This is a genomic window from Aequitasia blattaphilus (genome assembly GCF_024721305.1).
Taxonomy (GTDB): Bacteria; Bacillota; Clostridia; order Lachnospirales; family Lachnospiraceae; genus Aequitasia; species Aequitasia blattaphila.
In genome coordinates this window covers 57,672-173,014 of sequence record NZ_JAMXOD010000005.1, presented here as the reverse complement: position 1 = coordinate 173,014, position 115,343 = coordinate 57,672, and the positions used below count along the sequence as shown (strand labels likewise).

The 115,343-nt window shown below is 39.6% G+C and carries 93 protein-coding genes and 2 pseudogenes (2 of these 95 cut by a window edge); 75 read left to right on the top strand and 20 right to left on the bottom strand.

Translation table 11 applies throughout. The annotated features are described in order from the left end of the window. Together NHH15_RS05460 and NHH15_RS05455 are read left to right on the top strand one after the other, a co-directional pair. Positions 1-461, top strand: the 3' portion of a protein-coding gene (locus tag NHH15_RS05460) for a hypothetical protein (protein ID WP_262065645.1). Its footprint begins 220 nt before the window's first position; 461 of the gene's 681 nt are visible here — the last part of the coding sequence; its start codon lies beyond the left edge, outside the window; its stop codon occupies positions 459-461. Between the two features lie 11 nt (positions 462-472). Then, positions 473-1,915, top strand: a complete 1,443-nt coding sequence (locus NHH15_RS05455) for a M20/M25/M40 family metallo-hydrolase (RefSeq protein WP_262065644.1) — start codon at positions 473-475, stop codon at positions 1,913-1,915. A gap of 25 nt (positions 1,916-1,940) precedes the next feature. Here the strand turns inward: NHH15_RS05455 and gdhA are convergent, their stop codons facing one another. Both gdhA and NHH15_RS05445 read right to left on the bottom strand, forming a co-directional pair. Then, the gene (gdhA, locus tag NHH15_RS05450; protein WP_262065643.1) at positions 1,941-3,278 is read right to left on the bottom strand and encodes an NADP-specific glutamate dehydrogenase; all 1,338 of its coding nucleotides are present in this window, start codon (positions 3,276-3,278) and stop codon (positions 1,941-1,943) included. Positions 3,279-3,306: 28 nt separating this feature from the next. Next, positions 3,307-4,203: a LysR family transcriptional regulator gene (locus NHH15_RS05445; RefSeq protein ID WP_262065642.1), complete on the bottom strand. Its 897-nt coding sequence runs from the start codon at positions 4,201-4,203 to the stop codon at positions 3,307-3,309. Between the two features lie 238 nt (positions 4,204-4,441). Here NHH15_RS05445 and NHH15_RS05440 point away from each other — a divergent pair, with 238 nt between their 5' ends. The 19 genes from NHH15_RS05440 (at position 4,442) to NHH15_RS05350 (ending at position 25,766) form a co-directional block, all read left to right on the top strand. Further along, on the top strand, positions 4,442-5,551 hold the full coding sequence (locus tag NHH15_RS05440) for a PTS sugar transporter subunit IIC (protein WP_262065641.1): 1,110 nt from the start codon (positions 4,442-4,444) through the stop codon (positions 5,549-5,551). A 31-nt stretch (positions 5,552-5,582) separates the two neighbouring features. After that, on the top strand, positions 5,583-6,746 hold the full coding sequence (locus tag NHH15_RS05435; RefSeq protein WP_262065640.1) for an amidohydrolase family protein: 1,164 nt from the start codon (positions 5,583-5,585) through the stop codon (positions 6,744-6,746). 25 nt (positions 6,747-6,771) lie between these two features. Further along, positions 6,772-8,301, top strand: a complete 1,530-nt coding sequence (locus NHH15_RS05430) for a 4Fe-4S dicluster domain-containing protein (protein ID WP_262065639.1) — start codon at positions 6,772-6,774, stop codon at positions 8,299-8,301. Beyond that, positions 8,288-9,154, top strand: a complete 867-nt coding sequence (locus NHH15_RS05425) for a hypothetical protein (protein WP_262065638.1) — start codon at positions 8,288-8,290, stop codon at positions 9,152-9,154. Before NHH15_RS05430 ends, NHH15_RS05425 begins: the two co-directional genes overlap by 14 nt. Positions 9,155-9,172: 18 nt before the next feature. Beyond that, positions 9,173-9,751, top strand: coding sequence for an amino acid synthesis family protein (locus NHH15_RS05420; RefSeq protein WP_262065637.1), 579 nt, complete (start codon positions 9,173-9,175; stop codon positions 9,749-9,751). Between the two features lie 26 nt (positions 9,752-9,777). Beyond that, a complete protein-coding gene (locus NHH15_RS05415) occupies positions 9,778-10,674 on the top strand; it encodes an NAD(P)-dependent oxidoreductase (protein ID WP_262065636.1) in 897 nt (298 codons plus the stop codon). Between the two features lie 2 nt (positions 10,675-10,676). After that, complete coding sequence (locus NHH15_RS05410; RefSeq protein WP_262065635.1) at positions 10,677-11,543, top strand: FAD binding domain-containing protein; 867 nt, start codon at positions 10,677-10,679, stop codon at positions 11,541-11,543. A gap of 17 nt (positions 11,544-11,560) precedes the next feature. Next, positions 11,561-12,049, top strand: a complete 489-nt coding sequence (locus NHH15_RS05405; RefSeq protein ID WP_262065634.1) for a (2Fe-2S)-binding protein — start codon at positions 11,561-11,563, stop codon at positions 12,047-12,049. Continuing rightward, a complete protein-coding gene (locus tag NHH15_RS05400) occupies positions 12,039-14,303 on the top strand; it encodes a xanthine dehydrogenase family protein molybdopterin-binding subunit (RefSeq protein ID WP_262065633.1) in 2,265 nt (754 codons plus the stop codon). The genes NHH15_RS05405 and NHH15_RS05400 overlap by 11 nt, the downstream gene beginning before the upstream one ends. Before the next feature lie 16 nt (positions 14,304-14,319). Beyond that, complete coding sequence (locus tag NHH15_RS05395; RefSeq protein ID WP_262065632.1) at positions 14,320-15,510, top strand: aconitase family protein; 1,191 nt, start codon at positions 14,320-14,322, stop codon at positions 15,508-15,510. Between the two features lies 1 nt (position 15,511). Further along, positions 15,512-17,887 carry a LeuD/DmdB family oxidoreductase small subunit gene (locus tag NHH15_RS05390; protein WP_262065631.1) on the top strand — a complete coding sequence of 792 codons (2,376 nt, stop codon included), beginning with the start codon at positions 15,512-15,514 and terminating at the stop codon, positions 17,885-17,887. Beyond that, a complete protein-coding gene (locus NHH15_RS05385) occupies positions 17,884-18,996 on the top strand; it encodes a 2-methylaconitate cis-trans isomerase PrpF family protein (RefSeq protein WP_262065630.1) in 1,113 nt (370 codons plus the stop codon). Before NHH15_RS05390 ends, NHH15_RS05385 begins: the two co-directional genes overlap by 4 nt. A gap of 24 nt (positions 18,997-19,020) precedes the next feature. Continuing rightward, the gene (locus NHH15_RS05380) at positions 19,021-20,460 is read left to right on the top strand and encodes a glutamate mutase L (RefSeq protein ID WP_262065629.1); all 1,440 of its coding nucleotides are present in this window, start codon (positions 19,021-19,023) and stop codon (positions 20,458-20,460) included. Continuing rightward, the gene (locus tag NHH15_RS05375; RefSeq protein WP_262065628.1) at positions 20,457-21,344 is read left to right on the top strand and encodes an isocitrate lyase/PEP mutase family protein; all 888 of its coding nucleotides are present in this window, start codon (positions 20,457-20,459) and stop codon (positions 21,342-21,344) included. Before NHH15_RS05380 ends, NHH15_RS05375 begins: the two co-directional genes overlap by 4 nt. Next, positions 21,337-22,743: a serine dehydratase alpha family protein gene (locus NHH15_RS05370; RefSeq protein WP_262065627.1), complete on the top strand. Its 1,407-nt coding sequence runs from the start codon at positions 21,337-21,339 to the stop codon at positions 22,741-22,743. Before NHH15_RS05375 ends, NHH15_RS05370 begins: the two co-directional genes overlap by 8 nt. 157 nt (positions 22,744-22,900) lie before the next feature. Further along, on the top strand, positions 22,901-23,317 hold the full coding sequence (locus NHH15_RS05365; protein ID WP_262065626.1) for a division/cell wall cluster transcriptional repressor MraZ: 417 nt from the start codon (positions 22,901-22,903) through the stop codon (positions 23,315-23,317). A 130-nt stretch (positions 23,318-23,447) separates the two neighbouring features. Then, on the top strand, positions 23,448-24,161 hold the full coding sequence (locus tag NHH15_RS05360) for an ABC transporter ATP-binding protein (RefSeq protein WP_262065625.1): 714 nt from the start codon (positions 23,448-23,450) through the stop codon (positions 24,159-24,161). After that, positions 24,161-24,904, top strand: a complete 744-nt coding sequence (locus NHH15_RS05355; RefSeq protein ID WP_262065624.1) for an ABC transporter permease — start codon at positions 24,161-24,163, stop codon at positions 24,902-24,904. Before NHH15_RS05360 ends, NHH15_RS05355 begins: the two co-directional genes overlap by 1 nt. A 4-nt stretch (positions 24,905-24,908) precedes the next feature. Beyond that, on the top strand, positions 24,909-25,766 hold the full coding sequence (locus NHH15_RS05350) for a MerR family transcriptional regulator (protein ID WP_262065623.1): 858 nt from the start codon (positions 24,909-24,911) through the stop codon (positions 25,764-25,766). A 1-nt stretch (position 25,767) separates the two neighbouring features. Here the strand turns inward: NHH15_RS05350 and NHH15_RS05345 are convergent, their stop codons facing one another. From NHH15_RS05345 to pfkB, 5 genes are read right to left on the bottom strand one after another with little or no spacing between them, the layout of a single operon-like run. Then, positions 25,768-26,517 carry a DeoR/GlpR family DNA-binding transcription regulator gene (locus tag NHH15_RS05345; protein WP_262065622.1) on the bottom strand — a complete coding sequence of 250 codons (750 nt, stop codon included), beginning with the start codon at positions 26,515-26,517 and terminating at the stop codon, positions 25,768-25,770. Continuing rightward, the gene (gene ptsP, locus NHH15_RS05340) at positions 26,507-28,159 is read right to left on the bottom strand and encodes a phosphoenolpyruvate--protein phosphotransferase (protein WP_262065621.1); all 1,653 of its coding nucleotides are present in this window, start codon (positions 28,157-28,159) and stop codon (positions 26,507-26,509) included. The genes NHH15_RS05345 and ptsP overlap by 11 nt, the downstream gene beginning before the upstream one ends. 21 nt (positions 28,160-28,180) lie before the next feature. Beyond that, complete coding sequence (locus NHH15_RS05335; protein WP_262065620.1) at positions 28,181-28,438, bottom strand: HPr family phosphocarrier protein; 258 nt, start codon at positions 28,436-28,438, stop codon at positions 28,181-28,183. 20 nt (positions 28,439-28,458) lie between these two features. Further along, positions 28,459-30,351 (bottom strand): PTS fructose transporter subunit IIABC, encoded by a 1,893-nt coding sequence (locus tag NHH15_RS05330; protein ID WP_262065619.1) that lies wholly within the window; start codon positions 30,349-30,351, stop codon positions 28,459-28,461. Beyond that, complete coding sequence (gene pfkB, locus NHH15_RS05325) at positions 30,329-31,273, bottom strand: 1-phosphofructokinase (RefSeq protein WP_262065618.1); 945 nt, start codon at positions 31,271-31,273, stop codon at positions 30,329-30,331. Before pfkB ends, NHH15_RS05330 begins: the two co-directional genes overlap by 23 nt. Positions 31,274-31,523: 250 nt before the next feature. Between pfkB and fabV the strand changes: the two genes are divergently transcribed. Next, positions 31,524-32,690: an enoyl-ACP reductase FabV gene (fabV, locus tag NHH15_RS05320; protein ID WP_262065617.1), complete on the top strand. Its 1,167-nt coding sequence runs from the start codon at positions 31,524-31,526 to the stop codon at positions 32,688-32,690. Positions 32,691-32,785: 95 nt separating this feature from the next. Here fabV and NHH15_RS05315 read toward each other — a convergent pair whose 3' ends face one another. From NHH15_RS05315 to NHH15_RS05305, 3 genes are read right to left on the bottom strand one after another with little or no spacing between them, the layout of a single operon-like run. Continuing rightward, complete coding sequence (locus NHH15_RS05315; protein ID WP_262065616.1) at positions 32,786-33,451, bottom strand: amino acid ABC transporter permease; 666 nt, start codon at positions 33,449-33,451, stop codon at positions 32,786-32,788. Positions 33,452-33,460: 9 nt separating this feature from the next. Beyond that, the gene (locus NHH15_RS05310; protein ID WP_262065615.1) at positions 33,461-34,261 is read right to left on the bottom strand and encodes a transporter substrate-binding domain-containing protein; all 801 of its coding nucleotides are present in this window, start codon (positions 34,259-34,261) and stop codon (positions 33,461-33,463) included. Then, entirely contained in the window at positions 34,258-34,818 is a 561-nt protein-coding gene (locus tag NHH15_RS05305) for a CD3072 family TudS-related putative desulfidase (RefSeq protein ID WP_262065614.1), read from the bottom strand. Before NHH15_RS05305 ends, NHH15_RS05310 begins: the two co-directional genes overlap by 4 nt. A gap of 239 nt (positions 34,819-35,057) precedes the next feature. On the opposite strand from NHH15_RS05305, the gene NHH15_RS05300 reads away from it, so the two are divergent. The 10 genes from NHH15_RS05300 (at position 35,058) to NHH15_RS05255 (ending at position 54,564) form a co-directional block, all read left to right on the top strand. Continuing rightward, positions 35,058-36,488 (top strand): MATE family efflux transporter, encoded by a 1,431-nt coding sequence (locus NHH15_RS05300; protein ID WP_262065613.1) that lies wholly within the window; start codon positions 35,058-35,060, stop codon positions 36,486-36,488. Between the two features lie 139 nt (positions 36,489-36,627). Next, a complete protein-coding gene (locus NHH15_RS05295) occupies positions 36,628-38,637 on the top strand; it encodes a LacI family DNA-binding transcriptional regulator (RefSeq protein WP_262065612.1) in 2,010 nt (669 codons plus the stop codon). Positions 38,638-38,746: 109 nt separating this feature from the next. Then, positions 38,747-39,742: a sugar ABC transporter substrate-binding protein gene (locus tag NHH15_RS05290; RefSeq protein ID WP_262065611.1), complete on the top strand. Its 996-nt coding sequence runs from the start codon at positions 38,747-38,749 to the stop codon at positions 39,740-39,742. Positions 39,743-39,814: 72 nt separating this feature from the next. Beyond that, complete coding sequence (locus NHH15_RS05285; RefSeq protein WP_262065610.1) at positions 39,815-41,314, top strand: sugar ABC transporter ATP-binding protein; 1,500 nt, start codon at positions 39,815-39,817, stop codon at positions 41,312-41,314. After that, positions 41,311-42,312 carry an ABC transporter permease gene (locus NHH15_RS05280; protein WP_262065609.1) on the top strand — a complete coding sequence of 334 codons (1,002 nt, stop codon included), beginning with the start codon at positions 41,311-41,313 and terminating at the stop codon, positions 42,310-42,312. The genes NHH15_RS05285 and NHH15_RS05280 overlap by 4 nt, the downstream gene beginning before the upstream one ends. A gap of 12 nt (positions 42,313-42,324) precedes the next feature. Further along, complete coding sequence (locus tag NHH15_RS05275; protein ID WP_262065608.1) at positions 42,325-43,803, top strand: glycoside hydrolase family 32 protein; 1,479 nt, start codon at positions 42,325-42,327, stop codon at positions 43,801-43,803. Positions 43,804-44,018: 215 nt separating this feature from the next. Further along, complete coding sequence (locus NHH15_RS05270; protein WP_262065607.1) at positions 44,019-51,491, top strand: InlB B-repeat-containing protein; 7,473 nt, start codon at positions 44,019-44,021, stop codon at positions 51,489-51,491. A gap of 263 nt (positions 51,492-51,754) precedes the next feature. After that, a complete protein-coding gene (pckA, locus tag NHH15_RS05265; protein ID WP_262065606.1) occupies positions 51,755-53,359 on the top strand; it encodes a phosphoenolpyruvate carboxykinase (ATP) in 1,605 nt (534 codons plus the stop codon). Positions 53,360-53,497: 138 nt separating this feature from the next. Beyond that, positions 53,498-53,938 carry a helix-turn-helix domain-containing protein gene (locus NHH15_RS05260; RefSeq protein WP_262065605.1) on the top strand — a complete coding sequence of 147 codons (441 nt, stop codon included), beginning with the start codon at positions 53,498-53,500 and terminating at the stop codon, positions 53,936-53,938. Beyond that, on the top strand, positions 53,935-54,564 hold the full coding sequence (locus NHH15_RS05255; protein ID WP_262065604.1) for a HipA domain-containing protein: 630 nt from the start codon (positions 53,935-53,937) through the stop codon (positions 54,562-54,564). Before NHH15_RS05260 ends, NHH15_RS05255 begins: the two co-directional genes overlap by 4 nt. Before the next feature lie 181 nt (positions 54,565-54,745). On the opposite strand, the gene NHH15_RS05250 is transcribed toward NHH15_RS05255, so the two are convergent. Then, complete coding sequence (locus tag NHH15_RS05250) at positions 54,746-55,141, bottom strand: tautomerase family protein (RefSeq protein WP_262065603.1); 396 nt, start codon at positions 55,139-55,141, stop codon at positions 54,746-54,748. Between the two features lie 199 nt (positions 55,142-55,340). On the opposite strand from NHH15_RS05250, the gene NHH15_RS05245 reads away from it, so the two are divergent. From NHH15_RS05245 to NHH15_RS05220, 6 genes are all read left to right on the top strand, one after another. After that, complete coding sequence (locus NHH15_RS05245) at positions 55,341-56,105, top strand: ABC transporter ATP-binding protein (protein ID WP_262065602.1); 765 nt, start codon at positions 55,341-55,343, stop codon at positions 56,103-56,105. A gap of 1 nt (position 56,106) precedes the next feature. Next, a complete protein-coding gene (locus NHH15_RS05240) occupies positions 56,107-57,732 on the top strand; it encodes an ABC transporter permease (RefSeq protein WP_262065601.1) in 1,626 nt (541 codons plus the stop codon). Beyond that, positions 57,716-58,714, top strand: a complete 999-nt coding sequence (locus NHH15_RS05235) for an ABC transporter substrate-binding protein (RefSeq protein WP_262065600.1) — start codon at positions 57,716-57,718, stop codon at positions 58,712-58,714. The genes NHH15_RS05240 and NHH15_RS05235 overlap by 17 nt, the downstream gene beginning before the upstream one ends. A gap of 19 nt (positions 58,715-58,733) precedes the next feature. Then, a complete protein-coding gene (gene phnW, locus NHH15_RS05230) occupies positions 58,734-59,843 on the top strand; it encodes a 2-aminoethylphosphonate--pyruvate transaminase (protein WP_262065599.1) in 1,110 nt (369 codons plus the stop codon). A gap of 1 nt (position 59,844) precedes the next feature. Next, a complete protein-coding gene (gene phnX / locus NHH15_RS05225) occupies positions 59,845-60,609 on the top strand; it encodes a phosphonoacetaldehyde hydrolase (RefSeq protein ID WP_262065598.1) in 765 nt (254 codons plus the stop codon). Between the two features lie 88 nt (positions 60,610-60,697). Continuing rightward, complete coding sequence (locus tag NHH15_RS05220) at positions 60,698-61,351, top strand: NAD(P)-dependent oxidoreductase (protein WP_262065597.1); 654 nt, start codon at positions 60,698-60,700, stop codon at positions 61,349-61,351. On the opposite strand, the gene NHH15_RS05215 is transcribed toward NHH15_RS05220, so the two are convergent. Genes NHH15_RS05215 through NHH15_RS05205 form a run of 3 tightly spaced genes read right to left on the bottom strand, consistent with a single transcriptional unit; the run spans position 61,346 to position 64,137 of the window. Beyond that, positions 61,346-62,125 carry an ABC transporter ATP-binding protein gene (locus tag NHH15_RS05215; RefSeq protein WP_262065596.1) on the bottom strand — a complete coding sequence of 260 codons (780 nt, stop codon included), beginning with the start codon at positions 62,123-62,125 and terminating at the stop codon, positions 61,346-61,348. The two genes, NHH15_RS05220 and NHH15_RS05215, sit on opposite strands and share 6 nt — an antisense overlap. Then, positions 62,122-63,120 carry a FecCD family ABC transporter permease gene (locus tag NHH15_RS05210; protein ID WP_262065595.1) on the bottom strand — a complete coding sequence of 333 codons (999 nt, stop codon included), beginning with the start codon at positions 63,118-63,120 and terminating at the stop codon, positions 62,122-62,124. Before NHH15_RS05210 ends, NHH15_RS05215 begins: the two co-directional genes overlap by 4 nt. Before the next feature lie 6 nt (positions 63,121-63,126). Beyond that, positions 63,127-64,137: an ABC transporter substrate-binding protein gene (locus NHH15_RS05205; RefSeq protein WP_262065594.1), complete on the bottom strand. Its 1,011-nt coding sequence runs from the start codon at positions 64,135-64,137 to the stop codon at positions 63,127-63,129. 267 nt (positions 64,138-64,404) lie between these two features. On the opposite strand from NHH15_RS05205, the gene NHH15_RS05200 reads away from it, so the two are divergent. The 9 genes and pseudogenes from NHH15_RS05200 to NHH15_RS05160 all read left to right on the top strand — a co-directional run bounded on the left by NHH15_RS05200 (position 64,405) and on the right by NHH15_RS05160 (position 71,184). After that, positions 64,405-65,574, top strand: coding sequence for a phosphopentomutase (locus tag NHH15_RS05200; protein ID WP_262065593.1), 1,170 nt, complete (start codon positions 64,405-64,407; stop codon positions 65,572-65,574). A 16-nt stretch (positions 65,575-65,590) separates the two neighbouring features. Next, positions 65,591-65,713 (top strand): annotated as a pseudogene (locus NHH15_RS15745) (ABC transporter permease); the annotation flags it as partial. Between the two features lie 17 nt (positions 65,714-65,730). Continuing rightward, complete coding sequence (gene deoC / locus NHH15_RS05190) at positions 65,731-66,396, top strand: deoxyribose-phosphate aldolase (RefSeq protein WP_262065592.1); 666 nt, start codon at positions 65,731-65,733, stop codon at positions 66,394-66,396. A 14-nt stretch (positions 66,397-66,410) separates the two neighbouring features. Continuing rightward, positions 66,411-67,181 carry a uridine phosphorylase gene (gene udp, locus NHH15_RS05185; protein WP_276008673.1) on the top strand — a complete coding sequence of 257 codons (771 nt, stop codon included), beginning with the start codon at positions 66,411-66,413 and terminating at the stop codon, positions 67,179-67,181. Between the two features lie 127 nt (positions 67,182-67,308). Then, positions 67,309-67,899 carry a hypothetical protein gene (locus NHH15_RS05180; RefSeq protein WP_262065591.1) on the top strand — a complete coding sequence of 197 codons (591 nt, stop codon included), beginning with the start codon at positions 67,309-67,311 and terminating at the stop codon, positions 67,897-67,899. Then, on the top strand, positions 67,883-69,259 hold the full coding sequence (locus tag NHH15_RS05175; protein ID WP_262065590.1) for a hypothetical protein: 1,377 nt from the start codon (positions 67,883-67,885) through the stop codon (positions 69,257-69,259). The genes NHH15_RS05180 and NHH15_RS05175 overlap by 17 nt, the downstream gene beginning before the upstream one ends. Before the next feature lie 17 nt (positions 69,260-69,276). After that, positions 69,277-69,867, top strand: a complete 591-nt coding sequence (locus NHH15_RS05170; protein WP_262065589.1) for a SatD family protein — start codon at positions 69,277-69,279, stop codon at positions 69,865-69,867. A 56-nt stretch (positions 69,868-69,923) separates the two neighbouring features. Continuing rightward, on the top strand, positions 69,924-70,097 hold the full coding sequence (locus NHH15_RS05165; RefSeq protein ID WP_262065588.1) for a hypothetical protein: 174 nt from the start codon (positions 69,924-69,926) through the stop codon (positions 70,095-70,097). A gap of 100 nt (positions 70,098-70,197) precedes the next feature. Further along, positions 70,198-71,184 (top strand): YeiH family protein, encoded by a 987-nt coding sequence (locus NHH15_RS05160; protein WP_416386573.1) that lies wholly within the window; start codon positions 70,198-70,200, stop codon positions 71,182-71,184. Here NHH15_RS05160 and NHH15_RS05155 read toward each other — a convergent pair. Further along, positions 71,177-71,638 (bottom strand): annotated as a pseudogene (locus tag NHH15_RS05155) (PadR family transcriptional regulator); the annotation flags it as partial. The gene NHH15_RS05160 and the pseudogene NHH15_RS05155 sit on opposite strands and share 8 nt — an antisense overlap. A gap of 29 nt (positions 71,639-71,667) precedes the next feature. Here NHH15_RS05155 and NHH15_RS05150 point away from each other — a divergent pair. The 5 genes from NHH15_RS05150 to NHH15_RS05130 all read left to right on the top strand — a co-directional run bounded on the left by NHH15_RS05150 (position 71,668) and on the right by NHH15_RS05130 (position 78,208). Further along, positions 71,668-73,044 carry an MATE family efflux transporter gene (locus NHH15_RS05150; RefSeq protein ID WP_262065586.1) on the top strand — a complete coding sequence of 459 codons (1,377 nt, stop codon included), beginning with the start codon at positions 71,668-71,670 and terminating at the stop codon, positions 73,042-73,044. A 34-nt stretch (positions 73,045-73,078) separates the two neighbouring features. Then, positions 73,079-74,506, top strand: a complete 1,428-nt coding sequence (locus tag NHH15_RS05145) for a DEAD/DEAH box helicase (RefSeq protein ID WP_262065585.1) — start codon at positions 73,079-73,081, stop codon at positions 74,504-74,506. 123 nt (positions 74,507-74,629) lie between these two features. Continuing rightward, a complete protein-coding gene (locus NHH15_RS05140) occupies positions 74,630-75,214 on the top strand; it encodes a helix-turn-helix domain-containing protein (protein ID WP_262065584.1) in 585 nt (194 codons plus the stop codon). 69 nt (positions 75,215-75,283) lie between these two features. Then, on the top strand, positions 75,284-75,889 hold the full coding sequence (locus tag NHH15_RS05135) for an acetate uptake transporter (protein WP_262065583.1): 606 nt from the start codon (positions 75,284-75,286) through the stop codon (positions 75,887-75,889). A gap of 99 nt (positions 75,890-75,988) precedes the next feature. Beyond that, on the top strand, positions 75,989-78,208 hold the full coding sequence (locus tag NHH15_RS05130; protein WP_262065582.1) for an EAL domain-containing protein: 2,220 nt from the start codon (positions 75,989-75,991) through the stop codon (positions 78,206-78,208). Positions 78,209-78,294: 86 nt separating this feature from the next. Here NHH15_RS05130 and NHH15_RS05125 read toward each other — a convergent pair whose 3' ends face one another. After that, positions 78,295-79,494 carry an AfsR/SARP family transcriptional regulator gene (locus tag NHH15_RS05125; RefSeq protein WP_262065581.1) on the bottom strand — a complete coding sequence of 400 codons (1,200 nt, stop codon included), beginning with the start codon at positions 79,492-79,494 and terminating at the stop codon, positions 78,295-78,297. Between the two features lie 309 nt (positions 79,495-79,803). Here NHH15_RS05125 and NHH15_RS05120 point away from each other — a divergent pair, with 309 nt between their 5' ends. The 6 genes from NHH15_RS05120 to NHH15_RS05095 all read left to right on the top strand — a co-directional run bounded on the left by NHH15_RS05120 (position 79,804) and on the right by NHH15_RS05095 (position 97,265). Continuing rightward, the gene (locus NHH15_RS05120; RefSeq protein WP_262065580.1) at positions 79,804-92,874 is read left to right on the top strand and encodes a SpaA isopeptide-forming pilin-related protein; all 13,071 of its coding nucleotides are present in this window, start codon (positions 79,804-79,806) and stop codon (positions 92,872-92,874) included. A gap of 90 nt (positions 92,875-92,964) precedes the next feature. After that, a complete protein-coding gene (locus tag NHH15_RS05115; RefSeq protein ID WP_262065579.1) occupies positions 92,965-95,070 on the top strand; it encodes a hypothetical protein in 2,106 nt (701 codons plus the stop codon). 85 nt (positions 95,071-95,155) lie between these two features. Next, a complete protein-coding gene (locus NHH15_RS05110) occupies positions 95,156-96,076 on the top strand; it encodes a DMT family transporter (protein WP_262065578.1) in 921 nt (306 codons plus the stop codon). Continuing rightward, positions 96,069-96,506 carry a GNAT family N-acetyltransferase gene (locus tag NHH15_RS05105; protein WP_262065577.1) on the top strand — a complete coding sequence of 146 codons (438 nt, stop codon included), beginning with the start codon at positions 96,069-96,071 and terminating at the stop codon, positions 96,504-96,506. The genes NHH15_RS05110 and NHH15_RS05105 overlap by 8 nt, the downstream gene beginning before the upstream one ends. Before the next feature lie 8 nt (positions 96,507-96,514). Continuing rightward, positions 96,515-96,961 (top strand): D-aminoacyl-tRNA deacylase, encoded by a 447-nt coding sequence (gene dtd, locus NHH15_RS05100; RefSeq protein ID WP_262065576.1) that lies wholly within the window; start codon positions 96,515-96,517, stop codon positions 96,959-96,961. 1 nt (position 96,962) lies between these two features. Further along, a complete protein-coding gene (locus NHH15_RS05095) occupies positions 96,963-97,265 on the top strand; it encodes a Dabb family protein (protein WP_262065575.1) in 303 nt (100 codons plus the stop codon). 102 nt (positions 97,266-97,367) lie between these two features. On the opposite strand, the gene NHH15_RS05090 is transcribed toward NHH15_RS05095, so the two are convergent. Then, a complete protein-coding gene (locus NHH15_RS05090) occupies positions 97,368-98,543 on the bottom strand; it encodes an iron-containing alcohol dehydrogenase (RefSeq protein WP_262065574.1) in 1,176 nt (391 codons plus the stop codon). A gap of 117 nt (positions 98,544-98,660) precedes the next feature. On the opposite strand from NHH15_RS05090, the gene NHH15_RS05085 reads away from it, so the two are divergent. Together NHH15_RS05085 and NHH15_RS05080 are read left to right on the top strand one after the other, a co-directional pair. Next, complete coding sequence (locus NHH15_RS05085; RefSeq protein ID WP_262065573.1) at positions 98,661-99,464, top strand: DNA-3-methyladenine glycosylase family protein; 804 nt, start codon at positions 98,661-98,663, stop codon at positions 99,462-99,464. A gap of 103 nt (positions 99,465-99,567) precedes the next feature. Then, positions 99,568-100,740: a GGDEF domain-containing protein gene (locus NHH15_RS05080; protein ID WP_262065572.1), complete on the top strand. Its 1,173-nt coding sequence runs from the start codon at positions 99,568-99,570 to the stop codon at positions 100,738-100,740. Between the two features lie 30 nt (positions 100,741-100,770). Here the strand turns inward: NHH15_RS05080 and rd are convergent, their stop codons facing one another. Both rd and NHH15_RS05070 read right to left on the bottom strand, forming a co-directional pair. After that, positions 100,771-100,935, bottom strand: coding sequence for a rubredoxin (gene rd / locus NHH15_RS05075; RefSeq protein ID WP_262065571.1), 165 nt, complete (start codon positions 100,933-100,935; stop codon positions 100,771-100,773). Positions 100,936-100,962: 27 nt separating this feature from the next. Continuing rightward, the gene (locus NHH15_RS05070) at positions 100,963-101,328 is read right to left on the bottom strand and encodes a desulfoferrodoxin family protein (RefSeq protein WP_262065655.1); all 366 of its coding nucleotides are present in this window, start codon (positions 101,326-101,328) and stop codon (positions 100,963-100,965) included. A 139-nt stretch (positions 101,329-101,467) separates the two neighbouring features. On the opposite strand from NHH15_RS05070, the gene NHH15_RS05065 reads away from it, so the two are divergent. Genes NHH15_RS05065 through thiI form a run of 6 tightly spaced genes read left to right on the top strand, consistent with a single transcriptional unit; the run spans position 101,468 to position 106,441 of the window. Then, entirely contained in the window at positions 101,468-101,815 is a 348-nt protein-coding gene (locus tag NHH15_RS05065) for an arsenate reductase family protein (protein WP_262065570.1), read from the top strand. Beyond that, entirely contained in the window at positions 101,812-102,387 is a 576-nt protein-coding gene (locus NHH15_RS05060) for a manganese efflux pump MntP (RefSeq protein WP_262065569.1), read from the top strand. The genes NHH15_RS05065 and NHH15_RS05060 overlap by 4 nt, the downstream gene beginning before the upstream one ends. Positions 102,388-102,390: 3 nt before the next feature. Next, the gene (gene prmA, locus NHH15_RS05055) at positions 102,391-103,347 is read left to right on the top strand and encodes a 50S ribosomal protein L11 methyltransferase (protein ID WP_262065568.1); all 957 of its coding nucleotides are present in this window, start codon (positions 102,391-102,393) and stop codon (positions 103,345-103,347) included. Between the two features lie 6 nt (positions 103,348-103,353). Then, the gene (locus tag NHH15_RS05050) at positions 103,354-104,094 is read left to right on the top strand and encodes a 16S rRNA (uracil(1498)-N(3))-methyltransferase (protein ID WP_262065567.1); all 741 of its coding nucleotides are present in this window, start codon (positions 103,354-103,356) and stop codon (positions 104,092-104,094) included. Beyond that, positions 104,095-105,252 (top strand): cysteine desulfurase family protein, encoded by a 1,158-nt coding sequence (locus NHH15_RS05045; protein ID WP_262065566.1) that lies wholly within the window; start codon positions 104,095-104,097, stop codon positions 105,250-105,252. 1 nt (position 105,253) lies between these two features. Next, positions 105,254-106,441, top strand: coding sequence for a tRNA uracil 4-sulfurtransferase ThiI (gene thiI, locus NHH15_RS05040; RefSeq protein WP_262065565.1), 1,188 nt, complete (start codon positions 105,254-105,256; stop codon positions 106,439-106,441). 32 nt (positions 106,442-106,473) lie between these two features. Here the strand turns inward: thiI and NHH15_RS05035 are convergent, their stop codons facing one another. Further along, positions 106,474-106,707 (bottom strand): HPr family phosphocarrier protein, encoded by a 234-nt coding sequence (locus NHH15_RS05035; protein WP_262065564.1) that lies wholly within the window; start codon positions 106,705-106,707, stop codon positions 106,474-106,476. A 77-nt stretch (positions 106,708-106,784) separates the two neighbouring features. On the opposite strand from NHH15_RS05035, the gene mtaB reads away from it, so the two are divergent. The 9 genes from mtaB to NHH15_RS04990 all read left to right on the top strand — a co-directional run. Beyond that, on the top strand, positions 106,785-108,071 hold the full coding sequence (mtaB, locus tag NHH15_RS05030; RefSeq protein WP_262065563.1) for a tRNA (N(6)-L-threonylcarbamoyladenosine(37)-C(2))-methylthiotransferase MtaB: 1,287 nt from the start codon (positions 106,785-106,787) through the stop codon (positions 108,069-108,071). Positions 108,072-108,128: 57 nt separating this feature from the next. Continuing rightward, positions 108,129-108,395, top strand: a complete 267-nt coding sequence (locus NHH15_RS05025) for an IreB family regulatory phosphoprotein (RefSeq protein WP_262065562.1) — start codon at positions 108,129-108,131, stop codon at positions 108,393-108,395. Next, entirely contained in the window at positions 108,396-108,821 is a 426-nt protein-coding gene (gene ruvX / locus NHH15_RS05020; RefSeq protein ID WP_262065561.1) for a Holliday junction resolvase RuvX, read from the top strand. Between the two features lie 15 nt (positions 108,822-108,836). Next, positions 108,837-109,097, top strand: a complete 261-nt coding sequence (locus tag NHH15_RS05015; protein WP_262065560.1) for a DUF1292 domain-containing protein — start codon at positions 108,837-108,839, stop codon at positions 109,095-109,097. A 7-nt stretch (positions 109,098-109,104) separates the two neighbouring features. Next, positions 109,105-109,554 (top strand): Fur family transcriptional regulator, encoded by a 450-nt coding sequence (locus NHH15_RS05010; protein ID WP_262065559.1) that lies wholly within the window; start codon positions 109,105-109,107, stop codon positions 109,552-109,554. A gap of 18 nt (positions 109,555-109,572) precedes the next feature. Continuing rightward, positions 109,573-111,240 carry a ribonuclease J gene (locus tag NHH15_RS05005; RefSeq protein WP_262065558.1) on the top strand — a complete coding sequence of 556 codons (1,668 nt, stop codon included), beginning with the start codon at positions 109,573-109,575 and terminating at the stop codon, positions 111,238-111,240. Positions 111,241-111,297: 57 nt separating this feature from the next. Beyond that, positions 111,298-111,948: an O-methyltransferase gene (locus NHH15_RS05000; protein ID WP_262065654.1), complete on the top strand. Its 651-nt coding sequence runs from the start codon at positions 111,298-111,300 to the stop codon at positions 111,946-111,948. Position 111,949: 1 nt separating this feature from the next. Then, on the top strand, positions 111,950-113,173 hold the full coding sequence (locus NHH15_RS04995; RefSeq protein ID WP_262065557.1) for a peptidase U32 family protein: 1,224 nt from the start codon (positions 111,950-111,952) through the stop codon (positions 113,171-113,173). Positions 113,174-113,376: 203 nt separating this feature from the next. After that, positions 113,377-115,343 carry the 5' portion of a hypothetical protein gene (locus tag NHH15_RS04990; RefSeq protein WP_262065556.1) on the top strand. The gene runs 787 nt beyond the window's last position, so the window shows 1,967 of its 2,754 coding nt (coding positions 1-1,967); it begins with the start codon at positions 113,377-113,379; the stop codon falls past the right edge of the window.

The following is a 115,343-nucleotide window of genomic DNA, read 5'->3' as shown; positions in this document are numbered from 1 at the left end:
ATACCCCAATGCTTGGTGTAGGTGGAAGCTATTTGACATTTCTTACTGGAAATGTGACGAATATGAAGATTCCCTGTGTGATGAATGCAAAGGATATTACTGGAGTGGTGGATGGAACACCGGAGAGTGAAATTATTTCTACAATCAGTGTTGCCACATCGGCAATTGTAACAACACTTGTGGTGGCAGTTGGAGTCTTGCTGATTACACCATTACAGCCAGTATTAGAAAATCCAGTTCTATTGCCAGCTTTTGATAACGTTGTACCGGCGTTGTTTGGTGCGCTGGGATTAAAGTATTTTGCTAAGCAGATTAAAATAACAGTGGTGCCACTGGCAGCAATGATTCTCCTATGTGTTTGTGTACCGGCTATGATATCCCAGACCAGTTTGCTGATTATCCCGGCAGGAGCTTTGGCCATTGGAATTGGGTATATACTTTGGCGAAAAGATAAAATTTAGGAGGAAAGCAAATGACAGTTTTATTGGTTGTATTATTAGTGATAGGGGTATTGATTGCAACTGTTTTATTGCGGACGGCAATGCAAAAGCCTACAGCAGCAAAAACAGTCGTAATTGAGTACCAGGAATCTGAGCGCAGCGAAGGGTATGGGCAAAAGCTTTCACAGATGATTCAGTGTGAAACCGTGTCCAGTCGTGACAATATGAAAGTGGATAAGTTTTATAAGTTTCAAGAGGTATTGGAGCAATTATTTCCACGAGTTTTTACAACTTGTATCAAAACAGATATTGAGGGGAGCCTGTTATTGAGATGGCAGGGAAAAGCATCAGAAGCTCCGATTCTATTAATGAGTCATCAGGATGTAGTAGAGGCTCCGGGAGAGTGGACGCATCCTCCTTTTTCAGGAGATGTAGAGGATGGAGTTGTTTGGGGAAGAGGGACAGTTGATACGAAAGGAAATCTGTTTTGTATTCTGCAATCAGTGGAAGAATTAATTGAACAAGGGTATATCCCAGAGCAGGATATTTATGTTGCCAGCAGTAATACAGAAGAAATCCGGGGAGAGGGCGCACCGAAGACGGTGGCGTATTTAAAGGCTCAGGGAGTACGACCGAAATTATTGTTAGACGAAGGGGGAATGATTCTAGAGAACCCTATTGGTGGCGTAAATGGTACCTATGCGATGGTTGGTGTCCTGGAGAAAGGATATGGAGATCTGGAATTTACGGCCAGAGGAACCGGTGGCCATGCCAGTGCCCCAGGAAAAAACACTCCTCTTGTAAGAATCGCTAAATTTATGGCAGAAGTTGAAGAGAAGAGTCCTTTCAAAGTCGAGTTTTATGATAGTGTAACGGAAATGTTTCGACGTTTGACACCGAATATGGTGTTTCCTATGAAATTGGTTTTTGCAAACTTATGGTGTTTTGCACCTATTCTAAAAAAAGTCATGCCATCCATTAGTCCGGCAGGAGCAGCAATGCTTCAGACAACGATTGCTTTTACTATGGCAAAGGGTTCTGATGGAGCGAATGTATTACCTCAGGAGGCAAAGGTGTGGGCGAATCTGCGCTTTAGTCATCATCAACCAACGGAAGAAAGCATTGCCATTATAACAGAACTCGCAAAGAAATATGATATTGAGACAAAGGTGATTTACAAAGATAATCCAGATCCGATCGTCGATTATCGTAGTGATGAATTTAAGACAGTTGAACGAACAATTAATGATTTGTTTCCAGGTGTTGGAGTTGTACCATATCCCATGACGGGAGGGACAGATGCAAAGTTTTATCAAGAAATCTGTGATAACTGTATTCGATTTGCACCATTATATATAAATGCTCAACAGTATGGAAGCATACATGGAATTGATGAAAATATCCACGCCAGAACCCTGACAAAAGGGGTGGATTTCTTTCAGTCTATTATACAGAACTATCATACCAACTTGTAAGAAGTGTTGGTATGATAGTTTTTTTCTATACCAGTCCTTGTTCCATCATTGCATCTGCAACTTTTAAGAATGCAGTAACATTGGCACCAGTAATAAAATCTTGGGAAGATTTCCCATATTTTATAGCGGCAACAGCCATATTCTGATAAATCTCAGCCATAATATTTTTCAACCGGCAATCTACTTCTTCAGACGGCCAAGACAGGCGTTGGCTGTTTTGACTCATTTCCAAAGCCGACACTGCCACCCCGCCGGCGTTTGCTGCTTTACTGGGAATAAATAAAATTCCAGCATCTGCAAAAGCTGACATAGCATCTAAGGTGGAGGGCATATTGGAGCCCTCGCATACCATCCAGCATTTGTTTTTAAGAAGCATTTTTGCAGATTCCAAGTCGATTTCATTTTGAGTTGCACAAGGAAGAGCAATATCACAGGGGATATTCCAGATACCCTTGAAACCTTCTGTATACTCTGCCTTGGGCTTAGATTCCACATATTCACGTATGCGTCCATAACCCACTTCTTTTATTTCTTTGATAATCGAGATATCAAGCCCCTCTTTGTCGTAAATAAAGCCGTTGGAATCACACATGGCAATTACGCTGGCTCCAAGTTCAATTGCTTTTTCGGCCGCATAAATTGCTACATTTCCAGAGCCGGAAATAGTGAGCTTCTTCTTTTTCAGACTTCTTCCCCTGGCCTTAAGAACCTCATTTGCCAGATAGATAATGCCATAACCGGTAGCTTGTGTGCGAATAAGGGAACCGCCGTAGGTCAGACCTTTTCCTGTGAGAACACCGCAGAAATCCCCAGTGATACGTTTATATTGACCATAGAGATAACCGATTTCACGGCTGCCGACACCAATATCTCCAGCGGGAATGTCCAAGTTTGGACCGATATGACGATAGAGCTCGGTCATAAAGCTTTGACAGAAGCGCATAATCTCATTGTCACTCTTTCCTTTCGGGTTAAAGTCACTGCCGCCTTTACCACCTCCGATGGGGAGACCTGTAAGGGAATTTTTGAAAATCTGTTCAAAAGCGAGAAATTTCATCACACTTTGATTGACACTGGGATGAAAACGTAAGCCTCCCTTGTAAGGACCTATTGCACTGTTAAACTGAACGCGAAAGCCTCGGTTGACCGCATATTTTCCCTCATCAGTCATCCATGGTACCCGGAAGGAAACGATGCGTTCCGGCTCCAGAAGACGTTCCAGTAGCTGAGCCTCCTGATATTGGGGATGACAGTCGATCACTTTTTCCAGTGAAGACAGGACTTCTGTTACAGTCTGGATAAACTCTGGTTCATGTGAATCCTTGGATTTTACTTCATTTAAAATTTGATTGACATAGGACATTTTATTGAATTCTCCTTCTAAAAGTTTATTAAATCATCGCTAATAAAGCGAGAGTTTCTGGTGAGAGTTTGGTGGATTGCTTCCAGATCAGACAAACTCTGGGACTTAGGAATATGGAATCTAAGCGCTTTTTAATCAAAGTAGGATCTGTATTCATAACGGCAGAGGTGTAGGGGGCAATCGCAATGCCAATACCCGCCTGAGCCCAGCTGAGAGAAGACTGTATTTCTCCATTTTCACAGACAATATGCGGGCTAAATCCTTTTTTACGACATGCATTGAGGAGCAATTCACGGTACCGCTTATGGATGACAAGGGGCTTATTCCGCAGAGCCTCAAGGGGAAGGTTTTTTTCGTTTGAGCCATTGAAATAGTCATCATAGAAATGGGAATGGGCAATTGTGACAAAGTAATCCTTTTCATCAGGCAGAAGAGCAGGGTCTTGAATATATATGGAGTGAAAGCCGGAGCTGTTGAAGGGTTCCCGGACAAAGCCCAAATCTATTTTATCCGCTAAAAGATTGGCAAATACGGAGTCGGTAGTACCTTCCATTACGAGGAAATTCACGTATTGATACTCCCGGCGGAAGCGGGAAATAATGGTTGGAAGCAAACGATTATTAACGGAGCCAATAGTGCCGATGCGCAAAATCATCTCACGGTTTACCGAGAGTGCCTTGATTTCTTGTTTGGTTTCTTTCAACAGGGCAAAAATAGCGTTGAGACGCTCTTGAAGTAATTCACCTTCTGGTGTGATTTGCAGATTTCGGTTATCCCTGATAAAAAGATATGTTTCAAGCTCGTCTTCAAGAGATTTCAGCTGCATGCTAAGAGGGGGCTGAGAGATATTTAGGTTTTGTGCAGCCTTTGAAATGCTACTCATACGGGCAATTTCTAAAAAATATTCCAATTGTTTAAGAGTCATAGTCACCACCTTATATGTAAAACATATACAAAACACTGTTCGCATAATGATAAATATATTTGTAAATAAATAGTACGAATGATATATTATTAACCATAAAAGCGATTCCGATTATACAAGATGCGCATTAAAAGAAACAAAGAGAAAAGAAGGAGTTATTTAGAGGCTACTATACCATGTTTTAAATCGAAAAACAATAGCGAGTTCAAAACAAAAGGAAATAAGTGGAGGAAAAACAATGTCAAATCAAAAGAATAGTCAGGAATTAACGGGATTTAAAAAGTATATGCAAGAACAGAATATTGAGTTTTCTTGGAATCGCATCGGAATACAGGCATTAGGAGGAATGGCCCATGGCCTGTTTGCTTCGCTGCTCATCGGAACCATCATCAGTACAATCGGAATGTTTATTCCAGGTACAGCAGGAGAATTTTTGGCAGAGGTGGCCGGGTATACAAGAGAGATTCAGGGAGCGGCAATGGCCATTGCGATAGGGTATTCTGTGGGGGCATCACCTTTCGTGCTTTACTCTTTGGCAACAGTGGGGTTTGCGGCCAATTCACTGGGTGGTGCAGGAGGACCCCTGGCAGTTTATTTTATAGCTTTGATTGCAGTCTTTTTTGGGAAACTAGTCTCCAAACGTACCCCTGTTGACCTTATTGTCACACCTTCTGTCACCATCCTGATTGGTGTGTTAGTTGCAAAATTTCTTGCACCACCAATCGGCAGAGCTGCCAGCTCTCTGGGAGGAATTATTATGTGGGCAACGGATCAACAGCCCTTTGTCATGGGAATCTTAGTTTCGGTAATTGTTGGTATCATACTTACGCTTCCTATCAGCTCCGCTGCTGTTTGTGCGGCACTGGGACTGGTTGGTCTGGCAGGAGGTGCTGCAGTGGCAGGGTGCTGCGCGCAAATGGTAGGGTTTGCAGTATGTTCCTATCGGGAAAATAAGATGAATGGGCTGGTCTCTATTGGAATAGGAACATCCATGCTGTTGGTTCCCAACTTGTTGAAAAAGCCTGTTCTCTGGCTTCCGGCTGTGATTGCATCTTTTATAACGGGCCCAATAGCTACCTGTATTTTTCAGCTTCAGATGAATGGAACACCAATTTCTTCAGGAATGGGTACGTGTGGACTGGTTGGGCCAATTGGGGTGATTACGGGATGGCTTTCCCCAAGTGATATTGCTCTTGCAGCAGGAATGAGTGGGGTTCATCCAGGAGCATTGGACTGGATTGGTTTAGCTCTCATCTGTGTTATTTTACCAGGGGTGATTTCTCTGGTGGTTTCAGAGCTTATGAGAAAAAAAGGATGGATTTCTATGGGAGATTACAAACTGGTATAAATGTACATGAAAAAGGAAGGAGCTTTTATATATGAGTATTACAGTGATTCAAAATATAGGGATGATTTTAAGTGGGGATATTAAGAATCCCGTACTGGAAGGCAATCAAATTGTGGTATCAGAGGGAAAAATCGCAGCCATTGGAGATAAGGGTGATATGGGGCAGTTTCAGGCAGACAAAATAATAGATGCCGCTGGAGCTACCGTAACGCCAGGATTATTTGATTCTCATGTTCATACCGTAATTGGGGAACATACTCCAAGACAGTTTGCAGATAATTTTCTAACAGGAGAGCTTCATGGAGGGGTCACTACGGTTATTTCGGCAGGAGAGTGCCATACACCAGGCAGACCCAGAGACGCAGTGGGGACGAAGGCTTTGGCAGTGCTGGCACATAAATCCTTTGAAAACCTTCGCCCTGGAGGTATGAAAGTACATGGAGGTGCACTGATTCTTGAAAAAGGGTTGGTGGAAAATGATTTCAAGGAATTGAGAGAACAAGGGGTTTGGATTGTCGGGGAGGTTGGACTGGGCAGTGTGAAGAATCCAACGGACGCAGGACCAATGGTAGAGTGGGCACATAAGTATGGGTTTAAGGTTCAGATGCATACAGGAGGGACTTCGATTCCAGGCAGCTCTACAGTAACGGCAGAACAGGTTATGGCTACAAAGCCAGATATTATTTCTCACATAAATGGAGGACCGACAGCCGTTTCCTTAAAGGAGATTGACAAACTTATGGATGAAACAGAATTTGCCATGGAAATTGTACAATGCGGCAACGCAAGAGTGGCGGATTATGTGGCGCGCCGCGCCAGTATGAAGGGAGAACTGGGACGTATTATTTTTGGCAATGATGCACCCTCTGGTTCTGGAGTGGTTTCTCTGGGAATTCTCCGAAATATCTGTCAGATATCTGCTGTCTCAGGAATTCCGGGTTCAATTGCCCTTTGTATGGCAACTGGAAATACAGCAAGGGTATACGGTTTAAACACGGGAATTATTGCAGTGGGACGAGAAGCTGATTTCGTATGCATGGATGCTCCTATGGGGTCAGTGGCAGACACGGCAGCAGAGGCTTTTGAATGTGGAGATATACCGGGAATCAGTCTGATTATGATAGACGGTGAAGTTCAAGTCACAAAGAGCCGTAACACACCTCCCTGTAAGCGTTCGGCGAAGCTCATAGATTAGAAGTGCAAAAGGAGGCAAGTAAATTATGATAATCATTAATCAAGATGCATGTAAGGGATGTAAAGCTTGTGAGAAAAACTGCCCTCTGGATGCAATTCGGATCATTGACCGCAAGGTTGTGTGGAAGAAAGAACAGTGTGCAGAGTGTGGGATTTGTGTCCGGGTCTGTAAATTTAATGGGATTATCCGAACCCAGGACATTTCAGATACAAGTGTGATTTGTTCCTCTTGTCCGGTACAGTGTCGTGTGCCGGAGGGATACACAGGAGCCTGTAAAAGATATACCAATCAAGGGGGCAGACTGGTGCGCAATCGTAAACTGGTGCTAAAAAGTGGGGTAGGGGAATATCCGGACTATCGACTGAATGGACCGGTTGTTACAGGAGTTGGTGCAGGCACGAATTATCCATGTATTCGGCCAGCACCTCATATCGTTGCAGAAGTACGTGATGGTGTGGAGGTTGTGACGGTAGTGACAGAAGCGCCTCTGAGCTATTCAGGTGTTACGGTAAAGCTGGATACCAATACGTATATTGGAGAAGAGGGTGATCCGGTTTACTGTGAAGGCAAGCAGGTGGGGATGATTAACACAGAAGAATACGGCTCGAAAATGATTGCAATAGGAGGAGCGAATAAGCTGACAGGTGCAGATGGATTCGTAGTAGCCAGGACGATTGTAAATCTTGCAAATGGCGAAGCTGTGGAGCTTACTATAAATCGAAAAACCAAAATAAAAGTACAGCAGGGAAGGCCTCCTGTCATTGATGGAAAAGAAGAATCCAGGATGCGTATTGGCTGCGGCAGTGCAACGGTTGGACTGTTTGCACAGAAGATGAAGGAAGCGGTAGATGAGGTGATTGTCATAGATCATCACGTTGTAGGCCTTTTCACAGAACATCTGGCAGGAGCAGAGGTGGGAATGGAATGGAGCGGTGTAATCCCCAATGCTGCAAAATCTTCAAAAGGCCGCTATTTTGGAGAGCATGGAGACGGAATAGGAGGAACTGATATTCAAACACCCAGAGATGCTATCGGTGGAATTGATATGTCTGTTGCCCGGGTTGGAATGCAGATATTGGTGATTAATACAACAGGTGAAATACGAGCTTTATTTGAAGTACAAGCCCATGGAGAGGTGAGAGAGATTTCAATGACAAAGAAGGCGATGGCTCTGGCAGACGAGATAATGAACAACTGTGAAGTATCTCAGACTTCCGTTCTGTATGTAGGTGGAACTGGAGGAAGTGCAAGAGGTGGAGTCTGTACAAAGCCCCTTGGAATCACCAGAGCAGTACATGCAGGAAAAGCAGTGGTTACAGTAGGTGGGGCGCCAGCTTATGTGCTTCCGGGAGGAGGAATTAATTTTATGGTGGATGCTGGAAAAGTAGTTGACCATGGTTTTACATGGGTTCCTACACCGGCTACAGTAGCCCCGATTGAGTATACGATGACAAGAGAGGATTATGAGAAAATAGGTGGACACATGAATGTAATACGTCCTGCAAAGCAGCTCCGGGAAGAAGTAGAAAAGGAGTGGGCAGGTGAGGAAAGATAAAGGAGAAAAAGAAGGGTTCTGGATTTTGCCTTCCGGACAGGTGTTTTTTGATTATGGACCGGTGTCCATGGTTGTTTCTGCTTATCGGGGAGGAAAGCTTGATACGAAATTGTGTAGCTCAGCCTTTTCGGTTATTAAGGGAGGTTTAGAAGAAATTCATCGTTATCATGAACTTCTTCGTTGTTATCCCTCAGAGCTTGACCTTGAAAATCTGTCCGGAATCCCATTGGAAATGGCTCAGGCAGTTGTAAATACGAGAAGTCAAAACCTTACACCAATGGCGGCTGTTGCGGGAGCAATGTCGGACAGGGTAGCTGATTTTCTACAGAAAAATGGAGCAGAGAAGGTAGTGGTGAATAATGGAGGAGATATAGCGGTAAGGTTAAGTAAAGGAGAACGCCTTTCGTTGGGAGTGGTTTATGATGTCAGCTGTGCTGGTGTTAATCAAGTGTTGAATCTTGAGGCAGAAGAAGGGATTGGTGGAATTGCAACCAGTGGACTGGGAGGACGAAGCTTAACAACTGGGATTGCAAGTGGAGTAACCGCATTCTCGAAGTATTGCAGAGATGCAGATGCACTTGCTACATTTTTGGCAGATTGCTCTTACATCTCTTCTCCCAGAGTTCATACAGAATTGGCAGGGAATGTAGAGCCGGGAAGCGACATTGCAGACCAACGAGTGGTAACTCATTTAGATGTACTTGGTGAAGAGGAAATAAAACGAGCTCTTGCCCAGGTTTTAGAAGAGGGGGAGAAACAGTATCACAAGGGAAAACTATTGGCATGTATTGCCACTGTTCAAGGAAATACGGTGCACTATGATCCGGGAGGATTATTAAAAATGGAAAAATGAAAGAGAGGTTTTATAGAGATGAAAGTACCGGTAATTCGAAAAGTTGTGACAAATATTGAAGTGATTCACAGAGAGGGATTTACTCCTATGGAGATTCCGATTAAACGCTGCACAGTAGCAGCCGTTATTGAAAATCCTTTTGCAGGAGGCTACACAGAGGATTTAAGTGAGCTTTCAGAGATAGGAGAGTATTTAGGTGATTATTTAAGCAAGAAAGCAGCAGAGGCACTGAGACTGCCAGTACAGAGCTACGGAAAAGGTGCCATTATTGGTCTGGATGGAGAGCTTGAGCATGGGGCGGCCATACTGCATCCGAAACTTGGAAAGCCAATGCGGGAAGCAATTGGAGGAGGGAAATCAATTATCCCTTCCGCTAAAAAAACAGGACCAGCCGGAACGACCTTAGATGTTCCACTTCATTACAAGGATGCGGCTTTCGTTCGCACCCACTATGATGCCATGGAAGTGCGCATTCCGGATGCACCAAAATGGAATGAAATTGTGGTGGCTTTGGCTTTTACCACAGGTGGACGTCCTCATCCACGTATCGGAGGGCTTCAAGTTTCTGAGATTAAAGGGGAAGATGGATTACGCTAAATAAAAGTAGAAATCGGAGATAAAGTATGAAAATTGGATTGATAGGATTAGGTGCAATGGGGAAGCCGATGGCTTTGAATCTTATGGGAGCAGGATATGAGGTTTATGTGTATGACGTAAGAGACGAAGTGGTGAAGGAATTGGAGGAGAAGGTAACGGGAGGATGCAAGACAGTAGCAGAGCTTGCCTCGAAATCGGATACCATTATTTCCTCATTGCCAAATGCAAAAATTGTAGAAGCTGTAATGACTGGAGAAGATGGGGTCTTTAAAAACAGCAGGCAAGGGACGATTATTATTGATATGAGCTCTGTTTCACCAGGCAGTTCAAAAAGGATTGCAAAAAAAGCAGAAGAATATGGAATCGACTACATAGATGCGCCGGTAAGTGGCGGTGTTTCTGGCGCATCTGCGGGAACCTTGACCATTATGGTTGGCGGGAAGGACGATACGTTTTTTAAAGTGAAGCCTCTCTTTGAGGTTCTTGGAAAAAACATTTATCACGTAGGTGAAGTTGGTTGTGGAGATGCTATAAAAATGATTAATAATCTTTTGCTGGGCTGCAATATGGCTGCCTTGGCAGAGGCTCTTGCCTTAGGCGTAAAATGCGGATTGTCTGTGGAAATCATGAGAGAGGTTATTTCAAAGAGCTCTGGAAGAAGCTATGCATTGGAAGCAAAGCTGGAAAAGTTCATTATGGCAAACAGCTATTCCGGAGGCTTTGCCGTTGATCTTCAGCATAAAGACCTTGGTATTGCATTGGAAGCGTCAAAGGAAGAAGCGGTTCCCCTTCCAGTTACTGCGACGGCGGCACAAGTTTATGAGACGGCAAGGGCAAAGGGATTGAATCGGAGGGATATGTCTTCCATTGTAAAGATTTGGGAAGACTTAATAGAAATAGAAATCAGCGGAAAGGAGCATTGAGTGTGAAAAAATTTACTTATCACACGCCAGCTGGGATAGGGGAAGCCTTAGAACTTCTTGCTGTTTATAAAGAAGATTCTGCTCTAGTGGCTGGTGGTACCGATGTGGTTATTGAATTAAATGAGAGAAAAAAGACTCCTGCTCATGTAATTGATATCAGCAGAATTGATGAATTGCGTTACATTCGTCAGGATACCCACATAAGAATAGGAGCCTTGAATACTTTTGCAGCATTGGAGAAGGATCAGTGGATTAGGGCAATGCTTCCAGCCTTGCATGAAACAGTTGTACATGTGGGATCTCCTCAGATTCGAAATCTGGGTACCATTGGGGGAAATGTTGTAAATGCCTCGGTGGCAGGAGATTCGCCAACTACGCTCCTTGCTTATGGTGGAGAGCTTGTGCTCAGGAGTACAAAAGGGGAACGTGTCATGACGATTGATGAATTTAACGAAGGACCTGGAAGGTGTCAGATTCGACCAGATGAGCTTCTTACGGAGGTTCGTATACCGATGCTCAATAGAAATGAAGGGGTAGGGTACTTCAAAATCGGGAAAAGAAAGTCATTGGCAATTGTGGTTTTGGCCGTAAGTATTTATATAAAAAGGAGTCTGGACAATAGAATCGAGGATTGCCGTGTAGTGCTGGGTGCAGTGGGGAAACATCCAATGCGGGTACCAGAGGTGGAAGCTGCTTTACGGGATAAGCCAGTTGCCAGGAATGTTTTTCGTGAAAGCCTACCCCTTTTTACCGCAGTGGTTCAGAAGACCATTGCGACCCGCCCTTCTGTGGTTTACAAGAGGGAAGGCGTTCGTGGCGCAGCAATGGGTTGCTTTGAGCAGATTTTATCCGATTTTGAATTGGCATAAAACGAGGAGAGATTAGTATGGAGAAGATTACAATTAATTTTAATCTGAATGGCAAGGATGTCGTTGTCTTAACAGAGCCCAATAAGCGTCTGGTGGATTTTCTCAGAGAGGATATGGATCTAACCAGTGTTAAGGAAGGCTGTGGTGAGGGAGAGTGCGGTGCATGTACAATTATTTTTAATGGGGAAGCTGTAACCTCATGCCTTATGCTTGTGGGGCAGGCGGAGGGGAGCCAAATTGTTACCTTGGAAGGCGTGTCTGAAAATGGGAAACCAAACTACATCCAGAAGGCATTTATGGATGTGGGAGCGGTACAATGTGGATACTGTACACCAGGGATGATTCTGGCGGCAAAAGCTCTTTTGGATAAGAACCCAAAAGCTGGAGATGAAGAAATAAAGCAGGCTATGTCTGGTAATCTGTGCCGTTGTACCGGTTACGCAAAGATTTTTCAAGCTGTGAAAACAGCAAGGGACGCAAAGGGGGCATTGAAACATGAATCATAATTATTCTGTTATGGGGAAGAGTGTAACCAGGAAGGATGCACTGGACAAGGTTATGGGAACTGCTCGGTTTGCGGCGGATATGAAGGTGCCGGGGATGCTGTGGGGCGGTGTTTTCCGGAGCTCAATCGTTGCAGGCGTTGTGAAGTCTTTTGATCCATCAGGGGCATTGGCAATTCCTGGTGTGGAATGTGTTTTGACCCATCAAGATATTCCAGGAAAGAATCGCATTGGGATTATTTTGAAAGATGAACCAATTCTGGTAGAGGATAAAATACGGCGCTACGGAGATGCAATTGCATTGGTGGCAGCGGAAAGCAGAGAGTTGCTACAAGAGGCTTTGGAAGCCATTCGTGTGGAATATGAGGAACACGAACCGGTGCTTACCATTGAACAGGCAGCCAAGAAGGATGCACCGAAAATACATGGGGACAGAAATCAATATCAGATAAAACACTTGGAGCATGGAAATGTAGATGAGGCTTTTAAAAACTGCGATGTCATTGTAGAGAATGATTATGAAACCCCTATGCTGTCTCATATGTTTATCGAACCGGAAGCTGGCTTGGCTCATTATGAGAATGGAATTATGACGGTGCATAGTTCTACCCAGAACCCCCATTATGACCGGGGAGAAATTGCAGCAATGTTGAACCTTCCAAATAACCGGGTTGTTTCTGTGCAGATGACAACGGGTGGAGGGTTTGGAGGAAAACTAGATATCTCAGTACAGTGTCATGGGGCATTGCTGGCATATTATACAGGGCGGCCAGTAAAAATTGTACGTTCCCGGGAAGAGTCAACCCTGTTGTCCTCTAAACGTCATCCGATGAAGCTGCATTATAAAACGGGTGCAACAAAGGATGGAAAAATAAAGGCAGTTCAGGTCAATATAACCAGTGATTCTGGTGCCTACGCATCTTATGGACCGGCAGTGATAACACGGGCGGCAGTTCATGCAGCTGGTCCGTATGAGGTTCCAAATGTACGGGTGGACGCTTCCTTTTATTACACGAATAATCCAATGGCAGGTGCCTTCCGGGGATTTGGAGTGCCCCAGGTTGCAGTTGCCCATGAAGGACAGATGAATGCAATTGCGAAGAAATTAGGCATGGATGCTATTGAGCTGAGATTATTGAATGCCCATCGTCCTGGTACCACAACTCCTACTGGACAAAAGCTGGACAATAATGTTGGTTTCATACCATGTTTGGAAGCCGTCAGGGAAAAGGCAAAGGAGGTTTTGCCCTCTTGTATTCCTTCTGGACCGAGCAAGCGGCGTGGCCGCGGCTATGGCTGTATGTATTATGGAATCGGGAATACCGGGCTCCCCAATCCTGCGGGAGCATTTCTTGAGGTATTACCGGATGCCAGCGTGAATCTTATGGTAGGCTGTGCTGATATTGGACAAGGCTCGACTTCTGTAATGGCTCAGATTGCAGCAGAAGAATTAGGACTGACATACGAAGATGTTCATGTCACATTTGCCAATACTCAGGTGACGCCGGAAGGTGGAGCCAGTTCAGCAAGCCGCCAGACCTTCATATCGGGTAACGCCACTCTTTTAGCAGCTCGTATGGCGAAAGAAACATTAGCCTCAGTGGCAGCAGATTATTTGAAAACTTCTGCTGATCAGCTGGTTTTTCAGGACAGAGAAATCAGGGTAAAGGCTCATTCAGAGGTACGTATGGATTACGGTGAACTTATGGGAGAGATGAAACGGCTGGGTAAGCTGGCATTAGGTTGTGGTTCCTACAATCCCGTGACAACAGGTCTTGATCCAAAGGATATGACAGGTTCACCTTTTGAAGTTTATTCCTACGCCGCTGCCCTTGTGGATTTGGAAGTAGATATTGAAACCGGACTGGTAGATGTCCTCAATGTCATTTCTGCCCATGATGTGGGAACGGCAGTGAATGTACATGCGGTAGAAGGACAAATTGAGGGAGGTGTGGTGATGGGTACGGGATTCGCTTTACTGGAAAAAACGGAAGTAAAGGATGGAAAAATCACAAATCCTCTGTTCTCAAAGTATTTGCTGGCAACCATGATGGACGTGCCCAATATATATCCAATTGTGGTGGAGAGTGCTGGAGAAGCAGGACCATTTGGTGCAAAGGGAGTGGGAGAGCCTGCTCTGATACCTGCAATACCTGCCACAGCAGATGGGGTAGAGAATGCATTGGATATCCATTTTGGAAAACTTCCCATACAACCGATTGATATCATGAGGGAGTATTACAAGAAATGTCCTTAAGAAAGAAGATGAAAAAATGAATATAATTGAAAAATATTTGGCGAAAGCAGCCGATATGGAAAAAGTTGATCCAGGGCAGGAGATTTCCTGTAAGGTGAGTTTGGCTGGGGCTCATGATGTTACGGCTCCAATTGCAATCGATATGTTCCGCAAGATTGGAGTAGATAAGGTGTTTGACCCGGAAAAAGTAGTCTTTGTTGCAGATCATATTTATCCCGCTTCAACAGAGAAAGCCAGGAACAATGTATGGGTTATGAGTGATTTCGCCAAGGAGTTTGGAATTCGTCTCTACCAGCGGGGAGAAGGGGTAATACACCAGTTAATCTATGAAAAGCACTGTGTACAGCCAGGTGAACTGGTAGTAATTGCAGATTCCCATACGGGAACCTGTGGAGGATATGGAGCCATTGGAATTGGAGTTGGTTCAACAGAGCTGGCAGCGGTAATGGCGACTGGCAGATTGGATCTGGAGGTTCCTGAGGTGGTTCAAATTTACCTTCATGGAAAATGTCCTTCTAACGTATTTGGAAAAGATTTGATTCTTTATTTGGGGAAACTATTTGGCACAGACTATTTTGTGGATCGAGGGCTTCTTTTTACTGGTCCGGGGATTGAAAAGTTTTCAATTTCCGAGAGAATGACCGTATGCAATATGGGAATCGAGCTTGGTGCAATGATTACTCTTTTTGGAGGCATAGAATATGACTCTGATACCACGGAGCTGCGGGAAATTGATTTAAATATACTGGAACCGCAGATTGCCTGTCCCTTTTCACCGGCTAATGTGGTAACAGTGAAGGAAGTAGAAGGGAAGCCTGTTACTCAGGTGGTAATAGGTTCCTGTACGAATGGACGTCTGTATGATATGGCACAGGTGGTAAAGGTTTTTGAGGGAAAGTCGGTACATCCAGATGTAAACACATTGATTATACCTTCTTCAAAGGAAGTGCTGAAAGAGATGGAAGAGCTGGGATGGTGCAAGGTGATCCGGGATGCAGGAGCCACGGTGTTGAATCCTGGATGTGGACCATGTTTTGGTGCACATGAAGGCTTAACCAATGAGCGGGATATAGTTGTATCAACTACAAACCGCAATTTTCCTGGACGCATGGGAAATTTAAAGACGGAGATTTATTTGGCTTCTCCCGCTACTGCGGCAGAGACTGCGGTGGCAGGGAAAATCACTGTGCCAGCAAGGAGTGTGTAATATGGAGAGAATCAAAGGAAAGATAGTTGTTTTAGGTGATGATGTGGATACGGATCAGATTCTTCCCGGCTACGCCATGTCAGAGCCTTACGACAAGCTGGGAGAATACGCTATGACCGGGCTGGCGGAGTTTGACTTCCAATCGATTTGCACTCCAGGAGCAATCCTAGTTGCCGGACGTAATTTTGGATGTGGTTCTTCCAGAGAGCAAGCTCCTCTTGCGTTGAAACAGTTTGGAGTCTCTTTAATAATTGCCAAAAGCTTTGCCCGGATTTTCCGCCGTAATGCCATTAACATTGGATTACCTGTATGGGAGGCTGATGTAGTAGATTTTGTGAAAACAGGAGATATCTGTGAAGCGGATTTGGATAAAGGACAGTTTATTTCAGAAGGAGTGATTCAAAATCTTAAGGCGATATCAGAAATTACAAGTAAGACATTGCAATGGGGAGGATTGATTCCCCGTGTTCGTATGGAATTAGGACTAATATCAAGGAGAAACCTGACAATGCAGAAAAAAACGAAACAAATTATTAAAGAGGATATAGAAGCTTTACGAGCTTACGGAGAGTGCTTCGGTGTTGTGATGCCGGATATTGATGAAAATGGAGAGGTGACAGGACTTCCGGCACCGTATCCCCGTGAGGTGGCCGGCACTGTGCGCAGTGGTTACCGTATTTATGAATTGGCAAGAAAGGCAAGAGAACGGGGATGGCCTGTGCAGAATCCGATTCTTGGACGAAATTCAGCAGAGGAGACCATTAAGGAATCAGAAGAAATGTATGCTTTTGCAGAGAAATTAGATGAGACTTTATTTCATTTTGTCCACAGTGAGGCGACCCGTCATATAGATCCTCTTAAAGGACGTGAGCTTATAGACCAATCCAGAGGAAAGGGCGGTATCACACCAAAAGGAGAAAGGGAGTTTATCCAGATGGGTGGAGGGGTAAAGCATCCCCTGCGCATTAATGCCACCGGTGATACACCTCATCTTTCAATATTAAATGCTTTTATTGCTGGATTTGACGGCACCGATATTGGACCGGTTCTCCATGTTCACTTTGGTGGAAGGGGGATTCATGACTACAGAACGAAGGTGGAAAATGGTTATAAAGCACTGCAGATTTGCGGAGAAAACAATATTTATGTTCAGCTGGAGTCTCACAAGCATTTGAACAATATAGGAGGAACAGACGGCATGGCTCTTGCTATGTGTCTTCTTGCAGAAGGACTGGCGATTCATAGCGGACTTCCCAGAGAGCTTTCAGCCATACAGATGAATGTGGGTGGAATTAACATTTTTGCTGATTTAGCCCTTATGCGTGCTTTCCGGGAAACCTTGTGGAGTGATGGATTAATTGTTGTTCCGGAAACATTTCAAAGTCCGCCGGAGGATTTAATTGCAGAAGCTGCACACTTTGCCCGCATGGCGGTTAATGCAAAACTGGGAGGTGCCGATTTTTACCGGCCAAAGGCAGCTGAATCCGTAGGAATCCCAACGGGATCATCCATGGGACGGGCGATTTGGGGAACCAACAATGTATTCACAAATACTTATGGAGTGGATATTGAAGACAGCCGTATCACGGAACGAAAGAAAGAGATTCTGGAGGAGGCAATGGCTGTGTTAGAGGCGGTACTAAACCTTCCGGAACGTAGTTTGAAGCCAAAGGCTATTACACCTCAATTTTGGATGCAGTGGAAAGATACAGAGCTTATTGACTTGATTGTTGAGGGAGGTAAATCCGGAAAGCTGGATTGTCCCAGAGCAGGTGGATGGGATTTGAAGCGGTTTGTGAAGGTAAACCGTGATCCAGATGGAATCAAACGTTATATACCAGGGTACACTCCTCAAATGGTTGATTCTTCCAGGGTTGCAATTACGGCTCAGGATGTCCATGTGGAGCCGGAACGGGAGCCCACACGTTCACAGAAAATTGTGGTTGCTACAATTGGAGCAGATGCCCATGTCAATGGTGTCAATTTGATTCGGGAGACCTTTCAGCATGCAGGATTTGATGTGGTCTTTCTGCGAGGAATGAATCTGCCGGAGACGGTGGCAGAGGTAGCAGCTGAAGTGAATGCAGATGCAATTGGTGTGAGTAACCTTCTTGGTTTAGGAGGAACTCTTTTCCCCCGAGTATCCCAGCGATTAAAGGAACTGGGGCTAAGAGATCAAATGGTTGTCTGGGCAGGTGGCAGGATTGCAGAGAAAGAGGAAGAACACAATTTCTATGAAGAGAAAATAAAAGAAGAAGGTGTAGGTTTTCTGGGAGTGGATGCTTTTTTTGGACCGAACTCTACGCCGGAGCAGTGTCTTGAGACGATTACAAGACTGATTGAGGAAAAGATAAAAAAAGGAGATGATGTTTTATGAGGGAGCAGAAAAGGATTCCAGTCGTTATCATTCGAGGAGGAACCAGTAAAGGGATTTATATAAAGGCCAATGATCTTCCCACTGATCCAAAGCGGAGAGATGAAGAGATTCTACGTATTTTCGGCAGTCCGGGTGTACGTCAGATAGATGGTCTGGGAGGAGCGGATCCCCTGACAAGTAAGCTTGCCATTGTTGGTTCATCAAATCGAGAGGATGCAGATGTAGACTATACCTTTGCTCAAGTGTCAATCCATGAGAGGGTTGTAGACTACAGTGGTAATTGTGGGAATATTTCCTCAGGAGTGGGACCATTTGCAATTGACGAATCGTTAATTGAAGCAAAGGAGCCTGTGACAAGGGTGCGAATCTATAATACTAACACAGGAAAAATGTTGTATGGTGAGGTGCAGGTAAGGGATGGAAAAGCCCGTGTCAAAGGAGATTGTATAATCGCAGGTGTTCCTGGAATGGGAGCGCCGATATGGATGGATTTTGCAGCGACTGCCGGTGCAGCTACGGGAAAAGTTCTGCCAACAGGTAATCCTATAGACGTCTTGGAAACCAGTCAGGGATCAATAGAAGTTTCGATTGTAGATGTAGCGAATCCTTGTGTGTTTATTCGCGCAGCCGATGTGAATATGAAGGGTACAGAGGAGCCGGCGGTGATAGATGGAAACAGTACTTTGTTGGATTACCTGGAGGAAATACGAACCAAGTGCTGTGACATGATTGGCATGACATCTTCACCAGCATTTCCAATGCTTGCCTTTGTAACAAAGGCAGAGGATTCTATCGATTTTACATCGGGCAAGGTTATTCCCAAAAAGGAAGTGGATATTGTTTCCAGGCTGATGTTTATGCAGGTGGTACACAAGACCTACGCAGGAACAGCAACAGCTTGTACTGGTGCTGCTGCTAAAATCAATGGGACGATTGTAAATCAGATGATAGACGATGCAGAGAAACTGGAAAAGATACGCATTGGACATCCAGCGGGTGTGATTCCTGTTGTGGCTGAGGTAGATGGAATTCAGGTTAAGAAAGCCGCTCTTGTACGTACTGCCCGACGGCTGATGGAAGGCTATGTATTGATTCCAAATGAAGAATAGTATGGTAAAAGGGAGGGAGAAGGGATGCAGGGAAATATTGTAGTCTACGATGTAGGAAGCACCTATACAAAGGCAGCCGCTTTTCGCCTTGAAGAGGGAAAGCTTAGCTTTCTCGGGAGAGGACAGTCTCTTACCACCATTGAGAATATTGGAAAAGGCGCAAAAAGAGCAGAAGAAAGTGTAAGAAAGCAGGGAATAGAACTTGAGAAAGATGTGAAGCGCTATAGTTCCTGCAGTGCAGCAGGTGGTCTCCGTATGGTGGCCCTTGGGTATATGCCTCGTGTGACTGTCAAAGCAGCTAAGGAGGTGGCTATGACTGCAGGTGCCAGAGTGATGCAGGTGATTTCAGCAGACGAACCATTAAACTACCGAAGAGAGGTTTTACTAGAAATTAATCCAGATATCATTTTACTTTCAGGTGGAACAGACGGAGGAGATGAGAAATGTGTATTGGAAAATGCTGAAATGATTTGCAAGCTTCCCAGTCAGGCTACTGTTATTGTGGCCTGTAACAAGAGCGCTCAAAGAAAGGTTTCCCAAAAGCTTATGAAAGCTGGAATCCGTTGTGTTTGTGTTCCTAATATATTGCCAACCATCCATGAACTTCGGGTAAAGTCAGCCCGGGAGTCAATCCATGAACAGTTCATCCGACAGATTACCCAAGGGAAAGGGCTGGTTGAATTTCGTGAGGGGTTAGCTGATCAGAGGGTAGTACCTACTCCTGGAGCAGTACTTCTTGCCAGTGAACTATTGGCAAAAGGCACCTATGAAGAGGAGGGGATTGGAGCGCTCATTTTGGTGGATATAGGTGGTGCAACAACAGATATTCATTCGGTTTTACCGGAGCTTGAGGAGTTGGCAATAGAAGAGCGTGGTTTGGTTATCAATAATGAAAAACAATTTTCTTACCGTACAGTAGAAGGCAATCTGGGAATGCGTGTAAGTGCAACAGGGATACCAGAGACTGTTGGAACAGAGGCAATTATTCATGCAGGTGGACAAAATTGTAAGGCGACTGGTGAAGAGGTCCTGAGATTTGCCTGTCACCTTGAGACGTATCCGGATTACGTACCTCAGACAGAGGAAGAAAGAGTATTGGAGAGGGCACTTGCTACATGTGCCATTAACGTATCTCTTCGACGTCATGCCGGACACTATGCTAAGGTTTCTGACCCGGTGATGGGAATAATGGCAGGAACGGCAGTAGGCCGTGATTTGAGAAACGTTGGAAAGGTACTCTGTGTGGGTGGAATGTTTGTGCATTCCGACCCGGAAGAGGGAAAAGAGGTACTGGAGCATTGCTTTGAGAATCCCGGCATTTCTCTTTTTCCAGTAGAAAAGCCTCAGATTGTTCTGGACAGAGACTATCTCCTGTATGCAATGGGTGTACTGAGCAGACATTATCCAGATGCAGTCCTGAGATTTTTAAAAGAATATGTAGAAGAAGGAGTCGAACAGATATGAATGGTCCAAAACGAATGAGGGAACTATTTGCTACAAAGAATACAATTGTAGCACCGGGAGCCCATGATATGCTCACCGGAAGAATTATTAGTACACTGGGATTTGACGCAGTATATATGACAGGATATGGACAATCTGCCAGTCATCTGGGAAAACCGGATGTAGGTCTTATGACGATGAGTGAAATGGTTGCCCGGGCTGCAAACCTGGTGGAATGTACGGAAATACCGGTTATTGCTGATGCAGATACCGGCTTTGGGAATGCTGTAAATGTAATGCGTACCGTTCGGGAATATGAAAAAGCTGGTGTTGCAGTGATTCAGCTGGAAGATCAGGTGATGCCCAAAAAATGTGGACATATGACAGGGCGGGAAGTGATTCCGACGGAAGAAATGATAGGGAAAATAAAGGCGGCAGTGGATACACGGGTAAACCCTGATTTTATGATTATGGCTCGCACGGATGCAGTTACCACCCAGGGGATTGGGGCAGCACTGGAACGTGCTCATAAGTACAAGGAAGCGGGAGCGGACATTATTTTTGTGGAGTCTCCTGAGTCAAAGAAAGAAATGCAGCGTATAAATGAGGAGCTTCCCGGATGTTTAACTCTTGCAAATATGGTAGAAGGCGGACGAACACCTCAGTTAACAAATAAGGAATTGTCGGATTTGGGATTTAACTTGATTATTTACCCTACAGCTTCTGTCTATGTTCAAACTAAGGCGATGTTAGATTTCTGGAAGGCGGCACGCGAGGAGGATACAACAGCTTCGTTGCTGGATAGTATGGTTCCTTTTAGTGACTTCAATGAAATTGTTGGATTAACAAAAATCAGAGAAATTGAAGAGAAGTATGCCACAGGAAGGAGCATTTTAAATGTCTGATTTACGAGCCAGTGTAGAAAGCAAGCTTCCAATGACAGTTAGTGAAATGATTGAGATAGCCAAAGAATATGATGTGAAAGTTACAGATGTTGTACTGATTGAGGCTGCAATACAAACCGGTCTTTTCAGAGAGGAAATTTTATCGAGGGTAATGGAAGAATATAGACATAACCTGCGAGCGTTGGAAATTGGTATGAAGGACGGGGAAAGTATTCTCTTGGGGACAGTAGCCTCTCAGTTAGCCGCGCAAGAGGGCTCAAAGTGTTTTACAGATTCCTTTCTGGATGATGCATTACTTTATACCTTGGCAGCCCAGGTGGGAAATCATTGCATTGGCCTTCGTCCTTGTGCAGGAACAGGGGATTCTTGTCCTTATGCAGGGTTCACAAAAGCAATGATTATGCATGGATATGAAGAAGAAGTAGTTGCCGAAACAGCAGGGCTGATTTTAAAAATAGGCGGCTTGTTCCGGGTGGGGAAGGTAACAACGGGCTGCAACATGGAGGGCTTTGGCGCCGGTGCAGCGTGTATTGCGGCTGCAACGGTTTCGATTGGGGGCGGTACGCCGGAACAGATGGAAAAAGCGATGGTATTAGCGTTGTCTCCCACAATTGGAGTACCCTGTACACCAAGAGTATTGGTGCCTGCTTTATGTACCAGTCATTTAGCAGGAGCAATTCTGATTGGGATGTATGCTGGAAAGCTTTGTATGAAGGCAGACATGGATGTAAACGTTCCCTTTGATGTTATGCTTGCCATGGCAGCAGAGGTGCATATGGAATCGGGGAGGGAGATTGTCCCTACTGTTGTGAAATATATGGAGCCGTTCTTTAAACGTAAGCCAGGAGTTGAAGAATTGGTTTCCCAGGAAGTAAAAGAGAAGGAAGCAGCCAGGACTCAGATGACCAATAAAAAAGCGGCGGAGAAAGCAAAGAGCCTTGCCAAAGGTGCTGGAAATATTTTGAGCACACTGGGAGATGCAGTAGTGGGGGGCAGCAGTCAGGCAGTTGGGAGCCCTACGAATGCGGCAAGGATTTGCCATGAGTTGGTTGAGGGGAAGATAAAAAAAGTGCGTGTGGAGTTATATCCGGAGTTGTTCGCGCGACGATCCATCAACATCCCGGGCATTCTTATGGGAGCCGTGTATGGTGCATCAACAGAGGATTATGAAATGTATGACAAATCTGTTCAGATGGTGAAAGATGCTGGGATCGAAGTGGAGATTTTAGAGGCATCTGAGCAATCCGTACAGAGAATCACAATCTTTACGGACAAAGGCATCTGCTCAGTGGACACCCTCAACAGAGGTGGTGGACGACTGGTACTGCGCAAGGCACAGCCCTCTATTGAAGATGCCACAAAAGCTGCAAACCGACTCGGTATAATACTGGTTGAGTGAAAACATACCGATTTCGAATTTTGATGAAAAAATCACTATATATCAGAAAAGAAGTCATTGTGTTCTCAAAAATTTTGAAATTTAAAAATTGTTTGGTATAATCACTTATATAGGATGAATGATGTTACACACGATTAGGTTTTGAAAAGGAGTAAGTATGGAAGACCGACAATTTTTTACAGGTATTTATAATACGAAAATCAGAGATGACCTTAGTATTCAATTAACAGAGGGATTTCAAAAAAAGCTGGCAGAGGTTACAGAAGTTAAATATATTGTAGGATGTGGTTTTATTAGTGTCTGTTCCTGTGAGCTGGTAGATGAAATTATAGAAAGTATGCATGAAGAGGAAAAATTCATGGATGTCTCGGTAAAGAAGGGACAATGTGTGAATGGGAAGGTGATTTTATCTCAAGATTTGTTAAAAGAAGCCAGGTTCACAACGGATATGGATTTATATATTGTAGGTGCAGGAGATAACTTTGAAATATGGGAATGCAGAAAATGGGATGAAGAATTTAATGAATTAGAAGCAGAAATAGCAGGATTACTGGATTCGCTGGGTGAGTTCTGAAAATTGAAAATGAGATAAGCTTAGATAGGCATCTGTCAGATACGGCAGGTGTCTTTTTTTTGTTTTTAAAAATCTCTTGACTCTACCCTTACAGGAGACATTATTCTTGATTCATAAGGAGGTAGAGAGAGTGAAAAAAATTATTGAAGTATCAAATTTATCAAAACGATACGGCACAAAAGAGGTCGTATCAGATTTATCATTAAGCATAGGAAAGGGAGAAGTATTTGGTTTATTAGGACACAACGGTGCAGGTAAAACCACAACGATAGAAATGATTTTGGGAATCAAGAAACCAGATAAAGGGAGTGCGCAGATTTTTGGAAAGGAGGCGAGAAAGCACCGGAAAAGTTTGTTTGAAAAAGTAGGTGTACAGCTGCAAGTTACAAGCTTTCAGAATAATATCCATGTTGATGAGGTATGTGAAGAACTGTCTGTACTTTACCAAGAACCAGCAGATTATCTTGAATTATTGGAAAAATTCAACTTGTCTCATTGCCGGAAGCAGCCTGTCGATGGGCTATCGGGTGGAGAAAGACAAAAGTTATCTATTATATTGGCACTGATTCCAAATCCTGAAGTTGTATTTTTTGATGAGCTGACGACAGGCTTGGATGCAAAAGCAAGGCGAGAAGTATGGGAGCTTCTAATTCATTTAAAGAAAAAGGGATTGACCATCTTTTTGACAACTCACTATATGGAGGAGGCAAGTGCTCTCTGCGATCGATTGATGATAATAAAAAAAGGTCAAATGCTTACAACAGGTACGGTGGAAGAGGTAATCGGATATAGTCCTTATGAAAATCTGGAAGATGCGTATCTTTGGTATATGGAGGAAAAATAATGAGGAAAATGAAGACAATTATCAGTATAGAAGGGAAATTAGCCCTACGTTGCCCAGATGGTGTTATTTTTGGAATCTGTATGCCAATCGGAATTTTACTTTTGATTGGTATAATTGCAGGAGATAAAGTGATACAGGGGCCAGTGCCCATGACTTTCCTGGATAGTGCATTTGCAGCACTTACTACAGTTGGAATTTGTGCCAGTGCATTCATGGGCATCCCAATTAATCTTGCAGATTACAGAGATAAAAAGATATTGAAACATTTTTATGTAACTCCCAGCAGCCCATTGTTGCTCGTGTATGGGAATATTATTATCGGAGCACTTACGGCAATTGTTTCGGCATTGGGAATAAGTATTGTGGCGGTTGTATTTTTTGGATATCGTATGAATGGAAATATTTTTCTGTTCATTTTAGGATATTTTATTGTTATGGTCAGCATGTATTCGTTGGGAATGTTGATTGCAAGTCTTTGCAGAACCATCAAAAGTGCTAATATTGTATGCAGTATTGTTTATTTTCCGATGTTGCTGTTGTCAGGAGCTACGATACCTTATGAGTTGTTTCCGAAAGGAATGCAGATGGTAGCAAACATTTTCCCTCTTACCCAAGGAATCAAGATTCTTAAAGTATTATCCACGAGTGGAACCATAAACGAACTCATACTTCCAATTGTATATTTGTTGATTTTAAGCATTGTTTGTGTTGTAATTAGTGTGAAAACATTTAGATGGGAGTAAAGATATGATTGGAGAAGATATTGTTTGTAAAAGGGAAGAGGAAGTTCGTTATCGAATTGGTACGTTTGCTGGAATGAACCACGTTACAATTAAGACATTGCGCTATTACGACGAAATAGGGTTGTTAGAGCCAGCTTATGTGGAGACGGAGAGTGGATACCGTTATTATACCTCGGCCCAACTTCCGATTTTGCATCAGATTCTTGCTCTTAGAGATATGGGGCTTGCTTTGGAGGAAATAAAAAAAATTCTAAAAGAGCAAGGTGAGATTTCCATTGAAAGTATTCTGAAAAGGAAGCGTGCTGAGATATTGAAGGAGATTGCCAGAAAAACAGAAATACTTTCCAGAATTGACACCTTATTAAATGGAGAAAGAGATGTTTTAAGATATACGGTTGTAATAAAAAGTCTGCCAGAAGTGATTGTTGCATCAATGCGTCAAGTGATAGATTCCTATAATGATTTGTTTGAAGTGGCACCTCAGATGGGAGTAGAGATGGAGAAATTAGGTTGTGAATGTTTGGAGCCATCCTATTGCTTCAATTTGTATCACGATGGTGGGTACAAGGCTGAAAATGTGGATGTGGAGATATGCGAAAGTGTAACAGAAAAGAAAGAGGATACAGATCAGATCAAGTTTAAGCTGATTCCACACGTTGAAAGTGCGGCATGTGTACTGCATCAGGGACCCTATGACGAATTGCCGAAGGCTTATGCTGCGGCCATTAAATTTGTTGAAGAAAATGGTTACGAGATGATAGGGCCGCCACGAGAATCTTTTATTGACGGAGTATGGAATAAAGATTGTGTTGAGGATTGGCTGACAGAGATACAGATTCCTATAAAAAAACTGACCCTATAGGTCAGTTTTTTACTGTAATAATATTTTTACACCCTTTATACTGTCCGCTTGGATCCTGATCGGTTATTATAAAGGCATCTCCAAAAGGAGAAAATGTGACAGAGCTAATTATCCCAAACTTTGTATGATCACATAAAATGTAGCTGTCTCGCGCCTGAATCATCGCCACTTTTTTTACAGAGGCTTCATTGAAATCAGGAGTCGTAAAGCCTTCCTTTTTTGTGACGCCATTTGTTCCCATAAAAGCTTTTGTGAAGTGATATTCTTGTACATTGGCAAGAGCCTGACTACCTACAACAGCTTCTGTCGTATCTTTTAATTCACCGCCAATCAGGATAACCTTTAAGCCGGATTTTGCTAAAGTTTGAGCATGCTGGATTCCATTTGTAATAAAAGTCGCACGATTCTCAGTGATATATGGAATCATATAAGCAGTAGAAGTTCCCGCATCAATGTATACAAAATCCTCTGGAGCAATTAAGCCGGCTGCATATTTGGCGATAAGCTTTTTTTCTTTTTGGTTTGCGTCGATTTTTTGTGAAAAACTGGGTTCATAAGTAGTATGGGAAGTCTCTCTGACGACAGCACCACCAAATACTTTATTTAGTTTTCCATCCTTATCCAGCGTATTTAAATCTCTGCGGATAGTTGATTCGGAGGCACCCAACAATTCAGTGAGTTCAGTGACTGTAATGCTTCCTCTTTCATTTAGATGATGAAGGATTAAATTCCAGCGTTTCTCAGTTAGCATAAATTTCCCTTTCGTATTCTGTGATATTACTTTCACAAATCACTTTTTTTATAGGCAGAACATTGCCTGGGGAAACGGATAGTTCGTCTATTCCCATGGCCAAAAATTCCTGAGTGAGTGATGGGTCAGCTCCAAGCTCTCCACAAATTCCAACCCAAATTCCTGCGCTATGAGCATTTTTGACAACAAGCTTAATTAAGCTTAAAAGCCCAGGATGGTGGGAATCATAAAAAGTATCCAGGTGGGGATTCTGACGGTCGATGGCTAAAGTGTACTGGGAAAGATCATTTGTACCAATACTAAAGAAGTCTACTTCCTTTGCCAGTGTATCACTAATCAAAGCAGCAGCAGGAGTCTCAATCATTAAGCCTTGCTTTGGTAGACGGTACTGTATTCCTGCTTCCGTTAGTTCTGTCTCTACTTCTGCCACGAGTTCCTTGATTTTTTGTACCTCAAAGAGATTCGCAATCATAGGATACATTACTTGTATATTTCCATAGACACTGGCTCTAAAAAGTGCACGCAGCTGAGTCTTAAAAAGCTCTGGTCTGGTGAGGCAGATACGAATCGCCCGATACCCTAAAGCAGGATTTTCTTCGGGTTCCAAATTGAAATAGTCGCACTGCTTATCGGCTCCAATATCCATAGTACGGATAATAACGGGTTTTTCTGCCATTGTTTCCGCTACGGTTTTGTAGATTTCAAATTGTTCTTCCTCAGTTGGATAGTCGGTTCGTTCCAGAAAAATAAATTCACTTCGGAATAAACCAATTCCAGCGGCTCCAGATTCCAGGACAAATCCTAAGTCTTTAACGTTTCCGATATTAGCATAGAGCATAACTTTTTTTCCGTCAAGGGTAATGGCTTCTTTATTTTTCAGCTTTAAGAGAAGGTTCTTGTCCAAGAGTTCCTGTTCTTTCTTTTTTTGGAATTCATCTAAAATTGCCTGATCGGGATCGATGTAGATGGTTCCCGTATTTCCGTCAACAATAGCCAGTGCTCCATCGAATTCATCCTTTAGAGGAAGTTTGGTGCCTACTAGAGATGGAATTGCCATGGTTTTTGCTAATATTGCTGTGTGAGAATTACTTGAGCCAGCAGAAGTAACGAAGGAAAGAACCATTTCTTTATCGAGCTGAACTGTTTCGGAAGGAGAAAGGTCATTCGCAAGAATAATCACAGGTTCGGTGCTTTCGTTCTTCTCGAGTTCATGGCCGGAGAGATTATTTAAAAGCCTCTCCGTAATATCCTGGACATCGGCAGCACGTTCTTTCATATAAGCATCTTCCATAGAGGAAAACATTTTGGCGAAATTATCACCAGTAGTGGCAACGGCAAAGCTGGCATTAACCATCTGGGTTTTTATGATGTTTTCAACAGATTCACTGTAGTCTCCATCTTGTAACATCATTTGATGAACCTCAAAGATAGCGGCATTTGCTTCGCCAACTTCCCCAAGAGCTTTTTGGTAAAGCTCTTGAAGTTGGGAAACGGCATGATCTACTGCGGCAAGATACCGCTGAATTTCTTTTTCAACATTTTCAATCTTTGTACGTTTAACTGTTTGCTCGTTTTTGCGGTAAAGCTTGATTTTTCCAATTGCAATGCCGGGAAAGACACCTTTTCCAGTAAATTGTTCCATGACCGGGACTCCTTTCGAATCTTACAAATTTTCTTTAAAAAACCCTTCAAGTGCAGCAGCAGCTTCGACTTCATCTGTACCATCACAAGAAAGAGTGACTTCTTGTCCTTGTTTTATACAGAGTGCCATGATTGAAAAAATCTTTTTCGTGTCTCCGACTTTTTCGTTACCACTGATTTTAATATCAGAAGCAAAGGTTTTTGCGAGTTTCACTAATTCACCAGCTGGTCTGGCGTGAATACCTTCCGGGTCAGTAATAAGATATTTAAATTCTGTCATAATTGATAATCCTCTCTTTCTTAATCAACCTTTTTCTTTAATAGACCTAACATAATTGCAGATACAACCGTACCAATTACAAGAGCAAGGATGTACATCATAGCATTTCCTACTACTGGAAATACGAACACTCCACCATGAGGTGCCATAAGTGTACAGTTGAAAATCATGCTCAAGGCTCCGGCTACACCAGATCCCACCATACAGGAAGGAATTACTCTAAATGGATCTGCAGCGGCATAGGGGATGGCACCTTCTGTGATAAAGCCAAGACCCATAATAAAGTTGGTTGGTCCCGCTTCACGCTCTTCTTTTGTAAATTTATTTTTGAATAGAAGAGTAGCTAATGCAATGGCACAAGGAGGAGTCATTCCACCAATCATTACTGATGCCATTATATCATAATTTCCAGATGCGATGGCAGCTGTTCCAAATACATAAGCAGCTTTGTTGAAAGGACCACCCATATCGGTTGCCATCATTGCACCAAGTAATAATCCAAGTAAAACACGGCTGGATTCACCCATTCCAGTTAATCCGTTATTCAATGCAGTATTTACCCCACCCATGAAAGGTTCTACGATATAAATCATCAAGAGCCCCATAATAAGAATACCAAAGACAGGGTAGAGTAAAACAGGAGCAATTTTTTCAATTGCAGGTGGTAACTTGTCAAATATTTTCTTTAGTAAAAGTACGAGATAACCTGCAGCAAAACCAGCTACAAGAGCACCTAAAAAGCCGGATTTCCCTTGAGAAGCAATCATTCCACCCACAAAACCAACAGCTAATGCAGGACGATCGGCAATGGCCATTCCAATAAAGCCTGATAGAATTGGGAGCATAAAGCCAAAAGCAATTCCACCAATATTTTTAAAGAGTGCTGCAAGAGGTGTTATGGAGCCAAAGTTTCCACGTTCTTCAAAAGGAAGCGAGTTTAAGTCAACGCTAAATCCATCAAATAAGAAAGCAAGAGCAATAAGGATACCACCACCTACAACGAAGGGAAGCATATGAGAAACCCCATTCATTAGCTGGGTATATATTTGATGACCAATGCTGCCTTTTTTAACGGAAGTTGTAGTTGTTTTATTTGCAGCATGGTAGATTGGAACATTACCACCCATGGCCTCGTCAATAAGTTTATCAGCTTTATTGATGCCATCAGATACCTGAGCTTCAATTACTTTTTTTCCATCAAATCGATCCATAGGAACCTTTGCATCAGCAGCAATGATAATCGCATCAGCTTTGGCTATTTCATCATCGGTCAGAACATTTTTAGCACCACCAGAACCACGTGTCTCTACTTTGATGAAACAACCTTTCTGTTGGGCAGCTTTTTCTAAACCTTCGGCAGCCATGTAAGTATGGGCAATACCAGTAGGACAAGAAGTAACGCCTAAAATCATAAAAGCTTGCTCGTTATTGACTACAACATCCTTTTTCTCTTCCTTTTCAACATCTGCCTCATCTATGATGGATAAAAATTCATCTACCGAAGCAGCGTTCTTCAATTTGGTTGAAAATACTTCGTCCATTAGCAAGACAGAAAGTTTGCTTAAAACGTCCAGATGTACATTGTCTTTTGAATCAGGAGCAGCAATCAAAAAGATTAAATGCACTTTTTCCCCGTCCAGAGAATCAAAATCAACACCATCCTTAATCACCATTGCTGCTAATCCAGGTGCGTTAACACCGTGGCTCTTACCGTGGGGAATTGCGATACCTTCGCCAAAACCTGTACTACCTTGTTCTTCACGATTAAAAACTTCTTTGCGGTAATGGTCTGCATCAGTGAGATTTCCTCCCTTTGCCATTAGGTCAACCATTTGATTGAGTGCATCCGCTTTTGTCTGTGGAGCACCTTCTAAAGAGATGCTGTTTTTGTTAATTAAGTCTACTATTCTCATAACCTTCCTCTACCTTTCCTTTCACAATCTCATTCATTGCTAATATTTCTTCTTCTGTAGCCAAATATTGGGAAAATGCACTGGCACTTCCTGCCGCAACGCCCATTGAAAAAGCGTGGCGTAAATCCTTCTTTTTAAACCAACCGGATAAGAATCCAGCTACCATAGAATCACCAGAGCCTACGGAGTTTACCAAAGTTCCTTCAGGAGCTTTTGCTGTTAAAATGGCACCAGTTTCTTCTAATAGTAAAGCACCATCTCCAGCCATTGAGACCAGAACGTTTCTTGCTCCTAATTTTTGAAGTTCTTTTGCATAATGAGCAATCTCTGCTTTGGTTTTGATTTCAGTATCAAAGATTTCACCTAACTCGAACACATTTGGTTTTACTAAAAATGGATGATATTTCAGAACCTTAACTAACAGCTCTTTTGTGGCATCTACAACGATGGTTATATCTTTTTCTTTTAATCGTTCTAATATGTTACTGTAAATATCATCATCCAAAGATTGAGGTATGCTTCCAGCAAGAATAAGGGCGTCACCCTTTTTTAATGTGTCCAACTGTTGCAGTAGTTTTTCCTGATGAGACTTGCTGATGGTTGGACCAATCCCATTGATTTCAGTACCTTCTGTTGAGGCAAGTTTTACATTGATTCTAGTAAAGCCATCATCCAGTTGAATAAACGCATTTTTAATACCGAGCTTCTCAAGTTCTTGTCGGACTTTTTCACCGGTAAATCCGGCGATAAAGCCAAGAGCCGTATTATCCACCCCAAGATTTTTTAAAACCATGGAAACGTTTATTCCTTTACCGCCGGGAAGAATCATTTCATGGCTGGTACGATTGGTCAGTCCCAATGTGAAGTCGGGTACTGAAACAATGTAGTCCAAAGACGGGTTAAACGTAACTGTATAAATCATATAATCCTCCTGTTCTAATGAATTAAGTTTAGTATACAGTCAAACTAAATCAAAATCAATCATATTTATTCACAAACATCCAAGAAAAGTTTTGTTGAATATGCATTAATATGACTGAGTTTGACTGAATTCGAAAAAGCGGTACTGTATTTGTGCGAGGCAATCAATATATTATATTTACACAACCTTATATTTCCTTTATAATAAAATTTGCTATTTAAAAAGGATTTAAATGAGAGGCGAAAATAATATGATAGTGAAGCCAAGAATAAAAGGGTTTATATGTACAACGGCTCATCCGGTAGGATGTGAGAAGAGTGTTCAATTGCAGGCAGAATATGCAAAAGGAAATCCAATTAAGGATATGCCAAAACGAGTTCTTGTGATTGGCGCATCCGGAGGTTATGGTCTTGCCAGCAGAATTACTGCTTGCTTTGCAGGAGGAGCAGATACAATTGGTGTACATTTTGACAAAGAGCCTTCTGAGAAAAGGACGGGCTCAGCAGGATATTACACCACCAAGGCATTTGATGCATTGGCTAAAAAGGAAGGTAGAATTTCCTGTTCCATAAACGGGGATGCCTTTTCCCCAGATGTAAAAAGACAAGTAATCGAGGCAATTAAGACGTTGCCGGGGCAGCAGGTTGATTGTGTGATATACTCTCTTGCAGCACCAAGAAAGACAGATTCAGACACAGGAAAGGTATACCGCTCTGTGATAAAGCCAATTGATCAGTCTTTTGAAGAAAGAACGATAGATGTGAACACAGGTGTAGTATCAATGGTGAAGGTGGAACCTGCCAGTGCTGAGGAAATAGAGGATACAGTTGCAGTAATGGGAGGAAGTGACTGGAAGGATTGGATTGAGCTGTTACTGGAGAACAGAATGCTTGCAGAAGATGCTCATACTGTGGCGTATTCTTATATAGGCCCCAGTCAAACCCATAGTATATATACCAATGGAACAATTGGACGTGCCAAAGCAGATTTGGACAAGACAGCGAAAGAATTGGGAGAGATAATGGAAAGTATTAAAGGCAGAGCATACGTGTCTGTTAATAAAGCGTTAGTAACCCAAGCTTCTTCCGCAATACCTGTTGTACCCTTATACATTGCGTTAATGTATCGAGTGATGAAGGAAAAAGGTGTACATGAAGGATGTATCCAGCAAACCCAACGCCTTTTTGCCCGTCTTTATAGTGAGCCGGTTTTAGTTGATGAACAGGGACGCATTCGATTAGATGATTTTGAAATGAAGGATGAGGTTCAGAATCAGATTAAAGAATTATGGGAGCAGGTAACCAGTGAAAATATAAATGAAATAGGAGATATGCAGGGATATCGTGAAGATTTTCTTAACATATTTGGCTTTGATATTCCAGGTGTGGATTATGAGGCAGATGTAGATATTCAATAAGAAAGAAGTTGAAAAGCAGGTGATTGCAATTGAGTAATCACCTGCTTTTTTGATAGAAAGGCTATGATAGTTTTTGGAAAATCACTTGGCATGAATCAGGTCAGCCATTCAGCCATTCGCTTCTCAATTAGCTTTGCAAGAAGCGTAAAGAAGTAAGTAAGCAGAAAGTAGATAATACCCAAAGAAATGTAGATTTCGAAGGGGTGATACGTTCTGGCATATATTTGATTTCCAAGTTTTGTTAGTTCAATTAGTGGTAGAACGGATACAATAGAAGTCTCTTTAATAATTGATGAGAATCCGTTCATAAAGGATGGAACTGCTATTCTAAGAGCCTGTGGTAATACAATATAAAACATAGTTTGTATATAATTATATCCAAGCACGGAGGCGGCTTCATATTGCCCCTTTTCGACAGCCAAAATACCAGCTCTTACATTTTCGGATAAATAAGCGCCGCTATTGAGTCCCATTGTAAGAACAGCTGCCTGAAATGGACCGAGCTTAATGCCAAGAGAGGGTAATCCATAGTACACAATAAACAGTTGAACCAGTAGAGGGGTTCCTCTAAAAAGTTCTACATATGCGCCTAATAAAAAGGAAGGCAGCTTTGGCATATGTGTACTTCGCAAGCATCCAATTACAATTGCAATCAGAAGGGCCAGAAAAAAGCCTAAAACCCCAATTTTAAGTGTGATTAATAATGCGTCGGGCAAAAGAGGTAAAAAAGGTATTAAGGTGCTAAAATCAAGATTATTCATAAGCTGCTCTTATTCTTCTACGAACCATTTGTTGACAATTTCATCGTATTTACCATTGTCCTTCAGTGTTTTTAGAGCTTTGTTATAATCATCTGTTAAGGAATCAGAACCTTTAGCTAATACTCCTGCAATCTCAAACACTTGAACAGGATCATCAACGATAATTGCATCACTGTTTTCCTCAATCTTTTGTTCTGCCCAAGGTAATTCTACAACCATTGCATCTAAATTTCCATTGAGTAAGTCGGCGTAGGCTTCGGAATGTCTATTATAAGGTATGGCCTCAGCAGAAACTCCCGATTCTATTAAATGCTGAAGAGCAAATTCAGAGGCACTTCCTGTGTGACAGCCCACTTTCTTATCCGCTAAATCTTCTTTATTTGAGATACTCTTGTCTGTTGTTACAATGATTTCTTTAAGAGAGTAGTAGGAATCGGTTACATTTACAATATCACCGGCCTCCTTTGCTTCTTCAGGAGACATACCTGACATAATAATGTCAAAGTCCTTATTTTGAAGACCAGCAATTAAGCCCTCCCAAGGAGTATTCACGCATGAGGTTTCCAGGCCTAATTCATCACCTATTGCAGTGGCTAAATCCACATCGAATCCTTCAATGTTTCCCTCCTCATTTACACTTTCAAAGGGAGGATATTCAGGACACATACCGATAAGAAGTTCGCCCGTTTTTATTAGATTCTTATTGGAAGTGTCGGAATTTTTTTGTGTAGAATCTTTCTTGCTACATCCTGTAAATAGAATTCCCAATACCAAAGTTACTGTAATTGCTGTTAATAAATTTTTTTTCATTCTAGTTCTCCCTTTATTTGTTTTATAATTTTTTCTTGGCTCCTGCCAAGATTTTCCTCATCCAGAGCATAAAATGGAATGGTGAGCCGGGCGTCAGACAACATCTTTTGTAAGACCTGGATCATAACACCTGGACGGTTTTGGTAGTGTAATGATTTGATTTTATTTGTTAGGTTGAAGTTTTCACCAATTTCACCATACCAGTCACCACTGCAGGTGTAGTGTACACCACAGGTGGGACTTCCATCCATTCCTATTACACCAAGAAGGTGGTAATTATGCTCATAGAAATCAACTACTTGATTGAGAATTGGTGTTAATAATTCACGGCATCGGTTCTTGAAATTTGGAAAATCTAATTGCTCAACCACTTGTCCCCAACGTCTGATGCCACACATATCCTGCTCTACACAGGGGAGCTGGATTATTCCAATATTCATATCTAGCAGATCTTTTACAATAGAATGCTGCATTGTGAAATCAACTAATCCATGTACTTTTGCATTTGGGTTTAAGATGCAATGGGATACTAAGACGATCTTGTTACTTCTTTTCATAAAAACCTCCTTTTTATAAGATTATAGGCGAATCAAATTAGGAGGTCTAATTGTTATACGATATAAGTGTATAGATACTATCTATCAATCGCTCTGAAAAAAATAAAGTTTTCCTTACACGAAAATAAAAAAGGTGTTATACTCGCTTTTGGGACAATATGTAGTGACCAACGTAAATCTAGGTTGTCAATGCATAGGGTCTCTTTTTGTTTACAGAAAAGAGAAAGGAAGGAAAAGAAATGAGTGTAGAAAAAAAAGAAACGATGAATCCCTTAGGATATGAACCAATTGGAAAACTAATCGGGAAATTTGCAATCCCTTGTGTGGTATCAATGATTGTGAATTCACTTTACAATATTGTGGATCAGATTTTTATCGGTCGTGGTGTAGGGTATTTAGGGAATGGAGCAACAAATATTGTATTCCCTATAACGGTTATTACTCTGGCCATTGCGTTGCTTATTGGTGATGGAGGAGCGGCATTTTTGAGCTTGAAGCTTGGAAAAGGAGAGAAAGAGGACGCAAATCATGGCGTTGGAAATACCATCACTATGGCAATTGCTTCGGGCGTATTGTTACTGATACTTTGCGGTGTGTTTTTTGAGAAACTTTTATACCTCTTTGGATGTACGGAAATATTATTTCCCTATGCATACGAATATGGACGAGTTATTTTGATTGGTATTCCATTTGTGGTAATTAGTACGGCTTTAAACTCAGTTATTCGCGCAGATGGCAGTCCCAAATATGCCATGCTTTCAATGGTTATTGGTGCAGTAATTAATACGGTTTTAGATCCTATATTTATATTTGGATTAAATATGGGAGTATTTGGAGCAGCAATCGCAACAATCGCAGGACAAATTGTTTCCTGTATTATATCATTAATGTATTTGCGGAAATTTAATTATGTAAAAGTAAAGAGGATACATTTGAGACCCAGAGGAAAATACTGCGCATCAATTGCATCTCTTGGAATTTCAAGTTTTATTATTCAAATAGCTATTGTAATTGTAATGGCAGTGAATAATAATCTTTTGGTTAAATATGGAGCACAGTCCGTATATGGATCGGAGATTCCACTGACTGCGCTAGGCATCACTATGAAAGTAAATCAGATTATGGTTTCGGTTGTAGTTGGAATTGCAGCAGGTGCTCAGCCGATTATTGGCTATAACTATGGTGCTGGAAAAATGAAGCGGGTAAAGAGTACATTGAAATGGTCAATTACAGCAGCAACTTGTGTGACAACTATTTGCTTTATTGCATTTCAATTTGCGCCTCAAAGCATTATCAATATTTTTGGAAGTGAAGAAGGGCTTTACAATGAGTTTGCGGTAAAATGCTTTAAAATCTTTTTACTTGCTTGTATATTTAACGGATTTCAAACAGTGGTTTCCATTTTTTTACAAGCAATTGGAAAACCAGTTCAATCAGCGATATTATCCCTTGTCAGACAGATTATTGTGCTGATTCCTGGGGCAGTAATAATGTCAGGGATTATCGGAGTAGAGGGTGTTCTTTGGTCAGGACCGATTGCAGATACAACAGCTTTTGTAGTAGGCTTTGTTTTATTTGTTAAGGAACTAAAGAAGATGAAGAAACCAGAAGAAGAGGCTGTTAATGAGAGAGAAGAGAGTTTAAAGGATTATCAGATAAAGATGAGTTAAAAACGATTTTAATGGTATCAGATTTTTTCTGATACCATTTTTGACTCTTTTTCATTGGATTACATAAAAATGAGTTTACACATTGTCTGCACAATGATATATTCGTCATATGAAAAATTACGCAAATGAGGTGAATGGTATGTCTGTTACGATTAAGGAAGTGGCAAAAACGGCTGGAGTATCAGTTGCAACAGTATCCCATGTTGTGAATAAAACCAGATATGTGAGCCCGCAATTAGAAAAAAAGGTAAACGAAGCAATTAAGTCAACCGGATATATAGAGAAGGTAGAAAAAAAGATTAAAAACATGAAGGTTGGTAAGAAATATGAAATTGCAATTATTGTCCCGTCTACAATAGGAGTAGTTTATTCGAAACTAATTCATATGGTATCGGAATCGGTAGTGAAAAATGGATACGTGCCAGCCACCTATTTTACAAATGATAGTATCGAGTTGGAAAAGAATATTTTAAATAGATTAGTAGTGGATAAAAGAGTTGTGGGTATTATTTTAAGCCCTAGTTGTGTGGATTATAAGAACTACAGAAAGCTCTATGAATCCAATAAGCCAGTTATTTTACTTTCAAGAAATGTTAAAGGTAAAAAGGTGGATTGTGTAACGATAGCGAATGAGGAGACTTTTTATAAGAGCACCCATCATTTAGTGAAAAACGGACATGAAAAAATAGGACTGATTATTAGTGATATTGAAAGTAGCTCATCTCAAGAACAAGTAAAAGGGTATAAATCAGCATTGTTAAGTAGGGGGGTGAATTTTATAGACGAAAATATACTAATGCTTTCAAATAATCTGAATGAATCTGAGTATGTAAGAAGCATAAAAGAATTTATCTTGAAACGGAAGACAACAGCAATCATTTGTGGTGGCAATCAAATTACATATATGTTATTAAAGACCATGGGAAAGATGGGGATGGAATGGCCGGAGGACATTTCGATTATTGGATTTGGTGATGAAGAGTGGAGCGAACTGATAAAACCCCCTTTGACAAGTCTTAGGCAAAATGTTGAGCAAATGAGCCAAGAGGCAGTAAAGGCACTGCTACAGATGATTAATACAGGAAAACGCGAAAATCAAGAAGTGCAAATTCCTCTTAACATTGTGATGCGAAAATCTACCCAGATGATTGGAAGAGGACCCTTTGGAGAGCGTGCCTATGCGCCAGATGATATTATTTTGACTGAGGATGAAAAAGCAATACTGCGAAAAGCAAATTATAAGGTGGGTATATCATTTCATTATTCTGGAACAGCATGGAAGAGGTTACACGAATCCGGGATAAGACAAACTTTGGAAAATCTTGGAATAAGTGTGGCCGCTGTAACAGATGCAAACTTTGATCCAGAGCTTCAAGTAACGCAGTTAGAAGGATTAGCAATGCAAAAGTTGGATGCGATTATTGCAATTCCTACAGATGACACAAACACAGCAGATATCTTTAAAAAGCTTGCAAAGGAGACAAAGCTAATCTTTTGGAGCAATGTTCCATCAGGATTTCAAACAGATGGTTATGTTTCTTGTGTCTCTGTTAATGAGCGTGAAAATGGACGAAGAATAAGTGCCTTAATGGGAGATTACTTTGCCAATGAGGAGCAGGTCAAGGTCGGATTTATAAACCATGGTGCCTCATTTTATGGTACGCGTTTAAGAGATAATATGGCCGTGCAGGTGATTTTGGAGAACTACAATAATATATATGTGGCGGATATAAAGGAGTTTCATCATATTACAGAGGCCTATGAGGCATGTAAAAAGATAATCGAGAAACATCCAGATATAAAAGGGCTCTATGTTTCGTGGGATCGGCCGGCACTGGAGGTGATTAGAGCCCTTGAAGAGTTAGGAAGAGAAGATATAGCAATTTTTACGACGGACTTGGATCAAGAAATTGCAGATTATCTTGTGCGGGATAAATATGTAAAAGGAATCAGCACGCAAAGACCCTATGAGCAAGGGATGGCAGCAGGATTGGCAACGGCAAAAGCATTATTGGGAGAAACGCATTTTAAATATATTGGTGTGCCACCATATTTAGTGCAAAGAGAGAATATTATTAAGGCATGGAAAGATATCATGCATGAACCCATAGCTGCAGATTGGAATAAATATTTAAAGAAAATTACGTAAAAAACAAAGTTCCGATTTAAAAATAACCAAAAACGAAGGGGACATATTGACTGTAAAAATTCTCCATGGTAGCATTTACGTAACGAATAGAAAACGAAGGAGGAAGAATATGAAAAAGAAAATAATTGCAGCATTATTATGTGTTTCATTGGCGGCAACGATGGTGGTTGGTTGTTCCAAAGAATCAAAATTGTCTGACGGAAATGAGGCATCAGAATCCACGGAGGATACAAAGTCAGAAGGACCTTACAAATTTGCATTTCTGCCAAATACGCAAAATAATACTTTTCAATCTTCGATGAATGATAAGTTTGAAGAGTTGGCAAAGGAAGCTGGATATGAATATACATGTTTGGATCCAGACTATGATTTAAATACACAGTTAAGCCAGCTTTCAGATGTGGCAAATCAAAAATATGATGCAGTATTTGTTATCCCAGTTGATTCAGCAGGAATAAGACAAGGATTGCAAGAAATTAGCGATGCAGGAATTCCAATTTTAAATGTTGATACGGCAGTTATTGAAGATGATCGTGATTTAGTTGAAACGATTATTGGAACAAATGCATATCAGGCAGGGCAGTTAGTTGGAGAACAAATGGTTAAGGATTATCCAGACGGAGCCAAAATTGCAATTTTAGATTTTCCATCTAACGAAAGTTGTGTAGATCGCGTGAATGGATTTTTAGAAGGTCTTGGAGACAGCAAAGATAAATTTGAAATTGTTGCTCAACAAGATGGAAAGGCCGCACTTGATGAATCAATGCCGATTGCAGAGGATATTATACAAGCAAATGCAGAGCTAGATGCTTTCTTTTGCATAAATGATCCATCTGCTTTAGGAGCAGCAGCGGCAATTAAAGCAGCTGGAAAAACGGATGGTATCGGGGTTTACTCTATAGATGCATCACCAGATGGAAAAGAAGCATTGGTGGAAGGAACATTTACATGTGTAGCAGCACAGGTTCCTATAGAGATTGCAGAAACTGCATTTGAAAAAGCAATTGATTTATTGGACGGCAAAGAAATAGACAAGGAAATTTGGTTGGATTCACATTTAGTTACTGTGGAAGAAGCAGAAGAGACAGCAGGTCAGTGGCAATAAAATATTAATAAGAAGGCTGCTTGAAAATTATTCGAGCAGCCTTTTCTAAAGAATAAAGGAGATGCCTAAGAAATGAAAGAAGATATTATTCTAAAAATGAAAGGAATAAGTAAAAGTTTCGGTGCGACAAAGGCATTGGATAATCTTGACTTTGAATTGCGAAGAGGTGAAGTGCACGCATTGTTAGGTGAGAATGGTGCAGGTAAATCAACGCTTATTAAGGTGTTGGGAGGTGTTCATCAGCCGGAAGAGGGAGTTATATTTATTGATGGACAAGAAAGAAAAATGCAATCGATTCAAGATGCTCAGGAGGCGGGGATTGGCATAATACACCAAGAAATTGTTTTGGTTCCATATTTAACCGTAACTGAAAATATCTTTTTGGGAAGAGAAATTCTTTCCCCTTTGCATATGAAGGATAAAAAAGAAATGAATCGTCTTGCAGAAGAAATGACCAGAAATCTTGGTCTAAATATTGATGTAACGACAAAAGTGAGAAATTTAAGTATTGCGCAACAACAATTGGTAGAAATTGTTAAAGCGATATCTTTCAATATTAAATTATTGGTAATGGATGAGCCGACATCTTCCTTATCTGATGAAGAAGTCAAAAGACTCTTTTTGATGATGGATAGATTAAAAAGAGATAACGTTAGTATTATCTATATTTCTCATAGAATGGAGGAACTCTTTGCGGTTACAGATCGTGTTACTGTAATGAGGGATGGAACTTATGTGGGAACAGTTGAAACAAAAGAAACAAATACAGATGAGCTTGTTAAAATGATGGTTGGACGAAATCTTGTCAATTATTATACAAGAGATTACAACATGAAAGAAAAAGAAGTTCTTCGCGTAGAAAATTTAACACAAGACGGAATTTTTGAAAATGTGAATTTCAAGGTACATGAAGGTGAAATTCTTGGTTTTTCAGGGCTTGTAGGTGCGGGAAGAAGCGAGATAATGCAAGCAATTTTTGGAAATGAAAAATATGACTCGGGAAAAATATTTTTACATGGAAAAGAGGTTCACTTTAAAAGCAGTCAAGAAGCAATTAAAAATGGAGTGGCAATGGTGCCAGAGGATAGAAAGAAACAGGGACTGACGCTGATTAATAGTGTAGGGTACAATTTGACACTGGCGAGCCTTGACTTATACAAAACAGGAATGCTATTAAGCGAAGGAAAACGACTGGAAGTCATACGAAAGTATATAGAAGATTTAAATATAAAAACATCTTCTATTGATAGTTTGGTGTCTAGTTTGTCGGGAGGAAATCAGCAGAAAGTTGTACTTGGTAAATGGTTGTCTACAAATCCTAAGATTCTGATATTGGATGAACCGACCAGAGGTGTTGATGTAGGTGCCAAGGCGGAAATATACGGGATTATCAATCAACTTGCACAACAGGGAATGGCGATAATTATGGTGTCATCAGAGTTACCAGAGATTATTAATATGTGTGATAATGTTTGCATTGTCAAAGAAGGGAAAATTACAGGGTACTTAAAAAAAGAAGATATGAATCAGGAAGTAATTATGAGTTATGCAACGGGAGGACAAAAAGAATGAGTAACGATAATCGATTAAAAAGTAGAAACCAGTATTTTAATGTGGTTAGGACAAACGTTGGAATACTTTGTGTAATGCTGTTAATAGGAGTTATATTAACGTTTATGACTCCAAATTTCTTGACAGTTAGCAATATTATTTCCGTTTTGAGACAAATATCAAACAATATATTTTTGGCTATTGGTATGACGTTGGTTATCATTCTTGGAGGAATTGATTTATCTGTAGGATCCATAGTGGCAATGAGTGGAACCTTGACAGTAGGATTTATTGTGACAAACGGGTTGCCAATGTGGCCATCTATATTGATAGGTCTTTTACTAGGTGCTTTTGTAGGACTATTTAATGGTGTTGTAATTGCAATCTTTAAGGTTCCGGCATTTATTGTGACTTTATCAACAATGAATATAGCAAAAGGTATTGCTTACATATATAGTGGCGGACGTTCAACACGTATTACTTCAGAAGCATATTCCATGATTGGAACAGGCTATTTGTTTGGAATTATTCCGTTACCAGTTGTATATATGTTTATTCTTATTATCCTGTTTGCTATTATTTTAAATAAGACTAAATTCGGAACCTACGTTTATGCAGTTGGAGGAAATCGTGAGTCGGCAAGACTTTCGGGAGTGCCAATAAAAAAGGTGGAAATCATGGTATTTACCATAAGTGGATTTTTGGCTGCTTTTGCAGGTATTATTTTAAGCTCCAGAATGTATTCAGGCCAACCAAAAGCAGGAGATGGTTATGAAATGGATGCGATAGCAGCGTGTGTTCTAGGTGGAATTTCAATGTCTGGTGGAACAGGTCATTTAAGCGGAACGGTTATTGGTGCAATTGTTATTGGAATTATTAGTAATGGACTTAATTTAATAGGAGTGAGCTCATTTTGGCAGCTTTTAGTTAAAGGTTTTATTATACTTATAGCGGTAATTATTGATTCTCAAAAAGAATTTATTTCACAAAAGATTCAAAAAAGTAAAAGAAAAAATTAAGGAGAATATAGAATGAATATTTTTAGAAAACCATCCTTTGCGGATTCGACAGGAGATGCCATTCCATTATACCATGATGGTATATATCATATTTTTTCATTGACACCACCCAAAGGAACGACGGTTTATCCAGATCGTCTTAGAACAACTTGGAGTCATACAATATCAAGAGATTTGGTGAACTGGGAAGAAGTACAGACGGCGTTATATCCAGGAGAGGGTGATGAACCTGATGCAGATGGAATATGGACTGGAGCAGCTATTTATGGAGAAGGGAAGTATCATATTTTTTATACGGGATACAACTATCATCTAGATAAAAACAAACAGACTATTTGTCATGCGACAAGTGCAGATGGATTAGAATGGAAGAAGAATCCCAACAATCCAATTATAACACCTATTCTTGAGAAATATGAACCGTTAGATTGGAGAGATCCATACGTCTTTTATAATGAAGAAGAAAAATGCTATTGGATGTTAATTTCTGCCAGACTAAAAGAAGGTCCACCCACAAAAACGGGAAGTATTGTTTTATATAAATCAGAAAATTTAGAAGCATGGGAACATTATGGACCGATTTATACACCATATCACACAAATTGTCCGGAGTGTTGTGAAATGTATAAAGTCGGTGATAATTGGTATTTATCCTATTCGCGGTTTTCGGAGTTTGTTGATACAATTTATCGTGTGTCAAAATCCCCATATGGTCCATGGAGAACACCGAAAATGGATGGAATAGGTGGAAGAAGATTCTACGCTGCTAAATCAATGGTAAACGAAGAAGGTAGAAGATTCTATTTTGCATGGGCTCATGATAGAGCCAATGGAAGTGATGATGGTGATTGGTACTGGGGAGGAGAATTCTGCGTTCCTCATGAGGTTCAAGTAAATGAAAGAGGCGAATTGGATGTAAAGATGCCAAAGGAAATAGTGGACTCCATCAATGAAAGAGTAGAGTGGAAGTATGAACAAATATGGGGAAAAGAATGCCGGTATGGACAAAACTCAATTGTTCTGGATGCCACATCGACGATGAACTATGGGTTCTTTAGTTTTGAAGAAAAGAGTGTGTTGTTTAGCTGCAAGATGAAAGTGGGAGATTGCAGAGATCATTTTGGCCTTCTATTGAAATCCAATCGAAATGCTGCAAGATGTCTTGAGCTGAGAGTAGAACCTAATATGCAGAGAGTTTCCCTTGTAAATTTACCAATGGATGTAGATCCATTTTGGCGGGAATCTACAACAAATGTAGGGTTACCTAAAAATCCGGGTCCGGATGGAATAAGAGTATGTGAAAAGCCATTTTCTGTAAAAGCCGGAGATACGATTAATCTTAAAGTAGTGATTGATCATGATATGGTGGAGATATTTGTTGGAGATAAAGTGGCATTTACCTATCGTGTTTATGAAGATGTGGAATATGAAGTGGGACTGCAGGTGCAAGATGGAATTGTGGAGTACTATGATATAGACATACGAAAATAATATATCATGAAGAGCAGAGTATGTAGAAATACACATCCTGCTCTTTTTTTGCTCAAAAATAAAATTATTCATAAATATTTTAATTTGCATCTTATAATAAGAGAAACATCTTGAAGAATTTAAGGTTGAATGATAGAATTTCATTATATGAAACACAAAACACATAAAGGGCATAAATAGATTTTTTAGAGTTTCTAATAGAAAGGAATATAAAAATGGGCAAAACAGTAAGAAAGGGCATACTTTTTTTGGTGGCATTAGTATGTGTTCTAGGGGGTATGAACACATCCAATCAAGTGGTTTATGCCGCAGAACCCACCATTGATAATGCGGTTATATTTACAGTTCGGGGCAGTGTCGAGAAGGAGACGGGACTGGTACAATATCACATTTATGTAGATGGGATATACAATCAGACATACCAGTCCTTCAATATTACGTATCCCCAGGAATTAAAGATTAATTATCCTTCTTCCTATACAAATACCTGGGCGATTTCTGAAAGCGCAGCAAAAAACACAAAAACGACAACCTTTATTATCAAAACAGGTTCCCGCAGTGCTGCAGATGTAAAGAGTGATTTTGAAAAAATGTATTTTACACTTGTAAATCCACCAGATGGCTTTCCTCCAGAAGGGTCAAAGGTTGCGATTCAAGCATCTTCGACAAAAGTAACAGCCTATCAGGATGGTGACGGGTATATGCATTATTATACCTTTGTACCCAGTACCGAAACGAATTGGCTAAATGCATACAATGCTGCAAAAAAATCCTATATGCAGGATCCCCGTTATCCAGAAGATCCAAGTAAAAGATTACAGGGATACCTTGCTACAATCACCAGTCAGGCAGAGCAAGACAAGGTTTATTATGACATTGCAACCCAATGTGGGTGGTTAGGCGGAACACGTATGCTTTACAAGTCCAATGGGAAACCTATTTGTGATGAGGAGAGCGTTCCTGCAGCAGCTAACCAGCTTAATAATAATTTTATTACCAGTTCAGGAACAGGGTCAGATAAAACATCGACCACATATTGGTATTGGGCGGATGGACCGGAGGCAGGGTCGATTTTTTATGGGAAGGCATGTGCATCCCATTCAGGAACTGGAACTCCAAATCCTCAGACGGAAACAAAGGACAATGTTCCAGAAAACTTTAAGGATTGGATATATTATTCTTTTTGGACAGGTGGTGAGCCCAATAATTCAGATGGCACCAACCGGGATGGTGGCTCTGGCGGAGAGTATGCCCTGCAGTTTGCCTGGAGAGGGGCGAGATGGAATGACTTTAATCATGCAAACCTTGGTGGAAACATTAAAGGATACTATATTGAATACGGCGGTTATGAAGGAAATCCCAAGGCAACCGAGCTTGGAGGATCAGAGGTGACAACCTCCAGCGAGGTAGAGTTGGTTATGCCAGTTTTGGTACAGTATCGTTCTGTGGTTACAGCGGAGGATAAGACTTACGGTTCCATTACAAGCATCGGGAAAAGCCAGGACCGGCTGATTACCTATGAGACACATTTACCTTTTACTGCAGTGCGAAACACATCCGCTGATGTAGAGAATATTTTGGGATATACTTCATACGGTTACAAATTTATAGGAACACAGGAAGATGAAGCTGTGTTGACGACAAATAAAGTAGGGGATGTGTCGGGTTTTCACAGCACAAATACACAAAGAATCATTTTCCTCTATAAACCAAACGAATATCAGCTTACCTTTGACGGGAACTTTGAAGGGGCAAGTGCTGCAAATGTATCACCAGGTTCAAAGACTATAAAATATGATTCGCCATATGGAAGCCTGGCCTCTGTAACAAGACCGGGATATACACATACCGGATGGTATAAAAGTAAGAGCGATGCAGTACAAGGAGAAAATCCGGTGAAAGAGTCGGAGCTTGTCACTGCGTTGGGAAATCAGACCGTATATGCAGGTTGGGTTGAGAATAGTGATTATAACATACACTATGATTTAAACCTTGGCACCGGTACGGGTAATGATTTTCCGGATAAAACCTCTGTATCATGGACACAAGCAGGTTTACTCCCGGAAATAGATCCGGTAAGGGAAGGATACGTTTTCACAGGATGGAATGTAGTGGAAAATGGCACAAAGCAAGGGGTATTACCCGAGGATGCTTATGGGGAGCTGGCTGCTAGCGGAACCGAAGAGGGAATTACTCTTCAGGCACAATGGAGAGATGTCAATTATATTTGGGTGATGTATCATCTTAATGGAGCAGACAATCCTAAGAGTCTCCCAGATGAGCAGTACGAAATTGGCAATCCAGTTGTATCTTTGCCGAAAGCAGCAAGGGCAGGATATACTTTTCAAGGATGGCTGGTTGCAGACAATGGAGCGGGTGTGTCAGGAGGTGTGTACGACGAGACAGACTCTATTAAGTATGAAGACATTGCAGCCCAGGGGGCAAAATACATTGTAGTAGAGGCTCAATGGAGTTCCAATACGTATCGATTATCCTATGATAAAAATGATTTGGAGGAGTCCTCACCTTACGGAGCTCCAGTAGAAGGTTCCATCTGGGAGCAGAACGGATTTGTACCGCCCAGTGGTACAACGAATCCAGAAAGAACTGGATACAAGTTTATGGGGTGGAATACAAAAAAGGATGGAAAAGGACAGACGGCAAATGTAGGAACCTATTTCTCCCAATTAGCAGGAGGAGATGATACGGTTACAGAAATCACTCTTTTTGCACAGTGGCAAAAAGAAAGGGAATATTTCGTTCGTTATGACACAAATGGTGGAATGCCGGCCAGCATACAAGATAAGGAAGAGGTCTATTTAGATACAGATAATTTGCTGCCCACAAAGCAGCCAGATGCACCGACAGGATTTGAATTTGCAGGTTGGAGCGTTATTTATAATGGAACGAAGACAGGGGTGACAGAGGAAGATAAGTTTAAGGCTTTAGTGGAAGATACTAATATCGGTTACATTGTTTTGCAAGCCCAGTATGCACCGAAGAAGAACTACAAGGTAATCTATGATTTAAATGGAACTACTCAAAATGGATATCCCACTCAAAAACCAGAGAGTGGTTCGGCAGTAGAAGGAGAAATTGTATGGACGCAAAAGAATTTACTGCCAAATGCAGACCCTATTTGGAAAGGGCACACTTTCCTTGGATGGAACACAAAGAAGAATGGTTCCGGTATTGCGGCTACACAGGCAGATATTTACGGTGTTCTCACAGGCGGAGAAGATAAGGATTCTATCACCTTGTATGCTCAATGGTCAGAAAATAACGTTTATACGGTACGCTATGAATTAAATGGTGGAACAGGGACAATAGCAAATGTAACATTGAATGATATAGATGGGATGGTTCCAGCAGATGAACGACCTACTTCACCAACAGGCTATGAGTTTGACCGGTGGGTAGTAGCCGACAATGGATATGGCACCAATACGAACGTAACAGTAACGGGTGAAGAAACCTTTTCGGAGCTGGTGTATGGTTTAGGAACAGATGAGGTTCCGTATCGGAATTACATTGTTTTAAAAGCAATGTATAAGGAAATTAAGAATTTTCAGCTGGCTTATAACTGGAATTATGAGGATTCACCTCAAATAGATGTTATCAGTAATGTGGCATGGACCGATTCCGGATTTGTTCCTCATATAGCCACCCAGCCAGGAAAGAATTTATTAGGCTGGACCACAGACAAGGAGGGGAAAGGAAATTACGTTTTAGCATCCTCACAATACAAAACACTTTCAGGGAATCAAGATGCAGAGAGAACAGTGATGCTGTACGCCCAGTGGGAAGATGCTTCTTTCATTGTGAATTATGATTTGAATGGAATTTCACCCCCGGCGGATAACCATAACTATGAATCACGTAAAGTAGGATTTGATGATAAAAAGCTGATTCCACCAAGTATTAAGCGGGTTGGATATGAATTGGCTGGTTGGGTTGTTTCAGAAAATGGAAATCAAACAGGACTTGTCTCAAACGATGATACCTATCGGGTGCTGGCACGCAGCGGAGCAGCCTACATTACACTACAAGCACAATGGATTGAGAAGACGTATAAGGTTTTCTATGATGTAAATGGCGGAGAGCCAAATGAGATTTCGGAAAAAATTGTAAAGTGGACAGAGAGTGAATTGTTGCCGGACATGACTTCGGGAGAGCTGCAAAAGCCTGGCTATACATTTTCAAATTGGAAGCTTTGGAAGATCGATGAAGAGATCATAGAGGATGGTGCTATTATAACAGCAGATACGAAATATAGCACTTTAGCACTTTATGAAGGTATTGATGAAACCAATATTACCCTGCAAGCTCAGTATGTGGAAAAGGAGAATGTAACAATCAACTATGGAGCAAATAGCGTTGCTTCTGATGGTACCACAAAGCAATCACCAGGGGATAGAGGCGGAACGGTAAGTAAGACAGTGGAAAGCGTAGGGCCAGCCTCAGGAGAGCCAAGTGTTGTGGCACAGAAAAATCCAGGGTATGAGTTTGTTGGCTGGTACAGCGCAGATGACACTGCCTTTGAAGATCTTCTGAGTGAAGAAAGAACATTTTCACCAGGGAAGGATTCGGATGGATTAAATGTAGGAGGAAGCTACGTTGCCTTGTTTAAGGAGAGTTCGAATATAGAAATCAGTTATACAACCCATAATTTGAACAGCAAGGATGAAAATCCCGGAGGGGTTGTAAGTGAAACTGGACAAAGCTTAGCACCGGCATCGGGAGAAGCAAGCGGTTCCATTGCGACTGCAAATCCAGGCTATCATTTAGTTGGCTGGTTTAAGATTAATGCAGACTACGGAAAGGAAACACCAATTTCAACAGAGTGTGGGTTTACGCCAACAAAGGAAGAGGGTGTCTATCAGACACAAACGTATGTGGCAGTCTTTGCTGAAAATGAAAAAGTAGTGGCAACCTATCAGGCAACAAGTGGCGGGAAGGTTTCTCGTAAAACAGAAAGCGTATATCCCAATACAGGCAGCTGGAAAGGGTCAATTGCAACAGTTGAGGCCGGATATCAGTTTGCCGGATGGTATTTGGAAGGGGATAAGGAGTTTGCAACAGCTTTGAGCATGGAAGCACATTTTATTCCAGAAAGAAATGAACATGGTCTCAACGCATCAGGAAACTATGTGGCAAGATTTGTAGAAAATAGCCATGTGATGATACACTACATAGCAGCACCTGGCGGAACAATAAGCCGTAGCTTAGATGAAGTGGCACCAGCTACAGGAAAACCATTGGGATCAAAAGCAAAAGCATCAAATGGATATCACTTTATTGGTTGGTATGAGAGCAATTCGGCCATTAGTAAAGAGGAGAGCTTTGTCCCTCAAAAAGAAGCTGGTGTATATGTGAGTAAGACTTATGTTGCGATGTTTGCAGAGGATGTAGCAGTTGAGTCAGGTTATAAAGTAGAACACTATTTGGAAGGGCAAGAAAAACCATACGAGACCGAGATTTTAAAAGGTGTCATAGGTGAGACTGTAACAGCTCTGCCAAAGACCTGTTATCAAGGATATCACTATCAAGAAGGGGCACAAGGTGAGAAGAAGACCGGAATTGTTTCCCCGAGCGAGCCTTTAACCCTTAAGCTATACTATGGTGTGGACAAGTATAGGATTCACTATATTGTAGAAGGAACCATACCAAATGGGGCAATTGGTTCCTTACCAGAAAAAACGAATATTCCTTATGGCACAATGGAAGGAATGGCAGAGGAGCCAACTTTTCCAGGATACACCTTCAGTGGATGGCATACGACGGATTGCAAGGTGAATGCAGATGGAACCTTTGCTATGCCAAACAAAGATGTGACATTTACAGGAAGCTGGATGCCGGACTCACATTCCAGTGTAGTTGATTACAAGGTGGAACATTACCTTGTGAATGAAGGAGGCCAGGCAAGCCTTACGGAGACAGAAAACTTAAAGGGTGATTTTGGAAGCAGGGTCACTGCAGAGCCAAAGGAAGGATATGTAGGATATACCTATCAGCCTGAGGCAGACAACGAGGTGAAAAGCGGTACATTAAACAGCGGTGAGCTGGTAACCTTAAAGCTATATTACGGAATCAATATGCATCAAATTCAATATACGATTGTTGGAGATACACCAGCAGGAGTAACTGAATTACCCTCTGAAAAGCTTGCCCCTTATGGATCAACACAGTTCCTTGCCGATGGTTTGCGTTGCCAAGGATATATCTTTAAGGTATGGAGAAGCTCCGATTGTAGAATAGAAGGTCAAGCCTTTGAAATGCCCGATACGAATGTTACTTTTTTGGGAGCTTGGGTTCAATGTAATGATGGAGAGGCAGATGGAATCAGCTACACCGTCGAGCATTATCTGGAGGGCAGTAGTGAAGCCTATGAAACAGAAATTTTAAACGGAGCAGAGGGAGAGTTCGTAGAAGGAAAACCAAAGAGCTGTTATAAGGGTTATTGCTATAATCCAAGTGATGCTAATACAGTGGAGTCAGGAACCTTATCTTCAGGCGAAAACCTTGTTTTAAAGCTCTTTTATACCGAGGAAAAGCATAAAATCCAGTATGAATTCACTTCTTTGGTACCAGGAGCCATCCTGCCGGGGGAGAAGAATGGAATTAGCATTGGTTCTTTGGAACAAGTGGAAGATGTGCCATCAGTCGCTGGATTCATTTTCAGTGGATGGCATACGACGGATTGTAAAATAAATGAAGATGGCAGCTTTGCTATGCCAAATAGGGATGTTACCTTTACAGGAAGTTGGATATTGGAACAGCAGATGGGTGTGAATCATTATTCGATAGAACATTATCTGGGAGATTCGAAGGAACCTTATGAAATAGAGAAACTTAAAGGATTGAGTGGAACCGTTGCAACGGCAGTGCCAAAGACAGGGTATGTTGGATATACTTATGATGAAACGGCAGCAGACAATAAGGTATCAGGAAGAATTGAAGCAAATGATGGTCTTATTTTAAAGCTATATTATGCTGGGAATCAGCATGAGGTTCGTTATGAAATCATAGGAGATTCACCAAATGGGGCACCACAAGTGCCAAGTACAGTAAAAATCTCCTTTGGAGAATCAGTTCCAGTGGAAAAGGATTTGCTGTATTCAGGATATACCTTTAGTGGTTGGCGTACGACAAATGTAAAGGTGGAAGATGGAGCTTTTGTAATGGGAGATGGGGATGTTGTATTCACAGGGATGTGGACAAAGAATCCGGAAATTCTAACGGTTCAATTTGTAAATTGGAATGGAGATATCCTGAAAACAGAGTATGTACCTAAAGGGTGGAATGCAACCGCTCCTGAGGATCCAACTCGAAGTGGCTACATCTTTAGCGGATGGGATAGAGAATATCGAAACATTACGGAATCTATTACTGTTACGGCACAATACGAAAAAGTGAAGAATGATGAGCCTGATCCAGCTCCAAAACCAGATCCAAAACCAGAACCAGAACCAGAGCCAGGGGACTTGGAGAGTCCCACTGAACCAACAGAGGAAACAATAGATGAACCAGATAAGGTGGTAAATTCAACAGGAAATTCAGCAGAAAATAAAGAGGCTTCTACTCAGTCCACAGCACCGACGGGTGATGGGAATCATACATGGTTATGGACGCTGATTTTCTTCCTTTCCTTCCTCACAATATTACGTGTCCGGAAGAAGAGACAATAGGAAATTATTATCAAAAAAGAACGGTTTTATTTGATAGTAAAATCGAATTATCAATCCGCAGCTCTTTCATTATGGACGTGAAAAACGTAGAAAATCCATGGGTTTGATATGAATTATGCAAGTTCAACAAAGAAATTATTCAAAATGAACATAAAATATTGTTTCAAGAAAATCGAGTTTCTTCTATGATAATATATTGACTTTATATTCACAAAGTGAGATAATGGAACAAATTTCGATAAAATGAAAGTGAGGTACAAGAAATGGCAAAAATCGATTTAAGCCAATATGGCATAAGTGGAGTTACTGAAATCGTTCACAATCCTTCTTTTGATATGTTATTTGAAGAAGAAACAAAACCAAGTTTAGAGGGGTTTGAAAAAGGTCAGGTAAGTGAGCTTGGTGCAGTTAATGTTATGACCGGGATTTATACCGGACGTTCACCTAAGGATAAGTATATCGTTATGGATGAGACTTCAAAAGACACAATCTGGTGGACTTCTGATGAATATAAAAACGATAATAAGCCAGCATCTCAGGAAGCATGGGACACCGTTAAGAAGCTTGCACAAGAACAACTTTCAGGCAAAAGACTTTTCGTTGTTGACTTATTCTGTGGAGCAAACAAAGACACACGTATGTCCATTCGTTTTGTAATGGAAGTTGCATGGCAGGCACATTTTGTTACCAACATGTTTATTAAGCCATCAGCAGAAGAACTTGAAAACTTCGAGCCAGACTTCGTTGTATACAATGCTTCTAAAACAAAGGTAGAAAACTTCAAAGAATTAGGCTTAAATTCTGAGACAGCAGTTATGTTTAACCTCACAAGCCGTGAGCAAGTTATTGTAAATAGCTGGTATGGTGGAGAAATGAAAAAAGGTATGTTCTCAATGATGAACTACTACCTTCCACTGAAAGGAATTGCTTCTATGCACTGCTCAGCAAATACAGATATGAATGGTGAAAATACAGCAATCTTCTTTGGTCTTTCAGGAACAGGAAAAACAACATTATCTACAGATCCTAAGCGTCTTCTTATTGGAGATGATGAGCATGGATGGGATGATGAAGGAGTATTTAACTTTGAAGGCGGATGCTACGCAAAAGTTATTGATCTTGATAAAGATTCTGAGCCAGACATTTACAATGCAATCAAGCGCGACGCTCTTTTAGAAAATGTTACACTTGATGCAAACGGAAAAATTGATTTCAAAGATGGAAGCGTTACAGAGAATACTCGTGTATCTTACCCTATCGATCATATCGAAAAGATTGTACGTCCTGTTTCAGCAGGTCCAGCAGCGAAAGATGTTATCTTCTTATCAGCAGATGCATTTGGCGTGCTTCCTCCGGTATCTATTTTGACACCAGAGCAGACACAATACTACTTCCTATCAGGATTTACAGCAAAGCTTGCTGGTACAGAGCGTGGAATTACAGAGCCTACACCAACTTTTTCTGCTTGCTTTGGACAGGCTTTCTTAGAGCTGCATCCTACAAAATATGCAGAAGAGCTTGTTAAGAAGATGGAAAAGAGTGGAGCAAAGGCTTATCTTGTAAACACAGGATGGAATGGATCAGGAAAACGTATCTCTATTAAAGATACTCGTGGTATCATTGATGCGATTCTTGACGGTTCAATTGCAGATGCACCTACAAAGCAATTGCCAATGTTTAATGTAGAGATTCCTACAGAGCTTCCAGGTGTTGATACAAACATTTTAGATCCTCGCGATACATATGCAAATGCATCTGAGTGGGAAGAAAAAGCAACAGATCTTGCACAACGTTTCGTGAAGAACTTTGCTAAATATGAAGGAAATGAAGCAGGAAAAGCATTAGTTTCTGCAGGTCCTCAATTATAAGATTTTAATTTAGAGATTATAAAAAGAAGAACTAAACTGCAAGCCTTTAAGGTTTCTAGTTTAGTTCTTTTTTTGCGGAGTTTGACAATAGTTCGGCATACCGATATAATAAAAGAAAAGTGACGGGAGAATAATAGAATGAAATTAGATACTTTACTCAACAAAAAGCAGATGTCAAAATATCAATTATCAAAAATTAGTGGTATTCCTAAAACAACGGTGACGGATATTTTCGCAGGTAGAAGTAGCATTGAAAGATGTAGTGCGAAAACAGTATATCAATTGGCAAAGGCACTGGAGTGTTCTATGGAAGAATTAATGCAACTAGAAGAAAATACAAATCATTGTGAGTATTTGGAGTGCGGTCTTCCAGATTTCTTACGAGAGTCTATAGATGCAATGAACGTAGCATGGAACAAGATTGATAATGGGGAGGATTATCTGCATTGGGATGGAGATTTTTGTAATTTACAAACAGATATAAATAATGCAGAGGTAAATGATTTGATTAGTGGGAAGCAGGCGTGGTATCTTCGAGAGAAGTACTTAAGAATGAAAAGAGAGGAAGACATAGAATGAGATTAATAGATTTTACATCACCAGGTATTGTATTACAGGATTTTGCTTCTCTTAAAAACCAAATGATTGATTCAATAAAAAATGGGTATGGAACAGAACTGTCAGACATTCTTGATACATTTGAAGAACAGACTGCGGTAGATCAAGCTGAAATCACAAAAAGATTCTGGGAAATGTTTATTGTAGACGCATTTATTGGAAACTGGGATCGTCACAATGGAAATTGGGGGTTTTTGTACAATACACAAACAGATGAGATGGAGCTGGCGCCAGTTTATGATTGTGGGAGCTGTCTATATCCTCAGGCAGATGATAAAATCATGGAAAGTGTTCTTGATAATATAGAAGAGCAAGAGTATAGGATTTATGAAATACCCACGTCTGCAATAATAGTTGATGGAAAGAAAATTAGATATTTTGATTTCATCTCATCTCTTACAAACCATGATTGTAATAAGGCGTTGGGCAAAATATTGCCACGTATAAATATGAATAGAATCAATAAAATAATCGATGAAACTCCATTTATTAATGATTTACAAAAAAAATTTTTCAAAACAATGTTGAGACTTCGAAAAGAAAAAATCCTTGAGCATTCATTTGAAAAAATCAATTCATTTATATAACAATATGACAATATTAATTTATGAAAATCGGACAATGCAAATACTGTGGAAATATACCGAAATTACTTAGAAAATAGTTCGTTTCCTGGAACACAGGAATTACAGATCTTCAATCCTATGGAATATAAAAAGAAGAACTAAACTGCAAGCCTTTAAGGTTTCTAGTTTAGTTCTTCTTTATCTAACTGAGCTCACCAGTTATAAATTGAGCATTTCCAAACCCAAAGGACCAGTCTGGATCCCCGTTCTCAAGGATGGCAATCAGTAAATTCTTACTGTTAATCCCCAGTTTTTCTTCAAACCCCTGTTGAAGAAGATGATAGAAGTTAATCTTGTCCTCCTGAGCTCTTTTGCGACTGAAAACAGTAATTGCAATTTGCTTACCCTCTTCCCTCTCAAACCCCAAACCGGTATCCAATAAAATCATTTCATTGTTTTCATGTTGTGTAATGATTTGATAGCGGTCTCTTTGAGGCACGTGAAAAGCCTTTACAACACTTTCATGAATGACATCGGCAATAGCCTGTAATTCTTCTGAGCTTTTTCCTTTTACAACATCAATTTTTATGAGTGGCACCTTTCATTCCCCCTTTTCGTTTTTTGTTATTTTAGTATAACATATTCTGCCAGGTTTTAAATTGGCATACTAAACAGCAGAGGAACTTCTTTGTTTTCATAGTGTTTTTTTCATACATTTAACGTAAGCCTTACCTAGATTTTGTTGAAGTATAAGGCATTAAAACATATGATAAACAAGGAAAGAAGGAGGAAAGAAAATGTTAAAACTGGAGAAAATAAAAAAAGGATTTGATAAGAAAACCATTTTGGATGAGATAAGTCTTGACTTCAGGGAAGGTGAAATTGTTACTATTTTAGGACCTTCTGGAAGCGGAAAAACCACAATTTTAAATATTATTCTCGGATTAATTCAAGCGGATGAAGGTAGAATTCTTCTACGGGGAGAGGATGTTACAGATGTTCCAATGGAAAAAAGAGGATTTAATATAGTCTTTCAAGACTATGGGTTATTTCCTCACTTAAATGCGTATAAGAATATTGTCTACGGTTTAAAGAACAATACAGGCCTTTGTAGTGTTGATGAGGTGAATGATTTAATAAAATTATTGGAACTGGAGGAACATTTAGATAAGAGAATTACAGAACTTTCAGGAGGACAAAAACAGCGTGTTGCATTTGCAAGAACTCTTGTGATGAAGCCTCAGGTCTTATTGCTGGACGAACCGCTCAGTGCTCTTGATGGTGTGATTAAGGAGTCTATCAAAGAAAGAATCAAACAGATTGCCCGTGAATTTAAGTTGACAACCATTATCGTTACTCACGATCCGGAAGAAGCGTTGACATTGGCTGACAGGGTGCTGATTATTAATGAGGGAAAGGTGGCAGCATATGCTACACCAGAAGAGCTGATTCATACACCACAGTGTGATTTTGTAAATCAGTTTATATTAAGACAATTGGAGATAAAGCGCCAGAATATCGGTCAGCTATTCACAAATACTCCACTTCTGCAGGTAGGTTAAGATGAAAGGATTAAAGGAAAAGGAATCAAATTTGATTTGGCTGATTATGGCTTTTGCTGCAGGTGTTTTCCTGTTTTATCCTTTGGGAAAGCTTTTGCTTAAGTCTTTTGAAACAGCGGGAGGAATTGGAATTGGGCTGTATCAGGAGGTTTTAGCAGGAAAAAAATTCCTGTTGGTTGCCGGAAACAGTGTGGGCATTGCTGGTGTCAGTGCTCTGCTTACTACAATTCTTGCATTTGTTTGTGCCTATAGTCTTCATTTTAGCAATTTGCCAGGCAGCTTCAAAAAAATCATCAAAAATCTGTGTGTACTTCCAATGCTTTTACCGACTATTACTTATGGATTTGCAATCATATATTCCTTTGGGAAACAAGGTGTATATACACGGCTTTTAGGTAGACAGCTTTTTGACATTTATGGAATCAATGGTTTGATTATTGGCTATATTATTTATACTTTTCCCATTGCCTTTTTGCTATTGACAAATACCATGGCTTACATTGATAAGAAGTTTGTTCTGGTTTCCAGAGTCATGGGAGATAAGGGGATTAAGACGTTTTATGTTGCAGTGTTTCGACCTTTGCTGGGGACTATTGTAACGGCAATTATCCAGTGCTTTTTCTTGAGCTTTACTGATTTTGGAATTCCAGCTTCCGTGGGAGGAAAAGTAAAAACAATTGCCGGCTTGCTCTATGAACAGATGCTTGGAAGTGTTCCCGATTTCGGCAGAGGGGCAGTTATTGCTATTATGATGTTGCTGCCTTCGGTAATCAGTATTCTACTTATCTGGCAGCTTGAAAAAACAAATATATGTTACAACAGTATTGAAAACTCAGAAATACCGAAGGGTGCAATAAGGGATGGAATTCTGGGAATTATGACTACATTAATAGTGAGTGGAATAATGTTGGTACTGCTGGTGATTTTCCTGATTCCATTTATTTCAGGATGGCCTTATGATTTAACATTTACCCTTAAGCACTTTAAGAATGTTTTTGCGGATACGGCTTTGACAGGAGTTTTACGCAATTCTCTTTATGTGAGTTTGGCAACTGCTCTTTTTGGAACGACAATTTCTTTTTTTGCCGCTCTTGTGGCAACAAGAAGTAAAGTGGGAAAGGGCAAGAAAAACTTTTTAGACATCCTTGGGAATGTAACGAATACGATTCCGGGTATGGTAATCGGTATTGCATATATGCTGACTTTTACAGGGACAAGACTTCAAACTACTTTTACCATCATTATAATATGTAATACTCTTCATTTTTTTGCGACACCGTATATGATGATGAAAAACTCATTCTTAAAGTTAAACAGTGGGTTTGAGGCAACTGGAAAGATAATGGGAGACAGCTGGTTTCAGAGCCTCTACCGAATTATTATTCCCAATACTGTAGAAACAATTTTTTCAGTATTAAACTACTATTTTGTGAATTCGATGGTTACAATCAGTGGAATTGTTTTTCTAACAGGTGCAAGAACGATGGTAATGACAACAAAAATAAAGGAATTGCAGCATTTTGCAAAATTTAGTGAGATATTTGTTCTGTCTTTCCTTATTTTTCTTATAAATCTAACAATAAAAGTGATATTCAAAGGAGTGAAAAAATATGAAAAAGTTATTTAGTGGAAGTGTAGTGGTAATGCTTGTAGTTGTATTACTAGCTGGAGCAATGACAGGATGTAAGAAGGATGTATCGGCAAGTGGAGAAAAGGAAGTGGTCTTTTACACGAATGCAGATGATGAAGCAGTGGAAGCAATGGAAAATGCATTAAAGGAAAACGGCTTTGATGGAAAATATTTGATTCAAGTATTTGGAACCAGCGAGTTAGGTGGAAAGCTAATGGCGGAAGGAACGAACATTGAAGCAGATATTATCACAATGAGCTCTTTTTACATTGAAAGTGCACAGGTAGAAAAGAGTATGTTTCAGGATTTAGACTTTGATACGAAAGCTTTGGAAGAATATCCATCTTACTATAGTCCAATTACGGCTCAGGAAGGTGCAATTATTTACAACACAGAAATGCTGGAATCCGAGGGGGTTACAGTACCAAAATCAATTCGGGATTTGGCGAAGCCAGAGTACAAGGATTTAATTTCTGTAACGGATATTACAGGATCTTCTACCGCATGGCTGATGATTCAGGCGCTCATCAATGAATATGGTGAAGCAGATGCAAAGGAAGTATTGCATGGAATCTACGAAAATGCCGGTGCACATATTGAAGAATCAGGGTCTGGTCCGATTAAAAAGGTTCGGACAGGTGAAGTAGTGATTGGATTTGGCTTGCGTCATCAGGCAGTGGCAGATAAGGCAGAGGGAATTCCGATAGATTTTGTAGATCCTACAGAAGGAAATTTCACATTGACAGAATCTGTAGCAATCATAAATAAGGGTGAAAATACGAATCCAGAAGCTATGAAAATGGCAGAATGTATTATCACTAAAGGAAGACCGGCGCTTTTAGAAACATACCCGATTCCGTTATATGAAGGAGAAGCAGCAGACGAGAAGAATACATCTGGAAATCCAAAGACTTTTAAAGAACAGCTTACAGTAGAGCTGTTGAAAGAGCACCAGGCATTTTCGGAAGAATGTAAATAGAGAGAAGGAGAAAATAGAGATGAACAAATATAAATTATTAACCCCGGGTCCATTAACTACAACAGACAGTGTTAAGGAAGCGATGCTTATCGATCATTGTACTTGGGATGATGACTATAAGGAAATTACAACAGAGATTCGGAAAAAGCTCCTGGAGCTGGCTCACGTTAGCGAACCGGAATATACATCAGTGTTAATGCAGGGAAGTGGTACTTTTGGAGTAGAGTCTGTACTTACAAGTGTAATTGGCCATGGAGACAAAGTGCTTATTATTGCGAACGGTGCTTACGGCGAAAGAATGGAAGAGATTGTTATATATGGAAATATTTCTTATACAATCTGCCTTTTTGATGATGATGAGATGATAGATCCCAATAAAATAAATGAAATACTAAGAGCAGATACCGCAATAACCCATGTTGCAATGGTGCACTGTGAAACAACCTCTGGCATTTTAAACGATATCCAATCCATTTCAAAAGTTGCAAAGCGAAGAGGATGCACCTTTATTGTGGATGCTATGTCAAGCTTTGGAGGCATTGATATTGATGTGAAGGAGCTTCAAATAGATTTCCTGATTAGCAGCGCGAATAAGTGTATCCAGGGAGTGCCGGGATTTTCCTTTGTGATTTGTAAAACCAATCTTTTGATGGATGCAAAAGAAAAGGCTCGCAGCCTGTCTTTGGATTTGTACGATCAGTGGAAGGTTCAAAGCCGTGATGGTAAATGGAGATTTACTTCGCCAACTCATGTCGTATTGGCATTTGCCCAGGCATTAAAGGAACTGGAAGAAGAAGGTGGAGTGAAGGCAAGGGAAGAAAGATACCGTAGAAACCAAAGACTTCTGGTAAAGAATTTTGAAGAAATAGGTTTTATTTCATACCTTGGTAAAGAGAGACAAAGTCCCATTATTACTTCATTTATATATCCTAGAAATGCTGCATTCTCATTTCAGGAGATGTACGATTTTATCAAAGAAAGAGGATACGCTATCTATCCTGGAAAAGTCACAAAAGCAGATACATTTCGTATTGGAAACATAGGTGAAATTTACGAAGAGGACATTATAAAGCTCACTGGAATTATGAGTGAGTATATGGACAAAACGAAAGAAAGGGAGAGTGCATAGGATGATTGTTCAGGATACAGAAGCAGTAATATTTGATTGGGCGGGAACGACAATAGATTACGGTTCATTTGCCCCGGTTGCAGCAATTATTGAAGCCTTTGAAGCTTTTCATATCTCACCCACATTGGACGAAGTGCGGGAGCCAATGGGAATGTTAAAGAGAGACCATATCCAAACGATGTTTGAGATGGAAAGGATTAGCGAGTCCTGGCTTCAGTACTATGGAAGAGGCTGGGAAGAACAGGACATAGATGACGTATATAATATAATGGAAGCCAAAACACTGGAAATTCTTCCCCAATATACCGATGTAAAGCCACACGTTCTTGAAGTGATGGATTTCTTAAGGGAAAGAAAAATCAAGGTAGGGTCAACAACGGGATATACGGATATGATGATGGAAATTGTGGTTCCTGTAGCAAGAAGTAAAGGATATGACCCGGATTTTTATGCAACCCCGAACCGTGTAGGGAATATCGGGCGTCCAAATCCTCATATGATTTATGAAAATATGAAGCAGTTAGGAGTTCTGGACAAAACGAAGGTTCTCAAAGTAGGAGATACAAAGGCAGATATTCTGGAAGGAAAAAATGCTGGAGTAAAAACAGTTGGAGTAATAGAGGGAAGCTCTATTATGGGACTGAAGGAAAGTGAATTCAGAGCATTAACGGAAGAAGAAAAACAACACCAGAGAGACAGGGTTCATGCAATTTATGAGATGGTAGGAGCAGACTACATCATAAATGATTTGTCGGAGCTGATTTAATAAAGGATATACTCCCAGCCAGAGATTCCATTTGTTTGAGATTCTTACATATGGTATACTATTTAGAATGAAATTTCTGGGAGGAATCATGAAAAACGAAAAGAAGCAGACAAAAGAAACGGCTGTGGCTCTGATGCTGGATGCGGCCAGAAATGTGACCATAATGGATAATGCCATGAAAAGAAAGGCACAGGAAAGACCTAAGGGCGTTGAGATGTGGGGAAAAACTCTGGGAATCATTGGAACGGGAAGAATAGGACAAGGAGTGGCTAAAAGATGCAACGGCTTCAATATGAAGGTGATTGGCTATGATATCTTTGAGAATGATTCTTTTAAAGAAGAATGTAGTGGAATCTATGTTGATTTGAAAAGCCTGTTACAAGAAGCGGATTTTATTTCCGTTCATTCGCCTCTTACACCTGAAACCGCAAATATGATAAGTACAGAAGAATTTAAACTGATGAAAGAAGATGCAGTCCTGGTTAATACGGCACGAGGTGGAATCATTGATGAGGATGCTCTGTATAAAGCCCTAAAAGATGGTGAAATAAGAGGAGCGGCATTAGATGCAACCTTAGAGGAGCCACCCTATGAAAGCATGCTGATGAAAATGCCAAACTGCATATTGACGCCCCACGCAGGAGCGGCAACGAAGGAAGCTGGAAACAAAATGAGCTATATGGCATCAGAAAATGCTATCGAAGTTTTACAGGGGAATAATTGCAGGTACGAAATATCATAAATTTCTCATCATAATATATTGGTTTTTCCATTGGGTAATTGATATGTCACCGTAAATTGCAGCAAGACAAGAAGTCAGCTCTTCAATTGAGGTGTTTGCAACTTTTAAGTCAAAGGTGATATGCCCATTTAGAAGAAGGATTAACCGATCACAATAGGCCAAGGCAAAGTTCGGGTCATGGATTGCAATCAGACCGATTTTATTTTCTTCCCGAATTAGGCTTTGAACCTTTTCTAACATGGAATGACGATTGTTAAAATCTAAGGCGCTATCGGGTTCGTCCAGCAGCATAATGGGAGTGTTTTGGAGCAAGGTTCTGGCTAAAATCACCATTTGCTTTTGTCCTTCACTTAAACTTGAAAAATCAGTATTTCGGTAAGCAAGCAGACCAAAGCGATTCAGCATCTGGTCTGCTTTTTCTTTATCCCTTGGTGAAGGTGACATAAAGAACCCCAAAGACGCATTGAAACCCATCATTACAACATCCAATACACTCACCCCGTACATAGGACTATGACGCTGTGGTATATAAGAAACTATTCTCGCCCGTTCCTTCTCGTTTCTTGCGAGGAAATCTTCATCACCGTACAAGCAGCTGCCCTGAGCTGGTTTTAGCAGACCACAGATTGTTTTGAGTAAAGTTGTTTTACCAGAGGCATTAAGGCCTAATAACGCACAAAATTCTCCAGCCTCAAAAACGAGATTTGCGTTTTTTAAAATGTTTTTTCTTCCATATCCAGAAGAAAGGTTATTGATTGAAAGTTGCTTGCTCATATGCGTCCCCGCTTTCTTTTACACATAAAATAGATCAGAACAGGTACCCCGACAAAGGTGGTTAGTATACTGATAGGAATCTCCGTTGAATAGATTGAACGGGCAAAACCGTCTGCAGCTATTAGAATCAATGCACCGATTAGAGAAGCGTATAAACAGGTGGAGAACCCCGTACGTCTGAGTGTGAAACGAGCAATATGAGGTGCAACCAAACTAATAAATAGAACAAGTCCTGTAACACTTATGGTGGTAGCTACAATAAGTGTGGAAAAAAGCAATATCATGAAGCGGACGGGTTTTAGCCGAAGACCTAATGTACGTCCCTCATCTTCGTTTAACCCCAGCAGCATTATTTGTCTCCTAAGCAGGATCAAACCGGTATATCCAATTAAAAAGACAGGAAGTATAACAAACAGTTTTTGCAGGGTGACAAAACCGAAGCTGCCCATGGACCAAAATTCAATTGCTGCCAGCTCCTGTTCTGGATCAGCAAAAAATTTAAAAATCATAATAATAGATTCCGATATGGATTTTAATACAATACCAGAAAGAATATAGGTTGAGGTTGCCACATTTCCAGTTATTTTAACGAGAAATAGAACGAGCAGAACTACAAGCAGAGACATGCTAAAGGAGGAGGCGGCCGTCAGTAAAACATTGTATCCTCCCAGGACAATAGCCATCGCAGCGCCAAGATTAGCACCACTGGCTACGCCGATTATTTCTGGTGATGCCAGAGGATTTTTAAAAATGATTTGATACACAGAGCCGGACATACCAAATCCAAGCCCGGCAATAAGTGCCATAAGTATGCGGGGTAAGCGCAATGTGAAAAAGACATTACGTTTGATTGCTGAAATTTCTCCCCCAGTGATTATTGTCCATACGTCAGGAAGAGATAGTGAAAACTTGCCTATCCCAAGGGAAATGATGGAGACCAGAATCAGCAGGACAATGGTTAGAGTAAAAAGGAGGTTTAACTGTGATTTTTTCATAAAAACCTACCTTGCTATTAATGTAGTATCAATGGTGAGATTATAAAATTCCTTGTAAAAATCAGCAGCATTCTGGCGCAAGTCGTCCAAGGAATAAAGCTCCTCATGAAGAACAGACAGCAGCCACTTTACACCTAGTATACCGGAGGGAATGGGAGAATCCCAGGATTCAAAATCATTAGGCATCTGATAAACCCGTTTCGAAGTGATGGCTGAGATATTGGCAAGGTGAGGATCATTCATGATATCCTCTTTACGGTAGGATGCGTTGGAAGGAATAATGAAGAATTCAGGATTCATTTCTAAAATTTGCTCATAGGAAACCTCTGCCCAGCTAGTGCCGTCAATGGCATCACCTACATTTACGCCGCCGGCATCACCGATAATCGAACTTTGGTACATATCCTTAGGGGCTGTCGTTAAATAAGAACTGTTTCCACCCATGTAAACGGAGGGGGTGGTTTGCAGATTTTTTGTGAGATCTTGAATCTCTTTCCATTCCTTGTTGTAATATTCCACCAGATGATTTGCAGCATCTTGTGTACTGGTTGCATCTCCAATGAGTGAAATCATTTCAATGAGCTCTTCATGGCTTTCTGGGTTGACTAGAATAACCGGAATGCCCAAATCAGTCAGTGTGTCTGCACTGTCCTGCAAACGTTTGGGAAGAATAATTAAATCAGGATTCAGGTCGATACAGGCTTCTAAATTAAATTCCTTTGGTGAGCCTACAGCAGGTAAATCCAATAGCTCAGGAGCTGCCAGACGATAGATGGGGCGGATGTCTGCATTAGACTCTACAGCAGTCATTCGATTGGTTAATCCAAGGGCAATACAGGTAGAGGTAGAGATATAATAGCAGTTAACGATTTCTTCCACGTTCTCCCCAATAATAACTTTCCGGTCAGCCTGATCTGTTACGGTTACACCAGTTGATACCTTTTCGGAATGGCTGCAGGCAGAAAGGGCAAGCATAGTGAATACTATGAAGATACTGAGTGCTTGTTTGATTTTCATGACAAAACCTCCTTATACAAAAGATAGAATAGATATATTTATAGTAGGAGTTGTATGTATATTTGTCAAGATGATTGTTTTAAAAGTAAAATATGATTACAAGAAAGATGGATATGTATAGGGCAAGTTCACCAAATAAAAGACAAAAAAACAGTCAAAACAACCAAAAATAATTTGGGAAGCAAAAAAAGGACAAAAGTCCTTTTTTTATTATGGAAAAATAGATAGTATAAATGCATAAGACAAATCGAAAAGGAAGTAATGTATATGAAAACGAAGAGAATTTTTTTAATTGTATTGGACAGTTTTGGAATTGGAAATGCTCCGGATGCGAAAGAGTTTGGAGATGAAGGAAGCAACACCTTAGAGAGTATCTCTACATCAAAAGAGTTCCATGTTCCCAGTATGGATGCTCTTGGACTCCTAAAAATTGATGGAGTTCAGGTAAAAGGAAAAGCAGAAAATATAAAAGGTTCTTACGGCAGAATGACGGAAGCCTCCAGAGGAAAGGATACTACAATTGGTCATTGGGAGATTGGAGGCATTGTATCGAAGAAGCCGCTTCCCGTTTATCCAAATGGATTTCCGAAGGACATTATGGATGAATTTGAGAGACGTACAGGACGTAAAGCAATATGTAATTTGCCTTATTCAGGGACAGAAGTCCTAAAGGATTATGGAAAAGAACAGATGGAGACAGGAGCGTTAATAGTCTATACATCGGCGGATAGTGTATTTCAGATTGCTGCTCATGAGGAGGTTGTTCCATTGGAAGAACTTTATAAGGACTGTGAGATTGCAAGAGAGATATTAAAAGGAGAGCATGGAGTTGGTCGAGTGATTGCAAGACCTTTTGTTGGGAAGGATGGAGCATTTGTAAGGACATCAAACCGCCATGATTTTTCACTTTTACCACCAAAGTTAACTATGCTGGATGTATTGATGGAAAATGGATTGGAAACAAAAGGTGTGGGCAAAATCTCCGATATTTTTGCAAAGAAGGGCATTAGCAGTTCGGTTTCTATTAAAGATAATCGTGATGGAATGATGAAAACTTTAGAGATTCAAAAGGAAGACTTTACAGGACTTTGCTTTATCAATCTGGTAGATTTTGATATGAAATATGGACACAGAAATGACGTAGATGGATATGCAAAAGCAATAACAGAATTTGATACATGGCTGGATAAATTTCTTCATAACATGAATCCGGATGACGTTTTAATGATTACTGCAGACCATGGGTGTGATCCGGGATTTCCAGGGACGGATCATACGAGAGAATGTGTTCCTCTATTAATTACAGGTGAAGAAATCAAAAAAGGAATTTCCCTTGGAACGCGAGACACATTTGCGGATATTGGTGCAAGTGTATTAGATTTGTTTGAATTAGAAGGTGATATAGATGGGGAGAGCTTTATTCCTTTAGTGTCATGAAAAGAAAGATTTGCCAATATCAGATAATATCTATAAAATGATACCATACTTAGCTACATTAATTGTATTAGTGCTTTTCTCAAAGAATTCTCAAGCACCTAGAGCCGAGGGGATTCCATATGATAAAGGAAGCAGATAAAGAAAAGGAGATTGATAATGAGAGAACAAGATATTTTAGCACATGTAGACCATACTTTATTAAAAGCAACTGCCACATGGGAGGAAATACAAAAGATTTGTGAAGAATCTATGGAATATCAAACAGCAAGCATCTGTATTCCGGCTTGCTATATTCGAAGAATCCATGAGAAGTATCAGAACCGGGTAAATATTTGTACTGTTGTAGGGTTTCCACTAGGTTATAGTGTAACCCAATCAAAGATTGCCGAGGTCAGAAAGGCTTTGGAAGATGGAGTAAATGAAATCGACATGGTGATTAATATATCCGATGCAAAAAACCATGATTTTACGAAAATCGAAGAAGAAATATTCTTACTGAAAAAGGAAGTGGGAAATAAGATTTTAAAGGTAATTATTGAGACTTGCTATTTGACAGAGGAGGAAAAAATTGCTTTGTGTAAGGCGGTAACTAATGCAGGTGCAGATTTCATTAAGACAAGCACAGGATTTGGTACCGGTGGTGCTACTATAGAAGATATTAAATTGTTTAAAAAACACATTGGTCCAAGGGTGAAAATTAAGGCAGCAGGGGGAATAAGATCAGTAGAGGATATGGAAATGTTCTTAGAGGAAGGATGCGAAAGACTAGGAACAAGTTCAGCAATTGCATTACTCAAAGGAAATCGTGCAAAGGATTATTAGGAGGACGCTAGATTATGAAATATGCAGAAGAAGGTTTACAATATCATATCGGAGTAAGGAAGGGAGATGTGGGGAAATATGTGATTCTTCCTGGGGATCCTAAAAGGTGTGAGAAAATAGCAAAACATTTTGAAAATCCCCAATTAGTGGCAGATTCAAGAGAGTATGTTACTTACACAGGATATTTAGAGGGAGAAAAGGTTAGTGTGACATCTACAGGCATTGGAGGACCTTCGGCATCGATTGCAATGGAAGAATTGGTGAAAGCCGGAGCAGATACATTTATCCGCGTGGGTACGTGCGGGGGGATGGACTTAGAAGTGAAAAGCGGAGATCTTGTTATTGCCAGCGGAGCAATCCGTATGGAAGGGACTTCCAGAGAATATGCTCCGATTGAGTTCCCTGCTGTTGCAGACATCCAAGTGGTGAATGCTCTGATGGGAGCGGCAAAAAAGTTAGATTTTTCAAACCATGTAGGAGTGGTACAGTGCAAGGATTCATTCTATGGGCAGCATGAGCCAGATAAAATGCCGGTAAACTACGAATTGATGAATAAGTGGAATGCATGGTTAAGATTAGGGTGTAAGGCATCGGAGATGGAATCGGCAGCATTGTTTATTGTGGCAAGTTATTTAAGAGTAAGGATGGGGTCGGTTTTTCTTGTGGTAGCCAATCAGGAAAGAGAAAAGGAAGGGCTGGAAAATCCGGTTGTACACGATACAGAGAAGGCAATTGTAGCAGCAGTTGAGGCAATTCGCACATTGATTAAGCAAGATAAAGAGTAAACGAAAAAAATGCGTTGGTTTTCATACCAATGCATTTTTTATTAACAATTATTAACAACTCACGTGAGCTACTTTGACAATGGTAAAATAGGAGAAAGAAATGGATTTAGTGAGGAGGGAAATGACTATGAGGAGAGGATTGAGTCTAATATTGATTTTATCACTGTCAGCACTGCTCTTTTCAGCCTGTGGAAGAGAGAATAAAAGGATTTATTCCAATGCCAAGGGTGAGATGACAGTGGAAGAGTTTGGTATGAAAGATAAGAAAGAGGCTTATAAGGAAAATGGATTTGTTCTAAAAGAAGAAACATTCCGAAAAGGCAATGATTTGACACCTCGCATAGCGAAAGATGGGTCAGACATAGTGATGCAGTTGGGAAGTGATACCTATCCAGAAGATGAAAGCGCATACGGCATAGAGGAAGATGTCATGAAATTGAAGGTGAGTTTTTCTTTGTCAGAGGAAAGAAAAGGAGAGGTCAAGCTCTTTGTTAAAGATAGTGGAGAGACGGAGTACGTTTCCCGGCATGAATTTGATTTGAGAGGCAGTACGAACTATTTTGAAGGATATGTTCGAATGAATAAGGAGTATAAACTGCCGCTTTACTATGAATTCACAATTGATGAGAAGTTGGTATCTAATGGAGTTTATACAGGTGCAATCGATGAATTAGGAGAGCAGCCAGAGGAGGAAACGACGTATGAAGAAGATAATTAGTGTTCTAATCCTTGTATTTATCTTGCTCCTGACAGGATGCTCTGTATCGAAGACAGGAGCCCAGACAAAGGCAATTGAAGAAGCGCTGAATCAACTTGTAGAGAATCATGAAGTGTTTTGCTATTTCAAATGTGAAGATATAAAGGGACAGATCAAGAAGCAGGAAAAGACCCAGAAAGAAAAAGAGAAGGCTGTGTATACGATTGTAGCGGAGGTGCCGGATTTATCAGAAGTGCCTTTTGAGCAATTAGAAAGTGATTTTTCTTCTTCGGATATATATAGTGGTACTACTTTTGGCTTTGAGAAGGAGTACAAGGAGATAACAAATAAGGGGCTGAAAGAAATTGTATTGAAGGATGAAAATATCAAATGGAAAGAAGAGAAAATTAGATTTCATCTTACTAAGGGAAAGAAGGGCTGGGTGGCTACAGTAGAGAAAAAGGACGGTGAAATGCTTGCAGATGCAGCAAGAAGGGAAATATGGAGTGCTTCAGACCGCTATATGAAGATGGATAAGGAATATCATAAGGTTTATGTAGAAAGTGAGGTTCGCTCACAGCTAGAAGAAGTCTTTAGTGAAATGCAATACCGCATTTCTACAGATATCGAAGAGATAACCCAGAAAGATGATGATGTTTTCCACATAAAACTAACATATTATAATCCTGAAGAAGTATATAAAGGAATCTTGGATAATTTTTATGATGAGTATGCCAAAGAAGGCCGAAATGGTTATAAGTTTATTACAGAAAAAGAATTTACAAGCTATAATCAGGAAAATTTTGAGAAGTATTTTAAAGAATGGAGAAAGGAAAAGCAAGCAAACAAGAAAGATGAGGATAGAGAGTCAGCAGAATTAACAGTGATTTTGGATAAAGAATTAAAGATTGAAATAACAGAAGGGATGGAGGAGCTGCAAAAAGCGGTATTGGATAAGAAGAAGTCTATGGTAGGGCAAACTCTTGCCAAAATTAACGAGGAATTTGTAATCCACGAGCAAGAGCGTCCGGCTACTTCTGTATTATCTGGAGCCAATACAGGAGTGTCCATTTTAGTAAAGAGTTCTCCTGATGTATCAGATAAACATATCGATTTTCAAAATGAGGGTGGTGCTTCTGTGCTAAAGGCCTTTATCCGTTCTGGGGAAGAATTAACCATTTATATACCTGCAGGGAACTATAGGATGATTCAAGGATGGGGTGATCACTGGTACGGAAACGACATTTCTTATGGACCAGAGGGCAACTATAAAACATCTAGTCAGATATTGAATGTGGTTGGTGGCAATTCCTATACACTTACCTTATACGGTGTGTCAGATGGAAATATGCCAACAAAAGGAATCGAATATCCATATTAAGAAATATAGCCCTATAGATGAATTTGGTTTTAGAAAAAATCAACCAGAGATATTCGGGGGATATTGCATCGAAGTTTACGATTACTTTAGGGGATGAGTTTCAAGGCCTTCTAAATAAAGGAGCAAATGTAATTAAAATAATTACAGAAATAGAAAATGAATTATATCCAACCTCTGTACGATTTGGTATAGGAGTAGGCGATATTACGACACGTGTGAATCCCGATATAGCAATTGGAGCGGATGGCCCGGGGTATTATCAAGCGAGAAGAGCGATAGAATATTTGAAAAAGGGTGAAAAGATGAATCAAAGCGGAAAAGCGAATATTCGATTGGCAGCAGATGGTAAAGAGCAAAGTTCTACGGAGTTGATTAATACAATTTTTTCTCTTGTAACAGCTTTAAAAACTTCATGGACAGAAAGACAGAGAGAAATTGTATGGATGATGCTGCAATGTTCATCCAGTCAAGTGAATGTTGCTAAAAAGTTGGGAATACAGCAATCTTCTGTGCAAAAAGGATTGGCGAATGCAAATTATTATACCTATAAAGATGCAATGAACACGGCAGAGAAAGCATTAAGCGAAATAAGGAGAGTCTATGTATAAGGAATATTTGCTCGTTCTAGTATGTGGTCATATTATCGGAGATTTTTATCTTCAATATGGTAATTTTAATTTCAGCAGGGCAATATGCTGCAATTGGACTGGTTCTTACAGCAAAGTCAATTGCCTGGTATGATAAAATAACGAAGGATCCGGAATTTTCAGAATACTATTTGTTGGGGACTTTATTAAGCACATTGGCAGCCATTGTTGTGTCTTTGCCATTTGTGTAGGTGGTAATGTACTATAAAAAGAACAAGATAATCACAGGCAACACTGGAAATCCAATTTATATGTGCTATCCTATATTGAAGCATAAAATAAAATGAAGAGGTGAAGACAGTGTTAAAAGGATGTTTGGTATGTTTGGGGATTGCAGTTCCGGCATATATTCTTGGAAATTTTTTTCCAGTAATAGGCGGTCCGGTATTTGCGATTTTATTGGGAATGTGTATTGGAAGATTGATAAAGGATCAATCAAGTTATGAAAAAGGAATTAAGTTTGTTTCGAAAAAGGTATTACAGCTTGCAGTTATTTTATTGGGATTTGGACTCAATTTGAGAAATATATTAGAGGTGGGAGCTCAGTCAATGCCAGTAATTATTTCGACGATTTCTGTATCCCTTATTGTGTCCTATATTTTGTCAAAGGCATTAAAAATTCCGGCAAAGACAGGAATATTAGTAGGGGTAGGTTCTTCTATTTGTGGTGGTTCTGCGATTGCAGCTACTGCGCCAGTAATTAAGGCAGATGAAGAAGAAATTGCGCAAGCCATTTCCGTTATTTTTCTGTTCAATGTAATTGCAGCCCTTATTTTTCCAACACTTGGAGATATCATGGGTCTTTCCAATGAAGGATTTGGTTTATTTGCAGGAACAGCGGTAAATGATACATCATCTGTTACAGCGGCTGCCAGTGCTTGGGATGGAATGCATGGAAGCAACACCCTGGCAATCGCTACAGTGGTAAAGCTGACAAGAACATTAGCGATTATTCCGATTACCTTTGTGTTGGCAATTGTAGAGGCGAAAAAGAGTAAAGAAAAAAAGAAAATGGGAAATGTTTTCCCAATGTTTATACTTTTCTTTCTCCTAGCTTCGGTAATCACAACGGTATTTCATTTGGATGGAACGATTGTACACGTTCTAAAGACCATGAGTAAGTTCTGTATTATTTTGGCAATGGCAGCAATTGGAATTAATACAGATGTTGTAAAGCTGCTGAAAACTGGCAAGAAGCCTATTTTGTTAGGATTTGTATGTTGGGTGGCAATTGCCTTGGTTAGTATTGCAATACAGATGGCTTTACATCTTAATTAGTATCGGTTAAGGACTTGATCCATTTTTCGATTGTCTGCGCTAATACATATTGTTGTTGCAAGACAGATTTGCCGATTGCAGGAACATCAGGAGCGCTTTCCTTCCTATTAAGGTTATCCTCCAGATACATTTTTAGAAGTTTTATATTACTTTCAATGTTATTCAAATATTCTTGTTGGTTTTTCTCTGGCATACTGTCCAGGTTTACAATAACTGCATTAAAATCCAAAAATATATTGATGGGTTTACAGGAAATTTCAAGCATTAATTTTTCAAATTCTTTTTTGCCGGAAGGGGTCAGGGAGTACACTGCCTTTTCCGGCATTTTTCCGTCTCGTTTAAGACAACTGGTGATATAGCCTTTTTTCTCTAATTGAATCACTTTCTTATAGATAGAAGGTGTGCTTATTTTCACCCATGCATTGCAAGTGCTATAAAGTATAGTAGTATATATTACAAACAATTAAAGGAGGAAAAGATACAATGAAAGGTAAGAACAAAAAAATTGAATTATTGGGAAGTGCACCTATTCCAAAGGCGCTTTTGGCCATGGGAATTCCGACAATGATTGGAATGTTAATGAATGCATTGTATAATCTTGTTGACGCATATTTTGTAGGTGGTCTAGGAGAAAGCCAGATGGGAGCGATAACGGTTGTATATCCTCTGGGACAGGTTATTGTTGGGCTAGGATTGCTATTTGGAAATGGTGCAGCTTCTTACATTTCCAGACTGCTTGGACAAGGAAACAAGGAGAAGGCAAATAAAGTTGTAAGCACCGCTTTATATGGAAGTCTTTTGGTAGGGGGCATTGTAATTGTTCTTTCTGTTATTTTTTTACATCCCATTTTGAAATCTTTGGGAGCCACGGAGAGCATTTTGCCTTATGCAGTAATCTATGGAGGGATTTATATTATTTCTTGTATTTTTAATGTTTTCAATGTTACGATGAATAGCATTGTGACAAGCGAAGGGGCAGCAAAAACCACTATGTGTGCACTGCTAACAGGAGCTTTACTCAATATGGTATTGGATCCAGTGTTTATTTATACATTCGATTTAGGAATTGCTGGGGCAGCTATGGCAACTGCAATTTCACAGATGGTGTCTACCCTTGTATACCTAATCTATATATTTGGAAAGAAAAGCCTATTTCAATTTAAATTTAAAGACTGTGAGTTTTCGAAAGAAAATATGTCAGAGATTTTCAAAATAGGTATTCCAACCCTTGTATTTCAACTTTTGACAAGCTTATCCATTTCCTTAATTAACAATGAGGCAGGAAAGTATAGTGATGGGGTAATTGCAGGGATGGGGGTAGTAACCCGGCTTCTGTCTATGGGAAGTCTGACAGTATTTGGCTTTATTAAAGGATTCCAGCCAATTGCTGGTTATAGCTATGGAGCAAAAAAAATGGAACGCTTAAAACTGGCGATTCGCACATCTGTCATATGGTCAACTGTCTTTTGCGTAGTGCTGGGCGCTCTATTTATTTTAGCAGCAAATCCAATTGTCTCACAGTTTACTACAGGAAATGAGGAAATGATTCGTATTGGAGTAAAATCTTTAAAAATAAGCAGCCTTACCTTTATGCTTTTTGGTTTTTACACAGTATATTCATCATTATTTCTTGCTCTTGGAAAAGGAAAAGAAGGTTTTTTCCTTGGAGCTTGCAGACAAGGAATCTGTTTTGTTCCGATTATTCTTATCCTTCCTCAAATATGGGGGTTAAATGGTGTTCTATATGCACAGGCAATAGCAGACGTACTGTCGGTAATCGTCGCAGCTCTTATGGCGGTCTCTCTTCATAAAAAATTAAATACCATTACTTGCAATTCTTCTTTAAAGTCAGTAGTATAGTAGTAAGAGAAGAAGAGGAGTAACACAATTTAATATGATAAAATTTGAACAGTATAAATTATCAAACGAAGTGTTGGAAGCACTTCGTTTGTTTGGCTATAAAACACCTACCCCAATACAAAATGCAGTGATACCTATTCTGCTGGAAGGGAAAAATGTAGTAGGTAAGGCACAAACAGGAAGTGGGAAAACGGCTGCATTTGCCATACCCATTTGTGAAAGAATTATATGGGATGAAAATGCACCCCAGGCACTAATCCTGGAGCCTACGCGGGAACTGACAGTTCAAGTACAACAAGAGGTGTTTTTACTGGGACGCAGGAAGCGTTTGAAGGTGGCAGATGTATTTGGTGGATTTCCCATTGATAAACAGATACAGACCTTACGACAGAAAACTCATATAGTAGTAGGTACGCCTGGAAGAGTGATGGATCATATCAGAAGAGAGAGCCTGCATTTGAACAAGGTAAAGTACTTGGTAATTGATGAGGCGGATTTGATGCTGGATATGGGGTTTGTCGAAGAGGTCAAAGAAATTTTATCCCGCATCCCAAAGGGATGTCAAATTTCTTTGTTTTCTGCAACGCTGCAGCCCAAAATACAGGAATTGGTAGATGACTATGTAAGAGAAACTACTGTTGTTGAAATGAAAGAGGAAAAGGCTTCTCAGATAGATGAAATAGGATATTATGTGACACAGGATGAGAAGTTTGAAGTATTTATAAAGGTATTGATAGAAGAAAACCCAAAAAGTTGTATTATTTTCTGCGGTACAAGAGAAATGGTAAATGTATTGTTTCAGAAAATGAAACGGAAAAAGATATTTTGTGGAATGATTCACGGAGAGATGGAGCAAAGGGAGCGTTTAAAAACAATGGCAGCCTTTAAACGTGGGGTCTTTCGCTACTTAGTTGCAACAGACGTTGCAGCACGAGGTATTGATTTAGAGGAGATGTCCCACGTTATTAATTATGATTTTCCAACAGGACGCGAAACCTATGTCCATCGGATTGGGAGAACAGGTCGAAATGGAAAAAGTGGAAAGGCTATTAGTTTTATTTGTGATACAGATATACATATGCTGGAAATGATTGAAAGCTATAGAGGTGAGAAAGTGCCCATTAAAGAGATTCCAAATCCAGATGAAGGAAAAGAAAAAGAATTTTGGAGTTCTGTGGGAAAAAAAGACAAGATAAAAGAAGAAAAAGGAGCAAAACTAAATCAGGGAATTCTTCGTCTGACGATTGGAGGAGGAAGAAAGTCTAAAATGAGAGCCGGAGATATTGTGGGTGCAATTTGCAGTATTGAAGGGATAGAGGTTACCGACATCGGAATTATTGATGTGCGGGAGAGTAAGACAAATGTAGAGATTTTAAATGATAAAGGGAAACATGTTTTCGCGACATTGCAGACAAAACCAATCAAAGGTAAAATCAGAAAAATAAAGATGTTAGCAAGATAAGAGTTAAGGGGATATTATGCAGAGACGATTTGATTTAAAAATATTTTATTTGACGACGAACTCTACGATACGTAGATTGTTTTCTGCTTAGGTTGTGCTAAACTTTACTTTGGAGGTGAAGATATGGATTGCGATAAAACAGGTCAATTGATTTTCAGAATTCGAAAAGAAAAAGGACTGACACAAAAGAATATAGCGGATTCTATGAATATTAGTGATAAAACGGTATCCAAATGGGAACGAGGGCTGGGATGTCCAGATGTATCCTTACTTCCGGAACTGGCAAATATACTTGGCATTGACATGGAAACTCTTCTGTCGGGGGACATGGAAGCCGGACAATTCGTAGGAGGCAATATGAAAAACATAAAATTTTATGTGTGCCCTTCCTGTGGGAATTTACTTACATCCACAGGAGAAGCAAACATCTCTTGTTGTGGGAAAAAGATTTCAGAGCTGGAACCAAAAAAAGCAGCTGAAGAAGAAAAATTGACAGTGGAACTGATTGAAAATGATTACTATATTACTTCGAATCATGAGATGACAAAGGAAAATTATATTCCATTTGTTGCACTTTTAAATGGTGATACTTTATTGTTAAAGAAGCAATATCCAGAATGGGGACTACAGGTCCGAATTCCAAGGATTAGTCATGGGAAATTAGTATACTATAGTACCACAAAAGGACTTTTTTACCAAATCGTCTAACAACACCTTGCGCTACTTGCAACCATATGATAGAGTATTTCGAAGAATACAAAAAAAGGAGTTAAGGGAATGGAAAAACAAGTAGTAGAGGTTAAGGTGGCCGATCCGTCCGCAATAGGACTTTTTGGCCTGGCGATGGTGACTTTAGTTGCATCAAGTCAGAAGTTGGGGATTACATCGGAGGTGTCTTATGTTTTACCCGTAGCAATTTTTCTGGGAGGTTTAGCACAGCTATATGCATCTTTTAGCGATTCAAAGCTAAACAATACCTTTGGAAGCACCGCATTTGGAGCATACGGTTTCTTTTGGTTGGTTGTTGCGTCAGACTGGCTGATAAAGTACGGTGTGTTTGGAAAAGAAATGAAGGACGCAATTGATATGAAGCAAATGGGATTTTTATACGTAGGTTATTTGATTTTCACTCTATTCATGACTTACGGAGCGGCAGGAACACATAAGGTGTTGTTTTCAATCTTTGTGTTAATTGACTTTTTGTTTTTAGGACTTAGTATGAGTTCTTTTGAAATCTTACCAGAATTTTCCCATACACTAGCAGCATATTCTGAGTTGTTAATTGCGCTTTTTTCTTTTTATGGATCAGGAGCAGCTGTTTTAAATGCTCATTACAACAAAGTAGTGCTGCCGGTAGGCAAAGCAATTATTCAAAGGGGTTAGAAGATAAAAGAAAGAGTTTGTGGTTTTGGCCTTAAACTCTTTTTTTAGTGGTAAAAATGAGATATAATAGTTTAAAACGCATAAGAGGAGCAGAATGAAATGAGCAAAGTAGACGTAAAAGAAATGCTGGAACATATTCCGGCAGTTGTATTTCGCCTAAGTCATGAAAAAGATAACTGGAAGACATTATATGTTACAAATAACGTGTCGATTTACGGATATGATAGAGAAGATTTTTTGACAGGTAAAGTAAAGTGGTTTGATCTGGTACATCCAGATGATAAAGTGGTGCTGAGTAAAACGATTAGTGATTATGAGACTGCAAATGTCAATGAGTTTAAACTTTACTATCGTCTCATTAAGAAAAATGGAGAATGCATATCAGTTGTTGAATACAACACAGTGAATCGGGATGAAAAAGGAAATGTAGTCACTTACGACACCGCTATTACAAGTGGACTGTATGATACCCTTGATGAAAAGCTTTTAAATAATCATTATAGACAACAAGTTGTTTTAAATGATATATTGCTCACTCTTCATAATTCTGACTTGGATCATGCCCTTCAGATTATTCTGGATCGAACGGGAGAGTATTTGGATACAAGCAGAGCACTGCTGTTTAAAGATGATGAGGAGCATATAACCTGTAAGGTGGTCTATGAATGGACGAATAGTGGCATCAGCTCGGTTATGGACTTGGATTACAATGTGACTTATGAAACAGGTATGCCGGAAATCTATGTTGCATTGCAAACAACAGGATCTTTACTGGTAGATTTTGGAAATATACCGGAAAACTGTAAAGAAGAGTTTGAAGCAGAGGGGTTAATTGCATCTGCAATATTTGCGGTTTATTTAAATGGGGAACACTATGGTTTTGTGTGTTTTGATGACTGTGTGATTGAACGTACATGGGATGAGGATACCGTAAGATTTTTAAACAATATCAGCAATCTTATTTCAACCGTAATCGCAAGACAGCATACAGACGAAGAATTGAATGAGAGTAGAAAAGCAGTAGAACGCATGGCATTTACAGATTATCTTACAAAATTGTCAAACAGATATTACTGTGATGAGCGTTTGAGCTTGGCTATGGAGGGGGCAATCAGGGAGAATAAAACAGGATATTTACTTTTCCTTGATATGGATGATTTCAAGGTGATCAACGATTGCTATGGGCATGAGTATGGTGATGCAATGCTTCAAACCTTTGCGAGCTGGCTGCAGGAAATATTCGAATCTCCCCATGAGGTTTTCCGTTATGGTGGAGACGAGTTTGTTATCATTTTAGACTATGATGTAGAGGTTGATATAGAGGAAATTCTTAAGAAAATACACAAAAGAGCAACGGAACCCTGGACGGCTATGAATAAAGAATTTTATTGTACACTGAGCGTAGGAGTTGCAACTTATCCAGGGGAAAACGTAAGTAGTAAAACAATTTTAAAGCGCGCTGATGTAGCTATGTATGAGGCGAAGAGAAGAGGAAAAAATCAGTATAAGATTTATGAAGAGGCTATGTCTGATTCTACAAAGATGAGATCCGATACCGAAGAGGTCTTAAGACGAGCAATGAAGAATGGATTCTCAGGTATTGAGATTCACTACCAGCCTATAGTAAATCATAAAAATCAAAAGATTGAGGGAGTAGAAGCATTGCTTCGAATTCGAGATCGAGATCAGGAGAAGGTACTTTTGCCAAAAGAATTTTTGGCTTTAGCAGAATACCTGGGACTTATTGTTCCGATAGGAGACCACGTTACGAGAACGGCACTGAATTTGCTTAAAAGGATTAACGAGTCAGGATATCCTGAGTTCAAAATGTGCTTGAATTTCTCAGAGAAACAAATACAACAACGAGATGTTTTGACTCGATTTGAAGAAATTCTGAAAGAAACAAAGGTGAATCCGGCCAATGTAATTGTTTCAATATCCGAAAGTATTGCGCTGCGTATACCTCACAGAATGCATTTAGTATGTAAAGGCTTAAGAGAAATCGGAATAAAAGTAACGATGGATGGTTTTGGAGGTGGAAACGCATCCTTCCTCCAATTGAAGGAGCTTCCAATTGATCAAATTACTACATCCAGGAATTTGATTCAAGATTTATCCAATCCGATATCCAGAGAGTTCTTGGAATTAATTATTAAGCTATGTCATTCAATGGATAAGGAAATCTGTGTGAATGGAATTGAGACAAAAGAGCAGTACGAATTCTGTATGGAAGGAAGCGAAGATAAACTTCAAGGCTTCTATCTTTACAAAGTAATTAATGAAAAAGAGTTGTTAGATATTGTAAATATGCGAGGCTAAAATAGCGAATTGATAGAATTTAAAAAGGAAGGTGCAATGCACCTTCCTTTTTGATGTGCGCGCATGAGTGGTTCTGGAAAGGAACGCTAAACAATTTCTTTAAAATCAACGTGTAGCTCGATATTAGGATGCTTTCTTTTTTTCAAATAGCTGTCCTCGATACGATGGCGTATTACCTCGGCGCCTCCCTCGTTTGGTGAATTGATAATGAGTGAGTATTGGCAAATGCTAGATTTTGTATACACATCATTGCTTCTTAATTTTTTCTGCATAATTGTATGCAGGATATCCATTTCTTCTTTTAAATCTTCTGTAATGATAGAACGTTCATCAGACTCATTAAGGGTTAAAAGTACTAAATAATAACGGCTTCTCGTACGTCTCGCAGAACGAAGATTGATCTGATATATATTTTGAAAAATATCAAAATTGCAGTAAAAACTTCCGGAAACAACCTTTCTGCTTCGAAGGGTTTCATCAAGAGAAGAGAGGGTTTGAAATTGGTTGGGCATACTGCTTAAGATTGCCTCGTATACATCCGCCATAGACTCGGTTATGTCAAGACCATAACTATTATTAAACAGTGCTAAAAGAGAGTAATAATATTCTAATGCGGTCTGTGCTCTACCGAGATTTAAAAGGGTAAAAATCTTCTGTTTATGCAGCGTTTCATCGGTGGAAGGAGAGTAGTCTAAAGCTTTGTTACAAAGCTCTAAAGTCTTTTCGTATTCCTTCTCCTGAGAAAGGTGATAGCATATCAGGTTTACCGTTTTAATAAAGAGGTTGCCATAGTAATTATTACGGAACATAACCCAAGAATGGTGAGAAAACATAGGAAGAAAGTCTCCCTTATAGAGCGCGTTTGCCTTTTCTAAAAGTTCAAATTGTTTTGTTTGATCCGGCTCACGAAAGGCTCTGTGAGCACTTTTTTCAAATTCAAAAATATCTATATAAAGACGGATATCGGGATTCCAGGTGTAGATATTATTATTTTTTGTCAATAATTCCACATCTTCTCCTGGAAAGAAGGGCTGTAACAGCTTCTTTGTACGATGGAGAAGTGTGCGAAGGGCACCTTGTGGATTGTTGCTTTCACCCTCAGGCCAAAGGACATCAATCAACATATCGCTTGTAATATCATTTCCTTTATTGGAAAACAGATAACCAAGTAACAAAAAGCTTGTTAATCCACTTTGTTTTGAAGCTGTCAGTGAGTGGTGTTCGTTTTTTATGCTGAATTCTCCAAACATAGAGATTTTTAGATATTTAGTACTATTGTTTTTCATATTTAGATTCCTCCTAATGATTCTAAAAATAAAAGTATATACATAAATATATACCATTCAGTCATTTTAATCAAATATCTTCACTTACAAAATATATGTAGTTTTATAAAGAAAAAAGAAAAAAAGCAGTAGAAAGGCAAAAAAAAGTCGCGAATCATCAAAAGTTTAATGGCGTGTAACGACTATGTAACGGTTCGGTCATATAATTATATTATGTAATATAGATATAGGTAGCAGTGCGTTTATTATTTAGCAAAGTAGCCGACCTAACAATTCATTTTATAGAGACTATTATAAGGAGGTAGATTCATGAAGAAGGGAAAAAGATTACTTGCGTTATTCCTCGCAGCGGTTCTTTTCTCCAGCTCGAACAATTATCTGTTTCAGGTAATGGCTGAGGAAACGGAAATCGTGGAAGAATCCGGAAACAATCCAGAAGTTGTAAATCCGGAGATTACAGGAAATAATGAGACAGGTGATGAATTAACAGAGGGAGGAGGTACAGAACCCGAAGTAATATCAGAGCCAGAGTCAACGGAACCTACTGAGCCAACAGAACTAACGGAGCCAGCGGAACCAGAGACTTCAACATTTATGATGGGACTAGAAGGAGAGGATGATCCGGAGGAACCAGAAAGTGTAGATGGTGGTGCCAGTGCATTCGCAGCAAAAGTTATTGAAATGCGAGAAGGCGTTGCATACGGAGAAGGTCAAGATAGTATTGAAACTGAAACCGGTAAAAGCTTTACTTACGAAATGCAATATAATTACGTTTCCACAGGTGGATCCGTTGTAGTTGACAATCCATACATTGATATTGATTTTGGAACTGTAAGACCACGTAATATAGGAACAGTGGATGTACCAGCCTATGCAACAGGTGAAGGAATAGAGTGGGAAGAGTTTATTAACAGTAATACACTTCGTATCTATCTGAAAGCACAAAACACAGGATATGCAGCAAGTATAAGAGTTATATTTGATACAGACAATTTCATTACACCAAGTGGAACAGTTGTAGATGGTGATTTGTATAATCCATATCATGTGACACCAAGTTTGCATTACGAACTTATTGGTACTGAACATCACTACGAACCAGAGTTGTATCCGACGGTAACACTAAGTGCGAATGATGCGTGGACGATTGACAAAAATATTGTTGATGACAAAAACGAATTAGTAAAAGAAGCAAATGGACAACTTGGCACAGACAGTTTTACAGCTCAATACGAATTAGCAGTTAAGGGTAATTTTGGAGAAACAGATAATGCTCCGGGCAGAAGAAGCATTACAAGTTATGTGATAGAAGATCAGATAACAGATTATAAAACTGATGGAGAGGTAATTAACATTAAGAATATCCAAATCAGTTCAGGTGCAGGCTTCAGAGCATTAGATCCTAGTGAGTATGAAATTGTAAAAGATGCAAATAATATCATTACAGGAATTAAGTTTTTTACATTTGAAACCTATGCAACAGATGATAACTATATAAAAGCAGGCGAAATGAAGAACACTGTATATAAGTACACAGTGGAATACAAAGCTGATGCTTATGTAGTGGATGGCTCAGAAGATCCGGTATATCATACGGTGAATAATAATGCTACACTTTCCTATACATTAGTAGGAGATGTTGCAGGCGGCAATAGTTCCGCAGCAGCAGTTGTTCTTGGAGGAAATAAGGACAAATATCAAAGGAATGATGTGGAGATAAATAAGTTCATCCAGTTTGGAGAGGATGCTAAGCTTCCTTTGAATACGGTGAACAAAGACAAATATCGAACGGGTGCTGTAAAGTTCAAGCTTACAAACGAAAATGGTATAGCAGCCAGAAAAGCAGATGGACAGCCTTATGGTGATTTAGAGGTGGGTGCTGACGGAAGCATAACGATAAGTGGACTTATTGTTGGTAACACATATCAATTAGAAGAAATTATTGCAGACAATTCATCTTTGAAGCAGCCACCGAGTGAGAAAATTCAATTTAAAGTTCCTGCTCCAGGAGATCCTGTAGTACTTGTGAAGGATGGTGGATATTCTGTAACTGTTTCAGAGGATGAAAAAGGTTTAGACGTTATTAATACAGTAGAAAATACATCAGGTGTTGAATTTGTAAAGAAGGGCATCGGGGCAAGCGGTGGAGAAGCTGTAGCGTTGAAAGGTGTAGTCTTTGCAATAAAAAATGAAGACAATGAAGCAGTTGCAACATCAGATGAAAATGGTAATGTTATTTTCTGGGATGTGGTTCCAGGTACATATGATATATATGAAGTGAGCTTAAATCCAACTGGAAAGCTAGCAGACTATGAAAAGATTGATGCTGGAACAAAAAAAGGTTCGATTGATTACGACAAAGCAAAATTGATTCTTGAGGATTACGTAGTTAAAGGCGGAAAAATAAACAGACCAAGTGGTACCGCAGGTGGCTGGAGTGGAAATGTATACACCAACGTATCGAAAAAGGGATATGTTGAGTTCGTGAAGAAAGACAATAAGGGTCAAGTTATTCAATCTACTTCAGGTACAAAGGGTGTATTTAAGCTATATGGCATTTTGACATCTGCACAGACAGAGGAATTGACGGACGCTGAGCTTGGAAAAATTTCTGTTGAGGAATTTAAAGCTTTGGCAACAAAAAATGGATGGAAAACCATAGATTTAACCTTCGACGCTACAGCAAAGAAGTATAAACCAAGTGGAGCGATTAAAGAAGGAACTTACGTTATTCTTGAAGAACAAGCGCCGGTTGGTTACAAAATCGAAGGAAATGGCTTAAAGAAGGTTGTTGTTGAAAACGGAAAAACAAATAATTTTGAAATGAAAAATACAACATTGCAGCGCGTTCGCTTTGTAAAGAGTGGTGAACACTTCAAAGAAGCTGTAAATGGGTTGACACATTTCAATGGTGTTACCTTTGAAATCTATAAGGCGAATAAGGCAAATCCAGACCTTAAAGACGAAGATAATTTCACGAAAATTGATTCTGCTGTTATTAGTAAAGAAGATGTAAGCGGCAGGGCGATTAGTGATATTGTTTATCTTGAAGAAGGAACATACTACTATAAAGAAACTGTTGGGGATGCAAAAGGTCTATTTAAAACAATAGATGGATTTAAATCATTCACAGTAAACAATCAAGATAGTGAGATAGAAGTATCGGTTAAAAATGAAAGTAATGCTGCTAAAATCAAGATTATTAAGAAAGATGATGCAGACAAAACAACGCCTTTAGGGGGAGCAGGATATAATGTATATCTTTCAACAGATACACAGTTTAGCAAACCTCTCAATGCGAGTTTGTTGGTTACAGATGAAAATGGTGTAGTTGAAACAGGCTTATTAGAAGCAGGTAAAGACTATGTTGTAAGAGAGATGACACCACCACAAGGCTATGAACTAGCAAGTGATACCATAAAGGTGGAGAATCTAACGGTAGATACAACAAGAGAGATTACCTTCTATAATAAGAAGCTTCACAACTTAACGGTTTTAAAGTATAAAATGGGAACCGACACATTGATTGATACAGCGACTTTTACACTGAAAAAAGGAACAGCAAGTGATTCCTTAAAAAAGACAAGTAAGGGAACGTTTGTTAGAGAAAATGTAGTCAATGGTGAAAGTTACACAGTAAAAGAAACAAAAGCGCCTACTGGATACGTAGGATATAAAGAAGAGATTACCTTTGAGATCGGTACAGATAAAAACGATCCTGATGGAAACTGGGAGTTTGATGGTGATACTAATGTGTTGAAGGTCTATAATAAACCGGTATCTTCAGTGGAGATTAGCAAATATCACAATTTTGATGAAGCCGAATATGCTCTATTGACAAATAAAGCTGTAACATTTGCACTTTATGTTAAAGAGGATGGTGAGTATAAGCTTGCTAAGGACATTAACAGTAAAAGTTTAACTGGAAATACAAGTAATGGTAAGATTACCTTTGGCAATCTTGATCCAGACAAGACTTACTACATTAAAGAAACGTTAACCCCTGAGTTGGCTAAATTATATGAATTAGAGTCAATAAAGCTAAAGAGCGAAGGTGGAGAGACAGAAATCGCTCCTAAAGATGGATACTATCCATTCGTAGCTACAAGTGGTAAAAAGATTGAAATTAGTGCGTATAATAAGGCAATAAAGAGTAAGGTAAAGCTTAGAAAAGTAAGTATGCCAAGTAATACAAAATTAGTTGGTGTAAAATTTGTTCTGGAAAAGTACAACACAGAAACAGATAAATTTGAAGCAGTTGAAGAAGGAACAACAAATGGGAATGGTACTATTGAATTCAATGCACTTTTAGAAAAGGGTAGATATCGATTTGTTGAGACGGTACCAAAGGATCACGTAAATGGTGACTCAAGAGGTACATCTACATTTGATGCGAATGGAAAAGAAACAGTTACTTATGATGAATTTGTAATTGACGATAGCAATATTGGGAAAACATTATCGAATTATGTTGGTGACAATAGCATTAAAAACAATAAACGAGGAAAGCTGATTGTTCATAAGGTGGGCCGATATAAGGGACTTGCAGATCAGTTCGTTGATTTCGATTTGAAGGATGTAGAATTTAGTCTTTATGAAGCAGGTGAGTTATCAGCAGCTGAGTTCAAGACAAGGTATCGGGATTCAGATGATACCTTGGTGTTAGTTGATACGTTTATAACAGGCGAAGATGGAAAAGATTCTTTAGACAATATCAAACCAGGAAACTATTACCTAGTAGAGACCAAGGGACATGATGACTTTAAGGTTCTTGAGGATCCAATTCTAATTACGATTGAATCGGGAAAAACCACAGAAAAACAAGTTGTTAATGAACCTGAAAAAGGAATTATATATGTAGAAAAAGTAGATTCTCAATTTAACCTTATTACCAGTAAGGCTGCTCAATTTGAAGTGTATAAAAAGGTTAAGGAATCCGATGGATACGATACAACGATAACAGATGCTGATGGAGAGACGATTTATCTGAAGAAGGACACAAGTGCATCCCCTTCAGCAACGGGAGATGGAAGTATAATTGAAACCTCTTATAGCAGAGATAAAGATGGGAAGTTAGTGAATAATGGTACGTGTGGTATCGGATATACTTTGCCATTAAAGGTTGGAGAGATTTATTACCTGAAGGAAATCAAAGCTCCTGACAACTATGAGATTATTAACGAATGGACAGGACCTATAACGATTGCAGAAGGAAGAAATGATGTTCAAGTAGTTAATCAAGCGAAAGGTGGAACAGGCGGCGGAGAAGGCGAAAACGAAGTCAGACTCCAGGTGAAAAAGATAACGAACCTGCCAGGTGTTGCAGAAGATGGTGGGGACATAAGCAAGGAAGTGCCAGTTGATGGTGTTAAATACTACGTTTACAAGGTATTAGATACAGACGCAGTAGCAAAACTTGCTGATAGAATTACAAATGCAGATTTAACTTCAGACAAATTTACTCTTGTTGCATCCGGATATACAGAAGATGAAGGTGTCTACTCTTCAGTGCTGTTGGAGAAAAACACACAATATATCGTACGTGAAGCAGAAGCAGGTGAGTATGATTCGAAGAGTGAGGGAAGAAACGGAAATGAATTGGTTGATGTAAGTTCTGGTGATGTACGTGTGGGTGATACAACAACAGAAGACAAGAACTGGGCAGTTGTAAATGTAGGTGAACCTAAGGAAGGTACCATCACAGTTTATCCTCAAGAAGGAGATGAAGTTACTTATGTAAATCCTCCTAAGATGGGTGAATTTGCACTGAAGAAAGCAGTAAATGGCATCAGTACAACAAAGAAGTTTAGCTTCAAATTATACCGTCAGGCAAAACCAGAAGGAACGGCTAAACCAGATGATAGTAAATGGGGAAGCGAATATAAGACTTATTCAGTAGGTGTAAACGAGACAATCCTAAGCGGTGAATTATCAACAGATTACATTTACAAGCTCGTTGAAACGGTTCCAGCTGGCTACTACTTTGAGGGAAATGGAACAACAAATGTTTTGGAAAGAGTATTTACTCTTGAAAATGGACAGATTGTTGGTATTGATGCTCAAGGTAAATATCAAAACTTTGACACTGTGTCAGATGCAAAAGCATCACCAATTACTTATACCAACTCAGAAAAAGCAGTATTAAATATTCAGAAATATGGTACGTATATTGGGGAAAACGGGAATTTGATTACGAATCATCCATTAAAGGATGTCGTATTTAAAATCTATACAGATGCAGGTTATACAAACGAAATAGACTATTCAAAGGTAGAGTTTGTCAGCAGTAGAGGAGCAGTAGTTGACGATGGAATTCAAGTAAATAGTACAGGAAAAATATCAATTAAGTTAGAAAAGGGAACTTATTACGTATCTGAGTATAGTGTGGGTGCAGAAAGTAAGAAGCTTGGATTCGTAAATCCAGAAGCGAATACCGTTGTACAAAATAAGACGTTAGAATATGGTCAGACTACGGAGAATACACTTACATTTGATAATGTTTCAACTTACGGAAGATTCAAAGCCTTAAAGATCGATGCTTATACAGAGGATAGGGTTTTGGATGGAGCAACATTTACTCTTGGTACAATGGATAACGATACGTTTAAAGAGTATAAGGTAGATAATAAAGCAATTACCTATACTTCTAAAAACGGAGGAATTGTTGTATCCGGTTTATTACCAGAAGGAAATTACTACCTTAAAGAGACAAAGGCTCCTGGAATAGACAATGAATATTCTGCTGGAGAAGTTTTTGGTCCATTTGTTGTTGAAAAAGGTGAGGTAAAGGATTATTCAACTTCGAATCCAATGAAAAACTGGAAAAACTTCCAAATTAAGGTGATTAAGAAGAGCAGCAAGAAGGATAATGTAGACCAGATATTATTAGACGGCGCAAAATTTGAGCTTTATGATGAACCTGCTACAGAGAATGGTAGAAAAGCTATTGCAGAAGGAGTTACTAAAAATGGTGAGCTTACATTTGATGTATTGTTGAACCTCGAGAGTAGTGATAATACAGAGCGTACTTTCTATATTAAAGAAATTGAAGCACCAAAAGGATACGTAATGCAAGACCGAGAATTTGAGGTTAAGGTTACTGCCGAAGCGATTCAAGAAAGTGGAAAGATTGTTGCAATTGAGAAAGAAATAGAAAACGTTGTTATTCCAACAATTCAACTTAAGAAGGTAGGGGATTTAGAAGGTGATGAAAGCGGATTACAAGATGTTACTTTTACTCTATACGAAGTTGGAGATGATGGCGAAGTAATTACAACGAAATCTGTTTCAAACAAAACTGGTCAAGATGGCGTTGTTAAGTTTAATGCTTTTGATGATAAAGCATTAAAAGGTGGAAAATGGTATGCAGTTAAAGAAACAGCCGTGCCAGCAGAATATAGTAAAAACTTTAACCCAAGCAACGCACCATATTTCTATTTCCAAGCAGAAAATGATAAGACAGTAACGACGTATTATACCAAAGTAAAGGTAGTAGATGGTAAGATTGTTGGAGACGGTGAAGAAAGTACAGCATCAGTTGAAAACAAGAGTGGAACCGTAAGATTATCCGTTATTACAAAGGATGGAAATGCAGCAAGAGATGCAGCAGGAGAAACACTTACAAATCTTACAAGCTCCTGTTATGCAATCCTAAAGAAAGATGCTAATGGTAACTATGTACCATATAACGATAAGAACTTTAAGGACTTAGGAAGTAAAGTGTCAAGTGGATGGTTCCAGGTTGGTGCAAGCGGATTCAATTCTGATTTCCTCCTATATGAAGGAGATTACAAGTTGGTAAAACTCAGCAACGATATGACCGATGCTGAAAAGGCAGGACTTGAAGATGTTTTAGCTGACATCAAAGCTAAAAAGGGAGATTTAACCATATATGGTAAAGCTGCATCAGGGGATACAGTTCTTTTCGAAGCAACTAAAGAATCTGAAGAAGCAATGACATTTACCGTTACAAAAGATGCTATTGAAGATGGAACGAACATCTCAAAGGTATACTACAATGATCCACTAGGCTCTTTAACCGTAACAAAATATGGTTATTATGACCACGACGGAGAAAAGCTAAACAAAGTAGAACTTCCAAATGTTGGATTCACCTTTAAAAAGGGACAAGATTCTATTACCGATACAAAGGGTGACGGAAAAACTGATAATGATGGAATGATTAAGTACGAACTTCTATCTCATGGTGCATATAAGTTGACAGAAACAAGTTTACCTGAGGATAGCAAGTATAAGATGAATCAGGAAGCAGAAGCTGGTATCGACCTAAGTGTAGGAATGAAGGATGATAAAGTAGTTCTTCTAAGCGAGTTGACGACTTCAGAGGATATAACAGCATACTTGGACAGAACACAAGAGGTTTACAATCCATCGATAAAAGGTAAGCTAAGAATTATTAAGACAGATGCTAATGATGCGATTATTCCACTAGCTGGAGACGAACAAATTGTATTTGAGATTTATAAGATTGTTGATGGTAAGCCAGCGGCAAAAGCATCAGGAAAGGTTGTAATCGATAAAGACAACTATAGCGAGAGCAAAGATGGAATTTTCTCAGAACTTTTGGATGAAGGGTCTTACGTTATCAAAGAAACAGAAACAAAAGCAGGATACAAATTACACGAAGGATTCATTCAGGATGCATTAGGCAAGAATCTTGTTGTGGAATTAAAACCTTGCCAAGATGAGAAAACCATCAAAGATAAAAACATCAATACAACTACCGTGAAGAACACAAGGTATGGTGGTTATGATTCAAAACCAGCAATCAACAAGTATGTAGTTGAAGATGGTCAAATATCACTGACAGATCAAGATAACCTACTGAATGATAAAGGTGATGACCTGACAGTAGATTTCGTAATTAATGATTATGCAATAGGAGACAATGATTACGAGCTTAAAGAGTTCACGGTAATTGATGATGGAATTACATTCTATGATGAGCAGAAGATAAAGGGTGGTAATAAAGTTGAGTTCACAGAAGATTCAGATGGAAAGATTAAGGACTTTGTGATTAATTCCGTAACATTAGCAAAAGCGGAAAATCAAGACGGATCTGCTGCAACAGCAACTGTATACTACGCAAAAACCAAGACAGGAGCTGAGTTTGACTGGATTGCAAAAGCGACAAATGTATCTTTAGAAGATGTGTCAACAGTAACCATCGGTGACAATGCGCGGGCAATCAAGATTGTGTATGGCAATACAAAAGAAGGCTTTAAGACAGATGGATACACAATGAATGTTACCTTCATGAATCGTTCAAAATGGAGCAAGGATGAATTAAGTAGTAAAAATCCAATTCTTCGCATTGAAAATACAGCAAAGGTTAACTATCGTGAAATGATCTATAATGCAGTAAGTGAAGCTGGACCTGTTTATCTAAAAGACAAAGTTGATGGAAAAGCGGGTATCGTTAAAGCGGCTACTTCTGGTCAACCATATATTGAGTTTAAAGAGCCGGATAGTAAGCGTGCATTAGCCGAAATTTACACCAGTATAGTTAGTGCAGATAAAGAATTCACGGCAGGCGATTCGATTAATTACAAGATTGATGTAAAGGTGGACAAGGATAGCCCAACCACGTTAGACCAACCTGTTGTAGCGTTCAGAATGCCTTTAGATACTGTACTAATGAAAGACTCGAACAGCAGCAATATAAAGGTGGTAATTCGTGATAAAGACGGAAATATACTCAGCGAACCGAGCGAAAATAGTGTTTATACAGTTACCGAACAAAGTCAGTACAAGGGAGAAGATATTAAAGCGATTTATAATATCGAAAACCTAACGTACCAAGAAAAGACAGGAAGTAGTACAAAGCAATATATTCTTCAGTTTAATGATACAGTTAAAATGAATCCAGGAGACTACATGGAAATCACTTTCACAGGAAAAATTTCTAATGATGAGAAGGCAGTGAATGATTCTTTAATACTGGTAGGATATCTGGGAAGCAATCATACTTTAGTTCCAAGTGGAAGAAATCCGCACGGAACAAGTTTTACATCATCTGAAGGACGTGACTTGCTTGCAAATGATATGATTCATTCAGCAATTAATACAGGAGCAGTTGAGCACTTAAACAGAGCAGTAGCAGCAGGACTTAAGAATAGTAGTAATGTTAAGTATGCAAAATACATCGGGAAATCACAGGAAGAGTTAGATAAGGGACAGAACTATAATTTAACAGTAAGTCCTGGAGACACTATTTACTACAAATTAGTTGCATACAATAACTCGAATACGAAGATGACAAATGTACGCTTACTGGATACATTACCAGTGAAGGGTGATACAATGGTTCTAACTGACGCAGAAAGAGGAACCAACATTGGCAATAAAAAGGTTGAAATTGTTGATGTAATTCTTCCTGAGTTCACAACAAAGGGAGTAAAGGTCGCAAGCCAAAAAGTATATGGTTACGATGCAGCTGCCAAACCAAAAACAACAATGCTGATGAAGACGGAAGATTCTTGGACGACAAACGGATTTGCGGATTACACAAATGACCTAAGTTCACTTGGAGATGCAAGTGCAGTTGGATTTGATATCGTATTTAATGAAGATGCAACGTTTAATCAAGGTGATTCCTACGCTGTCTATATCGGTGTTCAAATACCAGACATTAAGGCAAGTGAGATAGAGGACTATCTTGGAAAGCAGTTACGCAACTCAGTTGCTGGAGCATCCTTTAGAAAAGTTGAAGGCGATGCAGACAAGGAAATTGGTGCAGATAATAGAAGTGAACCGGATCCAGTAACCGCTATGATTGACTTAGGTAATGGTGCAATTACAGGAGTTGTATGGGAAGATGTAGATGGCAATGGTCTTAATGAGGAGGGCATAGATAAGAAAATAGAAAATGCTCAAGTTGACCTATATAAAACTGAGTACTACAAATCTCCAAACGGCAAAGAAACTATAAAAACAGTTACAAAGGTAACCAATGGACTGAACCAAAACTCTATGCCATACATTACAGGTGCAGATGGTAGATATTTGTTTGAAAATCTGGAAGTAAGTAAGCTTAAGGTAACATCAAGCGATAAGTTCTACAGTACGAATCCAGAAGATTACATTGGAAACCGCTATATTACCTATCACATTGAAGTGAGTAAAGTGGATGAAAGTTTGACCGCTACACACAGACAGATCGGTAATAAAAATGGTGAGGCTGCAGATGCTTATGCAAATAATCATCAGAAGACAGACGATTCAGACATAACTTTCGGAGGAGTTTCACCTGAAATACAACTATACTACGAAGACGTAGACAAAAAGGTGGTTGGAGAAACAAGAAAAGATATAGATGCAGGTTATACAGAAGCATATGCTATTGGAGATTACGTATGGATTGACAATAATGCAAACGGACTGCAAGATGCTGGAGAGCCAGGACTGAATGGTGTAAGAGTAAATCTTTACACAGTTGATGAAAAAGGCGAGGTAAGTAAGAAGGCGATTGATTCAACAACAACGACAGGTAATGGTGCATACAAATTTAATAAGCTGTGCAGAGGACAATACGTAGTTGAATTTGATGTTAGTGAATTCTATAGAGATCCTGTAGCAAATACAGAGGATGTAAGCAAATATATCTTTACAACACCGAATGTTGGTGAAGATGATGAAAAGGATTCAGATGCAGAGATAAAAACAAGTAGTGATCAGATAATGAGATCTCATGTGATTGATCTTACTCCAGAGAGATTAAAGGGAGTAACAGAAGATTTATCGATTGATGCAGGACTTGTAGAATACAGTGCTTTAGGCGGATATGCATTTGATGATATGGATTATGATGATCTTCAAAAAGATGATGCAAGATACGTACCATTATTAGGTACAAAGGTAACACTATACGAATTAGATGGTGATAAGATTGGTGCAAAAGTAGCGGAAACTACAGTAGATGAAAAAGGATACTACTTCTTTGACAAACTACAGATGGATAAAGACAGTAAAGACTATACAGTACTTTTCGAAATACCAGATGAGTATAAGCTTGTATCACCAAACAAAGATAGTGATGATGGAGCAGAATTTGCTGGTGCAATTCAGCCTGGTGCAAAAGATTCCAACATTGATTCAGACGCTATTCAAGGAAGTAAGGATAATGAAGCTCGTATCAAACGTATCAATCTTCCAAAGGGTATGACATCGACTACATGGTGCGTGGGTGCAAGAAAGATAAGCACTGTTGGTGACTATGTATGGAATGATGTAAATAAAGATGGATACCAAGATGATGCTGAAACAGGAGTTCAAGACATACCGGTAGTGCTTCAATACAGAGAGAAGCTAGACGCTGACAAGTGGGGCGAATGGAAGACCAAAGCAAGAACAACTACTGATGCAGATGGACACTATGAATTTACCGATGTTGAAAGCAGCTCAGAATACGTAAGAGAGTTCAGAGTAGTATTTGAATTTGAAGAGCGTACAAGAGTAACAAAGCTAAATGCTCAAACAAATGAAGCTGGAGAAGCAGTAACAGCTGAGACAGATTCAGATATGAATACGGAGTATTCTGCAAATGTAATTGATGGAAATAAGGGCGGATACGTTACAAGAGCATTCACACTTGATTATGGACAGACAGATATGACATGGGATGCAGGAATCTTTTACCCGATTTCTGAGATTAGAGGAGTTGCTTGGTTTGACGCAGATTTCAACGGTAAACGTGAAGAAAGCGAAGTTAAGCTACCGAATGTGATTGCAACACTAGAAAGATATCGCATGGGTGCAAGCAAGATGGCAATGACAGCAGCAGAAGATTCGAGTGCAGCAGACTCAATGCTTGATGATGGCAACTGGGAAGAAGTAACTTCAATGAAGACAGGTGCAGACGGAAAATATGAGTTCTTAGGATTAGATGCAGATAATTATAGAATCAAATTTACTTATCCAGAAGGTTATACAGCAACACGATACAACAATGTATTTACTGACGGTGGAGATAAAGTGGATTCAGATGCATCAAAGAGAACAAGCGATACACATGTATTCTACAGTAAGCTCTTCTATCTAGAAGAAGATGATAAGGTTGAAGACATTGATGCAGGTGCTTACGCTCCTAAGAATACTGTTATTCCAGAAGAGAAGACAGTAACGGAATATAATGAAGTGAAAAAGAGCATACCAAACGAAGTTACAAAATATGAACAAGGTGAAAAGACAACACATGTAACAACGAGGACAAATGCCGCATCAAGAAGTGTAGTTAAAACCGGTGATAATTCCAACATATTACTGTGGGTACTTACGTTAGCTACATCAATGGCAATCATTGTTGGAGTAGGAGGAGTAACGAAACAAAGAAAAAAAAGAAAGAGCAAAGACAACAGTTAGAATCCTCTAAATATGATTAACACTCAGAGGTCGAAAACGACCTCTGGGTAAACTTTAAAACAACAAATAAATCGTAGAGGAGGAAATATTATGAAAAGAAGAATTTTATCGCTATTAATAGCAATTTTAATGATAATTGGTCTTTCCGTTGCTCCGACTAAATATGTGGCAAAAGCCGCAGATGGAAAAATGATTACATGGGATATTCAATATGAGGGTGGTAAGAATAACCAAGTATTCAGGGTCGTGAATAACCAAGGAACACCAGTAAGTTGTGTTTTAAAAGAAAAGGCTGTGCCTGTATTGTCTACAGAGGTGTTAAAACCAGGTGAAGAACATGCCTTTATGGTCGAGGACAATGCGAAGAAATACACAATGTATGTGTATGATTCAGAAGATGGAACAGGTACGGTGCTTGAACAATTTACAACTAAGGATACCCATGAGTACGAAGTTTATGCAACGGATCAAGATGGTAATAAATTGGAATTTATTACAGAAGAAACAGGTGCTGATGGAAAATACAAAACGACAAGTTTGATTCAGAGAGGGCATGTGGATCGTAATTCAAATTTCAAGGTTGTACCACCAACTATTATTTTTACCGAGGATGGCAATGGCAATGATATTGAATGGATACTAGATGATGCTGTTGATAAAACTGCTTCCTATGAAACCTTTGAGATGTTTTTTAAATATAAAAAGGCTGACAAAGAAGATCGAAAAATCCGTATTCGCTGCTTGAATGAAAATGGTCACGTAATCATGGAGGATGACAGCTTAAAGGTTTCCTACAACAGTTCTGTAGATTATACGGTTGAAGAAACAATCACACATCCTACGACCGGAAGAACATATAAGCTGGTAGATGATACACAAAAGGGAGTTCATACAGTAAAATATAACGATTATGAGGCGGTATATGATTATACGTATGAATTAGTAAAGACAGATGTAGATAAGGATTATGTAGTTACTGTTCAGTCAGTAGTAGTAGACGAGAATGGTAAAGAAAAAAATGTTGTATTAGGTGTAGATACATTTACCTATAACGATAAGAGTGGAGTGCCGTATATATATACTGTTAAGAATGAGACGCTCAGTGTTAAAAATTATGCAGATGGTACCGTTTCATACTTTAGACTTTATGATGTTGCGGACAAGGTAATTACACATCAGCCAGGTGGCGTAGACAGCTATAAGGTACGGTATGTGGAAGAGGGCAAAGACACTCCGTACACATGGGTCATACAAGGTATTGATGTTGCAACGCAGAAAATCGTGTATACAGAGTCCTTCTTAATACCTGTTGACGGAGAACACACCTTTAGAACAGATGATAAGACATTAGTGACGAGTGCAGAGGGTGTTCAATATGCAATTGATGAAACAGCAGAGAGCATTTATACCCATAAGTTTAATCCAAATGCGGATCGTGTGACGTACATACCTTATCATGAAGCAGGTGCTGATGCTGTGACAAAGTATGATATAAAAGTACAATACGTTAATGTAAGAGGTTTTGAAGTTCTGGAAACACGTACCATCACAGTAAAAGCAAATGAGGGAGATGTGACAATAGATAGTCCCGAAAAACTTAATGTAAAAGGTGATGAAACGAATTACGTAATGTTAAAAGGTGAGGTGCCAAGTAGAATCCATAAATTCTATATGCCTCATAGAACATATTCAGTATTCTACAGAGATGAAAAGGATATGGATAATTTAGATACTACCCGTACAGAGGTTACAGAAGTAATTAATTATGAAGATGTTGTTACAACAGAGACGTATGATGTTGAAAATACGGTTGTACTTCCAGGAGAAGTAGTAGAAGTAGACGGAGGAACAACGGCCATTGATGGTGGAACAACAACAACGGATGCCGTCGCTGCAACACCGGTAGCAACACCACCTACGACTTTGGTGGTGAATCCAAGTGGTGGTGAAACAACATTATTAGACGAAGAGGCAGTACCACTTGCTGAAAACGTACAAGATGTTGAGGATTTAGATGAAGGAGAAGTTCCTTTAGGCGCGTCAGCGGATTATGAAGATAAGGATAAAGACAAAGGCCAGGTAGCTTCCATCGTATCCAATTTACCATTAGTAATTGGAATAGGAGCAGTCATACTAATTATTCTTGCAGCAATCCTATTGCTTTACAAAAAGAAACAAAATGGAACTCCAGAATAGGAGTTGACTTTTAAGACTGCACCAGCCATAATGGTTGGTGCAGTTTTATGTTCGAATTAAGGTGTGCTGGAGAAAGGGATAAGAAATGAAAGTTAAAAATGGAATGATATTGGCACTGGTGTCTTTTATATGGGGGACATCCTTTGTGGCGCAGAGTATGGGAATGGAGTATCTGGAGCCTTTCACCTTTAATGGTGTACGGTGCCTGATTGGGGGCGTTGTACTGATCCCTTGTATATGGTTGATTAATCGACTGACGGGGAATGGTTCCGGGGTAGAGAAGGAGAAGTATAAAAAGAAGGACTTATATATAGGTGGAATTGCCTGCGGGGTGTTGCTTTTTTTAGCCAGCAGCTTACAGCAAATTGGGATTCAATATACCACAGCAGGAAAATCAGGCTTTATTACGGCCTTCTATATCGTTATGGTTCCTGTCTTGGGAATCTTTCTGAAAAAAGCAGTAGGGATTAAGGTATGGCTGGGCGTTGCCCTTGCCCTTTGCGGGTTATATTTCTTATGTATTAATGAAGCACTAACGATAAATAAAGGGGATATTCTTACTCTGGTATGTGCCTTGGTCTTTTCCTTGCATATTATGGTGATCGATTACTTTTCTCCAAAGGTGGAGGGAGTGAAGATGTCTTGTATTCAGTTTTTTGTTGCAGGGGTATTATCTCTTCCATTTATGTTTCTTTTTGAGACACCAAAGCTGTTGAATATGGGATTGAGTATGGGTTCACTTCTCTATGCAGGGGTATTATCCTGTGGAGTAGCCTATACATTACAGATTATTGGACAGAAAAATATGAACCCGGCAATTGCATCTTTAATCTTAAGTATGGAAGCCTGCTTCTCGGTTTTGGCAGGTTGGCTCGTACTAAAGGAAACATTGACAATTCGGGAAGGTTTGGGTTGTATTTTTATGTTTGGAGCGATTTTACTGGCACAGTTCCCAGAACGAAAAGTGGAAAAGGTAGAAGAAAGAGAGGCGACAGATAATGGTTAGAGAAGTTGAAGCAAAAGATAAAGAGTTGTATTTGGAGATGGCTCAAAAATTTTATTCTTCTGAAGCGGTTTTACATTCGATTCCAGTGGAGTATATAGAAGCAACGTGGAGAGAGATTATGCGCTCAAAGGAATACGTTCGCTGCTTTTTTCTGGAAAAGGAAGGGCAAACAGCAGGTTATGGTTTAATGGCATTTTCCTTCTCTCAGGAGGCGGGGGGAAAGGTTGTTTGGCTAGAGGAGCTGTTTATTTTACCGGAGTTTAGAGGACAAGGATTAGGAACAGAGTTCTTTAAATATGTGGAAAATAATGTGGAAGAGACGGTTTCAAGGGTGCGTCTGGAGATTGAGCCAGATAATGTAAGGGCAAAGAAGTTGTATGAATCTCTTGGTTATGAGGGATTACCTTATTTACAGATGGTAAAGGAGTAAGGAAAATCATGAAGTTTGTAATACAAAGAGTAACGAAAAGCAGTGTAACAATAGGTGGAAGTGTAAGAGGCGAAATTGGAAAAGGGCTAATGGTTTTGATTGGCGTAAGTAATGAAGATACGACAGAAATAGCAGATAAAATGATTCGAAAGCTGATCGGTCTTCGTATTTTTGAGGATGAGCAGGGTAAGACGAATTTATCCATAGATCAAGTGGGGGGAAGCCTGCTTTTGATTTCTCAGTTTACGCTATATGCAAATATGAAAAAGGGGAACCGTCCAAGCTTCATTGAGGCTGGAGCGCCGGATATGGCTGCAGAGTTATACGAGTATATTATTGCAAAATGTAAAGAAAGCGTAAAAACTGTGGAACGTGGAGAGTTTGGTGCGGATATGAAAGTGGAGCTGGTAAACGATGGACCGTTTACTATAATATTAGATTCAAAGGAGTTATAAAATGGTAAAGCACGTAGTAATGTGGAGTTTTAAGCCGGAAGTAAAAGAAGAAGATAAGGCCATGAGAAAAGAGGAAATGAAGAAAAATCTTGAGGGATTAGTAGGCGTAGTACCAGGGCTGATTGATGCTCATTACGTAGAGACACCGTTGCCCTCCAGTACCCATGATATGGGCTTGGTGACAACCCATGAATCACCAGAAGCCATAAAAGCGTACGCTAAAAATCCAGACCATGTTAAAGTTGCAGAAACCTATGTACGCCCCTTTGTACACAACAGAAGCTGTCTGGATTACGAAGCATAAAACCCGAAACACAAAATTATAGAATATAAATAATTTAGCAAAAGGACACCCTCAATTGACTCCAACGGCTCGGAGATTGAGGGTGTCCCTTTTGCAAACCAATTATACTGTTAAATTATAGATGTTAACCACGTCTTTTTTGGAGAGAGATACGTACCCTCCAATCTGTCCTTCCCGGCCATTTCCGTAGCAGGCTCTTTGAGCCATTTCATCGATATCTTCAACTTTTCCACCCAGTTCTCCAAGAGAAGAGGGCATTCCAATTTCTTTAAAGAAATAGCGAAGCTGTTTGATTCCTTCTAAGGCAGTTTCTTCTGGATGATTGAAATCCATTTGTACACCAAATACATTAACAGCAAATCTTGCCATACGATTTACATCATGTTTTAGGTTGTAGGTCATTACTGCAGGTAATACTACGGCAAGACCAGCTCCGTGGGTTACGTCATATTGAGCCGACAATTCGTGTTCGATATCATGACTTGCCCAGTCTTGTGTTCTTCCAACGCCGACGGTATTATTATGAGCAACCATACCAGCCCACATAATGTTTGCACGGGCTTCGTAATCCTCTGGATTGCGAATTACCTTAGGACCTTCCTTAATCATAGCAAGGAGAAGTGCTTCGATCATACGATCCGTAACCTCTACGTCCTTTGTGTTCGTAAAATAGCGCTCGCAGAGGTGAGTGATAATATCCGAGATTCCTGCTGCACTTTGATAAGGTGGAAGCGTCATTGTAAGAGCAGGATTTAAAATGGAAAATTTAGGGCGCAGAGCATTTCCGCTGGCACCACGCTTAAACATACCTTCTTCATTTGTGATGACAGAGTCAGGTGAACCCTCACTTCCAGCAGCGGCAATTGTAAGAATGGTTCCAATTGGCAATGCTTCTTTTATGGGTTTGCCCATATAGTAATCCCAGAAATCTCCATCGTATACTGTACCGGCAGCAATGGCCTTTGCGGAATCAATGGTACTGCCGCCGCCAATTGCCAGAACAAAATCCACGTCCTCGCTTCGGCAAAGTTCAATTCCTTTGTAGACCAAAGAGCTGACGGGATTTGGTTTTACTCCACCGAGTTCAATATATTCAATTTTGGATGCATCCAAAGAATTTTTTACACGATCTAAAAGACCGGAACGTACCACACTTCCTCCGCCGTAGTGAAGTAAAACTTTTGATCCTCCAAAACGTTTTACGTATTTTCCGGCATCCCCTTCTTTATCTTTTCCAAAAACAAAATAAGTGGGACTATAAAAAGTAAAATTATCCATAGCTATAAGCTCCTTTCTTTTCTATACCTCTAACTATATGCCCATTAGGAGAAAAGTCAAGTCTAACCTATTTGCATATGGATAAAAAATGATTATAATAGTCACAGAGGTGCAGTGATGATAAAAATAAAGAATGAATTTTTTTCGATAAAAGACATATGGAATTCGGGACAATGCTTTCGAATGCATCCAATAGGCGAGGATAAATACCGTGTAGTGGTTAAAGGAAAATGTCTAGAGATGGAAGAAACGCAAGGAGAAGTAGTGCTTTTTTGTACGAAAGAAGAATTTCAAAATGTATGGGAAGACTATTTTGACTTAAAAGAAGATTACTCCGTTTTTTTTCGGAATGTGAGCAAAGAGGATCGCTATTTACAAAGAGCAGCCTCTTTTGGGAAGGGGATTCGGATTCTAAAGCAAGACCTATGGGAAATGATTATTAGTTTTATTATTTCCACGCAGAATAATATCAAACGAATTCGTAAGTGTATTGATTTGCTTTGTAAGACGTATGGTAAAGAAATTCAAGAAGGAATTTATGCTTTTCCGGAGCCGGAGGAATTAAAGAATGTAACAGAGGAAGAGCTAAGAGGGTTAGGCTTGGGTTATCGTAGTAAGTATATTGTGAAGACAACTCAGCTTATTATAAGACAAGAGGTGTCCTTGGAGGAGATAAAGAGAATGGATTACCAGGAGGCAAAAAAAGAGCTTCAAAAGCTAACTGGTGTTGGAGAAAAGGTAGCAGATTGTGTCTGTCTGTTTGGACTGCATCATTTCGATGCCTTTCCAGTGGATACTCATATCAATCAAGTGCTGGAGAGAGAGTATGGCAACCAATTTCCGTATGAAATATATAAAGGTTATAGAGGGGTTATACAACAGTATATTTTTTACTATGACTTTATGAGAGAAAATCATTAAATAATCATAAACAATGAGGGCCGTTTATTGCGGCCCTTATTCTATCCATGGTAAAATGTGGTGTGGGTGTAGGATGTAATTATAGAAACGAGAGGGCAAAACATTGACGGCATGGAATTATATATTTGGTACTGTACCGAAGGAATATGCAAAAGAGTATCATGAGACAAAGCTAGGAACCAATTTAAAACGTACTTTAGGATTTTCAATTTATATTATAGGTCTTCAGATTTTACTGAATATATTAAATGCGATTAAACCGGATTCAGAAAGCTATTCGGAGTCGGTTGTAAAGTATATTGTTTTGTCTATGGTCTTATTATGTGTAGGAATTATTTACTTAATACTTAGTATTTTGATTCAGAAAAAAGTGATTCAAAATCGTCTCATAGTGAATTCGGTTCCCTATTCACTTTTGTATTTGTATGTGATTATTCAGATGATTTTTCTCTATTTTAATCTTCATAGTGATAATGGATACAACTCCTATATTATTGCAATTATTATAACGGCTTTTTTTATGGTCACTTCGCCATTTGAAAGTATTATGGTGATTTTAGTTTCCTTTGTGGCGGCAATTGCGATGTCTTTAGATGGAAAGGAACGATTCACGGAATTTGTTATGAATACAGATGTGTGGGCGAATGTACTAATTATTACCGCTCTTTGCTGTTATATGTCGGTTATTATTCATCAAATGTATTTGAATAATTTCATGTATGGAGTAAAGCTCCGTGAAAGCAATGAAAAGCTTCAGGATACGGCTCGCACTGATTCTCTTACCGGGGTCTGGAACAGAAGAGGATTTTACAATATTCTAGATCAAGGAAAGGATAAAAAGGAAGTAGAAAGCAATGCATTTGTTATACTTATGTGTGATGTGGATTTTTTTAAGCGATACAATGATCGAAATGGTCACTTGGAAGGAGATGCCTGTCTGATGAAGGTGGCTCAAACTCTGAAAGCTACATTAGAAGAGTATGGCGGTGAGATTTGCAGATACGGTGGCGAGGAGTTTTTGGGTTATTACGAAACGGAAGATGTGGAGAATATTACAGATATAGCGGAAAAATGCAGAGAAAATATAGAAGCAAGAAATATGATGGGAAAACGAACAGAAGAAGATCAAGATGGGGGACCTATTACAATCAGTATTGGTGTTGCTGCTGTTTATAAGGGGGAAGTCATTGATATAGACGAGCTGATTAAGACGGCAGACGGTGCCTTGTATAAAGCGAAGGAGCAAGGCAGAAATCAAGTTGTATTTGAAGGATAAGAAAAACGGAGGCCGGCAGCCTCCGTTTCTTTAATCCTCTGATGGTGAAAATTCATCTTTGCCTACACCGCATAATGGACAGACCCAGTCTTCTGGTAAATCCTCGAAAGCAGTTCCGGCAGCGACTCCATTATCGGTATCTCCCACAGCGGGATCATAAATATAGCCACATACATCACACACATATTTTTTCATAATTTTATCCTCTCTTTCGTTCGTAAGTTAGGCTTTCCATAAGCCATGGAGATTACAGTATTCATAAGCAGCCACAAAAGAATCATCATCACTTAAAATAAAGCTTGCTTTTGGAGCATCGCCTGGTTTCAAGCTCTTGAATTGCCCACCTGCTTTGGTTTCGATATAGATTCCGGTAATATAGTGTTCTTCCAGCATTGGATGTTCGACACTTCCGATAACCACATCTACTTGATTATCCTTTATTGTGACAACAGGAACGTGTTTTTCTTGTGCAGCATCTGTTGTATTTGCAGTAAGTTTTGATGCGGTTACTTCTTCCCCTGAAGAGCTAAATACAGAAAACTCTGTCAGGATATTACCTGTGGATTGTTCTTTATAAAAGTTTCTCATCATGACTACCTCCTTTTATTTTCTATCTTGTGTCCACCATACTATAAACTGATAATTATTTCTACATTTCGAAAAGAATTTTGGAAAAACTTTATAAATATGATATTATTATTTTAGAATCGAGAATGGAGGAGATACAATGCTTTTACTTTGTTATTCAAAATGTACCACATGCAATAAAGCTAAGAAGTGGTTGCAAGAGAATGGAATTCATTATAAGAATAGAGAAATCAAGGAAAACAACCCAAGTGTGGAAGAACTAAAGAAGTGGCATGAGTTAAGTGGATTGCCTCTTAAGAGGTTTTTCAACACAAGTGGTCAGGTTTATAAAGCACTTGGATTAAAAGACAAACTAAAAGAAATGACAGAGGAAGAACAGTATGAACTTCTGGCAACAGACGGGATGCTGGTAAAACGTCCCCTTCTTATTAATGGGAATAAGATTTACATTGGTTTTAAGGAAAAGGAGTGGGAAGAGTTAAGATGAGTTTGTTTGCAGTTTTTTTAATCGGGATTGGCTTATCAATGGATGCATTTGCTGTGTCTGTCTGTAAGGGGCTTGCGCTGGAGAAGTATAAGTGGAGATATTCGACAGTTGCAGGCATTTACTTTGGGATTTTTCAGGCAGCTATGCCTTTGATTGGCTTTTTTTTAGGAGAGCGTTTTAAGGATTATATCAGCGCAATCGATCACTGGATTGCCTTTGTATTATTAGGAATAATAGGGTTAAATATGATAAGAGAGTCTCGAAACAAGGAGGAGAGTTGTCCGATATATCCAAATCAAGACAAGGCTTTTTCACCAAAGGCAATGATTCCTTTGGCTGTGGCAACCAGTATTGATGCTTTAGCCGTTGGTATCACATTTGCCTTTCTTCATGTTCGTATCCTGCCAGCAGTTTTATTGATTGGAGTTACAACATTTACAATTTCCTTTGCCGGTGTTAGAATAGGCAATATATTTGGGAGTCGCTTCAAGAGTAAGGCCGAATTGGCTGGGGGCATCATCCTTATACTTATGGGATTTCGAATACTGATTGAGCATCTTGGAGGAGTTTAGAGTATGGAGTGGAAGAAAGTGCGTATCAAAACAAAGACTACCGCAGAAGATTTAATAAGCGGTGTTTTGTATGAAATGGGAATTACAGGAATAGAAGTAGAAGACAATATTCCATTGTCAGAAGAAGATAAAAAAGCAATGTACATAGATATTCTGCCAGAGGGAAAGACGGATGATGGAACGGCCTTTCTCTCCTTTTATGTGGAGGAAGGAAATGAAGGAGAAGAACTGATTGAAAATGTGTATCAAGAGCTGAACCGACTCAAAGATTTTGCTGATATTGGAGAGGGAAAAATCGAAACCTCCTATACGAAGGAAGAGGACTGGATTAATAATTGGAAAGAATTTTTTCATCAGTTTCGGATAGAGGATCTGCTCATCACACCTTCCTGGGAGACGGGGAAAAAGGAGGAAGCAGGGATTGGCCATGTGGTTGAGATAGATCCGGGAACTGCATTCGGGACAGGAAAGCATGAAACAACAACCCTTGCAATCAAAGGAATTCAAAAGTATGTGAAAGAGTCTATGAAAATATTGGACGTAGGTTGTGGAAGCGGGATTTTAGGGATTGTAGCTTTGAAGTATGGTGCGGCCCATGTGACAATGACAGATTTAGATGAGAAGGCAATTGAGGCTACACCTGTAAATATGGAAAGAAATCACATCACCAGTGATTGTTACGAAGTACTTTTAGGAGATATCATAGAGGAAGAAATCCTGAATGAAAGGGTTAGAAATGAAGGATTTGATTTGGTGACAGCCAATATTATTACTGAGGTTTTACTTCCCTTAACACCAGTGATTGTTTCAACATTGAAAAGGGGTGGAATCTATATTACCAGTGGGATTCTAATAGAAAAGATTCCGTTGATAAAAAAGAAGATAGAAGAAGTGGGATTTGAAATCCTGGAAATCAACGAGATGGGTGAATGGGCATCCATAGTAGGAAGAAAGAAGTAAAGAGAAATGAATCATTTTTTTGTAAAACCTTCCCAGGTTGAGGGAAAAGAAATTAATATTTTTATGCCAGATGTAAAGCATATCGCTCATGTACTTCGTATGAGAGAAGGAGAAGAGCTAAGCGTTAGTGATGAAACGTTTTTTTATTTGTGTCAGATTAAGGAGATTGAAAAGGAAAGAGTTTCATGTGTGATTTTAGAGAAGAAGGAAATTGACACAGAGGCAGGAGCTGAGTTTGTTTTGTTTCAGGGGCTCCCTAAAGGCGATAAAATGGATTTGATTGTACAAAAGGCAGTGGAGTTAGGGGTAGCGAAAATAATTCCCTTAAAAACGAGAAGAGCGGTTGTACGACTGGATGAAAAAAAGGCGAAGAAAAAGCAGAACAGGTGGCAGGAAATTGCAAAGGGAGCTGCAAAGCAATCAAAAAGAGGGTATATACCAGAAGTCTTGGAACCTATGAGTTTCAAGGAGGGGATAAACTACGCCCAAGCATTGGATCGAAATCTAGTGCCTTATGAGGAGGCAACTGATATAGAGGAAACAAAGGAAGTGTTTCGGTCCCTTGTCCGTGGGCAAAAGATCGGAATTTTTATTGGTCCAGAGGGTGGATTTGAGGAAGAAGAAATCGAGATGTTGAAAGAAATTCATGGAGAAGTCATTACTCTTGGAAAAAGAATTTTAAGAACGGAAACGGCAGGGCTTATGGTATTGTCTGTTTTAATGTTTTCCCTGGAAGGAGAGGCGTAGATGAAGGAAATCTATTTTGATAATGCAGCAACAACCATGGTATATGAAGAAGTTGCGGATAAGATGAAGGAAATCATGATTTGTGATTATGGAAATCCTTCTTCTCTGCATCTAAAAGGTATGCAAGGTGAAAAGTATGTAAAAGAAGCGAAGGATATATTAGCAAAACTTTTAAAGGTGAAGGAAAAAGAGATTTTTTTCACATCAGGAGGAACCGAAAGTAATAACTGGGCTCTTATAGGTGGTGCAAGAGGAGGGAAACGCCGAGGTAAACACATTATTACCACAGTGATTGAACATCCAGCAGTCTATAATGTTACTGGCTTCTTAGAAGAGGAAGGCTTTGAAACGACTTATCTTCCAGTTAATGAGCAGGGAGAAGTGGAAATCCAGACGCTAAAAGATGCATTAAGAGAGGATACGATTTTAGTATCGATTATGCAGGTGAATAATGAGATTGGTACGAGGCAGCCGATTGAAGAGCTCGTAAAGGTTGTAAAAAATTTCAATCCACAGATTTTGTTTCATGTTGATGGAATTCAAGGGTTTGGGAAAGAAGTTTTTTATCCTGGGAAAACCGGAGTGGATTTGTATTCCATTAGTGGTCACAAATTTCATGGACCAAAGGGAGTGGGACTCCTATACATAAAAGAAAAGACGAAGATGATGCCACTTGTTTTTGGAGGTGGACAGCAAAAAGGAATGCGTTCTGGAACTGAGAATGTACCGGGGATTGCAGGACTTGCTGAGGCGGCAAAAATCAGTTATGATAATCACGATGAAAAAGAGGCGTATTTAAGAGAACTGCGAGATTACTTTGTCGAAGAAGTTCGTAAAATAGAAGGTGTAACAATACATGGAGAGCTTGCGAAGATGCGGGCGCCCCATATTGTAAGTGTAGGAGTGGAAGGAATAAAAAGCGAAGTGCTTTTACATGCTTTAGAGGAGAAGCACATCTATGTGTCATCAGGGTCGGCATGTGCGTCGAATCATCCAAGTATCAGCGGGGTTTTAAAAGGGATACAGGCTCCCAAGGAGTATTTAGATACCACTGTCCGCTTTAGTTTTTCGAGATTTAATACAAAGAGTGAGATTGACTGTGCTCTGGAGACACTATATAATATTGTTCCAATGTTTAGGAAATACAGGAGAAGATAAAATGACATTTCAAACGTTTTTATTAAAATATGGAGAAATTGGAATCAAGGGAAAAAACAGATATTTATTCGAGGATGCTTTGGTGCGGCAGATCAAGTATTCTTTAAAGGGAGTAGAGGGTAAATTCAATGTTTACAAATCACAGGCGAGAATATACGTGGATTGTTTAAGTGAATATGATTATGAGGATGTAGTCGAGCATTTAAAGCGTGTTTTCGGTCTCGTAGGAATCTGCCCCGTGGTACGCCTGGAAGATGAAGGCTTTGATCGTTTAAAAGAAGAAGTCGTTGCTTACATGAAGGAAATGTATGGAGAGAAGGACTTTACCTTTAAAATAGAGGCAAGAAGAGCGAAGAAATCTTATCCGAAAAATTCCATGGAGATTAATTGCGATTTAGGGGAGGCAGTTCTTGAAAATTTGAAAGGGTCTTCCGTAGATGTGCATAAGCCAGAAGTATTGGTGAATGTAGAAGTACGAAATGAAATTTATATTTATTCCCAAATTATACCGGGACCTGGGGGAATGCCTGTGGGTACCAATGGCGGAGCAATGCTTCTTCTTTCGGGAGGAATTGACAGCCCTGTGGCAGGATATATGATTTCCAAACGAGGTGTAAAGCTCCATGCTACTTATTTTCATGCACCACCGTATACCAGTGAAAGAGCAAAGCAAAAGGTAGTGGATCTTGCCAAAATTGTTGCAAGATACTCAGGACCTATTGAGCTTAATGTTGTGAACTTTACAGATATTCAGCTTTATATTTATGATAAATGTCCTCATGATGAGCTGACAATTATTATGCGAAGATATATGATGAAGATTGCAGAACATTTTGCCTTAGAGTCAGGATGCCTGGGGCTTATTACGGGAGAAAGTATTGGTCAGGTGGCAAGTCAGACTATGCAGTCTTTAGCTGCGACGAATGAAGTATGTACATTGCCGGTTTATCGACCGGTTATTGGATTTGATAAACAGGAAATTGTTGATATCGCAGAGAAAATTGACACTTATGAGACTTCAATTTTACCTTTTGAGGATTGCTGTACTATTTTTGTGGCGAAACATCCTGTTACAAAACCAAGTGTTAAGAGAATAAAGAAATCAGAAGAAAATCTGCAAGACAAAATAGAAGAGCTTATGAAAGAAGCAATTGAAAGTACCGAGAAAATCACAGTACGGGCATTTTAAAAAAAGGGAAGTGCTGAGCACTTCCCTTTTAACTAATCAATAATGTATGGACTTAATACTTTTAAAACATTTTCTGCATCATCATCTGCATGAATGTTTAAGTTGATTGGTTTTGATAAATCTAAACTGAAGATACCCATAATCGATTTTGCATCAATTACGTATCTGCCAGAAACTAAATCAAAGTCATAGTCAAACTTTGTAATATCATTTACAAATGATTTAACCTTATCAATAGAGTTTAAAGAAATCTGTACTGTTTTCATCGGTAAATCCTCCTTTAGTTTTATTTACTATAATCTTAAGAGGATAAAAGGAAAATGTCAAGATAAAGAGGAGATTTATGTCAAGAAAAGTTGCAATGCATAATCTTGGGTGCAAGGTGAATGCTTATGAAACTCAGGCAATGACTGAGTTATTAAAAGAAAATGGATATGAGATGGTTCCTTTTAAACCGGGAGCAGATATTTATATTATTAATACCTGCAGTGTGACAAACATTGCGGATCGTAAATCGAGACAGATGCTTCACAAGGCAAGGAAGCTGAATCCGGCGGCGATTGTGGTGGCTTGCGGGTGCTATGTGGAAACCAGTGAAGGGGAAAGAGATCCTGTTATTGATATTGCGATTGGAAATAACAGAAAAAAAGATTTGATTTCCATTCTGGAAGAATATGACCAAAGTAAGGAAGTAATTCTAGAAGAAGTGATTGATATTAATCATACGAATGAGTATGAAGAGCTGGAATTGAATACCGCCTCAGACCACACAAGGGCGTATATAAAGGTGCAGGATGGTTGTAATCAATTCTGCAGTTACTGTATTATCCCTTATGCCAGGGGAAGAGTGAGAAGCCGAAGCATGGAAAATGTTGTCTTAGAAGTAGAGAGACTGGTAAACCAAGGTTATAAGGAAGTTGTTTTAACGGGTATTCATTTGAGCTCTTATGGCATTGATCTGGATACGGATTTGCTGGCTCTTATTAAGAGCATCAATCAGATAGAAGGCTTGTATAGAATCCGATTGGGTTCCTTGGAACCAAGAATAATCACAGAAGAGTTTGTTAGGGAATTATCTGAAATGGATAAGTTCTGTCCGCATTTTCACTTATCTTTACAAAGTGGCTGCAATGAAACATTAAAACGTATGAATCGAAAATACACAACAGAGGAATATGAGGCTTCGTGCAGTCTGATTCGACAGTATTTTGAACATCCGGCGTTAACCACGGATATTATTGTTGGTTTTCCGGGAGAGACCAAAGAGGAGTTTGAAGCATCCAGGGAATTTGTTGAGAGAATACATTTCTACGAGACTCATATATTTAAATATTCCAAAAGACAAGGGACGAAAGCGGCAAATATGGAGAACCAGGTTTCGGATCAGGAAAAAGCAAGAAGAAGTGAAATTTTGTTGGAGTTGAATCGATTGAGGCAAAGAGAGTTTGAAGACGAGTTAATCGGGAAGACAAAAGAAATTTTGATTGAAGAGGTTGTGGAGACAAAAAAAGGCTCTTATCAAGTGGGATATACGAAAGAATATGTAAAAATTCAAATTAGAAATGAAGATAATCAAAGGAACGTAATGAAAAATGTACCCATTGTTAGTTATTCACAAATTTCACATTGAATTTTTGGGAAATTTAGAGTAGAATAGGATAGAAGTATAAATAAAGGACGTGAATCAATGAAAGATATTAGTAACACACAATTTTTTCAAGTTGGAAGTGACTCCAAAATACAAGCATATGAAATTCTGGATCAGGTATACCAGGCTTTAAGCGAAAAAGGCTACAACCCGGTAAACCAGATTGTGGGATATATTATGTCTGGAGATCCAACTTATATTACCAGCCATAATGGAGCGAGAAGCTTGATTATGAAGGTGGAAAGAGATGACTTGGTAGAAGAAATGCTGAAAACCTATATCAAGTCCAATGGATGGAATAAATAGATGAGGATTCTTGGACTGGATTACGGAACAAAAACAGTCGGAGTGGCCTTATCGGATCCTTTAGGCATTACTGCCCAGGCAGTAGAAACCATTTCAAGAAAAGATGAAAATAAGCTAAGGAAAACCTGTGCAAGGATTGAAGCTCTTATTGAAGAATATGGTGTGGAAAAAATTGTACTTGGATTGCCGAAGCATATGAATAATGATATTGGTGATCGGGCGATAAAATCTATGGAGTTTGGGGAGATGCTAACCAGGCGGACCGGCCTTGAGGTCGTGATGTGGGATGAGCGTCTTACCACAAAGGAAGCGAATCGGACTCTGATGGAGAGTAAAGTTAGAAGAGAGAACCGCAAAAAGTATGTAGATCAGATTGCGGCTGTTTTTATATTGCAAGGATATTTAGACTCTTTACCAAAAGCATAGAAGGGAGTTTTTTGCGTGGAAAAAATTGAATTTGTAATCCCGGATACATTGGAAAGTGAAGAATTTTATGTTTTAGAGCAAACGAAGATTAATGAGGTGACATACTTACTTGTTGCAGATTCGGAAGACGGAGAGGGTGTCTGTCTAATTCTTAAGGATTCATCAAAAGAAGAAGAGTTAGAAGCACTTTATGAAGAAGTTGAAGACGAAGAAGAGTTAAACGCAGTACTGAAGGTGTTTGAAGAACTCTTGGAAGATGTGTCGATTGAAAGGTAGGGAATCTATGTCTATTAATCAGGAAACATTTAAAACATTACTGAAAGAAAAAGGTTTAAAGATAACACAACAGAGATTAATTGTCTTGGAAGTGTTGGCTAGTCAGAAAGATAAGCATTTATCGGCTGAGGATATTTATGAATTGGTAAGAGAAGATTATCCGGATATTGGACTGGCAACGATTTATCGTACTGTTCAACTATTGTATGAAATGAAGCTGGTAGACCGAATTAGTCTTGATGACGGATATACAAGATATGAAATTGCCCAGACCAGTTTAGAAGAAGGCGTACATCATCACCATCACCTCATATGTAAGGAGTGTGGGAAGGTAACACCTTTTAAGGATGATCGACTGGATTCGTTAGAGGATTTCATTGAAGAGGAGACAGGATTTCACGTTCTGGATCATGAATTAAAATTTTACGGTGTATGTAAAGAGTGCCGTTCAAAATAAGAAAATGGAGGTATTAAATTGAAAAAAGAATACAAAGGAAAGGTCCGAATTATTCCACTCGGGGGATTGGAAAAAATCGGAATGAATATTACTGCCTTTGAATATGAAGACAGTATTATTGTGGTGGATTGCGGTTTGTCATTTCCAGAAGACGGAATGCTGGGAATTGATTTGGTAATCCCAGATGTTACGTATCTGAAAGATAACATCGAAAAAGTGAAAGGGTTTATTATTACCCATGGCCATGAGGATCATATCGGAGCCTTGGCGTATGTGTTAAGAGAAATCAATATTCCGATTTATACAACGAAGTTAACGATGGGAATTATTGAAAAGAAGCTAACAGAGCATAATCTGCTGCGCAGTACAAGAAGAAAGGTCGTGCGTCACGGACAATCGATTAATCTCGGAAAGTTTCGGATCGAGTTTATTAAAACGAATCACAGTATTCAGGATGCATCGGCTTTGGCCATATATTCGCCAGCAGGAATCATTGTTCATACAGGAGACTTTAAGGTGGATTATACTCCAGTTTTTGGAGATTCTATTGATTTACAAAGATTTGCTGAAATTGGAAAGAAAGGTGTTCTTGCTCTTTTATCAGACAGTACAAATGCTGAGCGGCCGGGATTTACTCAGTCGGAGAAAACAGTAGGAATTGCTTTTGATCATATGTTTGCAGAACACGCAAACTCGAGAATTATTGTTGCGACTTTTGCATCCAATGTGGATCGTGTACAGCAGATTATTAATTCGGCCATTAAGTACGATCGAAAAGTAGTAGTTGAAGGAAGAAGTATGGTGAACATTATTGATGTTGCAGGAGAACTGGGATACCTGGATGTTCCAGACAAAACATTAATTAGTGTAGACCAGCTTAAAAATTATCCCCCAGAAAAAACTGTTATTATTACAACCGGAAGTCAGGGAGAGTCTATGGCAGCTCTTTCCAGAATGGCAGCGGATATTCACAAAAAAGTGACAATAATGCCAGGAGATACTGTTATATTTAGCTCCTCTCCGATTCCAGGAAATGAGAAATCGGTATCGAAGGTAGTAAATGAATTGTATGAAAAGGGTGCTAATGTAATTGTACAAGAGGCTCATGTATCAGGACATGCTTGTCAGGAAGAGTTGAAGCTTATTTATTCTCTGGTACATCCCAAATATGCAGTGCCGGTACACGGTGAATACAGACATTTAAGAGCGAATTTGAATATTGCACAGTCTCTTGGAATACCAAAGGAGAATACATTTATTCTTCAATCAGGAGATGTTTTAGAGCTTTGTGAAGAAAGCGCAAAGGTCGTGGATCATGTACCAACAGGAGAAATTCTGGTAGATGGGCTAGGTGTAGGAGATGTAGGAAATATTGTTCTGCGGGATCGTCAACATTTGGCAGAAGATGGAATTATGATTGTGGTACTTACTTTAGAACGGGGCAGTAATCAGCTTATGGCAGGACCGGATATTGTTTCAAGAGGTTTTGTCTATGTACGAGAATCAGAAGGGTTGATGGAAGAGGCAAGAAAGGTTTTAACAAAGGCCGTAGAAGATTGCCTGGCTCATCAGAAAAATGCGGATTGGAGTAAAATAAAATTAGTAATCCGTGATACAATGAATGATTTCATTTGGAAGAGAACGAAGAGAAGACCAATGATTTTACCGATTATTATGGACGTTTAATAAAGACAGGAGAAGGGGCGGGTAATTCGCTCCTTTTCATTTCGTTTCAGGGAGGAAATAATGGATACGAGTCGACTTTCGGTTTACTTGCAATCTTTAGAAGAAGAGAATAAAGGAATTTTAGGGGAGCTGGAAAAGGAAGCAATTCAAGGATATGTGCCGATTATTAAAAAGGAAACCCAATCCTTTTTAAGAACAATCCTTCAAATTCACAGTCCTCAAAATATATTAGAAATCGGTACGGCAATTGGTTTTTCTGCCGTATATATGGGGACTTATACAGGAAAAGAGACACAAATCACCACAATCGAAAATTATGCAAAAAGAATTCCTATTGCAAGAAATAACATTCAAAGAGCTGAAATGGAAAACAAAATAACCTTAATTGAAGGGGATGCAAAAGATGTGATTGAAGGTCTGGAAGAGACTTATGATTTCATTTTTCTGGATGGAGCGAAGGGTCAATATATCTACTATCTTCCTGTGCTGCTGAGACTGTTGAGAGAAGGAGGAATTCTTTTGACAGATAATGTTTTGCAGGAGGGAGATATTCTGGAATCAAGATATGGGATTAAGAGAAGGGATCGAACGATTCATGGTAGAATGAGAGAGTACTTGTATGCAATTAAACATCATAAGAGTTTAACAACATCGATTTTACCTTTGGGAGATGGGGTTGCCCTAAGTATAAAAAACGAGGAGAAATAAAATGAGAAAAAAACCGGAATTATTAGTGCCAGCAAGTAGCCTTGAGGTACTGAAAACCGCAGTCGTATTTGGTGCAGATGCAGTTTATATAGGTGGAGAAGCTTTTGGTCTTCGGGCAAAAGCAAAGAACTTCTCTACAGAGGATATGAGAGCAGGTATCGACTTTGCTCATGAAAGAGATGTTAAGGTGTATGTTACAGCCAATATATTGGCTCATAACGAGGATTTAGAAGGTGTAAGGGAGTATTTCACTCTGCTGAAGGATATGGGTCCAGACGCTCTTATTATCGCCGATCCTGCTATTTTTCAGATTGCAAAGGAGATATGCCCGGAAATTGAAATTCACATAAGCACACAGGCGAATAACACCAATTATGGTACGTATCTTTTTTGGTGGAATCTGGGAGCGAAACGAGTGGTAAGTGCAAGAGAGCTTTCTTTAAAGGAGATTAAAGAAATTCGTGAAAAAATTCCTGAGGAAATGGAGATTGAGAGTTTCATGCATGGGGCGATGTGCATCAGTTATTCTGGCAGATGTCTTTTGAGCAACTATTTTACAGGAAGAGATGCAAACAGGGGAGCCTGTACGCATCCTTGCCGTTGGAAGTATTCGGTAGTGGAAGAGACAAGACCGGGAGAATATATGCCGGTCTATGAAAATGAAAGAGGTACCTATATTTTCAACTCCAAGGATCTTTGTATGATTGAACACATTCCGGAAATGGTGGAAGCCGGTATCGACAGTTTCAAAATTGAAGGCAGGATGAAAACAGCTCTTTATGTGGCAACGGTTGCAAGAACTTATCGGAAGGCTATTGATGATTATTTTGAGAATCCGAAAAAGTACGAAGAAAATATGCCATGGTATCTGGAGCAAATCTCGAATTGTACTTATCGTCAGTTTACCACGGGATTTTATTTTGGAAAGCCAGATGAATCCACGCAGATTTATGATAGCAATACGTATGTGAAAGAATATACGTATCTTGGTATGATTAAAGAAGTAAAAGATGGACTTTATCGGATTGAGCAGAAGAATAAATTTAGTGTAGGGGAAGAGATTGAGATTATGAAGCCAAACGGGGAGAACCCATTGGTGACTGTGAAGCGTATTCTTGATGAGGATGGAAATGAGCAAGAAAGTGCACCGCATCCGAAGCAGGTTTTGTATGTGGAATTAAGTGGTGAGGCTGAAGTTTTTGATATTTTGAGAAAGCAAGAATAGATATATTTTGGAGAAAATCATATTTTAAGTGAGAGATAAGGAGCTATCGTCAATTGGTGAGGGCTCCTTTTTGGGTGTATATTGTGGGCTCCAGATCGGGGGGGATTCAGAAGTAAAAGTTCGATAATGAATTTAATGCAAATTGTGTTAAAAAGGCTCGACTATGATATAATATCTATATTATGCTGAGAGAGAGGAATGTTATGAATAAAACGTTGAAAAAAATTATTTTGGCAACACTGTTTCTTTTTTTGTGTTTGCCTATTTTTTCTGGGAATAAGTTAAGTGTTGTACAAGCGGCGGAATTAACAACAATTGATGTATCTTGGAGCAATGAAGAATTGAACAAGGCAGCAATGGAATCAGGAGGAAAATTTAGTGTTGTTAACACAGTAAACTCAGAGGTGAGCATAAGTGTAATTACACTTAATTCGGGTGATATATGTGTGACTGGCGCATGTCATTCGTATAATGCAGATAACCCTTTAAGCAGACGCTTTGTTATTCCAGATTCTTACAATGGTTCAGTAATACTTAAAAATGTCAATATATATAGACCACAATGGGGTAGTCCACTGAAGTTGGAGCAAGGGGCGAAGCTAACACTTTTTTTGGCGGGAGAAAACTTTATTGAAGGAAACACCTACGCTGGAATTCATGTTCCCAGTGGAGCAACCTTAACGATTGAGGATGATTCGTCGATGGAGGGGATCGGAACCCTACAAACAGAAAGTGCTTCCGGCGCTGGAATTGGCGGGAATCCTGGCAGTGAAGATTGCGGAACGGTCGTTGTTAATGGTGGACGGCTTTTAGCTACTTCTACAGGAGAAGCCGCTGGAATTGGTGGATATTATGAGGGTTCCGGGGGTGATGTTACTGTAAATGGAGGATATGTTACTGCCATTGTTAAAGAGGGCTCAGGTGCGGGAATCGGTGGAGGAAGTCGAGGAAATGGTGGAAGTCTTATTATAAATGGTGGGTTTATTTCCGCAGGCGCGATTAGAGGATTTGATGTAGGAGCAGGAGAGCATGAATACAATGGTGGTACCCTTACTATAACCGGCGGGAGCTTCTTTGCTGTAAATGGAAAACTTCCAGTAGGTGAAAATACAAATGATGGGAAGGGAAACCGTGTTTATCCTGTTACGGTGCCAAACGTGCACGAGCAATATGGAACAGATTTGCGGACTGGCACAGCGTTTTCAATTGGGGACTATCGAGCGGCAACGGTAGCATCCGAATCGGATCAGTATGGGCTGCCTACCGACATGAGTGCATGTGTTTGGTTGCCACAAGGACATTATTCTGAGATTGCTATAGGGGATTACCACTCTGGATTTATTTTTGTTCCAGGTGCAGCAGCGAAGATGAGATGGAGTGGATATTCTATTAATGATGAAACAGTTGGCTATGGTAAGGTGGAATCTACGATACAAGGTGCATTCATAACAAAAGGTGTTAAGGGAGATACAATAACTGTAGCTGCGAATCCAGAAGAAAACTGCATTTATGTAAGGGATAGCTTAAAAATCATTTCAGAGAGTAATCCAGACGGTATTGCATTAACCGCCACCCAGACGCCGGGAGAATATACGTTTGTAATGCCTGGAGAAGAGGTTGCCGTCTCGGCATCGTTTATTGCCAAGGCAGTATCCAACGTAACAGTTGATAAGAGTGAACACAGAAGCTCTGGAGGAACAAGCAAACTTAACATTAGCGGAACAGGCCTTACTTATGGTGTGAGCGCAGCAGTTTTTCTAGAGGGAAATGCTATACCAATTACATCGATGTTAGGTAGTGATACATCCCAAACCGCCACCTATACTTTTCCGGCCAATGTGACAGGTGCTGATCAGACCTATACAATAAAAGTTTCTGTGGATGGAGGTACAACCTATCTCGATACTCCGACTGCAGAAGTAACGGTACATAGTGCTGCTGCGCCTGCGTTTATTGTGGATTTACCAGAATCCATTACGACGAAGGCTACGGATTCTCAGATTACCCTTTCTGTTGCGGCAGAAGGTGACTATGAACTGAACTATCAATGGTACAAGAACGGAGAGCCTGTAGCGGGAGCAACAGAGAATCATTTGGTGTTACCGAAAGGGGAGGAGGGCAGTTCTTACTATGTGGTAGTAACAGACTCTGTGACGAGTCTTTCTGTTCA

Bases quoted from the DNA above. Each gene is read 5' to 3' on its own strand.
- NHH15_RS05455 (WP_262065644.1), top strand. From the start codon at position 473: ATGACAGTTTTATTGGTTGTATTATTAGTGATAGGGGTATTGATTGCA.
- gdhA (WP_262065643.1), bottom strand. From the start codon at position 3,278: ATGTCCTATGTCAATCAAATTTTAAATGAAGTAAAATCCAAGGATTCA.
- NHH15_RS05445 (WP_262065642.1), bottom strand. From the start codon at position 4,203: ATGACTCTTAAACAATTGGAATATTTTTTAGAAATTGCCCGTATGAGT.
- NHH15_RS05440 (WP_262065641.1), top strand. From the start codon at position 4,442: ATGTCAAATCAAAAGAATAGTCAGGAATTAACGGGATTTAAAAAGTAT.
- NHH15_RS05435 (WP_262065640.1), top strand. From the start codon at position 5,583: ATGAGTATTACAGTGATTCAAAATATAGGGATGATTTTAAGTGGGGAT.
- NHH15_RS05430 (WP_262065639.1), top strand. From the start codon at position 6,772: ATGATAATCATTAATCAAGATGCATGTAAGGGATGTAAAGCTTGTGAG.
- NHH15_RS05420 (WP_262065637.1), top strand. From the start codon at position 9,173: ATGAAAGTACCGGTAATTCGAAAAGTTGTGACAAATATTGAAGTGATT.
- NHH15_RS05415 (WP_262065636.1), top strand. From the start codon at position 9,778: ATGAAAATTGGATTGATAGGATTAGGTGCAATGGGGAAGCCGATGGCT.
- NHH15_RS05405 (WP_262065634.1), top strand. From the start codon at position 11,561: ATGGAGAAGATTACAATTAATTTTAATCTGAATGGCAAGGATGTCGTT.
- NHH15_RS05400 (WP_262065633.1), top strand. From the start codon at position 12,039: ATGAATCATAATTATTCTGTTATGGGGAAGAGTGTAACCAGGAAGGAT.
- NHH15_RS05395 (WP_262065632.1), top strand. From the start codon at position 14,320: ATGAATATAATTGAAAAATATTTGGCGAAAGCAGCCGATATGGAAAAA.
- NHH15_RS05390 (WP_262065631.1), top strand. From the start codon at position 15,512: ATGGAGAGAATCAAAGGAAAGATAGTTGTTTTAGGTGATGATGTGGAT.
- NHH15_RS05385 (WP_262065630.1), top strand. From the start codon at position 17,884: ATGAGGGAGCAGAAAAGGATTCCAGTCGTTATCATTCGAGGAGGAACC.
- NHH15_RS05380 (WP_262065629.1), top strand. From the start codon at position 19,021: ATGCAGGGAAATATTGTAGTCTACGATGTAGGAAGCACCTATACAAAG.
- NHH15_RS05375 (WP_262065628.1), top strand. From the start codon at position 20,457: ATGAATGGTCCAAAACGAATGAGGGAACTATTTGCTACAAAGAATACA.
- NHH15_RS05370 (WP_262065627.1), top strand. From the start codon at position 21,337: ATGTCTGATTTACGAGCCAGTGTAGAAAGCAAGCTTCCAATGACAGTT.
- NHH15_RS05365 (WP_262065626.1), top strand. From the start codon at position 22,901: ATGGAAGACCGACAATTTTTTACAGGTATTTATAATACGAAAATCAGA.
- NHH15_RS05355 (WP_262065624.1), top strand. From the start codon at position 24,161: ATGAGGAAAATGAAGACAATTATCAGTATAGAAGGGAAATTAGCCCTA.
- NHH15_RS05350 (WP_262065623.1), top strand. From the start codon at position 24,909: ATGATTGGAGAAGATATTGTTTGTAAAAGGGAAGAGGAAGTTCGTTAT.
- NHH15_RS05345 (WP_262065622.1), bottom strand. From the start codon at position 26,517: ATGCTAACTGAGAAACGCTGGAATTTAATCCTTCATCATCTAAATGAA.
- ptsP (WP_262065621.1), bottom strand. From the start codon at position 28,159: ATGGAACAATTTACTGGAAAAGGTGTCTTTCCCGGCATTGCAATTGGA.
- NHH15_RS05335 (WP_262065620.1), bottom strand. From the start codon at position 28,438: ATGACAGAATTTAAATATCTTATTACTGACCCGGAAGGTATTCACGCC.
- NHH15_RS05330 (WP_262065619.1), bottom strand. From the start codon at position 30,351: ATGAGAATAGTAGACTTAATTAACAAAAACAGCATCTCTTTAGAAGGT.
- pfkB (WP_262065618.1), bottom strand. From the start codon at position 31,273: ATGATTTATACAGTTACGTTTAACCCGTCTTTGGACTACATTGTTTCA.
- fabV (WP_262065617.1), top strand. From the start codon at position 31,524: ATGATAGTGAAGCCAAGAATAAAAGGGTTTATATGTACAACGGCTCAT.
- NHH15_RS05315 (WP_262065616.1), bottom strand. From the start codon at position 33,451: ATGAATAATCTTGATTTTAGCACCTTAATACCTTTTTTACCTCTTTTG.
- NHH15_RS05310 (WP_262065615.1), bottom strand. From the start codon at position 34,261: ATGAAAAAAAATTTATTAACAGCAATTACAGTAACTTTGGTATTGGGA.
- NHH15_RS05305 (WP_262065614.1), bottom strand. From the start codon at position 34,818: ATGAAAAGAAGTAACAAGATCGTCTTAGTATCCCATTGCATCTTAAAC.
- NHH15_RS05300 (WP_262065613.1), top strand. From the start codon at position 35,058: ATGAGTGTAGAAAAAAAAGAAACGATGAATCCCTTAGGATATGAACCA.
- NHH15_RS05295 (WP_262065612.1), top strand. From the start codon at position 36,628: ATGTCTGTTACGATTAAGGAAGTGGCAAAAACGGCTGGAGTATCAGTT.
- NHH15_RS05290 (WP_262065611.1), top strand. From the start codon at position 38,747: ATGAAAAAGAAAATAATTGCAGCATTATTATGTGTTTCATTGGCGGCA.
- NHH15_RS05285 (WP_262065610.1), top strand. From the start codon at position 39,815: ATGAAAGAAGATATTATTCTAAAAATGAAAGGAATAAGTAAAAGTTTC.
- NHH15_RS05280 (WP_262065609.1), top strand. From the start codon at position 41,311: ATGAGTAACGATAATCGATTAAAAAGTAGAAACCAGTATTTTAATGTG.
- NHH15_RS05275 (WP_262065608.1), top strand. From the start codon at position 42,325: ATGAATATTTTTAGAAAACCATCCTTTGCGGATTCGACAGGAGATGCC.
- NHH15_RS05270 (WP_262065607.1), top strand. From the start codon at position 44,019: ATGGGCAAAACAGTAAGAAAGGGCATACTTTTTTTGGTGGCATTAGTA.
- pckA (WP_262065606.1), top strand. From the start codon at position 51,755: ATGGCAAAAATCGATTTAAGCCAATATGGCATAAGTGGAGTTACTGAA.
- NHH15_RS05260 (WP_262065605.1), top strand. From the start codon at position 53,498: ATGAAATTAGATACTTTACTCAACAAAAAGCAGATGTCAAAATATCAA.
- NHH15_RS05255 (WP_262065604.1), top strand. From the start codon at position 53,935: ATGAGATTAATAGATTTTACATCACCAGGTATTGTATTACAGGATTTT.
- NHH15_RS05245 (WP_262065602.1), top strand. From the start codon at position 55,341: ATGTTAAAACTGGAGAAAATAAAAAAAGGATTTGATAAGAAAACCATT.
- NHH15_RS05240 (WP_262065601.1), top strand. From the start codon at position 56,107: ATGAAAGGATTAAAGGAAAAGGAATCAAATTTGATTTGGCTGATTATG.
- NHH15_RS05235 (WP_262065600.1), top strand. From the start codon at position 57,716: ATGAAAAAGTTATTTAGTGGAAGTGTAGTGGTAATGCTTGTAGTTGTA.
- phnW (WP_262065599.1), top strand. From the start codon at position 58,734: ATGAACAAATATAAATTATTAACCCCGGGTCCATTAACTACAACAGAC.
- phnX (WP_262065598.1), top strand. From the start codon at position 59,845: ATGATTGTTCAGGATACAGAAGCAGTAATATTTGATTGGGCGGGAACG.
- NHH15_RS05220 (WP_262065597.1), top strand. From the start codon at position 60,698: ATGAAAAACGAAAAGAAGCAGACAAAAGAAACGGCTGTGGCTCTGATG.
- NHH15_RS05215 (WP_262065596.1), bottom strand. From the start codon at position 62,125: ATGAGCAAGCAACTTTCAATCAATAACCTTTCTTCTGGATATGGAAGA.
- NHH15_RS05210 (WP_262065595.1), bottom strand. From the start codon at position 63,120: ATGAAAAAATCACAGTTAAACCTCCTTTTTACTCTAACCATTGTCCTG.
- NHH15_RS05205 (WP_262065594.1), bottom strand. From the start codon at position 64,137: ATGAAAATCAAACAAGCACTCAGTATCTTCATAGTATTCACTATGCTT.
- NHH15_RS05200 (WP_262065593.1), top strand. From the start codon at position 64,405: ATGAAAACGAAGAGAATTTTTTTAATTGTATTGGACAGTTTTGGAATT.
- deoC (WP_262065592.1), top strand. From the start codon at position 65,731: ATGAGAGAACAAGATATTTTAGCACATGTAGACCATACTTTATTAAAA.
- udp (WP_276008673.1), top strand. From the start codon at position 66,411: ATGAAATATGCAGAAGAAGGTTTACAATATCATATCGGAGTAAGGAAG.
- NHH15_RS05180 (WP_262065591.1), top strand. From the start codon at position 67,309: ATGAGGAGAGGATTGAGTCTAATATTGATTTTATCACTGTCAGCACTG.
- NHH15_RS05175 (WP_262065590.1), top strand. From the start codon at position 67,883: ATGAAGAAGATAATTAGTGTTCTAATCCTTGTATTTATCTTGCTCCTG.
- NHH15_RS05170 (WP_262065589.1), top strand. From the start codon at position 69,277: ATGAATTTGGTTTTAGAAAAAATCAACCAGAGATATTCGGGGGATATT.
- NHH15_RS05165 (WP_262065588.1), top strand. From the start codon at position 69,924: ATGGTAATTTTAATTTCAGCAGGGCAATATGCTGCAATTGGACTGGTT.
- NHH15_RS05150 (WP_262065586.1), top strand. From the start codon at position 71,668: ATGAAAGGTAAGAACAAAAAAATTGAATTATTGGGAAGTGCACCTATT.
- NHH15_RS05145 (WP_262065585.1), top strand. From the start codon at position 73,079: ATGATAAAATTTGAACAGTATAAATTATCAAACGAAGTGTTGGAAGCA.
- NHH15_RS05140 (WP_262065584.1), top strand. From the start codon at position 74,630: ATGGATTGCGATAAAACAGGTCAATTGATTTTCAGAATTCGAAAAGAA.
- NHH15_RS05135 (WP_262065583.1), top strand. From the start codon at position 75,284: ATGGAAAAACAAGTAGTAGAGGTTAAGGTGGCCGATCCGTCCGCAATA.
- NHH15_RS05130 (WP_262065582.1), top strand. From the start codon at position 75,989: ATGAGCAAAGTAGACGTAAAAGAAATGCTGGAACATATTCCGGCAGTT.
- NHH15_RS05125 (WP_262065581.1), bottom strand. From the start codon at position 79,494: ATGAAAAACAATAGTACTAAATATCTAAAAATCTCTATGTTTGGAGAA.
- NHH15_RS05120 (WP_262065580.1), top strand. From the start codon at position 79,804: ATGAAGAAGGGAAAAAGATTACTTGCGTTATTCCTCGCAGCGGTTCTT.
- NHH15_RS05115 (WP_262065579.1), top strand. From the start codon at position 92,965: ATGAAAAGAAGAATTTTATCGCTATTAATAGCAATTTTAATGATAATT.
- NHH15_RS05110 (WP_262065578.1), top strand. From the start codon at position 95,156: ATGAAAGTTAAAAATGGAATGATATTGGCACTGGTGTCTTTTATATGG.
- NHH15_RS05105 (WP_262065577.1), top strand. From the start codon at position 96,069: ATGGTTAGAGAAGTTGAAGCAAAAGATAAAGAGTTGTATTTGGAGATG.
- dtd (WP_262065576.1), top strand. From the start codon at position 96,515: ATGAAGTTTGTAATACAAAGAGTAACGAAAAGCAGTGTAACAATAGGT.
- NHH15_RS05095 (WP_262065575.1), top strand. From the start codon at position 96,963: ATGGTAAAGCACGTAGTAATGTGGAGTTTTAAGCCGGAAGTAAAAGAA.
- NHH15_RS05090 (WP_262065574.1), bottom strand. From the start codon at position 98,543: ATGGATAATTTTACTTTTTATAGTCCCACTTATTTTGTTTTTGGAAAA.
- NHH15_RS05085 (WP_262065573.1), top strand. From the start codon at position 98,661: ATGATAAAAATAAAGAATGAATTTTTTTCGATAAAAGACATATGGAAT.
- rd (WP_262065571.1), bottom strand. From the start codon at position 100,935: ATGAAAAAATATGTGTGTGATGTATGTGGCTATATTTATGATCCCGCT.
- NHH15_RS05070 (WP_262065655.1), bottom strand. From the start codon at position 101,328: ATGAGAAACTTTTATAAAGAACAATCCACAGGTAATATCCTGACAGAG.
- NHH15_RS05065 (WP_262065570.1), top strand. From the start codon at position 101,468: ATGCTTTTACTTTGTTATTCAAAATGTACCACATGCAATAAAGCTAAG.
- NHH15_RS05060 (WP_262065569.1), top strand. From the start codon at position 101,812: ATGAGTTTGTTTGCAGTTTTTTTAATCGGGATTGGCTTATCAATGGAT.
- prmA (WP_262065568.1), top strand. From the start codon at position 102,391: ATGGAGTGGAAGAAAGTGCGTATCAAAACAAAGACTACCGCAGAAGAT.
- NHH15_RS05050 (WP_262065567.1), top strand. From the start codon at position 103,354: ATGAATCATTTTTTTGTAAAACCTTCCCAGGTTGAGGGAAAAGAAATT.
- NHH15_RS05045 (WP_262065566.1), top strand. From the start codon at position 104,095: ATGAAGGAAATCTATTTTGATAATGCAGCAACAACCATGGTATATGAA.
- thiI (WP_262065565.1), top strand. From the start codon at position 105,254: ATGACATTTCAAACGTTTTTATTAAAATATGGAGAAATTGGAATCAAG.
- NHH15_RS05035 (WP_262065564.1), bottom strand. From the start codon at position 106,707: ATGAAAACAGTACAGATTTCTTTAAACTCTATTGATAAGGTTAAATCA.
- mtaB (WP_262065563.1), top strand. From the start codon at position 106,785: ATGTCAAGAAAAGTTGCAATGCATAATCTTGGGTGCAAGGTGAATGCT.
- NHH15_RS05025 (WP_262065562.1), top strand. From the start codon at position 108,129: ATGAAAGATATTAGTAACACACAATTTTTTCAAGTTGGAAGTGACTCC.
- ruvX (WP_262065561.1), top strand. From the start codon at position 108,396: ATGAGGATTCTTGGACTGGATTACGGAACAAAAACAGTCGGAGTGGCC.
- NHH15_RS05010 (WP_262065559.1), top strand. From the start codon at position 109,105: ATGTCTATTAATCAGGAAACATTTAAAACATTACTGAAAGAAAAAGGT.
- NHH15_RS04995 (WP_262065557.1), top strand. From the start codon at position 111,950: ATGAGAAAAAAACCGGAATTATTAGTGCCAGCAAGTAGCCTTGAGGTA.